Genomic DNA, 115,343 nt, shown 5'->3' with positions numbered 1-115,343 from the left:
GCACACGGCGTTGGATGTCCGTACGCGCCGGACGGGAGCCGCCGAGGTCAGCATGGCGGACTCGCCGCATGATCCGTGGGCGGAACTGGAAGTCTTCAACTTGCTGGGAGGGGTATACACGGTAAGCGATACGGTTCTTTTAAAAGGGACGATGCTGGAGCAGTTGAAACCCGAGGAATTCCTGCCTTATTCATATCTGAGATGGGATTGGTGGGAGCCTGCTCCCGGAGAAGGAGGGCCTGGGACATTATGATGCATCCGTTTGATTTAACCGGCAAAGCAGCCATCATAACCGGCGGTTCCGGCGGGATTGGCTTTGAAATCGCCAGAGCTTTGGCTGCGCAGGGGGCCGATGTGGCGCTGTTGGACAAACGAACGGAACGTCTGGAGGCCCGGGCGGAGGAGATTCGTTCTATGGGAAGAAAGGCGCTCTCCGTCAAATGCGACGTCACGGATGAAGAGGAGGTAAGGGCGGCTGTCAACAGAGTGATCGACAGTTTTTCTAAAATCGACATTCTCGTGAATAACGCGGGTGTTGCCGGGGCCGGTTCGGTCGATCAATTGGAAGAATCCGCATGGGATGCGGTGGTTGATCCGAATCTGAAGGGCATCTACCTCATGTCCAAGTACGTGGTCAAACATATGAAGGAAAGAAAATACGGGAAGATCATCAACATGGCTTCCGTATGCGGGCTTGTGGGGAGCAAAGCCATTCCCCTTCACGCCTATGCCGCGTCCAAGGGAGCGGTGGTTCAGTTGACGAGAGCTATGGGCGCTTCCTTTGCGCAAGACGGCATCACCGTGAATGCGATCGGTCCAAGCCTGTTTCGAACGGACATGACCGAAGCCGCCCTGTTCAAGGATGATTTTCTAAACCTGTACAACGAGTTGTGCCCCGCGGGGAGACCCGGAAATCCCGAGGAACTGCACGGGGCGGCCCTGTATTTCGCCTCGGAGGCTTCCAGCTATACGACAGGCCAAACCCTGTTCGTGGATGGCGGCTGGTCGGCCGTGTAATCCGTACACAAACGCACCTTCTCTCATATGATGTGGCAAAGAGAGGAGGTGTCGTATGAAAAAAATTCCCGTAAAGGGTTATTTGATGGACCATCATGATGACGACTCAACTCATGCGCATAAGCTGTTTATTACGTCTTGGGACGGCCGACCGGTACACACCCATCCCTTCAAGGGCGTGACCTCCTTCGAAGTCGGCCATCACCACCACTACGCGGGGGTCACGGAACCGGCTCCCAGCGGTGTGCCGCATGTGCATGGGTATTTTGCGGTGACCTCTTTTAACGATGGGCATAAGCATGTCATCCGAGGAAGAACCGGACCGGCCATTCCCTTACCGAACGGCGGCCATGTCCACCGCTTTGAAGGGTATACGACGTTGGATGGACGTATCCCTCATGTACATGCCTACGAGGGCACGACGGGTAACGAATCTTGATCGAAAACATGTAGGCAGCGTCAAAAAGGCCTATTTTCCTTAACTATCCGGGGAAATGGGCTTTTTTGCTTGGTGTGATAAACATCACCGTAATCAAATATAAAATTTTAAATAATAGGGATATCAGCTATAGTGTTATAAGTGATTTATAAAAAGGAGGCATGCGATCATGGCAGTCCAACGTGGCCCCGTGGCGCAGGATTTTATCATTGAGCGTGTAACCGATTTGTTCCCATGCCGGGTGTTGTGGAGTGAAGGGCGTCCGTGCCTGGAGTATGACCGTCAGGAAGAATTGGACCGGATCGAAGAATACGTCAAAGCCACTTTCGGGGTAGAGCTGCTGGATGTGTTTTTTACTACCGTGGAGAGTCTTCCGCCGGAGCTTTGACCGACGCTGGCTTGGTTTTTTGCGTTGAACGGATAGTCTAATAGAATAGAACATCATTTTCCATAAAATCCGCTCACCGAGCGGTTTTTTGCATTATAGCCCAAGGTGATCAAGGGGCCTAGCGTAACCGCCAAAAAACTCCCAACCCCTGTCAACTCCAAAAAGATGCAAATCTGCGGGCATTTAGGCCGATTCTATGAGCGGCTGCGAAAAAAGATGCAAATCTGCAGGTATTTCCAGCGATTTTAGGGAAACGAGCCGATTTCGTCAAAAATTCCTGCAGAATCGCAGGTATTTTGAAATCTGTGTTCCGAACAGGAAAAAAACATGCAGATTTGCAGGAATTCTATGCTATCCAAAGGTTGTTTGATGGGCGCTAGCACCCTGCACCAAAAAATCAATGCCCGATTTTCGGCGGAAGGTTTTTTTCGGAAACGTTATAATCGGAGTGTATATTGTTAAGAAGTTACCACATCAACAACCGCAGGAAAAAAGGAGGAGCAGGATGATCCCGGCCGACCGGAAACAAGTGTATTATCAGGCGCTGATCGATAAAAAGTCCGAATATGAAGGGATCTTCTATGTCGGAGTGAAAACAACGGGTGTCTTTTGCCGACCGACCTGTCCGGCGAGAAAACCCAAATTCGAAAATTGCGAATTTTACGAGACAGCCAAGGAAGCCCTGTTGGCTTCATTCCGTCCCTGCCAACGCTGCCGCCCATTGTCCCATCCGAACCATGTCTCGGAGCTTGTACGCAAATTGGTCGAAGCGGTCGAAGCAAACCCGGAACACCGCTGGAGAGAGGAAGACTTCCGGAGACTGTCGGTCGATGCTTCAACGGCCCGCCGGCAGTTCAAGAAGAGGTTCGGTATGACGTTTGTCGAATACGCGAGAGCCCGGCGAATGGGGATGGCCTTAAAACAAATCCGGGCCGGCAGCGCGGTGATCGATGCCCAGCTATCCACGGGCTATGAATCGGGCAGCGGATTTAGGGATGCATTCTCGCGGATCATGGGGGCCGCCCCCGCCCAACTGGGGGAGCAGCGGATTTTGAAGGCTTCCTGGTTGGACACGCGTCTGGGTCCGATGGTTGCCATCGCCGACGAACAGGCTCTGTATCTGCTCGAGTTTGTGGACCGGAGAGGACTGGAACGCGAGATCGAACGGTTGAGAAAGCGGACGAAAGCCGCGATCATTCCGGGCAGCACATCGCCGATCAAATCCATTGAGAGGGAGTTGACGGACTATTTTGCAGGCCGGTTAACGGAATTCAAAACACCGGTGAACCTGCTGGGCTCCCCCTTTCAAAAGGAAGTGTGGGACCAATTGCGAAGAATCCCGCCGGGGCAGACCACTTCGTATGCCCATCTCGCCGCGGGAATGGGGAAGCCGAGTGCCTACCGCGCCGTAGCCCAGGCCAATGGAGCCAACCAGTTGGCGATCCTGATTCCCTGTCACCGCGTCATCAATTCGAACGGCGAATTGGGCGGCTACGGGGGAGGGCTATCGAGAAAGCAGTGGCTGCTGGACCATGAGAAGCTGGGGAGCGTGGGAGAATAAAAACGGGTTTATGTTCTTTAGGCCGAGTGCTATTGTTATATAAAACAATACATAAAGTAGGTGCCTGATGAAATACCATGTTTTTATCTATGAAGGCTACGTCAGCTTTGAAATTATGCTTGCGACATATTTTCTGAAAACCAAGGGGGACATCATAACCGTAGGCGTCTCCAAGGCGCCGGTGAAATCGTGCGAAGATTTTACGGTACTCCCGGACGTGGGGCTGGAAGAGCTCACGGCGGAGGAGATGGAGGTTTTCCTCCTGCCGGGAGGCGATCTGGAACCTTTGAAGAACCACCTTCCACTGCAAGTACTGCTTCGGGAGTTGATTTCCAGGAACAAGGTGGTCGCGGGCATCTGCTCCGCCGCCGAACTGGTCAAGGCCGCGAATCAAGCGGCGCGGGGACCGAAAGGAGCGGAGCCCGCCATCGTTCGCAACGGCGTGGAGATTGCCGGGAATATCGTGACGGCTCCGCCGCATAAATACGTCGACTTCGCGATCGAGCTGGGGCGGGTTCTGGACATTTATAAGGATGACGACGATTTCGAGGAGACGATCCGGTTTTTCAAGAAGTTTGAAGCGGAGTAAATCGTGGTAAGCCCCCTTTGAGATGTTTTTTCTCCCTCGTTTGATAGGAAGGTGACATTTTTTTGAATTCATCCGATTTAAATCATGAAGACTTTATGAAGTCGCTTGTAATTGAGAATGGTTCGCATATAATAATTAGTATAAATATAAAGTATAGCAAGTTAAGGAAACGGGATACACTACCTTAAACTACTATGCTTATAACGAAACCACAATAACAGGAGGTACATTTAATCATGTCATTGATTGGAAAAGAAGTCCTGCCCTTTAAAGCACAAGCTTACCACAACGGAAAATTCATCGAGGTGACCGAGGCTGATCTGAAAGGAAAATGGAGCATTTTCTGCTTCTACCCTGCGGATTTCACTTTCGTCTGCCCTACCGAGCTTGAGGATCTGCAAAATCAATACGCTACGCTGAAAGACCTGGGTGTTGAAGTCTACTCGGTTTCGACGGATACGCATTTTGTACACAAAGCATGGCACGACAGCTCCGAGGCGATCGGCAAAGTTACTTATATCATGATCGGCGACCCTTCCCACACGATCTCCCGCAACTTCGATGTGCTGGTTGAAGAAGAAGGCGTTGCTAACCGCGGCACGTTCATCATCGATCCGGACGGCGTGGTTCAAGCGATCGAAATTACGGCGGAAGGCATCGGCCGCGATGCAAGCACGCTGATCGACAAAGTCAAAGCCGCTCAATATGTGCGCAACCATCCAGGCGAAGTATGCCCGGCGAAATGGAAAGAAGGCGGCGAAACCCTGAAACCTAGCCTTGACCTTGTAGGCAAAATCTAAGGAGCGTTAAAATCATGAAACTGGATGCAGATATTAAACAACAACTAGAACAGTACCTCCAGCTCATGGAAGGCGACGTTCTGCTGAAAGTCAGTGCAGGAAACGATTCTGTATCCAACGACATGCTGGACTTGGTTCAAGAACTGTCCAGCATGTCGGACAAAATTTCAGTTGAACAAACCTCCTTGCCCCGCACTCCGAGTTTTAGCGTCAATCGCGTGGGGGAAGACACGGGCGTGACCTTTGCTGGGGTACCGTTAGGCCATGAATTCACCTCTTTGGTGCTGGCTTTGCTGCAAGTGAGCGGAAGACCGCCCAAAGTGGAACAAAGCGTCATTGATCAAATTAAAAGCATCAAAGGCGAATACCACTTCGAAACCTATGTCAGCCTGACCTGTCATAACTGCCCGGATGTGGTGCAGGCGCTGAACATGATGAGCGTTCTGAATCCCGGCATCACCCACACGATGATTGACGGCGCGGCATTCAAGGAAGAAGTGGAACGTAAAGAAATTATGGCGGTGCCGACGGTTCATTTGAACAGCGAATTTTTCGAGAGCGGACGGATGTCCATCGAAGATATTCTCGGCAAATTGGGGACTTCGGACGCATCGGAATTCGAAGGCAAAGAGCCGTATGACGTACTGGTCGTCGGCGGCGGGCCTGCCGGGGCCAGCGCGGCGATCTATGCGGCGCGTAAAGGCATCCGGACCGGTGTTGTGGCTGAACGTTTCGGCGGACAAGTGAACGATACGCTGGGCATCGAGAACTTTATCAGCGTGAAGTACACGGAAGGTCCGAAGCTTGCGGCCAGCCTGGAGGAGCACACGAAAGAATACGGCGTCGACATCATGAAGGGACAGCGTGCCAAGCGCCTGGAGAAGAAGGAACTCGTCGAAATTGAATTGGAGAACGGCGCCGTACTGAAAAGTAAGACCGTCATCATCTCCACCGGGGCCCGTTGGCGCAACCTCGGCGTACCGGGCGAAGCGGAATTCAAAAACAAAGGCGTGGCTTACTGCCCGCACTGTGATGGTCCTCTTTTTGCAGGTAAGCATGTTGCCGTTGTCGGCGGCGGGAATTCCGGGATTGAGGCGGCGATCGATCTCGCCGGGATCGCGGAGCATGTCACGGTTCTGGAATTTATGCCGGAATTGAAAGCCGACTCCGTTCTGCAGGATCGCCTGAACAGTTTGCCGAATACGACCGTCCTCAAAAACGCTCAAGTGAAGGAAATCACAGGTGACACCAAAGTAAACGGGGTAACTTACATCGAGCGTGCGACCGGAGAAGAGAAGCATATCGAACTTCAGGGCGTATTTGTCCAAATCGGTCTCGTGCCGAATACGGATTGGTTAAGCGATACGGTGGAGCGCACCCGGATGGGCGAGATTGTTGTGGATAGTCACGGCATGACCAGCGTTCCCGGCGTATTCGCCGCAGGGGACTGCACCCATACTCCTTATAAGCAGATTATTATCTCGATGGGATCGGGCGCGACAGCGGCCCTGGGCGCATTTGATTATATGATTCGCAATCAATAGAGTTTTAGTTGAATTATTAGGCGAATTAGCGGGAGGTATTCCGGCTAATTCGCCTTTTGTTCGACATACAAAGAGGCGCCTAGAGTGCTTCCAAACTTCCAATTCCAAAAGGATGCAAATCTGCAGGAATTCTAGGACGATCTCCGAGGGGATGCGAAAAAAGATGCAAATCTGCAGGAATTTCCAGCGATTTTAGAGAAACGAGCCGGTTTCGTCAAAAATTCCTGCAGATTCGCAGGAATTTTGAAATTTTGGGCTCCGAACAAGAAAAAGCATGCACATATGCAGGAATTCTAATCAAGGCTTATAGCCTAAGAGCAAACCACCCGTTTGACGGGTGGTTTGCTCTTAGGCACCCAATGAACGGGATGAAATTCCCGTTCATTGGGTGCCGTTTCTTTTAGCGTAACTTACAGTTTCCAAATCCGATAGAGAATCACCGCGGCTTCCGCACGGGTGAGCAGGTCGTTCGGCGCGAGCTTGCCGCCCTTGCCGTTGAGGACGCCATGCTTCACCAGGGCGGCGGCGCTGTCTTTGGCGGAACCGGTCAGACCGGCGGCGTCCGGGTAAGCGTCCAGCGTTCCGCCTCTTTCGAGCGGATTGCCGTCGGCCGCCAGCGCGCGCGCCACCAGTTCCATCATATCCCGGCGGAAAAGCTCGCCGCCCGGTCCAATGCCGCTGCCGATGTTCTCTTCAGCCGTCCCCTTTAATTCAAGAACCCTGACAAGGGCGGCGATGAAATCCGCTTTTTTGATCGGCTCGGCGGGAGCGAAGCGGCCTGGGCTTCCCACGCCTTTCAGGACATCCCGCGCCGCCATAGCTCCAATAGCCGATTTGGCCCAAGGGACATGATCGAGATCGGCAAAAGCCAGCGGCACGTAGGCCACGGCAAAGGTTCCCAGCCGGGTCGTCTCAAATACAACCGCTCCCGCTGTAGCATCATAGCGTCCGTTCGGAAGGGGCACGGCACTGCCGTCCTCATTCATGTACAAAACCACGAGCTGATCCGAGCTGCCCGGCTCTTCGCCAGCCGGAGAGTAAGGAATGGACACAATCCAAGGCGTTTCGCCTTCGGGGTCATCCCAACGGAGAACTTTACCGTCGGCTTTCATCCCCAGTTCGATGACCGGCCGATCGCCAATACTTTCGCGGACCGTGACATCCGAGCCATCGGAACCCTCCGAACCCTTCACTGAAGCTTTGCCTACACGGATGGTCACTTGTTTGGCGTTCGCCGCGGCATCCGGCAGCAGGCTGCCCGGAATCTCAATCGCAGCCGGTTCGGTGTCGAGCAAAATCGTAAATGCCCCTTGAGCTTTTAACCCCTGCACCGGAAGCTGCACTTCATACGAAGCCGCGCCTTCCCGCTTTGGAACTTCAATCTTAATCTGTTTCTTCCCGTTGGAAGCCGGGGCGGCTTGCTCGAGCGCCTTCTGCAAATGGCCGCTGGAGATGGCCGCTGTGGCCAGGCCGTCAACGACCTTCGTCTCCGGCCGGATCACGCCGTTGACGGGTTCAGCGCCTCCCGGCTGCGGGGCGGTTCCGCCAGGGCTGGCACTACCGCCGCTGCCGCTCCCGCCGCTATTGCCCCCGGAGCTGCCGCCTCCACCGCTGTTGCCGCCCCCGTTATTCAGATCGCCGGGTTTCCCCTTCAGGGTAACCACGCCGAAGACGGAGGTGTCCTGATACGCGTTCCCGGTCGTGTCGTTCCAGGTGGCCACGCTTTGGCGGGCACCGTCTTTCGCGTCGTTGATCTGTACGTCCAAGCCGATGCCCTTGTCGTTATTCGGCGTGATCGTTTTGAACGGAATCTTCACTTCCACCGTGTAATTCGTTCCGGAAACTCGGGCCGCCGAAACGAAACCGTCCGCCCGGCTTTCCGGGCTGAATGAAGCTTCGTTGTCAAAGTTGACGCGGAATTGTCCGTCATCGTTCTGATAGAACGAAGTTTTGGCGTTGTTTTCGTCCAGAAAAATCTCGACGGAATCCTGCTCCCACACATTGGCGCTGCTCTTATCCAATTGCGCGTCACTTACCTCAACGAGCACATACAAATTCCGCTCGTCCCAGAGGGCTTTGGCCGTGCCGGTCGCCCCCTGCCAGGCCAGCTGGTAGCGATCCACCGGCAGGGCGGGTGCCAGGGACCAGACCGGGTCGACCGTTCCGTCGATCACCGGAGTGGCGAAGGCCGCGGTGGAGCGCCGGGAATCCGGCAGTTCGGGTTCATACTCGCGGATGTATTTTGCCGGATCGATCACGCCATAGTAAGCCGGCTTCGCCTGCAGGTTCTTGTCGAACAGCAGCGGATTGGACGAGGCCCGCCAACTCGTGCCGTCATCCAGCCCCCAGAACGTAACCCGGCTGATCTGCGCCGCATGAGTCTTGAACAGGTTCATCAACTGGGCATACAGATAGCCTTGAGCTTTCGCCAGATTCTCGGGAAGCCGGTAGTCGCTTCCGGCCTGAACGTCCAGCTCGGTAATGCTGACTTCCACGCCCAAGGAAATAAACTGTTCCAGGGACAGCCGGACATTTTCCGGGTTCGTATTGACGTTGTAATGCCCCTGCATCCCGATCCCGTCGATCAGCAGCTTGCCGTTGTGAGCGGCCGCGTACCTCTCGTTGATCTCTTTTACCATGTGATAGATGGCCTGGGCTTTGTTCCGGTTGTCCTCGTTGTAATCGTTGTAATAGAGCTTGATATCCCAATCGGGATGCTCGTCGAGCACCTCCCGCGCCGCGAGGAAGGCCTGCTCCAGATAGTCGGGACCAATCGCCTGGTACCAGAAGGATTTGCGCAGCGAACCTTCCCAATCGGCGGGATTCGGCGGATTATCGCTCATCGCTTCGTTGACGACATCCCAGGAAATCACCCTGTCGCCGAAATGCTCCACCACCGTTTTGATATGGGTGCGCAAATTCCGCAAAGCTTCCTCCCGGCCCAAGGGGACCGTTTGGCCGCCTTCATCGATGGTGGTGTTCATCCAGGCCGGGGATTGCTGGTGCCACACCAGGACATGCCCGTGCATTTTCATGCCTTCGGCCAAAATTTTATCGACCATGGCATCCGCCGCATCAAAAGTAAACTTTCCCTGCTCCCGCTGCAAGGCGTCCGGTTTCATAGCGTTGCCTGCCGTGGCGGCATTGTGATGCATTTTCAAAAGTTCCAGGCGTACGCCCTCCAGGTCTTCCGCCGAAATGGCGCCCCCGATCAGAAAATCGTCGCGATACGCCTCCTTGACCGGAGTCAGATCCCTTTGAATGTCCGTCGGGTCCGAACCCGTGCTTACCAATTGAATATCGTCGATATAAAAAGACGTGCTGGCGTTATTGGAACTTTCCACATAGATCGTCAAATATTCGCCGCCGACACTGTTATAGCGGTAAGTTCCCTCAAACAGAACCCAGCCGTCGTCCGCGCTGATCGTTTTGGGAGCGAGGGCGACATAATTCGCGCCGCTTCCGCTCCCGACCTGGGTGGACAATTGGAGCTGCGAACTGGCGGGTTCGATCAATTTGACCCAAGCCGAAATTTTGTATTCGCGGCCCTTGTCGACATATTTCTCGACGCGCAAGGACGGGCCGTGCCAGGTGGAGGTCCGGCCCTCTACCTTCAGCGCGTAAGCCCCGCCTTCGGTATGGTTGGCCTCGTTCGTCACGGTCAGCGTTTCGGAACCGGCTCGCCCTTCAAAACCGCCGGTCGTTTGGTCCTCAAACGTAACCGCGGCAAAAGGCAAAGCCGGCTCCCTTGGCGGGTCCTCACCGCCCGAGTCCGCTTTTGCGGTAATTTTTACATCCCCGATGTAAAAAGGAACCTCGGCCCCGGGATCGTTCGACTGAACGCGTAAGGCCGAATCCTTCCCCGTATCGACGGTAAACTCCTTCGTCAAAGTCGCCGCCCGGCCGGGGGTCAGCTCCGCTCCGGCCAACCAGCCGTAGCTGTTCACCGTTTGGAGGTAGACTTGCGCGCCGTCCGGCACAAGTTCCTCGGCGTCCACGTACACGGATACGGTAACCGTATAGGTTTTGCCGTTCTCCAGGCCGATGTCGGCGAATTTGAAATCCGCCGCGTCCCAGTTGTTTGCCCGGTTGCTCACGTACAGGGCCGCTCCGTCCTCGTTTCCGGCAAAAAATTTGCCGCTGACCGGCGTCAGTCGGGCGCCCCCTGCCTGGGTCGCGGCCCCTTGGCCGCCCTCGAATGTCTCATGATACTTCGTGACGGTGCTTTCCTCCTGCGGCGATCCCGCCGCCTGCGCATCCGTCGCCAACCATCCCGACGGAATCAGCAGAATGGCGGCGAGCAGGATCGGGATGATGCGCTTCCTCAATTGACTCATTCCTGGCACTCCCCTCAGTGAAATGGACTTTCAAGCACAAGGTTAAGCGCTTACATAAGTAAAGGGCGATCCCTCCTTTCGGTACCAGATCATACCATTTTTTAGGGGCGCGTACCCTATTCAAATTAAAGGACCTGTCGTGAATTTCTTAGGTGAAATGCCTGCGGATGGAAAAGAGAATGATAACTTTAATTAAATTTGTTATTTCAGTACATTGACATTAATAATAACGGATTATAAATTATGGATAATTCAAATGTTGAAAGCGCTTTTAAAAACGTTCTGCAAATCCTCCATACAACCCGCCAGTCCCAGCATCCGAATGAATCCAATCATCCCTTCACCACACGAAATTGCAGGAAACATTTCACCAAGCCGCAGTAATGTCAGAGATGTTTTCAAACGAACTTATTTGAAGACATTTATATAAGTTTGAGCACCTTACAACCGCTTTTTGTTCAGCATGGAATGACGGCGCTGACTGATGTGAAGAGGAGGTGGGAGTGTGCCGTGAATTAATTAAAATTTTAACAAATTAAAAACAAAGGCAGGGGAGCAAGGGGCAAAAAGTGTAAGGTGTTCAAAATAAATCACTAGTGGGAGGTCCGTGGATGAAGAGGATGTTAATCTGTGTGGTCATTTTCGGCTTGTTTTTTAGTCTCATACCACCGAAGTACGCAGGGGCGGAAGGGACGGCAGCGGCCAATCTGGCCCGAAACAAACCGGCAGCGGCAAGTACGGTGGAGGATTCCGGCAAATTGGAGGCTATGGCGTTCGACGGGAATCCTTCAACGAGGTGGTCATCCGTTTATGACGATCCGCAATGGATCAGCGTGGATCTGGAAACGGTCCGTGAGATAAATGGGGTCCTGCTGAACTGGGAAGTCGCTTACGGAAAATCCTATCAGATTCAAACCTCCTTGGACAATCATCAGTGGGACACCGTTTATTCCACAACGGAAGGGGACGGGGGAATCGACGAAATTTCCTTTGAAACCAAGCCCGCCCGGTATGTAAGGATGTACGGGACGCAAAAGGGGACGGAGTGGGGCTATTCTCTTTGGGAATTTGAAGTGCACGGTCCGGACGGCATGCCGGATACTACGGCCCCTTCCGCTCCCGCAAATCTTGCCGTCTCCGCCAAAACCGATACGACCGTAACCCTGACTTGGACCGCGTCGACGGATAATATAGGGGTAACCGGCTATGATATTTACCGCGGATCGTTCCTTGCGGGCTCGAGTACCGCGACAAGTTACACCGTAACGGGCTTGACGGCGAACACCGAGTACCGCTTTACGGTCAAAGCCAAAGACGCCGCGGGTAATGTGTCGGAAGCGAGCGGCGAAGTAAGGATTACAACGGACCCGGCATCAATGCGTACCGGGTTTTACATCGACGGGACGACGCTTTACGATGCGAACGGAAATCCGTTCGTGATGAGGGGGATCAATCATGCACATACGTGGTATAAAGATCAGCTGTCCGCCGCCATCCCCGCGATCGCCGCGACAGGAGCCAACACGGTAAGAATCGTGCTTTCGGACGGCCAACAGTGGTCGAAGGACAGCTTATCCTCCATTCAGAACCTCATTACACTTTGCGAACAAAATAAACTGGTCGTCGTGCTGGAAGTCCATGACGGCACAGGATCGGACAGTCCAGCGGTCTTGGAGAACATCGCGAATTACTGGATCGAGATGAAGAACGCCTTAATCGGCAAAGAAAAAACCGTGATCCTAAATATAGCGAACGAATGGTATGGCTCCTGGGATGGGGCGGGCTGGGCCAACGGCTATATTTCCGTCATCCCCAAGCTCCGGAATGCCGGCATCAAGAACACGATTATCGTGGATAGCGCCGGATGGGGACAATATCCACAGTCGATTTTCGACTATGGGACCCAAGTTTTTAATGCCGACCCGCTTCGCAATACGATGTTTGCGATCCATATGTACGAATATGCCGGAGGAAACGCCTCGACCGTAAAGAGCAACATAGATCAGGTATTGAACAAGAATCTGGCCCTCGTGATCGGCGAGTTCGGCATCCGGCATACGAATGGGGATGTGGACGAGGCTACGATCATGAGCTACAGCGAAGAAAAGGGCGTAGGTTATCTCGGCTGGTCCTGGAAAGGAAACGGTTCGGGGCTGGAGTATCTGGACATGTCCCACGATTGGGCGGGCACCAGCTATACCGAGCAGGGGAATATTCTTATCAACGGGCCGGACGGCATCCGGGCGACTTCGGAGATTTGTTCCGTTTTTGATCATGCCCCGTCCGACCGTGAAGCCCCGTCACCGCCAGCGAACCTGACGGGTCTATCGCCGGATTACGCTACGGTAGAGCTTACATGGAGCGCCTCCGCCGATAATGTCGGCGTGACCGGGTATAACGTGTACCAAGACGGAGTTTTGGTGGATATTAGCCCAACTACAACTTATAAAGTGACGGGGTTGAAAGCAAATACGATTTATACGTTTACGGTAAAAGCGGTTGATGCCGCGGGAAACTTATCGGAGGCCAGCGACCCGGTAAGCGTGAAAACCGCGGACAGCCAAGATAAAACGGCGCCTACGGCTCCAGCCAGCCTCACGGTCGTACCTTCCATCACGACGGCGAAGCTGTCCTGGACGGCATCCACGGACAATATCGGCGTGGCGGGGTATCGGGTGTACAAAGACGGGAACATGATCGGCACTAGCCCGATAACCGGTTTTGTCGCTTCAGGCCTGGAAGGGAATACAACGTACACGTTCACTGTGAGGGCTTTTGACGATGCGGGGAATTTGTCGGAGGCCAGCAACGCCGTTACGATAACCACCGGGGACCCGAATCAACTGCCGGTGATCGATCCCGGCATCATTGACGACTACTCGAACTGGTACGTTGGAATAAACGGCGGTGATCAGCCGACGAATCCGACCGAGGCCAAGCTGGCCCCGCTTGAAAACGGCGGACTAACCATGAATTTCGATCTCCAAAAGGAGAATTACCCCAGCTTCCAGGTGGATCCCAGCCCGGCGGCAGACTGGAGTTCTTTTGACTTGATGAACCTTATTGTGACCAATCCCAACTCGGTTGAAATTCAACTGCAGCCGATCGTTAAAGACAGCGCCTGGAGATGGGTGGAGCTCGGTCAGTACATTAAAGTCCCGGCAAAAACGACGATGTTGGCTATCGTTCCGTTGACGGCTCTCTCCGATGAGGAAGTTAATCGGATCATTCTGAGGGTGCAGGGGGGAGGCGGCAATTTAAAAGGCAGCATCCAACTGCATACCGTCAGCTTCGATTTGCCGACGGGTGCCTATGCGGCGACCATTGCCGAGATGAACCGCCCCAAAACCGCAAGTTATTATCCGTGGAACTTTGCGGATTCGGCTTTTGCGGGGAGCATTTCAAGCGGCTTAAATGGAGAGACCGTGTTCGTAAATTACGCCTCCACCTTAAGCGACACGGTGGCGGCGGGCGTGGCGACCGAGACGAAGCCCGGTCTGGGGATTGGAGATGACTGGTCCCGCTATGCGAGCATTTCATCCACCTTAACGAATGACGGCCCCAAGCCGGTTCGCGTGTCCCTGGTGCTCCGGACCGGTACCGGATGGAATTGGGAGGAGACCGGCGGCCAAACCGCAGCCGATCCTTCCGTTGAGCGGGTTATTGCGCCGGGAGAATCAGTGGATGTGACGTACCCATTCAATGCTCCGATCTGGAAGTCCAAAGATACAAACTGGGTGAACAATGCGCCGGTATCCGATCTGACGGACATCCGGGCTATCGCGTTCAAGGTTTATACTGGAACGGGTGAGGCCGTGGAGGCGGGTACCCTGAATATCACGAATTTTGAGGTGAATTTCTAGCAAGTCCCGACAAACTCCAATAAAGGGATAGGAAACAGAGGGCGCTCCAAAGGTCATCCGTCGATGGCCGAGGGGTGCCCTTTTCGGGCGGGCCAGGTATATGCTGGGGACAGCCCGTGGCCAAGAGCAGACTAGGGGCCCGTGCTGGGGACAGCATCGTGACCGTGTCCAGGCTAGGGCGGGGCTACTCCGGGCAGGTCAGGGCGCACGAGTCGTACAGCCCGCCGCCCTGTGAAGCCGACTGCGTCGTGGCCCCGAGTGATAGCGGCCGAAAGAGGCGCTATTTTGTCGAAATTGGCTCGTCGGAGGGAAATAGCGGTCTAAAAAGGCCTTATTTTCGTGAAAAACGGGCCAAACCAGGGTTTTCGGGCCCGTCCGGCTGAAATAAGGCCTCAAATGACCGCTATTATCCCCGCGGAGCCAAATCGGGCCCGAATAGCGCCCCAAAATGCCGCTAACGCGGCGGCGGCTGGCTCGCGAAGCTTGGCCGGACGCTAGAATGCGGCCGGTGGCTGACTCGAAGCTTGGCTAGGGTGAAAAGAGTTTTTCCGGCTTGTCACGGGGGACCGTCGGTTTTAAGATGGGGATAGTCACTTTAAGGAAGGAACATAGCCTGTGAAATTCCCGAATCTCCGCTACCCGAATCGTCGCTATTGGTATGTCCCCATATTGTCAGCGCTGCTCCTGCTCCTCAATGGCGGCGTCAATTTGGCGCTGATGCGGCCGCTGTCCGATGTGCCGGCGAGCATGGACAAGCTTCGCTTTCATCTGGACGATGCGGTGTTCTCCCTCTTCTTCCTGTTGGCGGCGGCTTTGTTCGCCGGGGCTTTCTCCGTGCTCCGCCGGGAGCGTGGCTACCTTTATTTGAGCTTCTTCTCGCTAATGGCTTCTCAGCAATTTTTCTGGGAGTGGGATGGGAAACATCTGTTGTTCGGCGATTTCCCCGTCCTCCCGGCCGAATCGCTGGCGGTCAAGAGCGGCATGACGTTCGCCGCCCTACTGTTCTTCCGCTATCTGCAGGGGACGGACCGCCGGCTGACCGACCGGATCTTCATCTATTCGGCCGGCGGGGTCTGGGCGATGTCCGTGATCTCCTCGATCAGCCCGCTCGCTTCGCCTCTGCTGCCTTTCCTGAGCGGGGCGCTGCTCGCTATCGTGCTGGCGTATCTCCTGCTAGCCGCCGGCCGCTTCGCCCATCGGTTCCGCCGTTATCCCGAGGATTCCGAACTGCGCCTGATCGTCAACGGCTTTGCGGTCTTTGCGATTCTGATCCTCCCCGATGTCGGCAAAGATGTGCTGCAAGTCCTCACCGGTCAAAGGCTGGGCTATCTCCCCGTGTTCTGGGAGGCCTGCCTGGAGGATACCTTTCCGTGGGCGCTCATGCAGCTGATTTTTGTGTTCGGCTTGCTATTTTTCCGGCGTTATATGAGGGTACTGGAGCAAAACCGGGAGGCCCATGCGGAAATCCGGACGCAGCATGAGTCCCTGAAGCAGGAGGTGGCCATCCGGCAGCATATGGACCGGCTTTTGGACGCGCTTTCCGGCTCCTACCGGCTCAAGGATTTGGAGCATACCCTCGTTGCGGAAGGCCGCCGTCTGTTTGAACCGCATTCCTTCCATTGGATTCCCTATAACCGGAAGGCACGGTCCATCGATAACTCTATCGATAACCCGGGTCTGGATAGCGGCGAGCTCCGGGAGCTGGAGGAGCTGCTTTTCGCCGCGGATCACGGGCTCGTCCCCGGAGAGATTCTGCCCGGTTCGAAGTTCGCTCCGGTCTTTATCGGAGTGATGGGCCGCGAAGAGCTGTACGCCGCGATTTCGCCCAAGGGCCGGCCTTTGCTGGAGCGCGAGCGGTTTGCACTTCAACTGTTGGCGAAGTACGGCGCTTTGTTTCTGGATTATTACGCGATGATGGAAAAGCGTATATCGGAGTTGGAGCGGTACCACGGGGAGCAGCCTTGGGTGGGGAAATTGTTCATGCAAATGGCGGAAAAAGAACGTAAGCGGCTGGCCTCCGACCTGCATGACGAAGTGCTGCAGGAGCTTCTTGCGGCGCGCCGATGGCTGGAAGGTTCCGGGTCAGCCGATGATCCGAACACCGCGGCGGAGCGGATGCGCCTGGCGCTCGACAACGCGGAATTCATGATTCGGGAGACCTGCGCGGAACTTATGCCTTCGTTCTTATCCGAACATGGGGTAATTCACGCGGTGCTGAAGCTTGCCGACAAAATGCGGGTCCGCGCCGACTTTCAACTGGAGGTCCGCACCGGAACGCTTGCCGCCAAGCTCGATGACGACCTGTCGTTAACGGTCTACCGGATTGTCCAGGAACTGCTCAACAACGCCTGGAAGCATTCCGGGGCCGCACGGGTGCGGCTGGATATGGAACAGGAGGCCGGCGAGATCGTGATCCGCTATGCCGATGACGGGAAGGGGATGGATGCCGAGGCCGCCGGTATGAGTCCGGACAGGTTCGGCTTGAGAGGCCTGAACGAACGGGTCCGCCTCATGGGCGGAAGCGCCTCGATCGACACCCGCCCGGACGAAGGCTTCCGGGCCGAGTGCCGCCTGCCGCTAAAACGGACGGCTACGGCTCCAGCCTGAGCCACTTTTTCTCGATCGCCTTGGCGACCGACTCCTGCCGTGACTGGGTGTTCAGCTTGGCCATGATATTCGAGATGATGTATTCGACATTGCGCTGGCTCATAAAGAGCCGGTCGGCAATGTCTTTATTTTTGCCGCCCGTGGCGATGAGTCGAAGAACTTCGATTTCCTTGGCGGTGAGCGGGCGTTCCTCCGTTTCCCCCGGCAACGTTAGCGGCGATTTCGTCCGCAGCCCCCGGGCCAAAGGCAAAGGGAGGACGACCAAATCCTGCAGGGCGAGCCGGATACCGGCGATAAACTCCTCCTCGCCCAGCGATTTTTCCAGCATGCCGCAGACACCCGCTTCGATAAGATGATCGTAATGATCGGCCAGATCCTCCCCCGTCAGAATGACGATCCGGGCCTCAGGCCGCTGCTCGAGCGTCGCCTGGGTCAACTGAAACCCGTTCATGCCCGGAAGCTTGAGATCGAACAAATACAGATCAAAGGCCGTTTCTTTCACCAGTTTTAATGCCTGGTCTCCATCCGAGGCTACCTGCGCGTGAAATCCGTACTTGTCCAAAATCATCGCGGTTCCGCTCAGAAAAGTGCGGTGATCGTCAACCAGTAATAATCGTGCCATGCTTTTTCGCCTCCGCCAGTGGGTTAAAAAGGTCCGTGTTCCGCTTCTGTTCATTGTATCATCCCGGACAGGCTCCCGGCACCGCCGCATTTTGGCCGACCGGCCGAAAAGATGCCGCACCGTTTCCGAAATCTCTCTTTCGGAACCCGGTCCTTTTCTTTCGGTGAAAAGAGGCGGAACTCCATGGTAAGGTAGCAACGATCACGCATTAGCGAAATGGGGGCTGTAATGATGCATAGCGGAAAACGTATCGTTTATCTGGATCGGCTGAAAACGTTTATGACGATCCTGGTCATCCTTCACCACACCGCGATTACATATGGCGGGGCCGGCGACTGGTATTATGTCGACCCGGGGAATGACGGGGTGTCCGAAACGATCCTGACCATTTTCACGACGGTCAACCAAACCTTTTTTATGGGACTGTTCTTTTTTATCTCGGGATATGTGACGCCGTCTTCCTATGACCGAAAAGGGGGAGCCCGGTTTCTGAGCGACCGTCTGCTGCGATTCGGACTCCCGATCCTGGCATATATGACCGTAATCGGGCCGCTGGTCAACGGGATTTCCCAAGGGTTCAACGGCTCGTTCGCGTCGTATGCCGCCCATGATCTGTTAACGGACTCTTGGCGGGGGATTGTGGAATTCCAGGTGGGACCGCTCTGGTTTCTGGTGGCGCTGCTGTTGTTCTGCGGGGGATACGCGCTTTACCGGCAGGCGGCGGACAAATTATCGGTCCGCTTCGGAATGCGCGAAATAAGCCCGGGTCCGAGGCTCTTTTTCGGGTATTTGCTTGCCGTTTCGCTCGGCAACTTCGCGGTCCGGCTCGTTTACCCGGTCGGGGAAACGTTCTTTTCTTTGCAGTTGGGGTACTTCCCCGCTTATATCGCCCTGTTCTTCGGCGGCATCGCCGCAAGCCGGGGGCGGTGGCTGGAAAAGCTGACCGCGGTGGAGGCACGCAGATGGAGAACAGTGGCTCTGATCGTGCTTGTGCTGCTCTTGGCCGTGCTGGCGTTTGGCGGGGCCGCGGATGACATCTCGCCGTACATGGGCGGCTGGACATGGCAATCCGCCGTCTATTCGGCGGCCGACCCCGTGCTGGGTTTCGCGCTCAGCTACGGCCTGCTCGTCTATTTTCGGGACGCCCGTAACCATCCTTATGGAAAATACACCGCCTGGCTGCCCGGCGCCGCTTTTGCCGCGTATATCATTCATCCGCTGTTCGTCACGGGCGTCACCTACGCCATGCGCCATTGGACGATATTCCCGCTATTGAAGTTCGGAATCGCGGCGGCGCTAATCGTGCCGCTTACCTTTGCCGCTGCCGGGATGTTAAAGAGAGTTCCGGGGTTGAAAAAGGGATTATAGATCCAAATCGCATTTTGTCATTTTTTGTTGACAGATATAGAGGACTGGTCCATACTATTGCCATATTAATTCAATAGGAATTATAAGAAATTAGTAATTAAGGGGGCAGTTGTGATGCGTTTCGGATCATCTCTAAAGAAGTCGGCAGGACTAGGCTTATTGACCATTTTATTATTGGGGTTGATTGCCGGATGCGGGGGAGGCACTAAATCCGCGGAACAAACCCCAGCAGCCGGGGAGAGCGCGAATTCAAGCGCCAATTCGACCGAACCGGCTAAGGGCGGAACATTCGTGTATGGACGGCCCGCCGCGGTGAACTCGTTTGATTTGCACAATCAAATTACGGCGAACAACGCTTTTGCGATCGATAAAGTGTTCGAATCTTTGGTTACCTTCGACAGCGAGGGCAAGATCGTCGACTGGCTGGCGGAGTCCCACAAGATCAGCGAGGATGGCTTGACCTATACGTTCGTGCTGCGCGACGGCTTGAAATTCTCCAACGGCAATGCGGTTACGGCGGAAGATGCGGTCTTTTCGCTCCAGCGGCACTTGGAAGTCGGCGGTCCGCTCGCGATTTCGGCCAAAGTGGACGCGGTGAAAGCGCAGGATGACCGCACGCTCGTCATCACGTTGAAGGAACCGTACACGCCGTTTATTTCCGAGTTGTCCAACTTCTCGAACGGCATTATTCCGAAAGACTTCGGCGGGGTTTCCGAGGAGGAGTTCTTCAAGAAGCCGGTGGGCACAGGACCGTTTGTGGTCGACAACTGGGACCCGGCGGGCGATGTGACTTTTGTGAAAAATCCGCATTACTGGCAGGAAGGCAAACCCTATATAGACAAGCTGGTTTACAAGCTGATTCAGGATGACAGTCAGGCTATCAACCAGTTGAAGGCGGGGGAAGTAGACGCGATTGAGTCCCTGGCTTTGCAGAATGCAAATGAAATTAAGCAAGGACCCGACACCAAGGTGTTGACCAATGGCGGTTGGGTGACGGAGCAGTTGTTCTTCAATACGTTGGATGAGCATTTCTCCGATGTGCACGTCCGCCGCGCGCTGGCACTGGCCATCGACCGCGCGGGGCTGACCAACGCGCTGACCTTTGGATACGCCAAACCGGCGAATTCGCTGTTGCCGACGGCGATTCCTTACAACGCCAACGATACGATCCAACCGTTGAACTTCGATTTGACCGCCGCCAAGGAGGAGTTGGCCAAGTCGGCTTTCCCTAACGGCTTCTCCACCAAATTGCTGGTCGCGTCCGGAAACAGCACCCGCGCGCAGGAAGCGCAAATTATTCAGGCCGCGGGCAAGGAAATCGGCATCAATATCGAGATCGAATCCATTGAATTGGCCACGTTTCGCGAGCGGTTCTTCGCTTATGACTTCTCGGCGATGCTGAACAGCGGCCAGGCCGATTCGTCCGACGCGAACTCGATTATCGCGTTCCAGACCGATCCGGAGGGCTTCAGCAAATCTTATTGGACGCATTATACCAATGATGAAGTGACCAAGCTGCTGCATGAAGGGCAAAAGACCCCGGACGGAGAGGGCCGTGCCGCGGTTTACTCCAAGCTGCTGCAAACTTTGGCGGATGAAGTGCCTTATATTCCGCTTTATTATCCGGATATCCTGAAGGGCGTTCGCTCTTCCGTAGAGGGCCTCACGGTTCTGCCTAACGGAAGTCTCCGCTTTGAAGAAGTACGTATTCAGAAATGATAAGATCCGGCAGAACGTTGACGAAGTCGGCGGGGACCGCCTCGTACCGGTGGCTTGTGACAGCCGTCTTGAGAGCCGCGGCCGTCATCCTTCTCGTGATGACCGCCGTGTTCTTCCTCATCCGCATCGTGCCCGGGGACCCCGCCAAAATGATCCTGGGAGAGTACAGCACGCCCGAGGCCATCGCGCGAATGCGCCATACGCTCGGGCTGGATCTCCCTTTGTGGGAGCAGTTTGTCCGGTTTGTGAAGACATTGTTCACGCAGGGGGACACCGGCAATTCCATCATTGCCGGGACCTCCACCCGGGAGCTGATTGCCGAGCGGGCTCCCGTGACGCTGCTGCTGATCGGGATGGCCTGCATCGCGGCGATCGTGATCGCCCTTTTGCTCGCCACGCTGGCCGCTACGCAGAAGGACAAGCTGCTGGATCATCTGATCCGTATTTTTCCTACCGTCACGCTGGGTATGCCAATCTTCTGGGTTGGCTTACTTTTGATTCTGGTGTTCAGTGTCCGTCTGCGCTGGTTCCCGGTCGGCGGGATCGGGGAAGGCTGGACCGGTACCCTGCACAGCCTCGCGCTTCCGGCGATTACGGTGGCTTTTTCGCAAATTCCCACCTTGATTCGGTCGCTGCGCGTCCAAATGCTTGAAGTGTTGGAATCGGATTTTGTGGTCACCTTGAAGGCGGCGGGAATTCCCGGCAGGGTGATTCTGTTCAAGCATGTGGTGCGGAATGCCGCTCTTCCGACGCTGATGCTGCTCGGCGTAAATATATCGTATCTGATCGGCGGCACTCTGGTGGTTGAGCAGGTGTTCGGCATCAAGGGAATCGGCAGCCTGCTGTTCACTTCCATTTCCAATCGGGACTTCCCGGTCATTCAAGGAATCGCCCTTTACTGTGCGATCGGGGTCGTTATCGTCAGTCTCCTGATTGAGATCCTATCCTGGTGGCTTGATCCCAGAACGAAAGGAACATCATGAAACCTATAACGATAGACTCTCCAACGCCAAGGAACGGGAAAACAGGCGCCCTGAGCCGGTTATGGCGGACCCCTTCCCTTCTGGCGGGATGTACTATGCTGGCCGTGCTTGTTCTGCTGGCGGCGTTGATTCCCCTGATCAGCCCTTATGATCCCACGAAGCAGGATTTGAGCGCTTTTTTGCAGCCCCCGTCCGCCGAACATTGGCTGGGGACAGACCAGTTGGGCCGGGATTTATTCACGCGGCTGATCTACGCCGCACGGACGGATTTGACCATTATGGTCCTGGCCGAGATCATTCCGTTCTGCGTCGGCGTTTTTTTGGGAATGATCGCGGGATATTACGGAAAATGGCTCGATACGGTCATTTCGCTGATCACGGACACCTTCATCGCTTTTCCGTTCTACTTGATTGTCATTATCGTCGCTTTTGCCAGCGGTGCCGGGCAGCGGGGGATTTATATCACCTTTATCCTGGTAGGCTGGATCGTATTCGCCCGAGTGACCCGGGGGTTAACGGCCTCGTTTCGCCGCCAGGAATGGGTAGCGTCCGCCCAGACCTTGGGACTGCCCGGAGTGCGGATTATGCTGCGCCATATTTTGCCTAACGTGCTGCCGCAGGCCATTGTAGTGCTTATGACGGATATGGTCGGACTGCTCGTGGCGATCGTGACGCTGGGTTATCTTGGCATCGGCATTACCCCGCCGACCCCGGATTGGGGGACGATGATTTTCGACGGGCAGCCGTTCATCACCACAGCCTGGTGGCTGTCGGCGGTTCCCGGATTCGCCGTCGTGTATACGGGAATCGCGTTGTCTCTGGTAGGGGATGGATTGGCCGATTTATGGAGGAAAAAATGATGTCGATACAACCGCTCCTGGAAGTAGAAGGACTGTCGTTGGCGGCCAACCCCGGCGGCAAAATCTTAGTCGATACGATCAGCTTCACGTTGAACAAAGGAGAAACGTTGGGCTTGGTAGGGGAATCGGGCTCCGGCAAGTCGCTGACGCTCCGTGCGATCCTGGGGCTTCTTCCCCGGGGCGTGGAGAAAATCGGAGGAGCCATCCAAAGCGGGGCGAGCAGCGCGATGGTGTTTCAGGACCCCCGCGGGGCGCTGGACCCGCTCTGTCCGGTCGTGAAGCAGCTTACGGAAGTTGTGTACTACCGGCAGAAATTAAGCCGGAAGGCTTCGCGCGCGGCCGCCTTGGAATTGCTCGATCGGCTCGGACTGCCGGATTCTTTAAAGCACACCGACCGGTATCCGAGCCAGCTGTCGGGCGGACAGTGTCAGCGCGTCGTCATCGCCATGGCCCTGGCGTGCAAGCCGGGGATTCTGCTCTGCGACGAGCCCACCACGGCGCTGGACGTCACCGTGCAGCGGCAAATCATCGAGACGATTTCGGCGCTGCAGAAAGAGCTGGGATTTGCCATGGTCTTCGTCACGCACAACCTGGCCATTGCGGCGGCGATGTGCTCCAAGCTGTGCGTGATGAAGGAAGGGCGAATCGTCGAGCAGGGAGAAGCCCGGGCTATTTTGCAGAATCCACAAGATCCTTACACGCAAATGCTGATGAACTCGGTGCTTCCCGTACCTGAGCTGGAAGGGAGCGTTTAATATGGAGTCAGCCCTGCAAGTCAAAAATCTGACCGTCCATTATGGCGGGTTTACGGCGCTCGATGGGGTCGATTTAAACATAGAGCGGCATGCCACGCTCGGTCTTGTCGGCGAGAGCGGCTCGGGGAAATCGACGCTGGCCCGGGTTGTCGCCGGGTTGATCGCGCCGGATGAAGGGCAGATTCTACTGGAATCGGAACTCTTGACGAAGAAGAGAAGCCGCGAGCAGCATAAAAAGATCCAGATGATTTTTCAGAATCCCGACGCCTCGCTTAATCCCAAGCATTCCATCCGGCAGATCCTCAGCGAAGCGTTATTGTTCCATCGTATCGTGGACCGCAAGCAAGTCGAGCGGCGGTGCAGGGAATGGCTGGACCGGGTCCACATTCCGGGGAACGCTTTGGACCGGTATCCCCATGAATTCTCGGGCGGCCAGCGGCAGCGGATTGCCATCGCTCGCGCTTTAAGCGTGGAACCCCGCATACTGATCGCGGATGAACCGACGAGCGCGCTGGATGTATCCGTTCAGCGCAGCGTGCTGGACTTGTTTAACACGCTGAAGGAGGAGCTTCAGCTGACCATGCTGTTTATTTCCCATGACCTGGGAGTCATTCATGAAATCAGCGATACCGTGGCGGTCATGAAACAGGGGAGACTCGTGGAGGTCCAAGCCAAGGCTCCGTTCTTCGCCCGCCCCGAAACGGCATATAGCCGCGAGCTGCTGTCCGCGGTTCCGAGAATGCCGAAGCTCAGCACAACACCAGGAGGTAATCATGAGTCAAGAACCTAAAAATAGAGGCTTTGCCGGATTCGTACCGCTGTCGCTTTCCGAGTTTGAGACGTTGACAGGACAGCTCTCCAAGCTGTTGTCAACGCAGCATGCCCCCGTGATCATTCCCGGGGAGGCGATCCTCGGCATCGAGGCGATGGCCGCGGGGATCGCCTCGCCCGGCCGAAGGATTTTGAATGTGGTGACGGGCCCTTACGGAAGCTTGTTCGGCAAGTGGCTGGAACGCGGCGGCGCGGAAGTCGTCCAAGTGGAAGTCCCGTTCGACGAGGTCGTTACCGCGGATGAAATTGGGAGGGCGATAGAGAGGCACAAACCGTGTGCTCTCTCTTTTGTGCAGGCGGAAGTGGTCACGGGCGGTTCCAATCCGGCCGAAGACATATTAAAGGCGGCGCGCGAGTTCAACCTCATCACGGTCATGGACTCCGTGTCGGCGGTGGGGGGAGAGGCCCTGCCGGTCGATGCGTGGGGCGTTGACTTCGTGGCGGTAGGCGCGCAAAAAGCTTTGGCCGGTCCCAACGGCGTCAGCGCCGTAAGCATTTCCCCGCGCGGCTGGGACTTCCTTGAATCGAACGCCCATGCGCCGCGCAACTCCATCTTGTCCCTGCTGGATTTGAAGCCGAACGAGCAGGGAACGGCGCCGGTACGGGTGCCGCCGAATATTCCGACCCTGGAGGCCAGAGCTTTGATCTCCGCTTTGGCGCGCGTGGAGGAGGAAGGGTTGGAGCAGGTGATTCGGCGGCATGAACGGGCCGCCGCCTCTGCGATTGCGGGCATCCAAGCCTTGGGGATCGCGCCATGGCAGAAGGACAGCCGATATTATTCGACGCTGACGACGACCGTGCAGATCGCCGGTGAACCGGGTTTGCGGATCGGCCAACCCATCGGCATCGTCGCTCCCGGAGACGGGGAGCTGTTCGGACAGCTGCTGCGCATCAACCACTTCGGAGCGAACGCTTGCCGGGAGAGCGTCGAAGAAGCCATCCGGACACTTGCGGGGCTGGTGAACCGCGATCCCGAACCGTCTGTCGAAGCGATCAAGAAAGTATGGGGGGAATGAGACCATGATCGGCAAAAGCCCTGCATCGCAGCCCCAAACCCTTCATCAAGTGTATATAGCGGGGATGGGGGAGAAAAGGTTTGACATCTCGATCCGAGACGGCCGGTTCGCCTCGATTACCGAAGCCGATCCGCGCCGTCCAGCCGAACCGGATCAGGCGGCCCGGGAGATCTGGATCAGTCCGGGCGTGATCGATCTGCATACCCATCTGGCTTGGACCGACTTTGACCATGCCGATCAGTTGAAACGGGATCCGCATGAGGTGGAAGTGATGCAGGCCCGGGCTTTTGAAGCCACCCTGCGCACCGGCGTGACGACGGCGAGGGATGCGGGCGGGATTCGGCCCGGGACCGTGCGGCATATCGTCGAGCACTATGGGCAGCCCCTGCGGGTACAGACCTGCAGCGATATGTTGGGGGCGGCCGATGCCCGCGGGGTTCAACATCTGGGACGGCGTCTCTCTGAGATTTATGAGACCGGTGCGGGCTGGGTCAAAATCATGGCGACAGGCGGCCTGGGAACGCCGGCGGAGCAGGTGCTCGATCCGAACTTCTCCGAAGCGGAGTTCCGTTTTATCGTCCGCCATGCGCATGAGCATCACAAAAAGGTGATGGTTCATACCTGGGGCGGAGTCACCGTCGATTGGTCGATCGCCGCGGGAGTGGAGTCCATCGAGCACGGGATGTTTTTGACGGCGGATCAGGCCGGACGGCTTGCCGAAGCTGTGGGCGCCTTTGTGCCCACGGCGTCGATTTATCGCATCGCGGCCGATCCGCATGGCGTGCTGGGCCTGCCTCCGGTGATCCGCGACCGGGCGGCTCGCGCCGCCGAAGCCCATCCGAAGGCGCTGGCCTATGCCATGTGTGCGGGCGTCCGGATCGGCTTCGGCACGGATTACGCCACCCCCGCCCTGCACGGGCACAACCTTCAAGAGCTGGACGTCTTGAAGGATTACGGCCTGTCCTGGGCCGATGCGTGGCGGGCCGCCACCGGGACGGCCGCCGAGATTCTCGGCAGCGGCGGCGAGCTGGGGAAGATCGCGGAAGGGTACGTGGCGGACGCGATTCTTTTTGACGCCGATCCTTACCGGGCGCAAACGGCGGCCGAGCTGCAGAAAAGCATCGTATCCGTTATGGTCGGAGCGGGATAAGGCGTTTAAAAATTGAAGCAAAAGCAGAAACAGAGACAGAGACAGAGACAGGCCTTTGCGTTGAAAGTTGAAGCGGCCTGTTGAGTTGAGGCAGCAGCAGCCCTTAGGGGCTGCTTTTTTTGTGCGAAAAAAACCAGGAAAGTGGCAGAAATGCAGTACAAGTAAAGATTGTTGCGTGGTAGCCGTGTTTTCTCGCAGATGAGGGCAGGGGGGGCAGGTGGATAGGGGCCTGGAGAGGCGCTATTTTGTCGAAAATGAACGGTTGGAGCGAAATAGCGGCATTTTGGGGTCTTATTTTAGAGAAAGTCGGGCAAAAACCGGATTTTTGAGCTCGCATCAGAGAAATAGGGCCCTTTTTAGCCGCTATTCTTCCCGAAAAAGCGAATCTGGACGAAATAGCGGCCCAAAACGCCGCTATTATAACGGACGGCCAGAAAAAGCTGCGGACCGGCAGCACTATGTCAGGGTTAATGCAACGTCAGTGCCCTTTAGGGCCGCTATTTATTCTCCCAGAGCACCGGCCCATATCGCCACGCGATCGGCTTTTTTTCCATTTAAGATTCACTAAAGGTTCCTGCCCTAAGATAAGGCCATGGAGATCACGGAAGGAGGTGAACGCCAATGAAACGATCTTCAATGCTTCTGAGTATCGCCCTTGCGGGAATCGCCATCTTGCTGATTGCCTTAGCATTCAAAATGAGCATGGCGCCCTCGTTCGGCGAACCGCTCCCTCACCGCCAGGCATGGCATGATGGGATGCGGCACGGTCAGCATGGATTTGCGTTCGCGATGAAGGAGGCGGGGCGGATGAAGCCGGAGACGGCCGGTTTGGCCGGGTCGGCAGCCGCAGCAGCCTCGGCAGGAACAACGCTGCTGAAACTGGCGGTCTTGCTCGGGGGCGTAGCTCTTTTTGCAAAAGGTACGGGGATGCTCAAATGGATCGGAGCCGGATTCGCGGCCTTATGCACGCTAAGTTTGCTGACGCCGCTTTGGGGCGTGATCGCGCTGCTTCTCGCTTTTTGGCTGTACCGACGATTTGGAAATTATCATCTTAACCATACATCCCCCCAGGCTCTAATCGCCTACACTTCTTCGATGGAAGCCAGTGTAAGCCGGGGCCGGTTCCTGGATGAATGGGAACGGGATCAACATAAAAAGGAGGACTAACCACATGGGGATTTTCGGAAGAATCAAAGATATTGCCGCGGCTGATGTGCATCGGCTGCTGGATCAGGTGGAGGACCCGGTCAGCATGGCCAAATATTATATCCGGCAGCTGGAGGAGCAGATCGACAAGGTCCGCGCGGCGCTGGAGGTGCAAATCGCGGCGGAGCAGCAGTTCGATGTGTTGATCGCCAGAACCATCCAGGTGGTGGACAAGCGTTCCCGCCAGGCCAAGCTTGCGGTGGACCGCGGCGAGGAGGATATCGCGAAGCTGGCGATTCAGGAGAAGCTGCATCATGCGAAGCTGCATCAGACCTACATGGAGCAGCGCGAAGCGATCCGGCAGCAGATGGAGGCCCTGCGCGAGGAACTGGGGCGCCTGATCGACCTGCGCCGGGAGCTGAACGACAAGCTGACGTTCCTGATGGCGCGCATGAACGCGGCGGCGGCTTTGCGGGCTACGGCGCGTACTGTTCCGGCGATCGACGCGGGCCGAATTTCCCGTGGATTCGATCAAATGGAGCAAAAGATCATGCGGCTGGAAGCTAGTACCCTAGCCTATCAAGCGGTGGGTCAACCGACTTCCCGTCTGACGGACTGGTCGGAGCAGGATGAGGTGCAGGCGGAACTGGATAGTCTTAAAGCAGCCAGACAAAGCTCATAAACACTTAACTGAGGAGGAAACCTTCATGAATAAAAAACTACTTGCAGCTGGTGCGCTTGCTCTGACGATGACATTAGGCGGCGGTGCCGCCCTGGCCGGACAAGCTAATGCCGCGGCGGCGGATACGGCGGGCGGCACACAGCAATCATTCACTTCAACGGATACGTCCGCGAAAGGCACGATGAAAAAGAGAGGCGGCGCCCAAAAGTTGGACCACGCGGCGATCGCATCGCTGCTGGGGATGACCGAGGAGGAGCTGCGGACGGCCCAGCGTGAAGGGAAGACGTTGGCGACCCTGGCTGGTGAGCAAAGTATCGTGGTTCAGTCGGTGATCGATTTGGTCTCGGAGCAACTCACTGCGAATCTGGATGCGAAGCTGGCGGAAGGCCGCCTGACGCAGGATGAATACAGCATGGAAAAAGCCGAAGTCTCGACGAAAGCGGCGGAACTGGTGAACCGGGTGCCGGGCGGAAAAGGCGGGTTTGGCGGACGCGGCGGAACTCATCTGGATAAGGAGGGCATCGCCTCGCTGCTCGGTGTGACAGCGGACGAGTTGAAAACCGGCTTGCGTGCGGGCAAGTCTCTGGCTACCCTGGCTGACGAAAACGGCGTGTCCCAGCAATCGGTCGTTGACCTCGTCACGAGCGAGTTGACCGCCGCGCTCGACAAGCGGTTGGCCGACGGCAAAATTACGCAGACGGAGTATGACAGCCGCAAGGCCGGTTTGGCGGATCAAGCGCTGGAGATCGTGAACGGGACGCAGCCGGATAAGGGCGGCCGTCAGGGGCATGAATCTCAGCCGAATCCGGATGAAGCCCAAACGGAAGCGCAAGCACAGACGACGGAAAGCTGATGAAGAGAATCCCTCTGCTTCGAATGAAGCGGGGGGATTTTAAATGTTGAGACAGCCTGGTAACTTAAGAAATAGAGCAGAGTTGCTTTACTTTGACAATCTCCAGGAAGATGTATACATTTGTAATCGTATACTTGTCGTATACATAGGTATTTGCGAGTGAAGGAGAGGATGGAAATCATGAGTAAGGTGATAGAGGCCATTAAGGCCCGGAGAAATATAAAGGCGTTTAAACCCGATATGATCGATGAAAAGGAATGGCTATCTTGGCTGGAAGCCGCCAGCTTCGCTCCCAACCACCGGATGAACGAGCCTTGGGAGGTTTTGGTTGTCGGGCCGGAAACCAGAACCGGTTTGGGCCATAAAACCGATTTTGGCGGGGCGCCCGTCGTGCTTGCAGTCCTGTCGAAACCTGCGCCAACGCCTTTGGAGCGCGACGAGAATGTGATGGCGGTCTCCTGCTTTATCCAGAACTTCATGCTGGCCGCTCATGAAGCGGGCGCCGGCGTATTCTGGTCGTCCATCGGCGCTTCGCCCCGTAACCGCGAGGTTCTCGGCGTTCAGGAAGGTTACGATGTCATCGGCGTCCTGGGTGCCGGCTACCCGGCCGAAGTGCCGGAGGCGAAGGCAAGAACACCGATTACCTCGAAAATCGCGTATCTGCCTTGAACGGTTATCGTCTGTTTTTCGTGTAGGATAGCCAGCTTCTCCGGGGATATTTTCCTAAGGTATAATGTGGAAAAAGTGGGGGATTTCATGGGAATCTCCCAACCTAGTTACTAGTTGCAGGTTAAACGTTGCTGACGACATTCACCATGTAGATATAAAGCCCCACCGTTGGAGTCTATACGCTTAACCATAAATAACGGGAAAACCTCCAGTTAATTTACCGATCTTGACCTTTGGAGCCAATTTAACTGGAAAAGTTCCATCTATTTCGCGACCTAATGGCCGATATACGCAATTTCGGTCAAATTAACGGGAGTTTCTCCAGCTAATTTGCCTCAGCAGCCGCTTAGGCACCAAATTAACGGGAGGAATTCCCGTTAATGATAAAGCGGCATATCCTTTTGGTGCGAATGTGAAGCGAACATGATTTCCTAGGGGGATTCGCACCAAATTATTTTACTTTAGTATCCTTATTTTCATAAAATAAACAGAAAAATTAATCACTTATTTGTTTAAAGTAGTGATTTTGTAATTTTTAAAGCGACATTTTAACAGTATATGTTAAAACACGCTGTCGCACCCTATGCGGGTGCGTGGATTGAAATAATGTCTGATCCGTTGTTGATTAATATATAAAGTTGAGTCGCACCCTATGCGGGTGCGTGGATTGAAATGGGCCGGGTGCTTTGTCCATATCGAAATCGAAGAAGTCGCACCCTATGCGGGTGCGTGGATTGAAATCCCCGGGGTATTATTACGAAGATAATGTATACAGTCGCACCCTATGCGGGTGCGTGGATTGAAATACTGACAACTCCACCACGACCATCATCCGCAATTGTCGCACCCTATGCGGGTGCGTGGATTGAAATCATATTGGGCTGTGTGTATATTACCGTAGTTTCGTCGCACCCTATGCGGGTGCGTGGATTGAAATTTGGTCTTTTTGGCTATTACCTACGCCAACGAATGTCGCACCCTATGCGGGTGCGTGGATTGAAATACCACCGCCGATGCTTTGTCTCCGGGAAGAATATTGTCGCACCCTATGCGGGTGCGTGGATTGAAATATCAACCCATACTGTGACATCTTCCAAGTAATAGAGTCGCACCCTATGCGGGTGCGTGGATTGAAATTATACTCGGCTGGGCGTTTCGTTCGCTGATGGATGTCGCACCCTATGCGGGTGCGTGGATTGAAATAACATTCAGACGGAAGTGTTTCGGGATACAGTCCTTGTCGCACCCTATGCGGGTGCGTGGATTGAAATTGATAAGACCATAAGAGCTAACCATCCTTGGGTCGTCGCACCCTATGCGGGTGCGTGGATTGAAATCCAAGTAGCCAATGCGCTGTATATGTCAGGGACAACGTCGCACCCTATGCGGGTGCGTGGATTGAAATCATAAATCATTCCGGTTTTGCTCTTTATAATACCGTCGCACCCTATGCGGGTGCGTGGATTGAAATATCAATGCACCCGAGGCACTCCCCTACTGGCTCCGTCGCACCCTATGCGGGTGCGTGGATTGAAATTTCGAGGCATATGACGAAGTACCAGAGGAATGGGTCGCACCCTATGCGGGTGCGTGGATTGAAATCACAGCTAGTGGGGCATCGTTAAATAAAAATCTAGGGTCGCACCCTATGCGGGTGCGTGGATTGAAATTTCATAGAACCAAATACCTCGGATTGATCGGAACAGGTCGCACCCTATGCGGGTGCGTGGATTGAAATACCTATCAAGGTATCTCCAATTACGGCGGTACGCGAGTCGCACCCTATGCGGGTGCGTGGATTGAAATACCGATGAATTTTCCGAGTGAGCGTGACAGTTATCGTCGCACCCTATGCGGGTGCGTGGATTGAAATATATTCTCGGTCATGACCTCAGCCACTCGGCCAAGTCGCACCCTATGCGGGTGCGTGGATTGAAATATATTCCAGCGTGTGGATAACAAAGTGCTTTGCGTCGTACCCTATGCGGGTGCGTGGATTAAAAAATAAATCGTGACCAACCAGCGTAACGATTAACAAGTGCTCCACCAGACAACTTTAACTAACATAGAATTCCTGCAAATCTTCATCCTTTGGAGTTGAAAGAACGGCAGGCACCTTCATTATTTAGAATTACAACTTGGGTGTCAGAGTCGGGAGCTTCTCAACTTTTGCTAATACTGTCATGACGCTTCGGACGCAAAATTTAATACTTTTAATAAGGCAGCCCGGCAGGGCTGTTCTTTTTTTAACCAATAGATGTGCACACAACATGGGGACTGACGACACACACTTGAAAAAAAGAAATATTCATAGAATAATGTAGAATTTTGGAAGGGAAATGGGATAGTTCTGCAGAAATACTGAATAGCGGCTGAACGAGTCGTTTGAACTATTTCTTGAAAGGGGGAGCGGGTTATGGAGTTTATCGCTCATATCCGGGAAAGCGACCGGGAACGGCAACCCCTGAAGGCCCATTTGCACGGAGTTCGGCAACTGGCGGAATCCTTTGGGGCAAAGCTTGGAATCACCCATATAGCTGGGTTGGCGGGTTTGCTGCATGATATGGGGAAATTCTCGCACGAGTTTCAGAATTATCTGAATGAGGCGGTGAATCATCCGGAGGCTCCGCCCAAACGTGGGAGCGTAGATCATTCCACAGCTGGTGGCCGACTTCTCTACGATCTATACCACAAAAGCAACATTGAGCTGGAAAAGGGGATCCTGGCTGAAATCGTGGGCAACGCCATTATATCCCATCATTCTTATATACACGACTATCTGGATCCGGAATTGGAATCCCCCTATTTACGGCGAGTCAGAGACAAAGAAGATATTGTAGCGGAGTATGAGGAAAGTGTGCGCCGCTTCTTTGAACAAGTGATGAGCGAAGTGGAGTTTCGGCATTATGTCGATCAGGCTGTAAGGGAACTAAAGCAATATTTGTTGGCGCCTTCTTCTTTTAGCAGGGAAGCTAAATGCATGTTTTTAACAAAGTTTGTATTCAGCGCTCTGATCGACGGAGACCGTACCGATACTAGGCGTTTCGAAGACAATGTTGCTGATGGAGAGGAGGAGGCTCCTCCCGCCAATGAACTCTTTCAGGGTTATTACGATAAATTGATGGCTGTGATCCAGTCTATGGGTAAACAGACAGGCTCCTCTTCTTCCATTAACAAGTTAAGGAACGCCATGTCGGAGCAGTGTGACCGATTTGCGGATAGGCCGTCGGGGATTTACACACTATCTATTCCTACCGGGGGCGGGAAAACGCTGGCGAGCCTTCGATATGCCTTGAAGCATGCGATAACCCATGGCAAAAAACATATAATTTATGTGTTGCCCTACACTACGATCATTGAGCAGAATGCTGCCGAAGTCCGCAGAATTTTGCAGGATGACGCTCATATTCTGGAGCACCATTCCAATGTGATTGAAGATTTGGATGGGGATGATGAGGCGGATGACGGGCTTATGAATGTGCGGCAAAAGCTAAAGCTGGCCAAGGACAACTGGGACTCTCCCGTCATCTTCACTACATTGGTGCAGTTTTTGAATGTGTTTTATGCCAAGGGCAGCAGAAATATTAGGAGATTGCATAACCTTAGCGAGTCCGTGATTATTTTTGATGAAGTTCAGAAAGTGCCGGTTTCTTGTGTGTCTTTGTTTAATGAAGCGGTGAATTTTCTGAATGATTTCTGCCGTACGGGTATCGTGCTATGCACGGCGACCCAACCGGCGCTAAACTTTGTGAAGCATCAGCTCCAGATCCAACCGAATGCAGAAATGATTCAAGATCTGGGTCAAGTGATTACGGCGTTTAAGCGTGTAGAACTGATGGATGAAGCAAGTCATGAAAAATACACGAACGAGAAGCTGGCCAACTTTGTCCTCCATAGGCTGAAGGAAAAACGCAATATTCTAATTATTCTGAACACCAAAGCAGTAGTGAAGGATTTGTATCAGCGTCTCCTTAAACAGTTGCGGGAGATCCCGGTTTATCACTTAAGCACGTCGATGTGTCCGGCGCATCGGAAGGACAGGCTGGGCAAAATCCGCGAACATCTAGCGAATCAGGAGCAAATGGTTTGCATCAGTACACCGCTGATCGAAGCAGGTGTCGATGTCAGCTTTCAATGTGTCGTTCGTTCGCTGGCCGGGCTGGATTCCCTGGCTCAAGCGGCCGGAAGATGTAACCGGCACGGGGAAGACACCTTGCAGCAGGTTTATTTGATTGATCATGCGGAAGAGAATTTGCAGCATTTGCAGGAAATCGGCAAGGGCAAGGAAATCGCGAAGCGGATGCTCATCGATCTGCAGCATGAGGCATCCAGCCATGGCGGTGATCTTTTGTCGGTGCAGGCCATGACCTCTTATTTTCAACGGTTTTATACGGAAGTGAAGCCATTCCTGGACTTTAATGTTCCAAAATTGAATGTAGACATGACCACCTTACTCTTTGCCGGGTATAAGGAGAATAAATATTTCCAGGACTATTGCCTTAGCCATCAAAAGCGGCCCCCTCTGTTTCTGGTCAATAGCTATCGAACGGCCGCAGAGCATTTTCACGTCATCGATAATATGACCACACCGGTCATTGTGCCGTATGGAGAAGGCGAGGAGATCATTACCGAGTTGAACGGGGCAAAAAGTATCGAAGATTTCGGCAGGGTGATGCGGAAGGCGCAGCAGTTCACTGTAAATCTTTTTCCGTATGAGTTGGAGAAATTGAGTAAAAACGGCGGTCTGGAATACTGTCTGGATGGACAGGTACGGGTGCTAAAAGACGGTGCTTATAACGAGGAGTATGGGTTAGATCTGGAGAATGAGAGCTGGTCGGGGGCTAGTTTTTTTTGAAAAATAAAGCGTAACAGTGAACTCGAAAGGAGGTGAATCTATATGATCAGAAATTCTGTTGAATTTTCCGTCTATGGAGATTATGCCTTATTCACCGATCCCTTGACGAAGCTTGGCGGTGAGAAGCTGAGCTACCAGGTCCCGACCTACCAGGCGATCAAAGGGATATGTGAAAGTATCTATTGGAAGCCTACGATTCTTATGATCGTCGACGAGATCCGGGTAATGAAGGCGATTCGAATGGAGTCCAAGGGGGTTCGCCCCATTGACTATAGCGGCGGTAATACGCTTGCCAATTACACCTACTTAAAAGACGTGCATTATCAAGTCAGATGCCATTTTGAGTTCAATATGAACCGTCCGGATATGGCTTACGATCGGAACGAGCACAAACACCATAATATTCTTATGCGCAGCGTTAAGGCAGGAGGACGGAGGGATATTTTTCTCGGCACTCGGGAGTGTCAGGGATACGTGGAGCCTTGCCGGTTTGGAGAAGGTGAGAGTTATTATGACGACTATGGCGAAATCCACCTTGGCACGATGGTGCATGGGATCAACTACCCGGATGAAACGGGCAGAGACCAGTTGGAAGTACGGTTGTGGCAGCCGGTAATGAAGGACGGAATCATTTCGTTTCCACGACCGGAGGAATGTTCACAGGTCCGCGTGATAGCGGAGATGCAGCCGAAGCGCTTTGATTCGTCGGATGTAGAATCCGCAGACCAACTGTTGGCCAGTTGGGGAGAGGAGGAATATCTATGAGTTGGCTGCTCAGTTTATATGAAACTTATGAAGCCAATCTGGATCGTGTAGGCGAGATTGAACTGAATAACGGCCGGGAATACACACTCCTCCCCGTCTCGCATACGACTCAGAATGCACATATCGAGGTGCTCATTACGGAGGAGGGCGAGTTCCACTCGGCAAAAGTGATCGACAAAAGCGACGCAAGTACCTTGATTCCCTGTACCGAGAAGTCCGCCAGCCGGGCGGGGTCCGTCATCGCACCTTACCCGCTGCATGACAAATTAAGTTACGTGGCGGGGGACTTTGTGGCTTACGGCGGGAAAATTAAAGGTGAGGAGCCTTTTGAAACTTACATACATGAATTGCGGAATTGGGCGGAGTCACCTTATGCTCACCCCAAAATAGTAAGCATTTACCGGTATCTCAGCAAAAGAACGCTGATCCATGACCTGGTCGAACATCAACATGTTCTGGCGGTGGATGAGGACAACCGTTTGATTGAGAAATGGGACAAAAAATATGAAGCACGGTATCCTGATAAACCGGATATTTTTGGCGTCGTAGCGGGAGACCAAACCAGTGCGTTTGTCCGGTTCAATGTCTATTCGCCGGATCGTATTTTAGCGGACGTCTGGAAAGATCGCGAAGTGTACGATTCTTTTGTCGCTTATTACCAAGAGCGGCTGGGTGAGGAAGACATCTGTTACGTCACAGGAAAAAGTCTGCCCAGCACAGAACGGCATGCGAACAAAATTCGCAATGCGGCGGATAAGGCCAAGCTGATTTCGGCGAACGATACCAGCGGATTTACCTTTCGCGGGCGTTTTGTTCAGAGCAGGGATGCCGCCAACATCAGCTATGAGGTATCTCAAAAAGCGCACAATGCCCTGAAATGGCTCATTAACCGTCAAGGAAAGACGATAGATCAACGGGTATTCCTGGTGTGGGGCAATGATTCGTTATATATTCCCGATCCGTCGGAAGACACGTTCGCACTGGATCCGGACGCCATCCCGGCTGTGGTTTACAAGTCCAATACGAATGAAGCGCTAGCCCGGGAAGTAGCCAAAGCATTGGACGGATACAGGAATAAACTTGGGGAAAGAGTGGACAGCAAGCTCCAGCCGACCGTTTATATTTTGGTGTTGGATTCCGCTACTACAGGCCGTATGGCGGTTTTGTACTTCCGGAATATGAATAAGGAGCTGTATTTGGACAGGCTTGCCAAATGGCATAGCACCTGTGCCTGGCTTCACCGGTACCGGAAGAACGACCAGGGTGAATTTGTCGCATTTTACGGGGCTCCGGCCACCAAAGACATCGCATTTGCGGCCTACGGGCCCAGGGCGGGAGATAAGGTTGTCAAAGGTCTGATGGAACGCATGCTTCCATGTATCGTGGACGGTAGAGGGGTTCCTTTGGATATTATCACGAGCGCGGTCAACCGGGCCTCCAATCCTGTAGGCATGGAAAATTGGGAGTGGGAGAAGACGCTAAGTATCGCCTGCGCTTTAATTAACAAGCATTTAACGGATAAACAGGAGGGAATCGGAATGGCACTTGATGTAAACAGCGACGACCGCAGCTATTTGTTCGGACGCATGTTGGCCGTGGCCGATGTGCTTGAAAGACGGGCGCTTGGAAAAGAAGAGAAGCGGGCAACCAATGCCATACGCTATATGAATGCATTCTCCAAGCACCCCGAACGGACCTGGCGGATTATTCAGGAAGGTCTGCAGCCTTATTTGGCCCGATTGGGCAGGGATGCCGCATTTTGGACAAGAGTGATCGACGAAATCGGGTTCAAGTTCAAACCGGAGGATTTTAACAACAAACCGTTATCCGGCAAGTATTTGCTTGGCTTTTATAGTCAGAGACATGTCTTTTATCAAAGTAAAAATCAAGAAAGCAGCACGGAAGCGGAAACATCATCAAATATGGAGGAGTGATTGGAATGAGCAGTTTGGACCATAAAATCGATTTTGCCGTTGTCTTGTCGGTGACTTGCGCCAATCCCAACGGCGATCCGCTAAATGGAAACCGTCCGCGACAAAACTATGACGGTTATGGAGAAATTTCGGATGTGGCGCTCAAACGGAAGATTAGAAATCGGCTGCAGGATATGGGGGAAACGATTTTTGTACAATCGAACGATCGTAAAGTGGATGAGTACGATAGTTTAAGAGAGCGTGCCGAAGGTAACGCGGAGCTGAACCAAATCTTGAAGGCAAAAACGAGTTCGAGCGACGACTTTGCCAAGGCGGCTTGCCGGGAATGGATCGATGTGCGCAGCTTCGGACAAGTGTTTGCCTTCAAAGGAACCGGTAATGGCGGAGGCGTCTCGGTCGGTGTAAGAGGACCCGTGTCCATTCATACGGCCAGAAGTGTAGATCCCATCGACATTAGTAGTATGCAGATTACCAAGAGTGTCAACTCGGAGCCGGGCAAAGACCGCGGGTCCGATACCATGGGGATGAAGCACCGCGTTGATTTCGGGCTGTATGTTTTCTATGGAAGTATCAATACCCAATTGGCGGAGAAAACCGGCTTTACTAACGAAGATGCGGAAAAAATAAAACAAGCCCTTTTGACGCTCTTTGAAAATGACCTATCGTCAGCCAGACCGGAGGGCAGCATGGAGGTGCATAAAGTGTATTGGTGGGAGCATAGTTCCAAATTGGGGCAATACTCCTCCGCCAAGGTGCATCGCTCCTTACAGGTCAAATCCAAGGTGGAGGAACCGCGTTCCTTTGAGGATTATGCCATCGAACTCTATGACTTGGATGGATTGAAGGCCGAAGTTTTGGATGGACGCTAATCAGGAAGATGATTATCTGATGCTGTCCGGCATTCAGCATTTTCAATTTTGCCAGCGCCAGTGGGCACTGATTCATATCGAACAGCAATGGGAAGAAAATGTTGGAACGATTGAAGGCCAGCATCTGCATCGTAAAGCCGATCAGCCATTCGTTAGGGAGAAGCGTGGCGACAAGCTGACCGTACGGGCGCTTCCCGTTAAGTCCGAGGAACTGAAAATCACGGGGATTTGCGATGTAGTCGAATTTATTCGAGATGAAGATGGTGTTGAAATTAGCGAGGCCGAAGGAAGGTACAAGGCTTGCCCCGTGGAATATAAGCGGGGCAAGCCTAAAAAGAACGACGCGGATATTTTGCAACTGGCGGCGCAGGCGATTTGCTTGGAGGAAATGCTGCTCTGCTCCGTTCCGGTGGGCTACATGTTCTACAATGAAATTAAACGCCGAGTCGAAGTACCATTGACCACGGAATTGAAAGATAAGGTACGGGGAATTGTTGCACAAATGTGGGATTACTATGGGCGAAGACATACGCCCCGGGTGAAGGTGGGTTCTTTTTGCCAAAGCTGTTCCTTGAAGTCGGTGTGTCTGCCGGAGGTTCTGCAAAAGCGTTCGGTGCGAAGCTATATTGAAGGGAAGCTGAAGGAATGAAGAAGCTGCTAAATACGCTGTTCATTAATCAGCCGGACGTTTATTTATCGCTCGATGGCGACAATATCGTACTTTTGAAAGAGCAGGAGAAACTGGGCCGCTTGCCGCTGCATAATCTGGAATCGATTATCGCTTTTGGATATACCGGGGCGAGCCCCGCGTTGATGGGCTATTGTGCGGAGCGGAATATCTCTATCGTCTTCATGACGATAAACGGGAGATTTCTGGCTAGAGTCATCGGCGCTAGCCGGGGGAATGTGGTACTCCGCAAGAAGCAATATGCCATCTCGGAGAACGAGACTTTGTCAGCCAGAGTGGCGCGTAACTTTATTTTAGGTAAGGTGTACAACCACAAATGGATGCTGGAAAGAATGACTCGGGATTATCCTTTGCGGATTGACGTGCCCCAGTTTAAGGAAGCTTCACTCCAGTTGTCGGAACTGATGATGGCCATCCGGGAATGTGAGGACCTGGACCGGCTGAGAGGGCTGGAGGGGCAGGCGGCGTTAAGTTACAACAAACTGCTGGACGCCATGATTTTGCAACAGAAAGAGGATTTTTATTTTCATACTCGGTCCCGGAGACCTCCGCTGGATCATGTCAATGCCATGTTGTCTTTAGCCTACACTTTGCTGGCCAATGATACGGCCTCTGCGCTGGAAGGAGTCGGACTGGATGCCTATGTAGGCTTCTTGCATCGCGACCGGCCGGGGCGAGTGTCTTTGGCCCTGGATGTGATGGAGGAACTACGCGGGGTATTTGCCGACCGGTTTGTCCTGTCGCTGATCAATAAAAAGATAGTGACTGCAAATGACTTTGTCCGCAAGGAGAACGGTGCCGTACTAATGACCGAGGACGCTCGCAAGAAGTTCCTTTCCGCCTGGCAGAGCAGGAAGCAAGAGAAAATGACTCACCCCTACCTGGGAGAAAATATCGCCTGGGGGCTGGTGCCTCACGTTCAAGCCTTGCTGTTGGCTCGATACTTGCGCGGGGATCTGGATGAGTACCCTCCATTTTTATGGAAGTAGGTGGATCGGATGCTGGTACTGATTACTTATGATGTAAGTACCGTTGATGCAGCAGGGCAAAGAAGACTACGTCAGGTTTCTAAAGCATGTCAAAATTACGGACAGCGTGTTCAAAACTCCGTATTCGAGTGTATCGTGGATGCGGCGCAATGGGCGACACTAAAAATCAAGTTGATGGAACTCATTGATCCGGAGCAAGATAGCCTTCGATTCTATCAGTTGGGCAATCAGTATAAGAATAAAGTGGAACATGTGGGAATCAAGGCGGCCCTCGATTTGGAGGGCCCCCTCATTCTGTAGTGCGAATGTGAAGCGAACATGATTTTCCCGGGGGATTCGCACTAAGGAATATACTTAATTTTCCATAATGTTCAGCTGATTTGACGTATGAAGGGAGAATATTTATCAAATAAAGGATAATAATTAGCAATATTTTCATATCATTACTTATTTTATGCCGAAAATCGGAGTCGCACCCTACGCGGGTGCGTGGATTGAAACCACGGCCTGTGGGGCGATCCTGCGTATGAATTCGAGTCGCACCCTACGCGGGTGCGTGGATTGAAACTAGTAGAATCGGGCTGAAAATGATACGCCTGTTTGTCGCACCCTACGCGGGTGCGTGGATTGAAACGACTGTAATCCATTTCAAGCGCAGCAGCTTGCAGGTCGCACCCTACGCGGGTGCGTGGATTGAAACAAACTGCTGAATCTGTTGGAAGCTATTACGCCCGGGTCGCACCCTACGCGGGTGCGTGGATTGAAACATGCTAAGGTCATTTAATAACACAGCGTTATATACGTCGCACCCTACGCGGGTGCGTGGATTGAAACATCAATGAACCCGGCCTTTACAGTTTGATCTTGTCGCACCCTACGCGGGTGCGTGGATTGAAACTCTGGATTTCTTTATTCCTAGCACTTACAAGGTTGAGTCGCACCCTACGCGGGTGCGTGGATTGAAACATGCAGGAAATCAAGGCGCTGTTGATCAAGTGGAGTCGCACCCTACGCGGGTGCGTGGATTGAAATATCGAATGACCATCCCAACCGAATGTACTCGTCGCGTCGCACCCTACGCGGGTGCGTGGATTGAAATGGCACGAACGAGGTCTCAAGGAATACGTCCTCGGTCGCACCCTACGCGGGTGCGTGGATTGAAATAATGTGCAACAGCCGGGCAAAAACTCACTTACGTGTCGCACCCTACGCGGGTGCGTGGATTGAAATTATTCCCAGTAGGTTGTTGTTGCTGTTGTTTCCGTCGCACCCTACGCGGGTGCGTGGATTGAAATGTCCAAGTCCAGATACATGCATTCCACCGTATGACGTCGCACCCTACGCGGGTGCGTGGATTGAAATATCCGTCCAATACCAAAATTGATGGAGACCTGGGGTCGCACCCTACGCGGGTGCGTGGATTGAAATAGCTATGCAAGATTTGGGAGGCCAGATTACCTACAGTCGCACCCTACGCGGGTGCGTGGATTGAAATATAATCTCCTAATTCATTATCAATCACATCAATTACGTCGCACCCTACGCGGGTGCGTGGATTGAAATTTGGCGAAATATAATACGGAGACGTCCATCAATGGTCGCACCCTACGCGGGTGCGTGGATTGAAATAAAATCAGCGCTGGTCAGTTCTTTCATGCCCTCCACGTCGCACCCTACGCGGGTGCGTGGATTGAAATCGCAAGGCGAGCGACCGCATTCGTGTACTTTTTGTCGCACCCTACGCGGGTGCGTGGATTGAAATTGAGCCAGTTGCGCCCGCTCCTCATTTGCCTGCTTGTCGCACCCTACGCGGGTGCGTGGATTGAAATCCCAACAAGGATGCAGGTCTTGCTTGCGGTTACCGCGTCGCACCCTACGCGGGTGCGTGGATTGAAATAGATATACCGACCAACCCGTGATTTCGTTGTATACGTCGCACCCTACGCGGGTGCGTGGATTGAAATGATCAACTGGATTGCATACGGGGAATGAATAATGTCGCACCCTACGCGGGTGCGTGGATTGAAATCGGTTTGGCGAAACCCGCCAATTCCATAATTTCCGTCGCACCCTACGCGGGTGCGTGGATTGAAATGGGAACAAAGTAATTTCAAATTTAAAATCGACATGGTCGCACCCTACGACGATGCGTGGTAGGCTTCTTATCCAAGCGAAAACTTGACTCCGCTAAAATCATAATCCCGATACCTTCCCCTCTTTAGGAAACGCCAACTCGTTTCCCGGAGGGGTATTTTTTTGGCAAAAATTAATTCACGCCGACAATATTAAAATCCTCTAAATTTATTCCGATAAAGACTTATTGCATATTCACACTTAAAAAAGGGAAGGGCGGAGACAGCAGGGATTTACAGACAAGAGGACATCGGAACGTAGTGAGAGATGGAACGTCGCTAAAGTTTATTTCATCCAAGAAGGAGCAACCCAGAATTGAAAAAGGACAAATGGTTATCAGCGGTTCTATCTTTCGTATTGTCGGCAAGCTTTGTGCTGACCTCCGCTTATACGGGAACGCAAGTTGCGTATGCAACGGGTTCAATAGTTAATGTAGACAGTGTGGAAATAACCGGAGATGTTGAGGAAGTGTACGTGGGCGAATCCGTGCAGATGACCGCCCGAGTGCTGCCGACCAATTCCACAAATCAAGGAATTCATTGGTCGGTTCTATATAGGGACGGGGTAGCGAACATCGATTCGGAGACCGGTATTTTGTGGGGAATTTATCCGGGAATCGTCGAGGTGTACGCCTTGGCCGATGAGAACAATGTCATCCGGGCCACAAAGCAGATTATGGTTAAAGGGCAGACCTTGCCCACCAGTATGACGATCAGCAATCAGGAAAACACAACCCAAGTTACTTTGGGAGATTCTTTACACTTTATGGCGGATATTCTGCCTGCCGACGCCTTTAACAAAAAGGTGGTTTGGTCGATCAACAACCTGCCGACACCGGGGGTGGACGATCAGGGACAACCTGTTACTCTGCCGGGAGGCTACGGTAGCTTCGATGAGAATGGCGTACTGACCACAACGCAGACGGGTAGAGCCGAAGTAATGGCCATATCCCTCGGCAATCCCAACCTGAGAAAAACGATGCAAATTGAAATTGTTCCGCCTCAGGTCGATGTGAGCGGAATTACGGTTTCTTCTTTGACCGATGAAGTTTATACGGGGGGCAAGTTGTCTATGACTGCAACGATTACCCCATCTAACGCGACGGACAAACGGGTAACCTGGAGTATAGTGCCTTTGGACGGCCAAGCCTTGATTCACCCCGTTAGCGGTGAGGTCAGCGGGTTAACTCCCGGTCAAGTGAAGGTTGTCGCCACTTCGGTGCAGAATCCGTTCCTTAGCGGAAGCAAGACCATTACGGTTAAGACGCCTCCGGCGATCCCCGTATCTTCCATTGCGATCACTTCGCCCGATACCGTTCAGGTTGAAAATACGTTGCAGTTGACCGCAAGCGTGCAACCGGACAATGCCCATAACCGCGGAGTGACTTGGAGCGTGCAGAACGGAACGGGATCGGCGACAGTGGATGCCGCCACCGGTTTGCTCACGGCAACGGGGGTTGGGAAGGTAACCGTCACCGCTACGGCGGCCGACGGCAGCGGTGTTTTTGCGACTCAGGAGATCACGGTGACGCCGATTCTGGTGAACGAGATCGTGGTGACGAGCGAAGGATCCACGGCCTCGGTCACTGCCGGAAACAAGCTTCAATTTGCGGCGGAGGTAAAACCGTCTAACGCGACCAACAAGAACGTGATTTGGACGGTTGCGAATGAAACGGGCTCCGCAGTTATTTCCGACGCGGGCTTGTTGACCGCCAACGCGGCGGGAACCGTAACCGTGAAAGCGACTGCCGCTGATGCCAGCCGCACTGTCGGCACATTCCATTTGACCATCCAGGCTGCGGCTCCGGGATCCAATCCCAACCCATCCGACGGCGGACCTACCGGTGACGGCGGCTCCGGCGGGGGAAGCGGCGGCGGATCTAATGGCGGCGGATCTACCGGCGGGTCCGGTAGCGGCACTTCCGGCGGTTCAGGCGGCAACACGACATCGGCACCTACACCAACACCGGCAGGCAACACCAAGGAGATTGAGGTCATTGTGGATATGGGCCAAGGTCAATCCGAAGTCTCCAAAGCGAAGATTCAGCGTACCACCGGAACGGACGGGCTCGTCAAGGATCATGTAACCCTCGGCCGGGAGAAGGCGCAGGAAGCGGTGGACAAGGCCGTGGCCGCAAATCAGCCGACCGTGCGAGTCGTCATTCCGGACGAGAAGGACGAGGTCGGCGAGACCCAGGTCAACGTACCGGTTTCCGCGTTGAACGTCGTAAGCTCCGGGGGCAAAAACCTGGAGATTTATACGGAGAACGGCAGTGTACTCGTACCGAATGGTTCGCTGTTGAACTTCCCGGATGATTTGTATTTCCGATTGGTGCCGGTAAAACAAAAGTCCGAACAAGAGGTTATCCGCGACCGCGCCGTGAAAGAGCCGGTGGTTGCGACCATTTCAAAGGAACTGGCGCCATTCGTGGTGAGCCGTCCCATGACGATCGAAACCAATATGCAGAGCCGCCCGGTTACCCTGGTGCTGCCGCTGCGCGATGTAACTATACCGACCGGCGAGCAGGAGAAAAAGGCCTTCCTCGATTCGCTGGCGATTTATATCGAACATAGCGACGGATCGAAGGACTTGGTTCGCGGATCGGTTGTGGATTATGGAAACGGGGAGCAGGGGCTCCAGTTCCAGGTGAACAAATTCAGTACCTTTACCATCCTAAGCTGGGATGGAAAAGAGTTGACCACTCACCAGGCGTACATCAAAGGTTATCCGGACGGCACCTTTAAGCCCGATCAGTCTGTAACCCGGGCGGAAATGGCCATGATGCTGGCGCGGAACCTGGGCTATGCGGGTACGGCAAGCCGCGCGGTTTACCCGGATATGGCGGACGGCTATTGGGCCAATGGAGCGATTTCGTTTGTAAAAGAGAAGAACCTGATGGTCGGGGACGAGCGCGGGAATTTCCGGCCGGAAGCGGCCGTAACCCGCGCCGAAATGGCGGTGACTGCCGCCAGAATTAAACAACTGGCCCCAATGGGCGACGCGGAGGCAAGTACTGCCTTTAACGATATCCAGGGCCACTGGGCCGCCGGGTACGTCGCGGCGGGTAAAGCGTCCGGCGTGATCGCTGGCTACCAGGACAGCAGTTTTGCTCCATCGAAGGAGCTCACCCGTGCGGAGACCGTCACAATCGTGAACCGGTTATTCGACCGCGGTCCTTTGTACGGCGTAGACAACCGGTTTTGGAGCGACGTAGATACCGCACACTGGGCCTATCAAAATATTATGGAAGCCTCCTACAGCCATGACTATGATGTCCGGGCCGAAGGCGGCGAGCAGGTGAAATAATATAGAAGGGCTCCGGAGAAATGCCCGTCCGGAGCTCTTTCTTTTTCCGCATATGTTACAATGGCAATAAATTAAATCAGAGATTGGAGAACCTACCATGTCTAATTTGCCCAACTGTCCGCAGTGCGGATCGGAGTATACCTATGAGGACGGTAGTCTATTGGTTTGTCCGGAGTGTGCCCATGAGTGGATGCCCGGGGCCGAGAGCGGGACGGAGCCGGTTGAGGGTGCCAAAACGGTCAAGGATGCCAACGGAAACGTGCTGCAGGATGGCGACTCGGTAACGATCATCAAGGATTTGAAGGTGAAGGGGAGCTCGTCCGTTTTGAAAATAGGAACGAAGGTCAAGAGTATTCGGCTGATCGAGGACGGAGACCACAACATCGATTGCAAAATCGACGGATTCGGGGCGATGAAGCTTAAATCGGAGTTTGTGAAGAAGGCTTAAACGGAGAATTTTAAATCGTTTGGAAGACTGGGGGCGCGGAGCGCGGCCCCTTGTTTTTAGTGGCTTTAGCCAGTTAATCACGAGAAGCGTGCGAAACAAAAAACACCTGCTATGAAGGGTGGTGTAGTGACTTCCAACTCCAAAAGGATGCAAATTTGCAGGTATTTAGGCCGATTTGCGAGGGGGATGCGGAAAAAGATGCAAATCTGCAGGAATTTCTAGCGATTTTAGAGAAACGAGCCGGTTTCGTCAAAAATTCCTGCAGATTTGCAGGAATTTTGAAATTTTTGGCCCCGAACTAGAAAAAGCATGCAGATTTGCAGGAATTCTATATAATCAAGGTTGCCTGAAGGGACTAGTAATAAACGCACCCCTTCAGAGGTAGGCAAAAGCGGCAACGGCATAAGTAGCTATTTCCGCAGCCACGGCTAACGAACCTCAGTTTGGGTCCGCGCTCACGAGGCGAAATTCGCTCTATTGCCAATCCCCCACCCCGACGCTACGATAAAAAAGATGGCAGTTAGAATAGGAAGGTGGGACCGGATTGGGAAGAAGCAAGGTGAATTTGCTGACGAAGCTGTTGATTTCTTATCTGCTCGTACTGCTGTTTCCGGTGATGATTCTGTTGTTTTACTACTATCCGTACTCGGCGGAGGTCGTGAAGCAGAAGGAGCTGGACTGGAACGCCCATATTACGGAGCAGTTCATGACTTCCATGGACACGTTCACGCGCTATGTCTACAATCTGCCGTTCGAGCTGGTGCAGAACCGCGAGTTCAGAATGTACCAGGCGGAGGAGATCGACTATCAGCGGGTGCTGATTGCCAATGAGATGAAAAAATACAACGCGACCGATGCGTTCATCTACAACACCTTGCTGTACGTAAAGAACATCGGTTATTTGTTCTCTAAAACTGGAAGCGCATACATGCTGGAGGATATGGCGAAACCGGGGGTCGGTTTTTACTACGAAAATTGGCCGTACGAGGATTTGGTGGAGACGCTGGATACGCTGGACGCCACGATCGTCCGGCCCGTGGAGGATGTGGTTATTCCGGGGAATAACCGGATGCGGATGCTGACCTTCCTGCAGCCGCTCCCGGTCGGCGGCTCCCATTCTCCCGGCGCGGTGCTGATCATGGTCCGGGAGGATACGATTCTCCGCATGATGAAGTCGGTGTCGGAAACGTACCGCGGGGAGTTTTTTATATTTGACGGACAGGGAAAACCGCTGGTGGCTTCCAACGGGTCGTTGTACCGCAGCTCGGACGACTTGTCCCGGCTGGTGGACGGGATGGGTCAGACGGCCGGCCCCGTCTCCGGCATTCACAAGATCAACGGCGTCTCCTATCTCGTGTCGGCGACGGTATCGGAAAAGAACGGGTGGAAGTACGTCAGCATGCTCCCGGAATCGGCAACCTTGCAGGGCATTCGCACGATTCAGCGGAACACGGCGCTCCTGGTCGGACTGATTCTTTTGCTGGAAGTGATTGTGATCTACGTTTCGATCCGCAAAAACTACCACCCGATCAAACGGCTGGTCGAGGTGGCCACGGCGCTTTTTGAACCGGGAGCCTCCAAGCCGATGAACGAAATCGAGACGATTCGTTATACCCTGAACGGACTGTCCGCGGCCAACAGCCGGCTGGACGAGGAGGTCAAGGGGACGCTGCCCTTTATGCGGGACAATGTCCTGCTTGAGCTGGTGAACGGCCATTTCACGGCCTGGTCGGAGTTTGAGCGGGAAGCGGTCCGGGCGGGAATTGTCCTGAACGGCCCCATGTTAACCGTAGCCGTCTTCTCCTGCGAAGCCGAGCGGGGCGGGGAGACGAACCGGGTGCTTGAATTTTGCAAAGCCCGGGAGTCCGAGCTGCCCGAAGGGATGCGGGGATACTTTTTCAAAAGTATGTATCATCACGAAATCATCCTGGTCTGCTCGCATGAAGCGGACGTTCCGGCGAAAGCGCATCTGGCGCGGCTGCAGGACGCGCTCCAGGCCAACATAGGGGAGAAGACCCTCGTCGGAATCGGCAGTCCGGCGGAAGCCCGCTGTCCCCACGGGGCGCACGTTTCCTATTTGCAGGCGCTGCGGACGGTGGAGCAGCTTCGGCTCGGCGGCACTTCCCGAATTCTCTCCTTTGAGGAAATCGAGGTATCCCCGTCCGGCACGGTTTCTTATTTCGCCGAACTGCTGCAGTCCCTGGAATTGTCCATCCTGAAAAATGAAGCCGCCCAAGTGGAGTCGCTGGTTGAGCGCATCATCGGGTATATCGGCGGGGAGGGGCTGTCCCCGCACATGCTGCGCAGCGTCTATTTGAACACGGCCAGCGTGATTTTTAACGGGCTGCAGCGCTTCCGCGATGACGATCAGCGCTTGCTGCGCCTGACGGATGCCGCCTTTCAGCCGCGCTATACGCTGGAACAAATGACGGGGATACTGCGGGAGAGCAGCGCCAAGCTCTGCGAGATGATCCGGGAGACGCTGCCCGCGTCCCCCCGTTCGGCCGACCGGGAGGATATCCTCGCGGTTCTCGAAGCGAAATGCCTGGACCCCAACTGCTCCCTGCAGCTCATGGCCGACCACTTCGGGATGTCGGTTTCGAATTTCAGCCACCATTTCAAAAAAACGGTGGGGCAAAACTTCAAAGAAACCCTCGACCGCCTCCGGATTCAGAAGTCCGCGCAACTGCTTCGGGAGAGCGAGGAAGCGTTGGATGCGATCGCGGTCCAAGTCGGGTTTACCAATACTTCGAGTTTTATCCGAACCTTTAAAAAAATCGTTGGCACCACCCCCGGGCAATACCGCCAAACTCACCGAAGTTGAGTCCCGAGCCGCTGAGGCCGCAACCGAAAAGCGCCGCAGCGGTTTTTTTGGCGATTAGGCGTGCGATTTAGAACCTTCATTTTTTGAAGATCCACAAAATTTGAATCCCTTGCTGCGATTAAACGCTTTCAAAAATTGCGAACCGCCGAAAAACTGCCCGTATACGCGGCCCGGAACCTCCCGTTACAGTCATAGGTGCCGGCTTAAGCCAGGCGAAACTGTGGCAGCGATCCACAAAAATCGATGTGCCCAAATTCAACGTGTGGAGGTAGAGAAATGCGAAAAAAGGTAACCGTTTTCACGTCGTTCGTCATCATCGCGGCCATGCTGTTGTCCGGGTGCGGCTCGGGAGGAGCAAGCAACAAGGCTTCGGAGGCGGCCGGAGAGGCGTCGGGAGAGAAGGTCAAGCTGACGGCGATTATGACGAAGCATCCGCTCACCAAGCCGCTGAAGGAAATGGAATGGCTGCAGCAGGTGGAAGAAGCCGCGGGGGTAGAGATCGAATGGCAGGAGATCACGTCCGACTGGGGGCAAAAGAAAGGAACGATGCTGGCCAGCGGCGATATTCCGGACTTGTTCATCGGCCCGAATGTCATTACGGATGCCGATTTCGCCCAGTTCCAGGGGTTGTTCCAGGATCTGTCCACGATGCTGGATCAGGCGCCGAACGTGCAGACCATGTTCAATGAGAAGCCGGAGACCCGGCTGATGGCCACGCAGCCGGACGGAAAGATTTACGGGCTCCCGAAGTATCAGCGTTTCTGGCCTTCGTCCGCCCAACGACAGTACATCAACCAAAAGTGGCTGGATGAACTGGGTCTCGCCATGCCGACGACCTGGGATGAGCTGTATGAGGTGCTCGTCGCGTTTAAAGAGAAGGATGCCAACGGCAACGGGGATCCGAACGACGAGATCCCGATGGATTGGCCGGGCGGCATCGGCGGCTACTTCAATCCGGCGGTACTGCTCGGGAGCATGGGTGTCACCCTGTCCGACGGGAACGCGGAGGGCTATTTCGTTGAAGGCGGCCAGGTGAAGAATTTTCTGATCGATGACCGCTACAAAACGATGGTCGCCTTCCTGAACAAACTGTACAAGGCCGGCTTAATCAATAAGGAAGTGTTTACCCATGATTATACGAAGTTCCAGTCGGTCGCCCGCGGCGAGGGAGATATCGCAAAGGTCGGGTTCACCTGGGGCTGGGTGGCCTCGGACCGTTTCGGGGAACAGCTTGCCCCGCAGTACGCGTCCATGTCTCCGCTGAAGGTTTCCGCCGATTATACCGGGAAGCTGGGCTGGAGTTACGACCATTACAACCTGAACTACGGTGTGAACCATATCGTGATGTCGGCCAAAACCAAGCATAAGGAAGCGGCCATGCGGTTTATCAACGAAATGTACGATCCGAAGGTGGGCATGCAGGTGTTGTTCGGTTCCATCGGCCCGAATATCAAAGATAACGGAGACGGCAGCTATACCGTTCTGCCTCCGGCGAAGGCGGAGATGGACCCGGGAACCTGGAAATGGACGTCGACGATGGCGGACCATGGCGCTTTTTATATCCCGGATTCCTTGAAATTGACGCTCGGCAAAGATATGCAGGAAGTCCTCACGCAGTCCGAACCTTTGAAAGAGGCGCAGGAGATCGATTTGGACAACGATATCTTCCCGGCTCTGTTCATAAAGTACTCTACGATGGACAACAACATCCTTAGTTTGAATAACACGAATGTGATGAATCTGGCCGACTCCAGCTTCGCCAAATGGGTGACCAAAGGCGGGATCGAGGCGGAATGGGACGCTTACGTGAAGGAGGCCCAAAAGGCCGGCATCACACAGAACCTCGAAATCATGCAGAAGTACTACGAGGAATACAAAAGCAAGCAGTAAGGGGGAGATGTTATGCCGTCCCGCAAAGGACTTCAGGTTCTGAAACGCGATTATCAACTGTGGATTATGATCCTGCCCGCCATTATCGTGATTCTGATTTTCAACTACCTTCCGATGTACGGGATTCAGCTGGCTTTTCGTGATTATGATTTCAGCAAGGGGCTGACCGGCGGCGAATGGCGGGGGCTGGCGTACTTTCAACAGTTTATTGACAGCTACCTGTTCACCGATTTGATGCGAAACACTTTTATGATCAGCCTGGCGAGCATCGTGCTCGGCTTTCCGGCTCCCATTGTTCTGGCGCTCATCTTAAACCAAATCCGGCGCAAAAAAATGAAGCAGCTCATGCAGACGACGGTGTACCTGCCGCATTTTATTTCGGTCATCGTGCTTGTGGGGATGCTGAACGTGCTGCTGTCCTCCGAAACCGGGGTGGTCGGGCATTTCATGAAATCGATCGGGCTGGGCCATATCAATCTGCTGGCTTCCACCTCCACGTTCATCCCGGTCTATGTGCTGTCCGACATTTGGCAGCATTGCGGCTGGAACAGCATCATTTATCTGGCCGCGTTGTCCACGATCGATCCCCAGCTGTACGACGCGGCCAAAATCGACGGCGCCAGCCGGTGGCAGACGATCCGCTACGTCGATATTCCGGCGCTTGTACCGACGATTATCATTCTGTTCATCCTCAGTATGGGGAATATTCTCAGCACCGGCTTCGAGAAAATATTCCTGATGCAGAACTCGCTGAACCTCCCGGTCTCCGAGGTGATCGCCACCTACGTGTACAAGATCGGGATCGTCTCCAACCAGTTCAGCCTGGCCTCGGCGATCGGCCTGTTCAATACGCTGATTAACTTCGTGTTCCTGTTCGCCATGAACGCGATTTCCAAACGGGCTTCACAGACCAGCCTCTTTTAAAATGACAAAAAACGAGAGAAAGGAGGACCTGCTATGGAGCTGGCCAGAACGCGGGCGGGCAAAGCGTTGAGCGGACCGCGTACCGGAGGAAAAGACCTCGTCTTTAAAGTGGTGCTCGGGTTCATCTGCACCGTCATCTTTTTGCTGATCGTATATCCGCTGTACTTTATCGTCATCGCCTCTTTCAGCGATTCAACCCTCGTCTCGACGGGCAAGGTGTTGTTCTACCCCAAAGGGATCAGCTTCTTCGGATACCAGGAGATTTTCAAGGATGCCCGGATTTGGACCGGATACCGCAACACGGTGTTCTACACGTTATTCGGGACGCTGGTCAACATGGTGTTTACGATGCCGGCCGCTTACGTGCTGTCCCGGCGGGAATTCCGGGCGAGACGGGTGATCATGTTTCTTTTTGTGGTGACGATGTTCTTCAACGGCGGCCTGATCCCGACTTACTTGTTGATGAAAGACCTGCATATGACCAACACGATCTGGGTCTTTATTCTTCCGTTCTGTGTGAACGTGTTTTATCTGATCATCGCCCGGACGTTTTTTGAAAACTCGCTGCCGCAGGAGCTGCATGAAGCGGCGGTCATCGACGGCTGCTCGCATTTCACCTTTTTCTTCAAGGTGGCCTTGCCGTTGTCCAAGGCGCTGATTTCCGTCATCGGCCTCTATTATCTGGTCGGGCATTGGAACGATTTCTTTACGGCTTTGATTTACATCCGCGATAATGAGCTGCAGCCGCTGCAGATCATTTTGCGGGACATCCTGCTGTCCAACCAGGTGTTTGCCGGCGGGGCGGGCACCGGAGGTGACGGCGGGGGCTACGCGCAGCGGTATGCCGACCAGATCAAGTACGGCGTGATTATCGTCTCCACGCTGCCGATCTTAATTATCTATCCGTTTATTCAGAAGTATTTTGAGAAAGGCGTGATGATCGGGTCGATCAAGGGATAAGGGCAACTTGCAGCTCGCGGCTTGCGACTTGCATAAAATCCGGCTTGATCACAAAAACTGGTCAAAAAGGCCAGGAGTGAACGCGATGAGACAGGATTACGTATTTACCGATCTGGAGAACAAGGAGCACCTGGTTCAGGAGATCCGGAAGCTGGAGGAAAAACTGGAGCAGTCGACAGGGGAAAAGATCAACCTGATCGCTTACTCCGAGAAAAAAGCGAATACGGAAGACGAATGATGTCGCTCTGTCGCGGAAGGACCCAATCTATAAGGTTGGGTTCTTTTTTTGTGGCTAGACTAGTGCCTCATCATCAGACAGATATCCAAATCGTATTTAGTCCACGGTGATTAAGGCGCCTAGCGCACTTCCAACCCTTCCAACTTCAAAAAGATGCAAATGTGCAGGTATTTTGGCCGATCCACGAGGGGATGCGAAAAAAGATGCAAATCTGCAGGTATTTCTAGCGATTTTCGAGAAACGAGCCGGTTTCGCCGAAAATTCCTGCAGATTCGCAGGAATTTTGAAATTTTGGCCCTAAACTAGAAAAAAACATGCAGATATGCAGGAATTCTATATTATCGAGGTTGTCTGACGGGGTACTGTGTAACTAAATATTCAGGATAAACGTTTTTTATGATGGAACTATATGAATAGATTTCAAAATAAGGAAAGGTGTGACAAACGTGGACCTCAAGTTGAACCGCAACCGGGAGCGTAACCCGGAAAAACCAGGAGGCAGCAGGTTATTGATCTTCCTGTTTTACTTGATGTTTATTGCCTATGCTTTAATTGCAATTAAGGTTATTTTGTTTAAGACAATTCCCTTTTCAGCACTGCTCCATTCAGGGATAATGCCAGCATTAAGAAGTATTAATATCATTCCTTTTAATACAATTATAGAATTTTTTACAAGTGAGAACATAGACATGGGAAGGGCATTGGCGAATATCGGGGGGAATATCGCGATATTTGTTCCTTTGGGGATTTTTGTGGCTTATGCCGCACACAACAAGCCTTTTCGCATTTCATTTCTTTGCCTACTGCTGACCTCATTTGCGCTTGAAGTTATTCAGTATGTGTTTGCTTTGGGCAGTAGCGACATTGATGATATTTTATTGAATTTCGCCGGCGGGGCTATAGGTGTCGGTATATATAAATGGTTCCGTAAAACAACGTCCTCGCAGAATCAGTTCCTGATGTCTCTTATTGGTTTCTTCTTGGTTACAGGACTCTTAGGGGGCGCCGTTATTAAGATGATTGCTCCTGATTTGCTGCCTTTCTCAAATGCTAAGGTAGAATTTATTTATGAAAATAAGGAGGTCATGGCGGGATGGGATGAAGCAAAGGCAGACTTGGTTGGAGATTTGGCGGCTGTTGAAGGCCATGAAGTTACCTTATATATGAATCCCAAACTTATGAGAACTACAGATGAAAAAAGAACGGCTGAGGAGTATGTACATATACAAATCAATGATTCAACCCGAATATTTTCCAGATTGGTTTCCTCCGATAAAAATACCGTCATCACCAAATATGAAGAAGTAACAGGTTCCGATATGTCCTCCATGCTCACAGCTGAGAATAACGCTCCAAGTATTATGGTCTGGTTATCGAATGAAGATAAGCAGGTGGCTGAGGCGATTCTTATTAGCGTCATAGATTAAATGAACACTTCTGTTAATTGGCCAACGAAATGAAGTTGGCCCTTTTTTTTGTTGAAAATTTATATATATTTTTAATATATTTTTATTGTTTACAAAATAAGGAACTAGAGTTAATATAGATTTATAAATAAGGAAATATTTTGAAGTATATCGTGAAAATATTCTCAAAGTCATAACTTAGTCAGTCTCTATTTTTCAATGGAGTGAGTATTATAAATTTGACTATTTAAGGGGGTATTCATTCATGGTGAGTCCAAACGTTGAAAAGAAAATTTCAATTTTAAGTAACTTGCATAAGTCGGATTGGGGTCGTTTGGGGACGGTATTCGAGACAAAAAATAGCAAATATTTTTACGACACGGGAACAGGTAAGGTGTTCCTATGCGATGTCGTAGAATCGGCAATCTTGGAAAGCTTACTAACAAGTTCAGACCCCGCCGCCATAACCCAGTTGAATTTCACGGATACCGAAATTGAAAGCGCTTTGAATACGCTTTTAGCTCTTGTTGAGCAAGAGAAAATTCTCCAGGCACCGTCCTTCCAGGAATTTATCACTCCAAAGCAATCAGAATTATCAGACCTAATTAATGCCGGAATTGAGCAAGTTATTTTGGAATTGACCGAAAAATGTAATTTAAGATGCAAGTACTGTATATACCAAGACGAGAATGTTGGATTTAGGAATTTTTCAAAGAAAGATATGAATTGGGAAACAGCCAAAAAAGCGTTGGATTATGTTTCTCATCATGTAGGGGAGAGTTTGGCTTTAACCTTTTATGGGGGCGAGCCGTTAATAAATTTTGATTTAATGAGGACATGCATTGAATACAGCAGGGCCATCATGAGCGATGTTAATATTTCAGTCTCTTTTACAACGAATTTAACGCTTGTTACCGATGAGATCGTAGCATATCTGGCTTCTTTGAATAATTGTTCGGTCTTATGCAGTTTGGACGGTCCGGAAAATATTCAAGATTATTACCGTGTGACTGTAGATGGTAGCGGAAGCTTTAGCAGGGCTATTAAAGGCCTAAAAAAACTGGTAGATGCTTTTCAAGATAAACCAAATCACTCTTTGGGTATAAATTCCGTCGTTTGTCCACCATATAGCTTAGAAAAAATCGAAGAACTGAACGATTTCTTCAAATCCTTGGATTGGTTGCCCCCGGACACCAACATTAATTGTTCATATGTGGATCAAGGGGACATCGACTGGGAACAACTGGGGGTTGTCAAGAAAGAGATGAGTCTTGAAGAGTTCAGTGCTAATGAGGAACTCGCAGATCCTATAGGAGCGTGGGCTTTTACAACAATAGATAAAGATAACGAAATAAAGGGGATGGCTCGAGACATTAGCCAAACCGAGCTACTTCGAATTCACAATAGAGTAATAACGGACGAGCCTACAATGGGTATCCATATGAACGGATGCTGTATTCCCGGCCGGAGAAGACTATATGTTACTACGGAGGGTAAATTTAAAGTATGTGAAAGAATGTCCAATTCACCTTTTATTGGTGATGTTGAAACTGGAATAGATGCGGAAGCGGTTTATCGTAGTTATGTCGAAGAGTATACCGAAAAATCAATCAAGCACTGCTCAAATTGCTGGGCGGTACGCTTATGCGGAATTTGTTTTGCTCAATGTTATCAAGCTGATGGGCTGGATGAATACAAGAAAATGGGAACTTGTAATATAGAAAGGGCTATCACTAAATTTAACTTGCAAAGATACCATCAATTAATTGAGGAGACCCCTGAAAAAGTAGAATATTTCAATGATCTTATCATCTCGTAATGATGAGCTGCAGTATGCGGTAGTCATAACATTCTTATGATCCCGGGCCATACGGAATGTTATTTCTATAAATCTATTCTTAAGGAGATGTTTAGTATGAAACTGATTCATCCCGTAGGTAGAACAACCAAGATGGATACACAAGCTTATTATGGCGTACATCCAATGGATGGCTGTATTTGTTCGGGTAATGCTAAAGTATCGCAAAAAGAAGCCAAGTCCAGCGCAAATCCATGCGGTTGCTATTGCGCTGGAGATAGTAAGAATCAAGTGGCGAATCATTCACAGGCATATATTCATTAATTGTTAAACTATTTTGTCCATTGAAACAGGGCCGCTATTTTTGGATAGGGCCCTGTTTTCATACCTTTCTATAATGGGAGTCGTTATATGAAAGCACTGCACGGAAAATTAGTTACTCTACAAGAATATATGAAAATGTTGGCAAAAACCTTTGACTTGCTCTGGAAAAGTTCAAAACATACTTTAGTTTTATTGTTATTTTTTAATTTGTTGGCCGGGTTGTCCCTTCCGATTAGCACCATCATATGGAAATTCTTTATTGACAGCGTCGTTGAGGCTTTCGTCAGTAAGGATCTGTCCAAACCTATTTTGTGGATATTGATTCATCTTTTGTATACGCAATTCAATGACATAATGCATAACTTATGTCGGTATTTCGAGTCTAACCAAGTCGACTATATGAACAAGCACATAACAGAACTGACCCTTGATAAAATTGAGCGGATGGAAATGGCCGATTTCGACAATGCCGAAATATATGATTGCATTCAAAAGGTGAATAGTGAATCTACACAGCATTCCATGAATCTCCTTAGAACCCTGATTCTCGCGTTGCAGAATTTCTCATCTATGTCTGGGGCTATCGTGATTTTTTTGAATTTCGGTCCGCTCATTCTCTTAATCAGCTTCTTTGCATGTCTGCCTTCACTCGTCATTAACATTAAGATGTCCTCAAAACTGTTTGACATTTTCACGAAACGTTTTGAAAGGTTAAGATTTATCAATTATCTCAAATCCATCGTTATCACTTATGAGAACATAAAAGAAGTCAAAGTAAACCGACTGAATTCCTATTTTAAGACCATGATTATCAATGACTTTAATATCTTTTTGAGTGAAGATAAAAAAATAAGGAAGAGATTCACCCTACAAAACAGTATGGCTAGTTTATTGGAAAATATCGTTTCGTATAGTTTTCAAATATATATTCTCGTTAAAGTGGTTTCCAGAAATTTAACTTTGGGAGACTTGACCTTATTTATTAGCACTCTATCGAATTTTCAGAATTCGATACAAAATATTTTAAACTCCGTATCTTCGTTGTACGACGACGCTCTCTATATTCAAAATCTCTTTTTATTGTTAGAGAGGGAAATTCCCAATCAAGAAGCAGCCAGTACTCCTTACCCTGCCGGCTTTGAGAAGATCGAATTTCAAAACGTTTATTTTAAATATCCGGGCAGAGAAGAATTTGTGCTTAACAACATTAGCTTTATTCTTTTGGCTAAAAAAAGCTATTCGTTTGTAGGTTTGAATGGCTCGGGCAAAACAACCCTGGTTAAATTGCTCCTAAGGTTGTATAAACCCACTTCAGGTCATATTTTGATGGATGGCATTAACATAAATAATATCGATCTGGAACAATATTATAAACATATCGGGGTTGTATTCCAGGATTTTATCAAGTATCCCTTCGATATCGAAAAAAATATAGCTCTAGGTTCAATTGAAGACTTAAATAATTTCCCGAAAGTAAAGAAAGCGGCCGAACAATCGGGCGCGGATCGTTTTATAGAAGAACTTCCCTTAAAGTATGCAACTATGCTGAACAAAGAATGGTCCGAAGCGACTCAATTATCACTCGGTCAGTGGCAGAGACTTGCCATTAGCCGGGCATTTATGTCTGACTCCAGCATTCTCATTTTGGATGAGCCGACCGCTTCACTTGATGCTGAAGCTGAGTTTGAATTGTTTACCAAATTTAAAGATTTAATGTTTGAGAAAACGACCATTCTTATCACGCACCGGCTTTCCACCATTCGTTTGGTAGACGAAATACTGGTTCTAAAAGATGGACAGGTACTTGAAAGTGGAAATCATGAGACTTTACTTAGGTACAATGGCGAATATGCAAGATTGTACAAAATGCAGTCAGATATGTACATGAAGGGGGAACTTGTTAATGAAGGATCGCATTAGCACACGCACTCTTCCTAACGGGCTTACTTATTGTGTCCGGGAAACCGACATCGAACAGAGTGGGGTAATGTTAAGTCTGGCTTTAAAAGTAGGGTCACTTCATGAATCGGACTCGGAAAATGGACTTGCCCATGTAGTAGAACATATGAGCTTGGTATTCGATAAATATAGATATTATGCGGATGATGTTCACTGCAGGAGTATTGGATTAACGGATTTTGACCGAACGGTTTATGTAATAAAATGTCCCAAAAGCAGCAAGGCCATTAGGCACGGAATATTCATTTTGAAGCAAATAGCGATAGGTAATTATATAAAAATAGAGGTATTCGATGAAATTAAACAGGATGTACTTGAGGAAGTGGTTACTAATCAAGGAGGAAGGAAGAACCAAGTATTTAAAATCATATTTAAACAATCGTTTTACAAAACACGAATGCCTATGGGAGACGAAGAAGTTATAAAAAATCTCAGTTTTGAGCAAGTTAAAGCTTTTCACGAAAAATGGTACACTCCCGACAGAATGGCTGTAAATGTTGTAGGGGATCTCAGAACAGATGAGGTGATTACATTTATCGAAACTGAGTTTAGCAGCCTTCCTTGCTCAAGTAACGCACCGGATAGTTTTAATAGATGCTACCAACTTAATTTAGAAGTAGAACCTATTAAAAAAGTAATTACTTCCTGGGGAGTAAATCATATAGAAGCGTACCTTAGTTGCATGATCCCCGGGAAGAACCATATAAAGAACGAAGTTTGTCATAATATTCTAGCGGCATTAATTGAAAAAGCATGCATTCATGCATTACGAGACTCCAATGTGGAGTTTTCGTTTTTTTCCTCGTCTTTCGTCAACTTTATAAATTGTCACTGGTTCTTGAGGGTGCAGATTGTATATAGTATGGGCTTGCACGAAAAGATCATTGATGTGATTAAGGGGATATTGGATAGTATTCAAAAGGATTCATGGTTTTTGAAATCCGATTTTGAGGAGACTAAACAAGAGTATTTGGAATATTTTATTTCAAAGGCTCACCTGAGGGATCTGGGTTTATCAAGCTTGATGGAGGAAAGTATAGATCATTTTATTCTAGATGTTCCTATAATTTCATACGAACAAAAAATACGAAGATATATTAACGTGATTGAGGATCTTCTTTATGTAGATATAAGAATCCTAACACAACAACTGCTTCGATTCGAAGATTGCCTCTATATCATTTTCCAAGGAAACGGCCAGATTTCCCACGGTTCATAAGTGAATAGTTGAAAAGAAATTTCTATGTACACAAACGGACAAATTGCCAAATTAAGTTAAACCAAGTCTCCCGCTTCGACGTTATCTAGTTAGGTGGAAAATATTAGGTTGTCATTTAGGAGGTTTGTTATGAAAAGGAAATTAGTGCAGCGGGTGTTATTGGTTCTGTTATGCGGTGTCGTGTTTGCGGGGTGCTCCAGTGCTTCTGATAAGGGAACGGAAAAACGCTCCAGCCTCAAAATCATGTATGTGGACGAAGAAGCCTATTTTTTCAGCCAATACGGAGATTTATTTTCGATGCAGTACCCAAATGTAGATATTGAGGTGGTTAGCACAAGCAGTATTTACACAGAGGATGATCAGGATTACAACAAAGCATTGGCAGACTTCATTGAGAAGAAACAACCGGATGTAGTTATGTTGAGCATGGACAATTACGAAAAATTTGCTGCGGAAGGTAAGTTGTTGGATCTCAACCCCTTAATTGAGCGTGACAAATACGATATCGGGAGCATATATCCGGCATTGGTCGAGATACTTAAGCAGAAAGGCGACGGTAAATTGTACGGTCTGGCTCCGTCTTTTTACGGAAGCGCCCTTTTTTATAATGCGGATCTGTTTGCAAAATACGGAGTCAAAGTGCCGCATGACGGGATGACGTGGCAAGACATCATCGACACGGCCCGGCGGTTTCCGACCACTGGCGACGAAAAGACCCGAGTCTATGGATATGGCAACGGCAACGGTATGTCCATAGAGAGCCTCGCCTCGGCCATAGCGGGTACCCAGGGGTTAAAGGTTATCAATACAGATACGATGAAAATTACGCTGAATACGGACTCTTGGAAGCAAGCTTATAAGCTGGCCAAGGACGCAGTCGATTCGGGAACCATTTATAACCCTGAAGATGGCGGGTTCCAGGGCGGAACGCTTGAAGATCTTTATCGGAGTCAGGCGTTTTTGATGGGGCGTTCGGCAATGACCGTCGGCAGATCTTATTTGTTGAGCAGCATAAAAGATGCCAAAAATACGCTCAAGGATTACAAACCTTTTCAAGTCGGCATTGTCGCGGGTCCGGTCGATCCGGCCGAACCTGATAAATCCCGGGATATCACTTTTAATGAGCTGTTCGCCATCCGGGTGAACTCTCCAAATATAGATGCGGCATGGGAATTTCTGAAGTTTGTGAACGGGGAAAAATTCGCTAAAGTGAGATCGAAATCGCTGACTAATGGGCTTTTGTCACTTTCGTCGCGTATGGAATATTCGAAGGAATATGACGGCGTCAACCTGGACGTGTTTTACAAATTAAAGCCGAGTTTGGACGGAGCAAGTTCACTGGACAATGATAAAATCCCCCGCGATTTCTACGCTCAATACCAACCGATCGTGGACCGTGAGCTGAAGTTGGTCGAGGAGAAGAAGAAGTCCATTGAAGAGGCGCTGCAGACGATAGAGCAGGAAGGGCAGGTTGTATTGGATAAGGCGGTAAAAGAGGAGGCCGCCAAGAAGAGCGGGGAGTAGGACGATAACGGTTCCGGAGGCAGTGATCATTAGGGAGGCTGTCGAGTTAAGACTCGACAGCCTGGATATTGGTTTTCAGAACAGATATGTCTTAAACAATCACCGTATTGCCAAGGTTCGTGTCTGTCTTTTCATTTAATTTCAGGATGCCCTTGATCGCCAGATTGTTCACTACCTTGGTGGAGTTCGCCTTCTCCGTAACGATCGAGCCGTTAAGGGCAAAATTAGAATGGGAACCGATCGAATTTTCCGCGACGAGCGCATCCACGGTGTTCAACAAGATGATGCCGTAACCGCCGTCCGCCGTTCGGTCGTAGGTGATCCGGTTGCCGGCAATTTCGGCGCGCGCTCCCCCGTCCAGTTGAATCGCCGCCGTTACGCCTGTGCTATCCACAATCTCGTTGTCCGTAATTTTGACGCTTCTACCGGCGGCGCTGGCTCCGTAAATGGCAATATTGCGGGCCCCGCGGATATAGTTGGATTTGATGGCGACATCGCTACTCTTGTCGAAGCTGATTGTATACGTCGATTGTCCCGTGTAACCGGTGCAATCGATATGATTGCCTTCCGCCAACACCTGCGTACCTGTTGTTCCGCGGTTCGTGATTTGAATGCCGCCCTTGCAGCGGCTAAATACGTTCCCCCGCAAAACGACTTCCTGGGACTTGTCCACCTCCATGCCGTACCTGTCCGACTGGTAGGCCTTGTTGTTCAAAAGTTGAACATCCTTGCTGTTGTCAACCTTGTAGGCGAGGCCTTGACCGCGGTGAACGGCATTATCCGTAATCAGCACATTCTCCGCATCCCATACGCCGATGCCGGTGCCGCTCGCGCTGCCCAAATGGGAAACCGTATTTCCCGTAACGACGACGTCTTTTCCGCGGGCGTCGATACCGCTGCTGAAGCCTTTGATACTATTGCCGACAATCGTCACGTTGTTCCCGTCCAATCCGTTCGACACCTTCTGCCCGGCGATGGCGACTCTGGCGTTGTCGGTGCGCAGCAGTACATTGTTGCTGATGACGGTATCCGTGCCGTTGCCGTAGGATAACGTATTGTCCGAATGATTGCCGTCGATAATCACTTCGTAGCCGTTAAAGCTCAGGACGGATGATTCGGCGTTGCCGCGGAACACGTTGCCGCGGATCACAATTTTTCGCGGCTCCTCGTAATCGATGTCGCCTTCGCCGTATCCTTCAATATCGATGCCGGCGCAAGGCTTTGTCCCTTTTACGGTGCCCGCGTTCGTAATTTCATTGTTTTCGACGAAGACGCCTTCCCCGGCCGTGAGCGAAATGTTGTTCCGGCGCGCTCCGTCCAGTTGGCAATTGCGGATGGATACCTTCTCCGGCTTGTCATAGTCGGGATCCATCCCCAAGAGGCCCACCGGACCGAGTAAAATACAGTCCCCGGTACATTTGCGAATCTTCATGTTTTCAATCGTAATGTTTTTGCCTCCGTGTACATAAATCCCCAGCCCCCATTCTTGGGTTGATTTGGGAAGCTTGCTGAAATCATGCTGGTCGAGATCGCCCGTAATGATTCCACCCGAAATCGTAACATTTTCCACTTTGCGAAGGTAAATGCAGGAATACCCCTTCGAACTGTTCGGCTCGACCTTCAGCTCCGCTTCGTGATCCAGGGTGAGCTTCAAGTGAGAGGGCACGTGGATGCCCGCGCCTTTCTCGGGAGACGCCGGGTATGCGGTCCCGACACCTTGGATCAAATAGGTTCCCTTCGGAATAAAAACTTCGGGGTATCCGGCGTTCTTCGCGTAAGCGATCGCTTGGTTCAGTCCGTCCGTGGTCTTCACGGCATCGGTGCCATCCGTCCGGATTCCCCATGCCGAAGGCTCAATGATGTAGCAGGTTGTCTTTTTTGGTTCGTTTTCCATGATTGGATCAGTCTCCTATCCGTCATTTTTTTCACTTGCTCCAGATGCGGCAAATCTTCGTTGTAGCTTAAGGATAACAAAGCTAAACTCAAGCCGACGGTCAATCGCTGGACAAGCAGCGGACAAAATGAGCCCTCTTTTGTTCCCTCGTTTGAAACCAATTTGCGCCATTTGATGTATTATTAAATAAACAAAGGGTTGAAGGAGGGACGGATGTGGGAATTTTGTCGAGGTTTCGGGACGTGATGATGGCGAATGTTGGCGGTTTGCTGGGACAGTCGGAGGATCCGGAGAAGACGATTGAGGAATGCCTCCGCCAAATGAACCGCGATTTGGGTCAGGTCAAAGCGGAGACGGCCTCGGTGCTGGCGGAAGAGAGCCGGGCCAAGCGGAAACTGGAGGAGTGCGCCGAAGAGGCACGCAAGCTGCAGCGGTATGCGGCGAAAGCGGTCGAGTCGGGCGACGAAACGGGAGCGCTGAAGTTTCTGGAGCGTAAGGCCGGTATGGCTGGGCAGCTGCGGGAACTGCAATCGGCCTATGACCAGGCGGCCGATCACGCCGCAAAGATGAAGCAAATGCAGGATAAGCTTGCCGCGGATGTAAGCAAACTGGAGGCGCGGCGCACCGAATTGCGCGTAAAGCTGGCGGAGGCCGAGGCACTGCGGCGGAAGAACGGCTCCGGCGGAGCGGGCGAGGCCTTTCGCGAATTGGAAGCGAAGGCCGGCCAAGCCTTGAACGAAGCGGAGGCGCTGGCCGAGCTGCGAGCGGGGATGCGGGAGGACGATCTGGATGAGCTGATCGCGCAATTGGAGCGGGGAAAGGAAGCGCCGGTGCCCGGAGGGCCGGAGTCGAACGCTGAAGCCGGAGGCACGGCGGCGGAAATGAGCCCCGAAGACGAGCTTGCGGCGATCAAAGCAAAGCTGAACAAATAAGGGGCGGAATCCTGATTTCTTCCTGATCATTGAGGTGAGGCAAATGCCGGTGATTGAATACAAATGTCCGAACTGCGGCGGCGGAATGGAGTTTGACAGTGGGACGGGGATGCTGTCTTGTCCCAGCTGCGGGCGGAAAGACGATATCGGGCAAATCCCCGATCCGCTGAAACAACAGGTGTTTACAGAGGATGAGGTGAAGGAGTATCACTGCGAGAGCTGCGGAGCCGTGATCGTCACCGAGCCGGAGACCAGCGCCACCAGCTGCAGTTTCTGCGGCTCGGCCGTGGTCCTCAGCGAGCGCTTGACCGGGAAACTGGCTCCGGCGCAGGTGATCCCCTTTGCCATAAGCAAGGAGGAGGCGATGACCGCCTTTAAGAAATGGTGCCGGAAGGGCAGACTCACTCCGAAGGGCTTTATGACCGCGGATCGGGTCCAGGGCATTACAGGCGTTTATGTTCCGTTTTGGCTCTACGATCTGCATAACGACATCGACGTCCACGGCCATGGAACGAAGGTGAGAAGCTACACCAGGGGAGACTACAGAATTACGGAAACGGAGCATTACGAGATTTACCGGAAGATCCGGCTCGATTATGCCCGTCTGCCGGTCGACGCCTCGCAGAAAATGAACGATGAGCTGATGGATAAATTGGAGCCTTTTCCATACGACCGGCTCAAGCCTTTCAAGACGCCCTATCTGGCCGGATACATAGCCGAAAAATACAGCTATACCGATGAGGAGCTCACCCCGCGGGCCAAGGAAAAAACGGCCCCTTACGTGGAATCCTATATCGCCTCGACCGTTTCGGGATACACGACGGTGAATCTCTCCGATAAACAGGTACATACCCAGGTGAAGCGGTCCGATTACGTCCTGCTTCCGGTCTGGATGGTCTATTACGACTACAACCGGAAGCCGTATATTTTTGCCATGAACGGCCAGACGGGCAAGATCGTGGGCAACCCCCCGATCAGCAAGGGGAAGGTGGCCGCATGGTTTGCCGGGATTTCCGGCATCACCTTCCTGTCGCTGAAGCTGGTGGCGTGGATGATGGGGGGAGGATGGCTATGATCAGGCGGATGAAGTCTTTTTGGCTCACAACCGCGCTAGGGTTGATGGTCCTATGGTTGATGGTTCCGGCAGCGGCTCAGCAGGCGGCGGCATCCGGGGATGCAAGCAGACTGATTTATGACGATGCCCGATTGCTGAACCAGGCCGACTACGATGAGCTGGACGCCATGGCGAGGGAGTACGGGGCCAAGCATGAGATCGAAATCATCATTCTTACGACCGAAAATCCGGAGAATCGGGACGTCGTACAACTGACCGAGGATTTTTACGATGCGCAGGGGCCCGGATATGACAAGGCCCATGGGGATACGATCATGCTGACGATGGATATGCGCAACCGCGACATTTATTTGGCTGGGTTTTATAAAGGCGAGGAATATTTTGATGATGCCCGCTTGGACCGGATCCGGGAGAAAATGACGCCTTTGTTGTCGGCGGGCGAGTATCGGCAGGCGTTCGAAACCTTTATCAAAACGGTGGATCGCTATATGAACTATAAGCCGGGCGTCAACCCGGACAATATCCTATTTAATCTCTGGTTCCAGCTCGGCGCGGCGCTGGCGATCGGCGGTATCGCCGTCGGCGTGATGGCTTATCGCTCGGGAGGCCGGGTGACGGTAAACGGCGGAACCTACGAGGATTCCGGCAACTCGGGTGTGCTGCGGCGCGAAGACCGTTATATCCGGACAACGGTGACGAAACGGAAAATCGAGAAAAGCAGCAGCAGCTCGGGAGGCGGAGGCGGCACGACGAGCGGAGGACATTCGCATAGCGGCAGTAGAGGATCATTTTAACGGAAGGGATGAGGAGCATGAGCTTTTTTAGAAATCAGTTTTCGAATGTGGTGGAATGGGAAGAGTTTCGCGATGATATGATTTTCTGGAAGTGGAACAACCCCGAAATCAAAAAAGGGAGTAAATTAATCATTCGTCCCGGCCAGGACGCCGTCTTTATCAACAACGGCAAAATCGAGGGCATCTTTAAAGACGAGGGCGAGTTTCAGATCGAATCCGATATCATTCCTTTTTTATCGACATTAAAAGGGTTCAAATTCATGTTTAACAGCGGAATGCGGGTGGAAGTGCTGTTCGTCAACACCAAGGAGTTCACCGTGAAATGGGGGACGCAAAACCCGATTCTGATCCCGACGCCCCAGCTTCCGGGCGGAATGCCGATTCGAGCCAATGGAACGTTCAATTTCAAAGTGAACGACTATGTGACCCTAATCGACAAGGTGGCCGGAGTCAAATCGACCTATCTGGTGGAAGACGTGAAAATCCGCATTACCTCCGTGCTGAATCAACTGCTGATGAAGTGGATCAGCCGGGAAGGCAAGGATATGTTCAATCTCCAGGCCAACAGCATGGACATCGCGCGCGGCATTCGCGAAGACCTGGACATGGAGGTGATGGGCGACGGGCTGGCCATTACCGGATTCCAGGTGATGAGCTTCAATTATCCGCAGGAAATTCAGGATATGATCACCAAGGTCGCCTCCCAGGGGATGATCGGCAACTTGACTCAATATCAGCAGGTCAGCATGACGGACGGCATCGCTTCCGGACGAGTGCAGGGCGGCGGGGCGGCCGCGGATATGGCAGGGATGATGATGGGCATGAACCTGGCCGGCGAGATGATGAAAAACCTGAGCCAGAATCCGGCCGCGGGACAGCATCCGAATGCGATCGTGGGTACGGGTGCGGGCGCGGCGGGAAATGCCGCTACCCGTCCCAACTTCTGCCCGAACTGCGGCGCGAAGAACGAGGGGGCGAACTTCTGTCCCAATTGCGGTCAGAAGCTGGGGTGAAGTGAAGCGAATACGATAGTGTAGAGCGGCGGACCCCCAACCGATACAGGTTGGGGGTTTTTGATGAGATGTACTTCGACCGGCGGAGCCTTAACTCGTTCTAACGGAAATAGCAGCCGCTATTTCGGCATATGCGGCAGAAGTCATATTTTAACGGAAGCAGCAGCGCCTATTTAGCTCTGTGGCGGCCTTTTCTAGGACAATCTAGGGAAATAGGCGCTATTACGTCCGTTAGAATTTCCAAAAAGCGTTTTTTAGCGAAATAGCGGCTATGATTTCCGCTAGAAGTTTTGTGCTGCTGCAAAATTTGCAGAGTGCGCTGTTTTCCCTTAATTACCGCGACAGATAGCCAAAGGATCCGCTTTTGGGATTTCAGGTCCTTCGGCCGTTTAGGGCCCCTTTATTGTCTACGGAAAATATAGACCGCATTTTCCCCGGATGGAGGCAGAAGGAGAGAGGATAGCCGTTCGTTCAACTCCATCGTGAAGTTTGTGGCATTTGCATAAGCCTCGAAGTCCCCCGTGACCGCTGGATTTCTGGTACCGATTACAATGTAGGTTTCGACGGAATCCGTTTGAAAGACATGTTTCTCATAGGGGTTTCGGGGCACCGGCCAGGAGCAGACCACGACTTGGGGGCGGTATTTGTTCAAGGCGTTCTTGGCATCTATTCGTTCAATGAAATCAGGGTAGGCGATGTAATGCGCCCAGCTGTAATCATCCGTGCCCGGGCACGATACGCCCGCATTTTGCAGGAACCGCGTCAACGTTCCGTCTCCCGCCGCGATTTCAAGACAGGTCCTGTCTCCGATTAAGTTGGCGAGCTCTTTTACCAGGGGCTTGGAATAAAAACAGTAGATCCCTTTCTTATTAACCAGCGGCATTAAAATCTTCTTGTTCCCGATCAACGCCCAGCAAATATGGAACAGCCGGAGGGAGACCGGTTTTCGCTCAAACCCTTTTTTAAACAACACCTTCTGCAGCAGCGTGCCATCCCACAGGTTAAATCTTAGGATACCGGAAGACTGCTCCGAGGTGGCGGCGATGCTTAATTGTTCGATGTAGGAAATGGCGAGTCTTGCTTTGATGATGTGAGGAAGGAAGGCCTGAACGGTTTTTTCATTCATTCCGCTTTTGTGAATCTGTTGGCTGGCCATTTTGGCTAGCGCGGTATACTTAGCAATAACCGAATCCGCAAAATCCGAGGCACACTGATTTCTCAGCTTCCTCAGTTCATCCAACACCTCCTTCTGATATTCCGGAAATAGGCGTTTTAAGGCTTCCGGACTTAATTCGTTGGTAAGAATTTTTTGAGCGGTCTCTTTACTTAAGCTCCTCATATAGTGATCTCCAAATTGTGGAAAATGTCTAAATTTGTCTAGTATTATAGCAGGCTGCTATCATCCAGAAAGTGACAATTTTTGCATAAAACCTGAATGTTTGGTTTGAATTAAAGGGAGTTCTTCCCGTTAATTGGGTACGTATGCGGCCGCAGAGGCGAATTAGCTGGAAAACCTCCCGTTAATTCGCTTGAAATGGTGTATACCGGCCATAGAGCCGCGAAATAGATGGAGCTTTTCCAGCTAAATCTGATTGAAAAGCCAAGAGCGGTAGATTAACGGGATATTTTCCCGTTATTGACGTAGACTCCGGCGGTGGAACTCTATATCTACAATTGTCGGTGTTGACAACATAGTTCCGAAACTCGATGATCACATCCTTGCCAACGCCAATTCTTTAATTCAACCTGTATAGGGAGGAATTTTTCCTTTTTGCTAGAAATGACAAGGGTACATGATTTGGGGTGGAAATTTCATCCATAATTAAAGGAGGGATTTGATAGTTGATCAGAAAATTAGGCCTTATCGCGATCTTGCTCTGCGTCTGCTTGAGCGCGCTTCCCGCAGCGGCGGAGGAAAACGTTGGGGACGGAATCCAGGAGACTGCCGCGGGGGGAGACAGCTCCACGCAGGACGGATCCGCGGAGCAAAAGCAGGGCTTGCTGCCGAAGGTGGTTTACACCGGGGGGCGGGAGATTCTGACGGTCTACGCGGACGGGACTTTCGAGGTCAAGGACGTGGAATCTCAGGGTACGCCGCGGATGATCACTCCCATTGCGGAAAGCGGCGGGTATTTTTACACGGCCGGGTCCGTTTTTGATGCCTACCGGGTTCAGCGAGTCGGGCAGGACGGCACGGTGGAAAACTACGATTTCGATCCTAATGCCGGCATGTACTTGCAGTTTGCCCAGGACGGTTACCAGTATTACAATGCCAAAGGTTATATCGTCAGGGTGAGTGAGCATGAGGAGCCCGACCGGAAGAAGACCTTGGGGAAGGGGAGCCTTCTTTCGAGAGATGAAACCTATATCCGGAATCAGGAGATCTGGTTTACGGATGTCGACGGGGATTATGCGATTTATAAACTGGCGAACGGCAAGAAAACGAAACTGTCCAAAAATGATTCCTACCTTAAGGCTGTTCACAACGGCTGGATTTACTATCACTACTACGAAAACAAGCGCTGGGCCCTCTACCGGATGACGCTGAACGGCACGAATAAGCAGAAGCTGTCGGGTGACGCAGATGTGGCCAAGACGTATATCGCCAATAATAAAATCTATTATCTGGACAACCACGCCAAGGCGCTGCGCGAAATGAACCTGGACGGTACCGCGAAGCGGGTAATTTGCAAGCTTCGGACCGATGGCGTGGACATTTTCGCGGTGGAGCAGGGCAGCATTTACTTTACGGAAGAACAGCATCCCGGCAAGTCGAATCAGCAGCTGTATCAGGCGGACCTCAAGACCGGCAAGAAAAAGCTGCTGGTCAATATTCCGCTGGATTTTGATTACGGCTGGGTACGAATCAGAAATGTAGAGCCTATCGGCGACTATGTGGCATATTCCGTGGCCAACGAAGTGTTTCTGACGAAACAGGACGGCACAAGCCCTAAAAAGGTAGCGACCTTGGGAGGCGCCGGGGCCGGCAGAGATTTGCTGCACTCTAAAGCCAAATGATGCTGGGCAAAAAACATCATGACCCCCCTCATGGTGTTTTTTTGCGCCCGCCATTTACTAATATAGCCAACCTATCGCACTTATCCTCGGCCATACGCATGTATGTGTCCGCTTCCTAAGGCGGGATGCACTTTTGCGGTTTTCGGCGCTATAGTATACTGGTTTGGTAGGAATAGGATAATTATCGGGATTTTCCGAATTTTCAAGAGAGAGGATACTCCTCCGAAGGATCGAGAAAGTGGAGGCGTACGGGCTGCTCGGTGGCCGGGAGTCAGCCGAATTAGGCGAGGAGGCATGATACGTATGGAACGAGAGGAGTGCATCACTTCGCTGCTATGCACCGTTTCCGGCACGATCATCAAGATCAAGCGGGATGACTTCGGCCTGTTTGAAAGGACCGGCGGCAGCCTGATCGGGACGAGTATGTTCGCGATGATGGACGAGTCGGACGTTTCCGCCTTCAGCGGATTAGTGGAGCGGGCCCAAAACGGGCAGCCGATTTTGAACAGGCGGGTCGGTTTTAAACGGGCAGGGAGTTCCGAGCTTTTTTATGTCGACGGCGGCATGTTGGATGAACAGCTCCTGCTTGTGGTATCGGACCGGGTTAAGGATCCGTCCTGCTTTGTCCGTGAAGTGTTGGGGGCGAGCAACGAGCAGTTCAAGGCGCTCCGCGAAACGAACGAGAAGCTGGGCAGGGAGATGGCGCGGAAGCTGGAACAGGAAATGAAAGCTCTTGACGAGTTCTCCGCGATGAATAATGAGCGGGTCTCTCTGCAGCGGGAACTTGCGAAAGCCAACATCGAACTCAAGGCGGCCAAGGAAAAGGCGGAGAGCGCCGATCGGAGCAAAAGTCTTTTCCTGGCGACCATGAGCCATGAAATTCGTACGCCAATGAACGGTATTATCGCCACCGCCGAACTGCTGGCGGATTCGCGATTGGACGACGAGCAGCATAAATCGGTTTCCCTTATTATGGATTCCGGCAATTTGCTGCTCAATATTATTAACGACATTCTGGACTTGTCCAAAATTGAGGCCGGACAGATGAAGCTGGACCAAGCTCCTTTCGAGCTGCCGGAACTCGTGGAAAACGTGGTGAAACTGCTTGGCAGCCGGGCGGAGGAACAGCGAAACGAAATGAAGGTGGTTATCGATCCCAAGGTGGCGTCCCGTCTTATGGGCGACCCGAACCGGATGCGGCAGATTCTGATCAATTTGACGGGGAATGCGGTAAAGTTCACCTACGAGGGTCAAGTCGAAATTCGGGTGAGTTTGCTGGAGGACAGCGGTGTCCGTCAGCGCCTGCGCTTCGAGGTCAAGGATACCGGTATCGGAATCTCGAAGGAGAACGCGGAGCGGCTGTTTCAGCCGTTTTACCAAATCGCCAACAGCTTTTCGGCGAAATTCAGCTCGACGGGGCTTGGACTCTCGATCACCAAACAGTTGGTGGAGATGATGGGCGGCACGATCGGCGTGCACAGCAGCCCCAACGCGGGCTCGACCTTCTGGTTTGAAATCGAGCTGGAGAAATCCGAATCCCGGGGGCCGCAGGCCGCTCCGAACCGGCAAGGGAACGGGCGAGCGCTTCGGCGCATGGAGGATAAAGACTTGGACACCCTGATCCTGTTGGCGGAGGATAATGTGATTAATCAGCACATCACTACGCTGCAGCTCAAGAAGCTCGGCTTCGAACGCGTCCTGATCGCCGGGGACGGCGAGGAGGCGGTGCGGATGTGGCGCGAGCGCAGGCCCGGCTTCATCCTCATGGACAATAAGATGCCGGTGCTGGACGGATTCGAAGCTTCAAGGCGCATTCGGGAGGCCGAACAGGCGGAGGGAGGGCATGTGCCGATCATCTCCATTACCGCCAACGCTATGCAGGGCGATCGGGAGCGCTGTCTGGAGGCCGGGATGGACGATTATATCACGAAGCCCGTCCATTTGGAGATGCTTCAGGCGGTGCTGGCGCGCTTTCTTCCCGACGTGCGTGCAGAGGAAGAGGGGGAGAGCTTGACGGACGATCTCGACCTTTCCGATGCGGAAATCCTGTTGAACCGGAAGACGATAGATGATATCGCTCCGCCGCCATGGGATGAGGAAGACCGGGACATGCTGGGCAGCCTTTTCGAGATGTACTTGACGGATACGGAGGCCAAGCTGGATGAACTGCGGACAGTACTCGCCCAAGGAGATCAAGGCGGGGACCTGGAACAAATCGCCCACAACATGAAATCGGCGAGCATCAGCGTGGGCATGGTCGAGTTGGCGCGGATTCTATCCGAGATCGAGCGGTTGGCCCGCGAAGATAACGTGGAAGCCGCAAGGTCGCGGTGGGGGCGGCTTGAGCGGGTGTATCGGCAGTCCTGCCAAGCGTTTCGCGAACTGATCGGCAGCGAGAGTATGAAGATGATAAGCCAATGAGAATGAAATCAAATCCATACCGGGAAAAAAGCCCAAGCGCCGCGGATGCATGTCGGCGCTTGGGCTTTTTTGAAGGATTCCGTTCCGCTAAGCTTTCCCCACGGACCCGAGATCGGTCATAAGGGCTTTGATCTTGACCGTCAGGACCTCTTTGGCGGGGGTCATAATCACCTTGGGCTCCACCGCGGAAGGGTTGAACTGCAGCATGCTCCGGACGGAGCCGGCCCATGCGGTAATCAGTTCGGTGTTGTAATTCACTTTGGCGTGGCCGAGTTCAATGGCCTTGTGCAATTGGGCGATGGGGATTCCGGAGGCCCCGTGAAGCACCAGCGGGATCCGGACGGCCTCCGCGATTTCCCGCATCTCCCGGAATCCGAGCTTGGGCTCGCCCTGGTATTTGCCGTGAACGGAACCCAGCGCCGCGGCCAGGGCGTCTACTCCGGTCTCCGCCACCAGCCTCTGGCATTCGTTCAAATCCGCGTAAGATATTCCGCCGACCAGGCCGTCCTCCATGCCGCCGACGGTCCCGACCTCGGCTTCCACGGAGACGCCGCGCTCATGAGCGTATTGAACGACCTCTTTCGTATGCCTGATATTATCGGCAATGGGGCCGTGGGAGCCGTCGAACATGACCGAGCTGAATCCCGCATCGATCGCCTGCTTGCAGCGGGAGACGGAGGAGCCGTGATCCAGATGGAGAGCAACGGGAACGGTGACCTGCTGCTCCTCCATAATGGAGGCGACCATCGCTTGGATCGTTTTAAAGCCGCCGAGGTAATCGATGAGGCGGTCCGATGCGGCCAGAATCACCGGCGATTTCGTTTCTTCGGCCGCTTGCAGAATGGCTTGCACCCACAAAAGTCCGTTGATGTTAAACTGGCCGACGGCATATCCGCCGTCCAGGGCCTTCTTCAGCATGGATGTCATGGAGATTAGAGCCATGAGTGATCTTCCTCTCTATCCGGTTTCTATATTTCTTAGCGATCGCCTTTATCCTTAGCCGTTGAGCCGTGTTTCGCTTCACGGGCTTCATGCTACATGAACAAGCTTAGAAGCATGACGCATCCCAATCCGGTTACGGACAGCACCGTCGTCAGCAGCGTCCAGGTTTGGAACGTCTGTTTCATGCTGAGCCCGAAATATTCCTTGATCATCCAGAAGCCGGCGTCATTCACATGGCAGGCGATAACGCTGCCCGCTCCGGTAGCCAGTACCATGAGGGCGGGATCTACCGTCCCGGCCACCATCATCGGCGCTACCAGGCCGGCGGTCGTCAAAGCGGCCACCGTGGCCGAACCCAGGCACAGCCGGAGAATCGCGGCGATGATCCAGGCGACCAGCAGCGGCGACATATTCGAATTGCTGAACAAGGTGGCGACGTAATCGCCGACGCCTCCGTCCACGAGCACCTGCTTGAAGGCGCCGCCGCCGCCGATAATCAGCAGCATCATGGCGATTTGGGCAATCGACTTGGACAACGATTCGCTCACTTCCTTCATGGAGATGCCGCGCGAGCGTCCCATGGTGTAAATGGCGAGCAGCAGGGAGATCAGCATCGACGTTCCGGGATTACCGATGAAGACCACGATTTCCTTCAAGGTATTGTCGGCCGGGAAAATCAGGGTATAGATGGTGGACAGCCCCATAAATATCACCGGAAAGAGCGAGGTTAACACGCTGATTCCAAAACCCGGGGTTTCCTCGAGCTTGAATACCTTCCGCTCTCCGAGGGCGCTGATGTTTCCGGCTTTTTCGTAGGCGGTCGGGAAGAATTTCATCGCAAACTTGTTGAACAGCGGGCCGGCCACGATCGTCGTCGGGATCCCGACCAGAATGCCCAGCAGCAAAACCTGTCCGATATTGGCGTTATAAGCGACCGATATCGCCGTCGGTCCGGGATGAGGCGGCAGAAAAGCATGCGTGACATTAAGCGCCGCCGCCATAGGGATTCCGAGGTACAGGAACGGCATTTTCAATTCTTTGGCGATGGCATATACGATCGGGATGAGCAGAACCAGGCCCACCTCAAAGAAGAGGGCGATCCCGATAATAAACGATGCGATGACTACCGCAATTTGAATGCGCTTTCTACCGAAGCGCTCGATCAGGGTGGTGGCGATCCGGTAGCCGCCCCCCGCATCGGAGACCAGCTTGCCCAGCATGGCGCCGATCCCGAAGACCAGGGCAAGATGACCGAGCTGACCGCCGATGCCCTTTTCGATGGTGGAGATAATCTGCGACAAGTCCATACCCAGGCAGACCGCCACAATAACGGAGGTAATGACCAAGGAAATAAAGGTGTTCAACTTCAGCTTCATGATCATGAACAACAACAGCAGTACGCCGATGGCTACAATTAGAATTGGCATGGGGTTGCCTCCTAGATAGTCTGTCTGGAATGAGGTTTACAGGTTGAAGCGCTTTCTAAACTCCGACCATGATACACCGCCGCCCCTTAGCCGGATAGTCCGGCTTGGGCGGCGATCAGCGCTTCGATTTCGGAAACGGTCGGCATGGCCTCGGAGGAGCTGTGCTTGCTGACGACGATGGCGGCGGAAGCGCTGCCATACTGCAGGGCGGTTTGAATGTCTTTTCCGGTCATCAGCGCGTACAGGAAGGCCGAAGCGTAGGAATCGCCGGCACCGAAGGTTTTGAGCACTTTGCTTCGGTAAGCTTTGCCGCGGTATATCTCGCCTGTCTTCGTATAAGCATAGGAGCCGTCAACGCCATGTTTGATTACGATGAGCCGGGCTTGATGATTAAACAAATGACGGACGGTATGTTCATTGTCGCCTTTGCAGCTGTCCATCATATCGAACTCGTCGCGGGTTCCGATAATCACCTGGGCCTGTTCGGCAACCAGGGAGTAGTAGATCGAAGTTTCCTGAAGGGACTTCCATGTATAGCCGCGGTAATCCAATTCAAAAATGATCTCGACCTCATGTTTTTTCGCATAGGCGATCGCCTGGAACACCGCCTCGCGGGAAGGGCTTTGGGCCAGGGCCGTACCCGAAACCAGCAGGGCTTTGGCCTGGCGGATATAGTCCTCGTCCACTTCTTCAGGGCGCAGGTATAGATCGGCCGCTCCTTCGCGGTACATCAGAATGCTGCACTCCTCGGGGCTCTTGATCTCCGTAAAAGCGAGCCCGGCCTTATGCCCCTCCTGGTCGACGACCATCCGGGAGGTATCTACCCCGGCGTCTCCCATAAATTTTCGGATAAACCGGCCGTGCTGATCATCCGGGATTTTGCCGATAAACCCGGCTTTCAGGCCGAGCTTGGCGCTTCCGATCGCGATATTGGCGGGAGAACCGCCGACATATTTGGAGAAGGTCAGCGTTTCTTCCATGGGCCGGTTATATTCCACCGCATTCAGATCAATGCAGGCGCGTCCGATGGCAATCACATCGTAATTTTTGGATGCTATGGATTGTTGCATGTCGTTCGTCCCCTTTGTTATTCGAATGAAGGCTTAGGATACCGTGCCGTAACCACTTTCTTCCGCGTATAGAAGTCCACGCTGTCCTTCCCGTTGGCATGAAGCGTTCCATAGAAGGAAGACTTCCAGCCGGAGAAGGGGAAGAAGGCCATCGGTGCCGGAACGCCGAGGTTGATGCCGAGCATGCCGGCGTCGATATTTTCCCGGAAGTACCGGATGGCCGATGCGTTGTTCGTGAACAGGCAGGCTCCGTTGGCAAATTCCGAACGGTTGGCGATTTCGACGGCTTCCTTCAAGTTCTTCACGCGGATAATCGACAGCACCGGCGCGAAAATTTCATCCTTCCAAATGGTCATATCGGTGGTCACATGATCAAAAATCGTCGGACCGACGAAATAGCCGTCATCCGCTTCGGGATGTCTTCCGTCGCATACCAGAGTGGCTCCTTCGGAAATCCCTTTTTCGATATATTGGTGGGTCCGCTTCAGATTGTCCTCACGGATAACCGGTCCCAGAAAAACCCCGTCCTCCAGGCCGTTGCCGATCTTGATGTTTTGCGCCCGCTCTTTGAGCTGCCGGATGAACTCATCGGCGATGCCTTCTTCCACCGTGACGACGGCACAGGCCATGCACCGCTCCCCGGCCGAACCGAAGGCCGCTGAAATGATGTTGGTGAGCGTTTCGTCGAGGTTGGCATCATTCAGCACAATGGTGTGGTTTTTGGCCCCGGTCAGCGCTTGAACCCGTTTCAGGTGCTCGCTGCCTTTTTTGTACACATATTCGCCGACCGGCTTGGAACCGACAAACGAGATCGCCTTGATTTCCGGATGCTCCAGAATGCCGTTTACGACATCATGTGCCCCGTAGACTACGTTAAAGACGCCTTTCGGCAGCCCGGCTTCCGTCAACAGCTCGACCAAACGCTCGGTGAGCAGCGGCGTCCGTTCCGACGGCTTCAGGATAAAGGTGTTGCCCAAAGCGATCGCCATCGGGAACATCCAGCAAGGCACCATCATCGGGAAGTTGAAAGGCGCGATACCGCCGACAACGCCGACCGGATAGCGGTAATTAACCGCTTCCACATCGGTTGCGATTGAGGCCAGCGAATCACCCATCATTAATGAGGGGGCGCCTGCCGCGAATTCAACGTTTTCGATCCCGCGCTGTACTTCGCCAAGGGCTTCGGTAAGGTTTTTGCCATTTTCCAGAGTAATGAGGCGGGCCAATTCGTCCTTGTGCTCCGTAAGCAGTTGTTGATAATTAAACAGGATTCTGGCCCGCCGGGGAACAGGAACATTCTTCCAACCCTCAAAAGCCTGTGCGGCTACGCCCGCGGCCTCCTCAATATCCTCCTTCGTGGAAATGGGAACGTAGGCGATAATTTCTTTGGTCGCCGGATTAACAACGCTTTCATATCGCCCGGTGCGGCTCTCTTTCCAGGCTCCGTTTACATAGTTGCGCAATCTTCTGGCTTCGGTCATCATGCCCATCCTCTCTATTATTTGTAAAAAGACGCCCTCTTCGGACCAGCCTGTGAAGGCGCTTTCCGGAAATGCCGGGTCTTTCGTTTCAGCGGGTCCATAAGCAAAGGTGCAATCGCAAGACTTAAAACTTGATTGTGTTGTTTTACTCACCTTTTGGGTATCTTTTGAGTAAATATTATTATTATAATGATTATATGTCAACAGAAATTTATTAAGTGATTGTAAACTTAGGTAATTGTTGATTACATTTTGGTTATATGTTATCTTTTTTATGAGATTAATAGTAATAGAATAGGAACGGAGCATAACCATGAGAGAGAGACGTTTGCAGGAATTGGAGGACTACATTCATTCGCTGGGAACGATATCGCTGGATGAGCTGTGCGAGCATTTTCGGGTCTCGAAGAACACCATTCGCCGGGACATTCAAGTTCTGCTGGAGAAAGGAACCGTTCAAAAAGTATACGGTGGCGTGACCTCGCTTTCTCAAGGGCTAATCCCTTTTGAAAATCGGGACACGACCAATAAATCGGTGAAACGGGCGATCGCCCAGCGGGCGGCCGAGTTCGTGGAGGGAAACGAGCTGATCTTCATCGACTCCGGTACGACGACCCGGAATCTGGTCGAATATTTGCCCCGCACGGCCAAGCTAACCATTCTGACCACCAGTTTGGATGTCATTAACGCCGCGTCCCATTTGGACAATATATCCCTCTTGGTTTTGGGAAACATGTATAAACGGGACACGAAATCATTCGTCGGGAGCGACGGGCTGCTTTTATTGGACAAATACAATATTAACAAGGCTTTTATGGCCGCAACGGGCGTCTCGATCACCAGCGGTCTCACCAATTCCGACGTGTTGGAATACGAGATCAAGAAGCGGGTGGCCGAGAAGGCGAATCAGCTGATCCTGCTGGCGGACGCGTCCAAATTCGGCCGTTCCACCCTGCTGACCTACTCGCCGCTGGATAAGGTGGATGCGGTCATTACCTCGCCGGGAATCCCGATGGAGTATGCAACCTATTGCGAAGAATACGGCATTGCCGTCCATATCGCCGAAGAAGAGTAGAGCACAGAAATATTGAAGGAGGGCGAATTATTATGCCGTTATTGCGTTTTGATGTGATTAAAGGAAGAGATGAAGCTAGTTTGCGCAAACTGCTGGACACGGCACATGAAGCGATGGTGGAGGCGTTTGGCGTTCCGGTCCGCGACCGCTACCAAATCGTTCATCAGCATGAACCTTACGAGCTGGTGATTGAGGATACGGGCCTCGGTTTTACCCGCAGCCGGGATGTGGTGCTCATCAGCATTGTCAGCAAGACCCGGACCGTGGAGCAGAAACAGAAGCTGTACGCGCTGTTGGCGCAGAGGCTTGAGGCGGAATGCGGCCTTTCTCCGCAGGACCTCATGATTTCGATCACCGAGAACGGAGAAGCCGATTGGAGCTTCGGGCTGGGAGAAGCCCAGTTTTTGACGGGCAGATTGTAGATTGGACTCACGAAAAAAAAGTCCCCTCGACCCATAAGGTTGAGGGGGCTTTTTGCTACACTTGGACTTTGACCACCGGCGTACATAAAAAAGTCAGTTGCAATTCGGGGGGAACGCCGTGGTTTTGATACCATTCGTAATTGGGCCTGGAAGGGTCCGCCCGCCAGCCGCTGTTCGGCAGCCATTCCTGCATCCAGCGGTCCCAGGTCGGGCCGATTTCCTCCGAGGAACCGAAGTGAACGGTTACGGCATACAACCCTTCGGGGATCGTGTATTCGTCCAATCCATACCGATTGTCGAAGTCGGGGCTTACGGCCATGGCGGCGTAAGACATTTTGTCCTCCACCGGTATCGCGTCGGCATGATCCGGGAACACGGACATCATTTCCTTAGCCTGTGCGTATAGACCATGCTGTCCAAGAATTTGGTGGAATTGCTCCCACACCCGGGGCAAACCCCAGTAGTCCCCGACATTTCGCAGGCCGACGATGCGTTTTGGGGCAAAAGCGGTGATTTTCGTCTGCATGATATTCACTCCTTCGGGATTGAGGTAGAACCAATAGGCAGGTCGATGCTCACTGTAGTGCAGGCCCGCGGAGGAATGGAGAACGCCATTCCAAAACGGCAGCCTTCTCGCTTCGCTGGGCGTCAAGCCATAGATCCGCTTGAACGCCTTGGTGAACGCCTCCGGCGTCTCGTAGCCCGAGTCCAGCGCGATGGTCGTCACATCGGCCGAGGAGTGCCGCAGGAAGTGCATCGCCCTTTCCATCCGCAGCCGCTTCAGGCACGCGTGCACATTCTCCCCGGTAAGCTCGCGGAACTTCCGGTGAAAATGATAGGGCGAGGCATGGACCTCCTGCGATATTTGGCGGAAATTCAGCGGTTCATCCAGCGCACCCATGATTCGGAGGATGGCTTCCTCCACTCTTCGGTGCCAGTCGATCTTCGTATTGGTTCTCATAACACCTCTCATGATAATCCTAAAGGGAGAGTTTGACCTGTCCGCGGTTGCGGATTTGTGTAACAGCTCGTTTTTTCAAATTAACGGGAAAACCTCCCGTTAATTTGGTGCCTATGTGGCTGCAGAGGTGAATTACCTGGAAAATCTCCCGCTAATTCGTCCGAAATGGCCCTTTTCTTAGGCCGAGGCGCGAATTAGATGGAGTTTTTCCAGTTAATCGGACTCAAGGGTCAAGAGCGGCAAGTTTAACGGGAGTTTTTCCCGTTAAATTCTACATATCGGCAAAGCTCTCCTTCCTCTGATAGGTATGACATTGAAACTTCGTTTTCCAACGCGCAAATAGTAGAATAGAATAGAATAAGTTGGAACTTGTAACACATAGTCAAGCAGGAGCAAATAGTATTAACGAGAGGATGTAATATAGTGCCAGCCCCGAATGCGCAAATTTCTCCCAGACTGATTTCATTATTAGCGGATCGACCTTTGTCGGATATCCCCGAAAGTCCGTCTGCGTCTCATCTTCCGGGAGCCCTGACCAAGCTCATCAATAGAAACCGGAAGAAGTTTGAAGCCTACTCCGAGCCCAATAAGCAAACTCTGATTTGCGGCCACTGCGGCAGACAAGGCCAGTATGATCTTGGACAGATCTTGTTTGATCCAGAACAACAGGGGCGGGATGCCGAGGAATCTATAACGGCCGACTCAGCGGCGAACGATGGAGATATGTTCAAACATTTTCAAGCAACGGGCTACTTTCGCTGCAAGCATTGTAATGGTGCGGGGAACTGGGCTGTAAAGAACCCGCTTTTTCTTATGGTTTACCTGCTAAAGATGAAGGCCGACCCCATGGAAGAGCAGGCGAATTTTAGGATAGGAAAAACGGCCCTTCACGACGGAATCTCTTTTCAATGGGTGACCGATGCGGAAGAGCATCTGCTCGATTTGCTCGCGGACCCGGACCCTAAGCAGGCCGGATTCCTGTGGAACCGCTTAGGCAACCTGTATATACAAGGGAGAAGACCGGAGCTGGCGGCCGCGGCCTTCGAAAAATCCCTTCAGGCCGATCCGGCTCAAGCCGAATCCCACTTCAGTCTGGGACTGCTGTTGGATCAAATTCGTGAAAACGAGAAAGCGGCCTACCACTATAAGAAGCATTTGATCAGCGCCAAATATGATCGAAGAATGGATATCCTCGATTTAAGGCAGATGATGGCTGTGGCACTGCAGGCTCTGACCGGGATCCATCTGCGGACCGATGGCGGCATTGAAATCATGCCGACAAAGGAGGATATCGCTGTTTTGGACCCGTATGGAGAGACCGCAGCGGGTTTCGGTTTGGCGGAAGATAATGGCGAAACGTTGCCTGAGCATTTGGAAATGGATTTCGATCTTATTCCGGATCAGTTGGAATCCTTTTATCCGGTAGCTGAAATGTACTTGGGGAACAGGAGGGAGGAGATACCGGAAAAGTATCGGACTTTTGACGCGATGATCGCCAAAACACGAAAAGAGGCTGAGGCCCAGCCGGAGAGCAGGTCAGCGGCACGCCAGGCCAAATCCGGTAGAACAGTCATCGTAACCGTTAAATCGGAAGAACAGGCCGCTAAAATCTCCCGAATTTGCGAAAAATACGATTTGGAGTGTATCATAGGGATCGAATTTTTCGAGGATTTAAGCGATTTACGAAAGGCGTTGACCGAAAAGCTGTCTCCGTCCAATATTTATGAACCTTGTCCCTGCAACAGCGGCAAGAAGTTCAAATTCTGCTGCGCAGCCAAGCTGAAAAAGTTTGATTTGGATGAGTTTTGAAGAAAGTAGCCAGGGACACACGGCTTTTTGATCAGATTAACGGGAATTGTTCCCGTTAATCTGATGCCTATGCGGCCGCAGAGGCGAATTACCTGGAAAACCTCCCGTTAATTCGCCGGAAACCATGTGTATCGGTGTTTGGGCCGTAAATTAGATGGAGTTTTTCCAGTTAAATCGGAATCAAGGGCCAGGAGTGGAAAATTAACGGGAGGTTTTCCCGTTATTTAACTGGAAACTGGTTAAGTATGAAAATGAAAATAGTGCAGATTTCAGTTGTAACTTAAGGCGTTTATGTTAAGAAAACAGGAGGGCTACCATGCCGGAACATCCGCAATTCAAGGAATTTAAGGAGCAGCTCAAGGCGTTGATTCGCCGCCATTCGGACCGGGGCTTCTTGCCTTACGGCGGCAGTAATCGGGTCGGTGCGGAAATGGTGGCGATCCTGGAACAAGCCGAAGCTATGGACGACCCCGTCCTGGCTTTTGATATCGAGATTATGTTGGTTAAGGAAGGAATCAAACTTCTTTCCCACGCCGATGATTCATCAGGGTCCCTGGGAGAAGCGATCCGTTTCAGCAGCCAAGCGCTTGCCGCCCTATGCGAGACGGCGGATGAAGCTAACCGGAAATACTTTTTCGAAACCCTTCTCAAGACTGCCAAACTTCAGGGAATGAGGGATTGGGCCGATTTTGGCTTTCGTCTGTTAAAAGCCGCGGTCGTGTTGGTTCGCGATGAAAAGCAGGCGCAAAAAGTCTACGAGGTGTGCGGAAGTTTCGGGACAACGTTTAGCGGCTCCAAATATCCGGATGAGCATTTAATCACTTATCAGATTGTGGAGCGGCTTGAGGGACCGGAGGCGTCAGACCGGTACCTGATGGAGAATCTGGAAGTGTTCGAGGTCAGGGAACTGGCCGTCAACAAGGCGTTGGAAAGAAAAGACTATGCGTTGGCCGAGCAACTATGCGTTCAGGCGATGTCCCAAAGAAAAGAGTGGGGTGACCGCAATCTCAAATGGGCCCAATTCCTGGAGTCGATCTATACGGAAACCAACGACTCAGAGAAGCTGGAGGGGGTTGTTCATTACATCCTGCTCCTTGGCAAAACATTGTATTACCCGAAGCTTAAGCTGCTTTATGAAGCGAAGGGGATTTGGGAGCAAAAACGGGAGCCGCTGCTGCAAGAGCTTTCCACAAAGCTTATGTCTCAGGATTACGCCTCCCTGCTGAATCAGGCCGGAGAGTTTGAGAAGTTGCTGGACCTTCTCCGTGAGCGCAAGTATCTAATTCAGTACTACGGGAAGCGGGTAGCCAAGGATTTTCCGGAAGAGACTTATCTTCTGTATGAGGCGTTTATTTTGGATCAAGCGAAGGAGGCGACGGAGCGAAGAAGGTACAGGGAAACCTGCAAGCTTCTCCAAGAATACTTTGAGGCGGGTGCCCGGGAGGAGAGTTTGCGGTTGCTGGACCGGTTGAGTGAGATGTATCCGCGGCGCCCGGCCATGCAGGACGAACTGGACAAGCTCAAGAAGAAGCTGGAGAAGCGGAAATAGCGGAGATCCTTTCCTTCAAGCACAAGGATCTCCGCGCCGCTCTCGTTTTTACGAGGACAACTCCACCTCATCGGCATTGGGACTAACCTCGTCCCCGTACCGCTCCAACGCTTTGGTGGACGCCTCCAGCATTCTCCGCTTCAAGTAGTCGCCCTCCAGAATCCGCACCCGTTTGCCGAGAAAACGGATTTTGGACAGGAGATACTCCACCTCGTCCCCCAGAACGCAGACGCGGAGGCGATAGGTGCCTTGCTCTTCATCGTATTCGACGGTTTTCTCGAAGCAGGAAAAAGCGTACAAAATGCGCGACAACTCTTTGTGGTATTCCCGGACCACCTCCAGGACGGTTTCCGTCTTTCGCGAGTCCAGCGTCCGGGCGATTTCCTCATAGACCTGGTCGGCGGCGGCCGGGTCCAGCGGTTCGGGGGCGATGGAGATCAATTTGCTCAGCCGGGTGCTCATGAGGGCATGGCGGCGCAGATCGTACCAGAGCAGATACCATTCTCTTTTGACCATGGAATATTCCAGCTTGTAAGCAAGCCCCGAACGGTCTGGCTGTACCCGGCCGCGCTTGACCTGGAACGAGATCCGGATGCCGCTCCGCTCGACGATATGCCGGCGAAGGATGCGCAGCAGCGGATGATAAACCTGTTTCTCCGCGCTTTTCGCCTTTTCGGTCAGATAATCGGAGGTGGTCAGCTCCTCTACGCTTTGCAGCAGTCCCTGCAGCTTTTGCCGGGTTTCCGGGGTAAAGGCCTCCTCGGCCGCCGGATGCTTCAGCATTTTTTTCAGCCAGGCCCGTTCGTGCGCGGTGACCATAAACGTGCCGGAATCGTCCAGACGGGAGATGACCTGGTAGTTAAAAATTTTCTCAAACGGATTCATAATAGGCCTGAATCTCCTTCCACTCGGCAATCATTTCGCGGCGAAAATAAAGCGGTTCGAGCACCTCGCAGCTGGAGCCGAAACTCCGCAGCCACGGCTTGATTTCGGTCGTGCCGTTAACCTTGATCTCGTAGATGAAGCTCTCCTCTTCCTCGGCGACGATTTGCCCCCATTGACCTTGCAGCAGGACGCGCTCCCTGACAAAGTTGGGTTCGAAATGACCGGGATTGAAAAAGCGGGCCCGCACCGTAACCGGCCGTCCGGTATCGAGCAGCCAGCTGTACCTCATCCTCTCCTCCAGTGCGGCCGCTTTCTCCGCAAATACCTGCTCGGCCACCGCGTCCTCCTCCTCGAGCTGGGTCATCCCTTCCATCCGGTATTTGCGGATGCCCTCTCTACCGGAGGCGAGCAAATACCAGCGCCCGTATTGGTGATCGTAAACGACCTTCAGGGGGAGGGTCTTCTCCAATTTCCCTTCCGATTCCCGTTCGAACAAGGGATTTGTATTTTGCGCGGCGTAGCTTTTGTCGGCTTTGGGCGAAAAATACAAAAACCGCACCCGCCGCCGGTGCCGGATCGCGTCCAGAAGCGTGAACAAATGCGCCTCATCCAGAATCCGCGAATAATAGTGGTATTTATACAAAAAATGGTCCAGGGCCAGTGGCTCGGCCTGGTTTCGCAGCAGGTGCTTCTTTAGGCCGTCGCGGAGAAGATATCCCTGGACGGAGGGGATCTGCGTATTGGCCATCACATCCACGAAGTCGTACAGGTCGTAAAGCTCCTCCTCCGTCAATTCCCGCACCAGGTCGTTGTCCAACCGATAGCGGTAGGGGCGGGAGGCGGATTCCTTGCGGATGACACCGACCTCTTCCAAATATTTCAGATCCGACCGAATCGTCTTCTCGTCGGGGAGCGGGATGTCGGCGGGGAGGCTGCCGCAGCAGTAGTCCATCAGCTCCATCGCCGTCAGCGCCTGGTCGTTCAGCGCGGCCAGAAGGAGCGAGTAGCGCACCGATTCCGATCCCTTCAGCGATTTCGCCCGGAACAAAAAGAGCAGCATCGGGTCAGCCGACTCGTAGTAATTAAAGCGGATCGCCTCCGCGAATTCCTTGCTCTGCTCCTGCGGCAGCTGCTGATACATCGTGCCGACGATATCCTTCAGCCGGCGCAGCGTCTTGTCGAACGTATGGACGGAGATGCCGAGACGTTCGGCGAATTGCTGCCTGCTGTAGGCCCCGCTGGTCAGCACGAGCATCCGCAGAAACTGGATTTCCTTATCGAAGCTTTCTTTTGCCACCTCAACCACCTGTTTCCTGATTATGTATAATCCTATTTTAACAGGCGTCAGTCCATTCGGAAAACTTTGCCCTTGGGCACGAAGGGAAGATGGCTGCCTTTCGGAATCAGGAAAGCGTGCTCGCGGCGAATGCTCACCCGATCGCAGTAGCCGTCCGTGATGATCAACAACGGGCCGCTTTTCGGAAAATCCCCGGCATGCTCGAGCAGATCAATGGCCGGCTGCAGGATCGTTCCGCCCCTGCCTTTGACGGAGACGCGGTCCGCAATCGCTTCCGGCGCGAGGTATCCTTGATCATAGACGGCCGCGTCGCAAAACACGACCCGGACGAGCGGCACATCCCGGGCCATGCTGTAGCTGGCGATCGCCCCAAGGGCCTTGCCCAGCAGCTTGGTGTCCATGGAACCGGAGGTGTCCAGAACCACCCCGAAGGTGCGGCCGTCCTCGGCTCCCGCATCCGGCACCCAGCGGGGGCGGGGAATATCGGGGGTGGACGCTTGCCGGCGGCTGATCCTGGCGTAAGTCCGGACTTTTTCCAGCGGGGAAAAATAGTTGTCGAACCACTTCGCCAGTTCCACGTCCCACAGGATCGGGGGCTGGGACAAGGCCCGGATCTCCTCGATCAGACCCGCCGGCAGGAAGCCCCGGTTTTGGTCAAAATGATAATCGAGCCCTTGGCTAAGACAGCTCCGATAAAATTCATCCAGTGTCAGCCCGTCTTTTCGGTCCCACCAATCGGGGACCTTCGGCTCCAGAATATCGCCCGTTCCGACGCCGCGAAAAGTCGCGACTTTCCGGTACAGCCGCATGTCCGTGACGATCCGGTCGTAAACGGATTCCGCCGACAGTCCTTTAAGCTCCGGGTCATGCAGGCCTCCCACCCGCGGAAAGGCGCCCAACCCCATTTCCATAAGCCACCCGTTGATGACATAGTCGCAGGCGACATTCCACAGATAGGGGTCACGCCCTTCCGCGCGGGCATGGTGCCGTAGTCCGACGTGCAGAAATTCGTGGGCGAGCACAAAGCGGCATTCCTGCTCGTCCAGCCCGGCTGCAGGGTTGACGTAGATTTCCTTGGCCTCGGCATCGACGGCGGCCACCGAAATCGACAGGCGGGTGCAGAGCAGAGGATCCTCAATGATCCGGAAGTCCGCCGCCATCGCGCCCATCAGCGGGTAACTGCTGACAAACCAGTTGCGGGCTTTCATAACGGGCGTCAAAACATCGCGGTTTGCGCCGAGGTAAGCTTCATACCCCGCCGATACGTTGACCGCGCTCGTCACGGCCATGGCGAGCCCTTTACCCAACAAATCCTGCCAGTTGACGTTCTTGTTACCCCAGTAAGAGCGGTCGGAAGCCTTGGAGCCTAGGAGCATGTCCTGATGTCCGGGACCCGCAGTGCCGAGATTATGAAAGGAAAGGGGAAGCCCCTGGTCGATGAAGCTGTGATAGAGATCTTCTTCGGCCCCCTTTCCGGAAGGGATCTCTACCGACCCGTTCATCCCCTCAGGGGGCTTGCCCAGCCGCATATCGTATAGAAACTTGGCGATAAAAGCGTCGCAGGCCGTGTTCCACATGTCCTGCCGTTCCATTACCTTGAAATGCCCGAAACCTAGATGCAGAAGAGCATGGGCCAGAATGTAAATCCATTCTTCGGGCAGGGCCCTGCGTTTCGGATGAACATGGATATACCCGCTGCTTGTCGTGACCGCCCAGCCGTTATCCGGGCAGAGATTGCCCTCCATGCGCACAAAATGAGCGTGCGACGCGAGCGGGGCAAACATCGGGTGACGGGAGATAAGCCGCAGCCCCTCCTCATAAGCCCGTGTGGCCGGGTCCATTTCTCCGGATTTTTGTTTTTGTTTTCCCATAATCGATCAGGCTTCCTTCTTCTGTACAAGTCTGGGCAAGTCCCGAACGATCTCCACCAGGAACCAATCCGGCAGACTCTCGCCGGCTTCGTCCCTGGCCACGGCCAGTTGGGCGATTTCGAGACTGATCGCGCTTAAATTTTTGAGCAGGGCCTTGGCGCGGTGGGCCAGCTTCTTATGATGTTCGGCGAGCGCGTCCTTGGATTCCGGCAGCTCCTTGATCAGGTGAGCCCGGAAAGACTGGGCCATAAAGTAAAGCACATCCCGGTCCTCCGGCTGGTGGGGCCAGTTCGCTCCGCCTTCGATAATCTCATGCAGCTTGTATTTATAATGGCTTTGCTTATAAAAAGCCTTCAGCTGCCCGGCGTGATGCGGCGATAGACAGCCCGTAGCAAGCACTTCCAGGGTATCCGGCCGCAGCCGATCCCCGTATTCCTTCAGCGCATCGCTTAACATATGCCACGATCTTGGCGTGGAGAACGGTTCCTCGTGCTTCGGCGGCTGAACCCACAGATGATCCGGGCGCGTCTCGATATATTGAATGACCAGGGGGTGGAGCTCGTTCTCGTAAGCCCACTCCAGCCATTCGCGGTGGGAAACCTTAAGCTGCACATGAAACATGCGGTTCATGAGCGCGGACGACATCGGCTTCACAATCGCGCTGTCCTGCGCCCGGTTTCCGGCTCCAATGACGACCGAGCCTTCCGGCAGACGGTATTCGCCGACGCGTTTTTCCAGAATCAAGCTGTAAAAAGCTTTCTGTACCTCGTGCGTGCAGGCGTTCAACTCATCCAGAAACAGGCAGTACGGCTCGTTTCGGGCGATCATGCTCGGCGGGCAAAACCGGCTCACCCCGCCGACGATTTGCGGCACCCCGATGAGGTCTTCCGGTGCCAGCTGGCTGCCGAGCAGCGAGACGCAAGGCAAGCCGACCAGATCGGCAAACCGCTGAACCAGCGAGGATTTTCCCACGCCCGGCGGCCCCCAGATAAACACCGGGCGGACGACGGCTACGTTTAATAGCAGCTCCATTAATTGCTTGGATGTTACAGAGGATGAAATATTCATGCTTTATAATGATTTCCTTCCCTAAAAATTAACGTTATGAACATGATACCATAGGGTCCTTGAGGCGCAGGCCCGAAAAGATGGCTATACCCGTTTTGTCCCAAAAGGGGCCGGTTGCCGCGGACGGGACGGGGAGGAACCTTGGTCAGCGGTCGGCTCCTCATTGGAGTTGTAATTAACCCGAGAGGGCTAACGCCTGTAACAGCCTTCCTCTGAACCCGGGCAGGGGGATAAGTGAATAAGGGCCTTTTGCGGCGCTATTTTGTTGAATTGGGCTCTTTGGCGTGAAATAGCGGTCATTTGGGGCCTTATTTTAGGGAAAAGCGGGCCGAAAACCGATTTTTGGGCTCGCACCAGAGAAATAAGGCCCTTTTTGGCCGCTATTTTTTCCGAAAACGCAAATCGGGCCGAAATAGCGGCCCAAAACGCCGCTATTGTAGCGGGCGGCCGGGCGGACCGGGGAATTGGCGGTTCGGATCGATCGGCTTGTCACCATCCCCCTCAAAAACCGGCTAAATTTTCCCCTCGTAATACTTTCGCCATGTTCGCGAAGCGAAAAATCGGCGAAGATAGGTTCACAAGGTCATCGCCGCAAGGGGACGGCCGAGTGAGATCTTCGAGGCGCCTGGACGGGATCCTTCGCCTTTTAAGCGACTGGCCGTTGGTTCGAATCCAACTTCCGCCTAACGGCGGAATAGCTCAGAGGTAGAGCAGTTTATGTGACCTGTCCGCCTTTTTCCTCGAAGATGAGTTGCATCAAATGCAGGAACGCGCGCGAGGCGCCTGAGAGGGTTACTTCGACTAATTAGGGATTAGTAATGATCGTGCCGGAGGGCACAGCAGCCTTCTCAACAAGCTTTCTTCCTCGCGCACCCGTTCCCAGCACATCTAAATAATACCGGTGAGGCGCCGGGGCGGGTTACTTCGCCATCCAAGCGCACTTATGGAATTACCGGGCTTTACGGCAGGTTCGACTCCTGCACCGAACCCGCCCCTCTTTTTCCTCACCGGTGTTATCTAAATATTCCGTTGGGCGTCATTGCACTCACACACGGATATAGGAGGTTATTTAAAATGAGTTTCGCCCAAAAATTGTTCGGTCCGTTCAGACCGACCACTCGCAACAAAGATCATTATCCCGCTTATACGCGGTCTGCGGAGGAACAGTACCTGCAGACTTTGCTGACCAATACGATGAGCAATACGTTTTATGCCGATCAAAAAGAACTCCTGAGCGATGCCGAGCAGCTCCACCATGAAATGGCGGCGGCCAACCCGACGTTTATGGCAAAAGCGCTCGTGTTCGCCCGCAACACCGGCCTGATGCGTCTGCAGCCGATCTTCGGCTTGGCGGTGCTCTCGGCCTACCGGCCCGATTTGTTCGCCAAGGTGTTCCCGCAGGTCGTGCGAATTCCTTCCGACCTGTTCGACTTCCTGACCATTCTCAAGGGTCAGGGCCGGGGCGAGGGCGGCCGCGCGGTCAAGCGCCAGGTGAACCAGTTCCTGGCCGGCGTCAGCGAATACTGGGCCGTCAAATACAACGGCCGCGGCCGCGGCTACAGCCTGGGCGACGTGATCGCCACGGCCCATCCGAAGCCGGCGGACTTGAAGCAGCAGGCGCTGTTCCGGTACCTGCGCGGCTGGGAGGCCGACCTCGAGCTGCTGCCGCAGGTGGCGGCGCTGGAGCGGCTGAAGCGCGCCGCGAGCGAAAGCGAGCAGATCGAGTGGATCGGCCGCGGCAAGCTTCCGTACGAGACGGTTACCGGCGCGATTCAGCCGACCAAGGCCGTGTGGGAGGCATTGCTGTACCAGATGCCGACCTTTGCGCTGCTCCGCCACCTGAACGCCCTGCAGCGTGCGGGCGTCCTGGACGACAAGCGGAACCTGGACTACGTCATCGCGCGGTTCAACGATGAAGAGGCGCTGCGCAAGGCGCGCATCCTGCCGTTCCGGTTCGCGACGGCGTTCCGTCAGGTCGAGCATCCCGATCTGCGCGATGCGCTGCGGGACGCGGTGGACCTGACCTTCGGCAACCTGCCGGATTTGGGTGAGGACACGGCGATTTTCCTGGACATCTCCGGCTCGATGGAGGGACAATATCTGGAGACCGGTTCGGTATTTGCCCTGGCCCTGTATAAGAAGACGCGGGGGAACTCGCTGTTCTGGCTGTTCAACCACGAGGTCCGCGACGCGAGACCTTCGAAGCGCGACAGCATACTCGGCCAGGCGCAGCATATCCGCGCCAGCGGCGGGACCGATACCGGTGCCCCCGTGCGCAAGCTGCTCCTGGAGCGCAAGCGGGTGGACCAGATCATCATCATTACGGATGAGCATCAAAACACCGGCAGCCCGTTCTACCGGGAACTGGCCCAGTACCGTGCCGCCATCAACCCGGAAGTCAAGGCGTTCATCGTGGACATCGCTCCTTACCGGTACGCGATGGTGCCGGAAATGGACCGCAACACCTTTTACATCTACGGTTGGAGCGACACGGTCCTGTCCTACATTGCCCAGACGCTGCAAGGCTACGCGTCCATGACGAAGCAGGTGGATGCCATGGATCTCGACAAGAAGGAGTGATCCCCTATGACTCAGGAACCGTCCGAATTCCGCCCCGTCATCCTGAACGAGCTTCGGCGCATTGAAGAGCAGGAAGGGGTTCGTATTCTGTACGCATGCGAATCGGGAAGCCGCGCTTGGGGCTTCCCTTCGCGGGACAGCGACTATGATGTCCGTTTTCTTTATATCCGGCCTTTGGACTGGTACCTATCCATTTTTGAGGGACGGGATGTGATCGAGCGGCCGATCAGCGACCAACTGGACATCAACGGCTGGGATTTGAAGAAGGCCTTGAGGCTATTCCGCAAATCCAACCCTCCCTTATTGGAATGGCTGCATTCTCCGATACAATATTTGGAGCCCTATTCCGTGGCGGAGCAGATCCGCCGCATATCGCCGCTGACGTTTTCGCCGAAATCATGCATATACCATTATCTCAACATGGCGAAAGGGAATTTCCGGGGATATCTGCAAGGGGAACGGGTGAAGATCAAGAAGTATTTCTACGTACTGCGGCCGGTGCTCGCCTGCGGCTGGATCGAGAAGCACAATACGATGCCTCCGGTGGAGTTCGATAAGCTGGTGGAGGACTTGATCCCGCCGGAAAGCGCACTGATGGATGCGGTTCAACGCCTGCTGGCCCGCAAAAAAGCCGGGGAAGAGCTTGATTTGGAGCCTAAGTTGACCGCCATCCACGAATATTTGGAGGAGCGCTTGAATTACTTTGAGGAGGCGGCCGCCCAATTCAGGACGGAACCGTCGCAGCTCGAAGACGAGCGGTTGGACGTCCTCTTTCGCTCCGCCTTGCGCGAGGTATGGGCGTAGAGGCGGGCAACCGCGTACCTATTTTCACATTGGAAGAAGGTTCATTATGGCTATCCTACAGGTTACATCCACGAATCCGAAGTTTTCATTTTTGATCAAGAAAAATCCGCAATCTGGCATGCAGCTGCGCTCGGTTCGCAAAGGGACGGCGTACGGCTGGTATAGCGGTGAACAGACCTTTAACGTGTATTTTAAAGACGCGGACAACGATATTTCGTATAAGCAGCATGAGGGGGAGACTTTCGAGTACCTGAACGTGTCGAGATACAATACGCCGCTGTTTCCGCTGAACGCGATCGGCGAGTTCTTTTCCGCTCCGTTAAAAGCGCGGCATGAGCAGGATACGGAGGGGTATGAGCATACCTTTTTCATCAATATGATTCATATCGAACGGTTGCCGTATATCGATTTTTTCAAGAAGCACTTGCAGGATTTCTCATTCGAAATCACCCACCGGGCGCACAAAAGCTATGCCCTGACCGTGAGGACGCACAAAAGTCTGTACCAGCTCCTTCACGCGGTGAGCGTATTGTGCTTGTTCCTGTCGATGTTCGGCAATGAGCACGTGGATATTTCGGACAGCATTCTGGACAAATACATCAAGAGCCTCCAAGTGATCGACGCGCCGTTTTACATTCGGAGCTTGTTCGTACGGAATTTTCTGGCTTCCCGGGACCGGTTCAAAAAATACAAGGCGGAGCTCGAGAAGACGGACCGCTACAGCATTCGCTTTGCTTTTGGCGGCACGGCGCTGCAGCGGCGGAACTACATCGGAAGCGCGCTCGCTTTTGACAAGTCGATTCTCGACGTGGGCTGCGGGGAAGGATTCTATGCGATTCCTTTTGCCGGGAAAATCGAAGGCAGCTATTACGCGGTCGATATCAACGAGGAGCTGTTGGAGCAAGTCCAGCGGAAGGCCGCGCGAAAAGAGCTGGACAATATCATTACGTTCGCCTCGATCGATCTTTTTCTGGAGAGCTATAACGGGGAACGGGTCGATGTGATTTTGACCGAGGTCATCGAGCATATGAGCCAGGAGGAAGCGGAGCGACTGATCCGGCAAATCTGCGAAAAGGTGGATTTCGACCGGTTGATCATCACGACGCCGAATGCCGACTTTAACCGCTATTATGAGTTGGAGGGCTTCCGGCACGACGATCACAAATGGGAGCTGGGCGGAGCTTCGTTCCAGGCCTGGATCGGCGATCTGTTGAAGCGCTTCGCGAACTTGCAGTATGAATTTGTGGCCATCGGCGACGAGGTCGACGGGATCACCACGACCCAAGGGGTTATTTTGAAGAGAGAGGGGGCCTGATCCATGGAGATCCGGACGAAGGTTCATACGGTTTTTATGCTGATCGGCTCTACCGAATGCGGCAAAACCACGTTCGCCAAGGAAGTGTTGGTTCCGGGGCTGCGGTTTGAAGATCGGGACAAAAGCATCAAGGCCAACGTGCAATATCTGTCCTCCGACCAGATTCGCCAGGAGGTGCTCGGCCATGATTACGACAAGTACGATCAAGTGATGCTGGAGGCCAGCGAGCAGGCGTTTCATCTTCTGTTCGAGCGGTTGAACATGGCGACTTCTTTTCCGGTCAATGCGGAGTTCGTGGTGGTCGATACCACCGGGTTGTCCGAGGATTTCCGGGCCAAAGTGAAGGACATCGCCTATCGGAACAATTACAATCTGGAAGCGATCGTGTTCGATTACCGGAAGCGGGACGATTACTACGCCTCGGAGCGCTCGAAGAAGCTCATTACCAACCATATCAACCGGCTGAGAAAAGAGGTCCTGGGCTCGCTGGCCCGGGAAGGGTACGACAAAATCCATAAGGTGCGGGCTAAGGATTTTTACCGGCCCGAGGAAGGGAAGGCGAATCCGGAATACCGCGTCGTCGTTGAAAACTTGGAGGATTATCTGGGCGGCGTTCTCCCGCAGGATCAGCAGTATATTATCATCGGCGACGTCCATGAATGTGTGGGCGATTTGCAGGGGTTGCTGCGCGACCACGGTTTCCGGCTGGAGGACGGCAAGTTGTCGGCGCCCGAGCGATTGCGGCAGACGAAGATGGTCCTCGTGGGGGACTGGATCGACAAAGGTCGGCAAACGAAGGAAATCATCGAGTTCCTTTACGAAAACCGGGAGCACTTCTACTTTGTGCTCGGCAACCATGAAAATTTTGTGGGCAAATATTTGAACGGGGAAATTCAGGGCGCCGATCGTGAGCTGGTTCGCTCGTATTTCGACTCGACTGAGGTATTGCGCGGTGATGCGGAACTTCTGGAAAAATTCCGGCATTTGGTGTCGCTGTCGAAGCCGTTTTACCGGTATGTCGGGGTGCAAGGTCCTTCGTTTTATGTCACCCATGCACCGTGCCGGAAAAAATACATCGGGAAGCTGGACACGAACTCGGCGCGGCACCAGCGGAATTTCCGGATCGACCGGGAGGCTCCGCTCGAGGAGCAGCTGGCCTTTCTGGAGGAGGAAGCGGTGTCCAATCATCCGTACCATGTGTTCGGACATATTGCGGCGAAGCAGCCGTTTCGCATCCGCAACAAAATCCATATCGATACCGGCAGCGTCCACGGGAATCAGTTGACTTCGGTCAGCATCTCGTACAAACCGTTCCTGAAGTCCCGCAAGTCCGCCCAGGCGGTCATCGGGGGAGGGGAAGAGCTGAAGACGCTGTTCAAGCGGGAGCGGAAGGTGTCGGTGGCGGACCTGGAAGAAGACGAAATCCGTCGGCTGCATTACTGCTCGCGGCATAAGGTCAACTTTATCTCCGGGACGATGTCGCCGGCCGATAAGGACGAAGCGAGCGGCGAGCTGGAGTCTCTGGAGCGCGGACTGGCTTATTTCAGGGACCGCGGCGTAACGCAAGTCGTACTGCAGCCCAAATATATGGGCTCGAGATGCAATGTGTATCTGCATAAGGAGCCGGAGCGTTGCTTTGCCGTCAGCCGGAATGGATACAAGATCAATCAGGTGGACTTGTCGGAGATCTTCGGCAAGCTGTTGCGGAAGTTCGGCGCCTATATGGAGGAACGTCAGATTGCCATGCTTATGCTGGACGGGGAGCTCCTGCCGTGGAAGGCGCTGGGCGAAGGGCTGATCGACCGGCAGTTTAAGCCGATCGGGGCAGCGCTGGAATCCGAGCTTGCGTTCCTGCGGCAAAACGGTTTCGAGCAGGCGTTCGGGAAGCTGCTGGAGGACTATGAGGCGAGCGGCTTTGAACAGGACCAGTTCAGGGCCTCGAAGTCCGACCTGAGCGACAAGTACGGTCCGAGCGTGTACCAGAACTACAAGCATGTTCATGAGCTCCGCGACACCTACGTCGCGCTGGAAGAACACGTCCAAGCTTACGAGACCTATAAGCGTCAGTTGGAATGGTATGCGGCGGACGGCGAAGGCGAAGTGGAGTTGGAGTCGGTGCTGGAGTACAAACCGTTTGCCCTGCTCAAAATCGTCTACGAGGACGGGCGGGAGCAATTGCCGGATTGGACGACGTCCGACATGTACGGGTTCCTGTCGGAGGACGAAGCGCTGGCGCTGGACTTGTCGGTGCCGGACAGTCTGGAGCAAGCGGAGCGGTACTTCGCCGAACTGACGCTGGAGAAGCATATGGAGGGCGTCGTTATCAAACCGGAGGTATGGACCGGCGCCACCGTGCCTTATATGAAGGTGCGGAACCCCGAGTACCTGTCCATCATCTACGGCTACGACTACCGGTTCCCGCACAAGTACCGCAAGCTGCTCAAGCAAAAGAACATCAGCCAGAAGCTGCGCGCCTCGCTGAACGAGTACCGGCTCGGGATGAGCCTGCTGGGCGTTCCTTTCGCCGACATTGCCCCCGGGCACACGGCGTATCAGGAAATCGCCGCCAACCTGCTGTTTGAAGTGGCGCAGGAGAAAGCCATCGATCCGCGGCTGTAATGACGATGCACAAGAGCCTGAACCGCCGGGAGGGGGTTCAGGCTCTTTTTGGCGCATCCGTGCCGCTCTGAATATTATTAACGGGAAAACCTCCCGTTAATTTTCCGCTCTTGGGCGTTGGATTCGAAATAGATGGAAAAGTTCCATCTATTTTACGCCAAACCGCCGAGATACATTGGTTTCGGCTAAATTAGCGGGAGGTTTTCCAGCTAATTCGACTTTGCAGCCAAATAGGCCCAATTTAACGGGAGGAAATCCCGTTAGTTGGGACTATGGCTCCGCAAAACGGGTTAGTCACCTCGTTAACGGGAGGGAGTGCCGCTAGCCGGGATACTTGTCCCGCAAGACGGGGAGTCACTCATGATGATCGGAGGGATTCCCGTTAGCTGGGCGCTGGTACTGGGTACTGGCTACTGGGTGATAATTCATGGCTTCCTGTATCCCCAGCCGGCGCTCCGGCGCCTCCGGATTCATTTGGTTGGCGGCCTGCTCGTTGTTTGGACTTACGCCCCGGTTTGCCCTTGCTGTTTCAACAGATCGCGGATTTCCGCGAGCAGCGCTTCCTCCTTGGACGGTTCGGGCGGGGCTTCCGGCTTCGGCGCCTCTTCCTTCCGTTTGAACCTGTTGAGTCCTTTCACAAACAGGAAAATGGAGAAAGAGATAATGAAGAAATCGATGACGGTCTGCAAAAAAGCGCCGTACAACAATTTCGTTTCCCCGTATTGAAAGATCAGGTCCTTGAAGTCGATGCCGCCCATCAAAATCCCGAATAGGGGCATCAGCATGTCATTGACCAGGGAAGTTACGATTTTTCCGAAAGCGCCCCCGATAATGACCCCGATGGCCAAATCGAGGACGTTGCCCTTCAGGGCGAAGGCTTTAAACTCTTTCCACATTCTAGTAAACCCACCTTTTTTCATATATTACAGGCAGTATACCATATAAGGTGTAGGGGAGAAATCCATAGCCATGGCGGAACGGACAGGACGGTCCCTTTGCGGATGTAAGGAAGGTGGCGCATACGGCGACCACTGTCTCTTGTTGAAGCTGGGCGGAGGAATAGCGGTCTTTTGCGCCGTTATTTTGTCGAATTTGGCTGATCGGAGGAAAATAGCGGCCTTTTGGGCGCTTATTTTGGGGTAAAACGGGCCAAAACCTGATTTTGGGGCCGGTGAGAGGGAAATAAGGCCTTTTTTGACCGCTATTTTGCTCGCGGAGCCGAATTTGGCCGAAATAGCGCCTCAAAAGACCGTTATTTGCGGCGGGGAACGAAAGTGCAGCGGGAGCGGGACGACAAAAAGATCCGCCGCATGACCTCCCGGTACAGGGGAGTTATAATGCAATCAAGGATAGGTTGGTAGAATCCGCCAACGGAACAATCAACAGAACAATCGCAGCACAACCAACAGAACGAAGGGGGGTGAACATGATGCTGGATTCAAATTCGGAGAAAGGGCTCAGCAAGCTGATGAGCAAAATGCTCCGCCATACCCCGGAGGAATTCGGCCTCCAGCTGAGTCCCGAAGACGGGGCGTGCGCGATGGACGCGTTTCTCCAGGCGGTCACGGCCCAGCGGCGGTGGTCCTGGGTTCGGCGCGAAGATGTGGAGCAGGTCGTCCGCAACTCCGATAAGCAGCGTTACATCATCGAGAATGACCGCATTCGGGCCAGATACGGCCACAGTCACACTCGGGTGCAGTACGCTCCGGCCGAGCCTCCCGCCGTGTTATACCACGGAACGAACCGGAAGGCGCTCCCGGCCATACTCCAGGAAGGACTTCGCCCGATGACGCGGCAATATGTCCATCTGTCGGAAGGGACGCATTTCGCCACGCTGGCGGGGAGCCGCCGAGGAGAGCTAGTCATCCTCCGGATCAATACGCAAAAAGCGAGGGAGGCGGGCGTGAGCTTTTACTTCGCCGGGAATGAAGTATGGCTGGCCGATCGGATCCCGCCGGGATGCTGCGAAATGGGCGGAACCTAGCCGTTCCGCGGACCGCGGCGGATTTTACCCATGACATAACTGCGGAGGTTGTACGGAAAATGAAATTTGTGTTTTGTTCGGACCCTTTGGATGAAAAGGCTCCGGACATGGAGTACTTGCGGGAATATGAAACCGCCCGCGGGCTTGGCGCGGACGTCTATTTGATCTCTTTGGAGGAGCTGCTGGAGGGCGGCGCGGAACGGGCGGTCCGGCGCCTGCCCGTTTTTGAAACGCGGGAAGTGTTTGTATACCGGGGCTGGATGCTGAAGCCGGATGATTACGAGCGCCTTTATCAGGCTCTATCGGACAAGAACGCCATCCTGATCAATTCGCCCGAGGAATACAGGAATGGGCATGAATTCCCTTATGCTTACGAAGCCATTAAGGCGGTGACCCCTTTCAGTATATGGGTTCCCAAGGAGGAGCTAAACGAGGGTTTGACCCCGCTCTTTGAAAAAATGGACGTCTTCGGGAACAAGCCCGTTCTGGTCAAGGATTATGTCAAATCAAGAAAGCACGAGTGGGAGGACGCCTGCTTCATTCCGGACGCCTCGGATCGGGAGGAGGTCCGCAGAGTCGCGGGGAATTTCCTCAACCGTCAAGGCACGGAGCTTAACGGGGGACTTGTCATCCGGGAGTTTGTGGCTCTCGCCGGACTAGGCGTGCATCCGAAGAGCGGGATGCCGCTGGCCCAGGAGTACCGGTTGTTTTTTCTGGATCATCAAATAATCGCCTGCATGGACTATTGGGATGAAGCGGCTTATGAACACGAAAGCCGGGCTGATGTGACGCTCGCCCCTTTCCTGAAGGTGGCCGAGAGGATCGAGAGCCGTTTTTTCACAATGGACCTGGCCAAGACAGCCGGCGGGGAATGGCTGGTGATCGAGGTAGGCGACGGACAGGTTTCCGGCCTGCCGATTCAGGCGGATGCGGCGCATTTTTATAGAGCAATCATAGAAGGATTGGCGAAGGGGTGAGGGAAGAGATGCGTATTGACAGCAGAATTAAAGGCGGAATATACGGCGTGGCCGTCGGGGATGCTCTTGGCGGAACGACCGAATTTATGAGTGCCGGCGAAATTCGGGCGCAATACGGGTATTTGCAGGAGATCATCGGGGGCGGAGTTTGGGGGCTCGCGCCCGGAGAAGTTACGGACGACACCATGATGACGTTATGCGTCGCCGAAGGGATTTTGCAAAACCCGGCAGACCCGGAGGAGCAGATCGGGCGTTTTTTTCTGGAGTGGTACCAATCCCGGCCGAAAGATATCGGAAACATTATCCGTCACGTTTTTGAACACTACGAGGACAGTTGGAAGGAGGCCGCTTTCTATGCGCACGTGGATCTCGGACAAAGCGGCGGGAACGGCTCTTTGATGAGATGCTTGCCCGTAGCTTTGGCCTACAGGGAACCGGCCGATATCGACAAGGTGACGGTGATGCAATCGCGGATGACGCATTATGATCCACGGTGCAATGAAGCCTGCGTCATCTATAACCGGATCGCTTACCGCTTGCTGTGCGGGGAAGAGCTCGGAGACGCCATCCGGCGCGAGGCCGCCTGGACGGACTACGAAGGGCTGATCGAACGGGAGCCCGATTGCGAACCGAGCGGGTTTGTGGTGCATACGTTTCGCTGGGTACTGCATATTTTGCTGACGGCTCCGGATTTCGGCGCCGTAGTCGAGCGGGCCGCCAACCTTGGCGGGGATTCCGACACGATCGGAGCGATCGCGGGCGGACTGGCCGGGATTTATTTCGGTTACGAAGGCATTCCGTCAAAATATACGGAAGCGATCTTGATCAAAGAACGGTTGGAGAGGGTTGCAAGCCGGTTGGCACAGTTAAGAGGTGCGCTGTAAACAATACGGCGAATTTCCTGAATTTCCTAAAATTAGGGCTATGAGATCCGAAATATATATCTAAAGAATATTAGAGATGAGTGACCGGAATGCTATCTATCGCCATTTGCGACGACCAGGCCCTGGATTGCCTCAAGTTTTCGGGAAAGGTTCGCGCTATTTTGCAAGAAGCGGGTGTTGCCCATAACATTAAGCAATTCCTATCGGGGGCGGCTTTAATGGAGTCGGCGTGCGCGTTCGATCTTGTTTTTTTGGACATCAAAATGGAGCGGTTGGACGGATTAACGACCGCCGCCTTGATGAGAAAAAGGAACCGGCCTTTTCTGCTCGTATTTATTACGGCTTACCGGGAATATGTTTACGAGGCCTTCGACGTAGAGGCCTTTCATTATCTCGTCAAGCCTGTCGACGACGGAAAGCTGGCCAAGGTGCTTCTGGCGGCGGTTGATAAATGCTTGAACGGCGAGAGGGAAGAAGGGTATATGGTCGTAACCCGAAACCGGGAGGCCATAAAACTGGCTTTGGACGATGTGATTTACTTTGAAATTAGCGGGCGCGTGATCAAAGCACACTGCAGCAATCGCGTGGTGGAATACTACGATCAGATTGGCGCTTTAGAGGAGAGACTCATCGGGCGGAGCTTTTTTAGATGTCACAAGAGCTTCCTTATTCATCTAAAGCATGTAGTGAGTTTCGACAAACATGAAATTCTGATGGACAACGGGGACAGGGTCTTACTGTCCAAACGCCGATACAAAGAGTTTACGGAAGCGCTTCTGAAATATTTGAAAAAAGAAGGCGGCATGATATGAGCTTCTGGTTCTTCGCCAAATGCCTTGTGTTAGGCCTTTACGGAGTTGGAATTTTCCTTTTTTGCCACAGGGTGCTCGGGACCAAGGGTTCGCCAAGAACAGCGGCCGTCGTGCTGGTCCTGTATGAAATCGGCTTTGATTACTTGCTTCTGAACAGAGTGCTCGGCGTAAATTATTTTGTGGCGGTGACCTGCTCCTGGTTGGGACTGCTGCTGCTGATCCAGCTCTTGTTTAGAGGCAACCCCGCTCAGAAGCTGGCTATAGCTATGGTGTTATACGTCATTCAACAGCTTACCGCGTATGCGGTTGTTCCACTGCTGACACGAAGTGTGGATGTGATGTTTGATCACTATGATGCGGTGACGCCATATTATATCAATTACTGGATCAGCACGCTTCGCTATGTGGTCTGCCTTGCTCTTCTCCATGTCATTTCCCGTCGTTGCTCCGCTTTGGGCGGCAATCTTCCGCACCGAATTTCCGCGCTTCTGCTGCTTCCCATGGCTTTTATCGTGCTGGCGTTGGAATTAGCGGCGTATGTATTCAACACCAAACAGTTTTTTCATCTGCTCTACGTATACAAAGCTGACCCGCTGCCACTGTGGTTTTTCCAGTTTGCCGATCCGGCCGTGCTGTTCCTGCTATCCGGACTTGGCCTTGCGGCAAGCTTGAAGCTCGTCTTCGGGACCGACCACGCGATGGTTCAGCTCATGAACGAGCAGCGCCTGGCCTTGCAGATAGCGCATTATCAGGCTCTGGAGAACCAGCACAAGGAATTGCGGCATATCCGGCACGATATGAAAAATCATGTGATCAGTCTCATGGGTTTGCTGGAAGACCACCGTGTGAACGCCGCCCAAGTCTATTTGAACCGCCTATCCGAAAAAAGCGGGTTGCTGGCGGATTACGCAACAACCGGGAACCCCGTTGCCGATGCGATATTATACGTTAAAGGGCAGGAGGCAAGGGAGCATGGCATCGATTTTCAATGCGACCTGCACGGGCCTGGGCTTTCCGGGATCGCGGATTTTGATCTTAGCGTCATGCTGGGCAATGCGCTGGATAATGCCATAGAGGCTTGCAACCGGATCAAGCAGCCGGATCGGCAGAAATTTGTTCGGATTCAGACCGGGGCCGCCAAGCACTTTTTTATATTGGAAATCAGGAACAGTATGGAATACGCAAGGGACCCGTCCGCGGTTCTATTAACCCGTAAGGTCCCAGCCGCATGGCACGGCATGGGAATGGCCGGCATGAAAGCCATGGTGGAGAAGTATCGGGGGACGATGAATATCGAGTTGCAGCCCGGGGTGTTCTGCCTCTCCCTCATGCTGCCCTTGGCGAACGGGCAGGCCGACCGTTCATGACATGCAGGCGGCCGGTTATGACGGGATGCTTTAGTTTCCTTCCTTTTTCGTCGAACATAATCGTAGATTTTGTTGAAAGGAGGGACTTGGAATGAGTATTTTACCAGCCGGCGTCATGCAGGGATTGATGAGAGCATCCTCTTCCATGAAAATGGCGGATGCGTCCATGGGGGTATATCGTTGGGCGAAAGACAGCAAACAATATGACATCATGGACAGAGCGGCGGGCTATGCCTCCGTCTCCATGAAGGAGGCCGAGGCCCACAGCGAAGAGGCCGGGAAAGCGCTGGAGAAAGACCAGCGGGAGAAGCGGGCTAAGGAAAAAGCGGAGCGCGAAGCGGCGCTCGAAAAACATCGCCAGGAGGCGGCGGCCGCCCGGGAAGCGGAGATGCGGAGGCAAAACGCAGGCAAGCCGGAGGCCGTGGACAACGGCGGTACCGGACAAGCGGAGCAGAGCCTGCCTGGCGGCCCGTCCTCTACCGAAGGGGGCATGCCGACGGGGGGATGGACGACCGCGCCTGCGGTTCAACCGGCGGCCGTTTCTACGGCATCCGACGTGAAAACCTACACCCCGCAAGGAACGGTACAGTCCGTGTCCGCCGAGCCGAGCATTTCATTCCGAGTGTGACGGCCGTCCTGGGTCAGCAGACCGTTTCTCGCAAATGAAAAAAACCGCCTTTAAGCGGTTTTTTTCATGCCAATTCCTTCAGGTACCCATCATTTATCTGAAGTTCACCTAAAACTGAATCTTCAGGCTTTCCCCTTCCACATAGACCCCTTCCGAGCGGGTGATCGGCAGCTTCTCTTCCTCCGAAAAGCCGATGGTTTCCCCATCCCGCAAAGTGACATTCTGCTCAACGACATAAAGAGAAATATCGATCAAGAAGTCGCGGAGCTCGGCCGGCGTCGTTGGGCTGTCCAGCACCTCGATCTCATCCTTGCCGAAGGCCTTCAGCCCGCAAGTATAACCGCTGAGGCCTTTTTCGCTTCCGACCAGGCCGAAGTGGACCAGGTTCATCAGAGGGACGGTATCCTCGGTTTTCAAGAGCTCCGCCATATCCAAATAGAACCGGGGTTCGAACACGGTGCCGGACATGTAGAGGCCGACCGCATTCGGGAGCTTAAGGCAGCTGGCGGCCAGCTTCGCGTACAACTTGCCGCTGTCGATCGGAGAGCCCGACTTGCTGAACACGGCAACGATGATCTGAGCGACATGGGTCGCGGTAACCTCGGCCGCCTCCCGCCACAGGTAGTTCCCCTGTGCGTAAAAATCGGCTTCCCCATCCGGGATGGGGGCATCGATAAAACTCAGCGCGAGCATGCAGCCCTCCGCCTCAAAAACGAGAATCCCCTCTTTTTCCCCGGCGGCTTGCGGCTCATCTTCATCGGCCGCGGAGGTGGAGATATTCCAATCCTGCAGGAGATTCGCTTTAATCTGCTCCATATCGCATTCGGTGGAATTCAACAGGACGAAGCCGTTGAAAACCCCCGATTTATCCTCCTCCTGCTTCTGAACCCCATCGGAACTTTCCCCGGCCTGCGCCCGGGCCTGCTCTATTTCGGCCGCCCGCTGCATCCAGTAAGCGCGGATCATCTCCACCATGGCGATGGCGTCCTCCTCGGCGGTAGCGGGGTTGTAAGGCTGCATCTCGCTGAAAATATGACCGCAATGCTCCGTGTCGGCCGGGCTTTCATAGCCGCCGCAGACGCCCAGGAGCCATTTGCCGAACAGATTCTTTTTGTACTTGAATATGTAATAGTGCATGTCGTGGCGGTCGAATTCCCCCGCGATTTCGATTTTGGCCGGCTCCTTCCCGAGCTCGTTTTCGTGCGCCAGCCAATCCACCATGGATTGCAGGGCCGCTTGCCGTTGGGCTGTCATAAATTCCTCTCCCTTGCATGAAAAATAGGTGCTTAAAGGTACATTCTACCAGTCAGCGGGAGCCGCTTCAATAACAGGCGGACGAAACGACGGCTTTAGCTTGACACCATTTTACATATGACGACAAACATTTTGATGAAATCAAAAGTTTGGTTAAAGAGGGCAGTGCCCGTTACCTTGGCGGGTGGTTCCATCCTGCTGTCCAAGGGAATCGAGCTGTACCAGCTTCCCAAAATCAAGCAGCTTGTGGATTCGGGGAAATACTTCGACCCGGGCCAGGCCTTGACCCGCGCCGAACTGGCCGCCATGCTGGCCGGGCGCTCCCGGCCGACGGCGGGCCGGTGCCGGCTGCGACCGGCGCCGGCGGAAATGCGGCCGACGCCGGCGGATGCGGCCGACGCGGCGAGCATCCCGGCCTGGGCGGCGCCATCCGTCAAGGCGGCCCTCGGGACGGGCCTGTTGACGGGCGATCCGGACGGCCGCTTCCGTCCGGATCAGGCGGTGACCGGCGCCGAAGCCGCCGTGGCGGTCTACCGGCTGCTGGAGGGCCTAAACCGGTAAGCGGCGTGGCTTACCGGTATTTAAACCCATGAAGGTTTCCTTAGGACATGTAGTTAATGTCTTAAGGAAACCTTTTTCGCTTGGGGGCGGACACCCGGGAGTGAGAATTCCTGCAAATCTGCAGGTTTTTCTCTGGCTGGAAGCCCGGTCTGGGCAAATTCCTGCAAATCTGCAGGCTTTTTAAGCGAAATCGCCCCGTTGGGTCCAAATCGCTAAAAATTCCTGCATTTTTGCATTTATTTCGCTTCGGGCCCTCCAAGAGGGGAAAAATTCCTGCACATTTGCATCTTTTTGCTCGACCGTATGGACACGTCTTCACCTCGCCAGCCTACCCGCCCGACCAGACCAGCCTAACGAATCTGACCAACCCGCTCAACCTGACTAGCCTAACGAACCTGATCAACCCGCCCGATCAACCCGCTCAACTCGCCCAACCTCCCCTACATCCCTTTACATCCCCCTATCTACTTACTCTACCTTACCTATCCTACCTAATCTTACCTACCTACTTCCCCCACCTTACCCACCCTTCATCTCGGTTGCCCGCCTAACCGGCATGATCACGCCGGATCGGCTCTACTCCACGGCCGCCCGGATCAGCGGCAGGGTGCAGCAGTGAATGCCGCCGCCCATTTTGGTGATCTCGGACACCTCCACCGGGATGACCTCGATGCCGTGCCGCGACAGCAGGTCCATCGTGTAGGCGCCGTCGGCGGAAAACAGCAGCTTGCCGGGCGAGAGAGCCAGCGCATTGATCGTGAGCGAGGGGTCCCGCGGGTCGACATGGAACAGCTCGATGTGCCGCCGATTCAGCTCGTGCAGGAACCAATAGGGCAGGAGCGAGATATTCACCAGCGCCTTGTTCCGGTCGATCATCAAAAAGGCCTCGTCGAGATGGATGATCGAAGCCGGCAGGTCGACCGTAAGCAGCTCGATCTCCTGCAGCGCCAAAATCTGCCGAAGCTGGTGGATGCCTTCGGGATTCACGCGCTCCGAACGGCCGATTACGGCGGTACGCCGGTCCAGCATGATGAAGCTCCCGCCCTCGGCGAAGCCGTGCCCCTGAACGCTCCCGAGGAGCGGCATGCCTATCCGGCTGAGGGTTTGCGCGGCCAGGCGGGTCTCGCCGTAGCGGATATATAACGCGAAGCGGGATAGCACCACCCCGCCGGGGATGACCATTCCGAGATCCCGGGTAAACATGGCTTCCGGCCAGGCATCCGCGGGACCCTCCAGGGGAACGACCCGGACGCCTTCTTTTTCCAGGGCCGAGGTTAATCCGTCATGCTGGCGCTGAAGGAGGTCCAGGTTCGGTGGGCCCCCGCTGCCGTCCTGGCTCCCCCTGCCCCGGATCCGATTCAGCAGGAGCGGCCCGGACTCGATCCGTCCGGCCGCCCCGTGCAGTTTCAAAACTTCTTCGCCCGGGCGGTGCATGAGGATCCGATCGATTCGCCCGACCGGATTATCCGTACCCCAAGGCTGCCCCCAGATCGACGCCAGGAGTTTACGGTCGTGGAACGGTTCTTTCACCAACTTGCGCGACATTACCGGAAAAGGGGATGACATGGGCAGGACTCCTTTGGCACAAAATGGACGAGGCAGGGTCTTCTAATCATCAGCTTTCCCGCCAACCCGAAAATATAACAGGGAAGATGGCCGGGGCTAAAGGGCCGGGTGAGGCTGGTGCAATGCGATCGTCAAATTTGGAGCGTGAAAATATTATGACTTGTGCATATGCACAAAATTATTCAGAGTTTCATCAATTGTTCTAAGGCGGCGATGCTCTTATACTGAAAGCGTATCCAAATGAAAGGGCTTCACGACGATAGATGAAAGGGGTTGCAAAACGAAGCGCATAGAGACGGCATGCATGAATTCGGCAACCAGCACATGTGAAACTTACCACAAGAACCAATAGAGAAGCCGGAAATAGCGAAAACCGGATAAAAGAACAAAAACGGCAAGGAGGAACTATCATGGCAACCGCAATTGAGATTAGCTGGATTGGCGCGTTGATCGGTTTGGCGCTGGCCATTATATTGATTTTGTTAAAGCTCGCACCCACGTATTCGTTGATTTTGGGGGCGATTGTAGGCGCTTTTATCGGCGGGGCGGACTTTGCGGAAGCCGTCGGCATCCTGATTTCCGGAACCCAAAGCGTGATGGGCACGGTCGTCCGGATCATCGCGGCCGGCGTGTTCGCAGGGGTGATGATGGAGTCGGGGGCGGCGGAGACGATCGCCAAGGTCATCGTGGACAAGCTGGGGGGAACGAAAGCCATGCTGTCGCTGGCCTTGGCCACGATGATCATTACCGCCGTCGGGGTCTTTATTCCCGTAGCGGTGCTGATCGTCGCCCCGATCGCTCTGTCGGTCGGTCATAAAATGGGTTATTCCAAAGTGGCCATGCTGGTCGCTTTATCGGGTGGCGGCAAGGCGGGGAACATCATTTCCCCGAACCCGAACACGATTGCGGCGGCCGGCGGCTTCAAGCTGGATGTGAACCAGGTCATGATCGGCGGATTGGTCCCGGCGCTCTTCGGAGTGGCCGTGGCGGTCATTTTGGCCTCCGTGATGAAATATAAAGGAACCAAGGTGACGGATGCCGAAGTGGCCGAGCTGGAAAAAGCGAATGCAGCGCAGCTGCCCGCTTTGTCAAAAGCTTTGGTCGCCCCGCTCATCGCGATCGTGCTGCTCATGATCAGTCCGATCGGCTCGATGCTGGGGATCGACGCTCTCGCTTCCTTAAAAATCGATTCCTTGTTCATTCTCCCCTTTGCGGGGATCATCGGAACGTTGGCATTGGGCAAGCGCACTAAAATTTTGGACTACTGCGGGGCCGGTTTGAACCGGATGACTCCCACGATTCTGATCATCATCGGCGCCGGAGCCATCGGCGGCCTGATTACCGCTTCGACCCTGCCGGCACAAGTGGTGGCGCTTGTCGAATCCTCGGGAATTTCGGGCACCTTCCTGGCTCCGATCGCCGGCGTACTGATGGCTGCGGCCACCGCGTCGACGTCCACCGGCGTCATTTTGGCGACAGGATCGTTCTCGCACGCGATTTTGAATACCGGCGTAGCGCCTCTATCGGCCGCGGTCATGACCCATGCCGGGGCGACGGTCATCGACCATCTGCCGCACGGCACGTACTTCCACGTGACCCGGGGCGCGATGAACATGAGCATGAAAGACAGAATGAAGGTCGCCCTTTACGAAAGTATGGTCGGTTTGACGATGACGATTGTAGCGGTTGTGCTTTACGGATTTATGATATAAAAAGACAAGGGAGTGGACGCGATGGGAACCAAATTTGTACTGGCACCGGATTCGTTTAAAGAGAGCATGACGGCAAAAGAAGTGTGCGAGGCGATGGAAACGGGGATCAAAAGAGCGATTCCCGACGCGGAGTGCATCCATGTCCCCATGGCGGACGGCGGAGAAGGCACCGTCCAGTCTCTGATCGACGCTACCGGCGGCACCTTGATTCACAAAGAAGTGACCGGCCCGCTCGGTACCCCGGTGCTTGCGCAATACGGCATTTTGGGCGACGGAAAGACAGGGGTCATTGAGATGGCGTCCGCCAGCGGCATTCACCATGTGACCAAGGAGACGAAAAACCCGCTGATCACGACCACCTACGGGACAGGAGAACTCATTCGGGATTGCCTCGAAAGAGGCATTACGGAAATTATCCTCGGCATCGGCGGAAGCGCTACGAACGATGGCGGCACGGGGATGGCGGCGGCGCTCGGGTACCGGTTTCTGGACAAATCCGGCGAGGAACTGCCGCTCGGCGGGGGATTCCTGGGCGAACTGGAACGCATCGATGCGTCCGGGGTGCTTCAGGGACTCCAGGACCTTCGCATTCTGGTCGCTTCCGATGTAACGAACCCGCTTTGCGGGGAACGCGGCGCCTCGGTGGTGTTCGGTCCGCAAAAAGGAGCCACCCCGAAAATGGTGGAGGTCCTTGACCGGAATTTGTGGCATTACAGCCGAATCGTCAAAGAGCAGCTCGGAATCGAGGTGGCGGACGTTCCCGGAGCGGGGGCCGCAGGCGGGCTGGGGGCCGGGCTTCTCGCTTTCACCAAGGCCACGATGAAGAAAGGCATCGAAATCATGATCGAATATACCGGCTTGAAAGAAAAACTCCGGCAGGCGGACTACTGCTTTACGGGCGAGGGCGGCATCGACTTCCAAACCAAGTTCGGCAAAGCGCCTTACGGTGTGGCCCAGGCCGCCAAAAGCGTGAATCCCCGGCTGAAGGTGATCGCCCTGGCCGGGTATGTGGGTCAAGATGTGGAGACGTTGTACGAGGAAGGGTTTGACGCCATTTTCGGCATCGTGCCCGGAGCCTCCGATCTCGAAAGCCTGCTTGCGCGAGGCCAAGAAAATGTGGCCCGTACGGCGGAAAGCATCGCCCGCTTGTTAAAATAGAACTCATAAAAAAGGACGTCCACCGAATCCGGCGGACGTCCTATTATTTTGCCCGGTAAACCAGCATAAACAACAGCTCCACAAGCTCCAGCAGATTCTTCGGATCTTTCCCCGTTGTTTTGTGGATCCGGCTTAACCGGTAATTCAGCGTATTGCGGTGGATGATGAGCCGGTTTGCCGTTTCGTTGGCATTCAGGTTGCACTGGAGGTAGACCTGGAGCGTTCGGATCAGCTCTTCGTTCTTCTCGAGCAAATGAGCGAGCCTTTCGGCTTTGGGGTCGTTCTTCTGCTTTTGCAGCTTCGCCATATCCGCGATGAATTCGCACTCGGCATAGGCCAGTCTTTTTCGCTGAAAAAAGACCCCCTTCAGCACGCGCATCGCCGCCCTCGCCTGGCTGTACCCGGCTGCGACCGTCTCGTTGCGGTGGCTGACGGTCATAAACGCCTCCGGATACAAGTCCGCGATCCGTTCCTGAAGCGCCTCCACCGGTCGATCCTCCTGTATGACGAGGCAGAGCGAGTGGCCGGACGGCTTGAACGAAGCGAGCTCGGCGACCGGCTCTTCGGCCATTTCATCCGGCGCTTCCATATATATGACCCGGGAAGGCTTCGCCAGCTGGATCCCGTATACCAGGGCCTGTTCCGCCAGTTCCTTGGTATAGGCGGTCTCCGGGTCGGTGATGACCCGAAAAAACTCCTGCTTGAGGGCGTTTTTCAGGGTTTCCCGCTCGAGGGCCATACTCTGCTCGATGAGCAGGATCACCGCGGAACGCAAAAGATTCCCGAACGGCCTCGTTTCCGCGACCTCGCCGCTGATTCCCACCACGCCGACAATGCGGCCGTTCAATTCGATCGGCAGGTTGATGCCTTTTTTGACGAATCGCTCGTCCTTCGTAATATCGACGCCTTTCTTTTGCCGAATCGCCTCTACCGCTCCATGATGCAGGGTGCCGATCCGTTCCTTGTTCCCGCTGCCGATGATCCTGCCCGTATGATCCATAATGTTGATGTTATACGGAATGTCCTTCATCATCCTGTCCACAATGTTTTGAGCCTGAACCGGCGTTAATTCATACATCGCTTCGTCCCCTTCGTAATTTCCCTGGTTCGATTGTAAACATGCGGCCCGAACTTTTCAATGAACCGTGCCGGGGAGACATAAACCTCCCATAAGGCGTTATTGCCAGCGCTTTCTCCTCGACTTATCACCCTCATAATAAACGGTTATCACAATTTTTAACGGATTTTTCCGTAGGATGGCGTAGGATTCCGTAGTCGTTCCTGTACGGTGGGTTTACTACGTAACAAATCATAACATCGGTCCAGGCAGTGACGGATTTTAGAAGGGAGGGACTCAAACTGATCCAATTTCATCAGGTAGAGAAGCACTACGGGCACTTTCACGTGCTAAAAAACATCAATTTGTCCGTGGAAGAAGGGGAAGTGGTTGTGGTCGTGGGCCCCTCCGGCTCGGGAAAAAGCACGATGCTGCGCTGCATCAACCGGCTGGAGACGATTACGAGCGGCCTGCTGACGGTAAACGGGGTACAGATCCATGACCGAAAGATCGACATCAATCGCGTCAGACGGGATATCGGTATGGTATTTCAGCATTTTAACCTGTACCCCCATAAGAAAGTCATCGATAACATCACCCTGGCACCGATCAAAGTGCTGGGCCTGTCCAAGGCGGAGGCGGCCGATACGGCGATGTATTACCTGGAGAAGGTAGGCATCGCCGACAAAGCGAACGCCTATCCGTCCCAGCTTTCCGGCGGTCAGCAGCAGCGGGTGGCGATCGCCCGGGGACTGGCGATGAAGCCGAAGATCATGCTGTTCGACGAGCCGACTTCGGCGCTCGATCCGGAGATGGTCGGCGAGGTGCTGGACGTGATGAAGGCGCTGGCGCGCGAGGGAATGACGATGGTCGTCGTGACCCATGAAATGGGCTTCGCCCGCGAGGTGGCGGACCGGGTCGTCTTCATGGACCAGGGGCAAATCCTCGAGGAGAGCGAGCCGGGGGCGTTTTTCGACTGGCCGCAGGAAGAGCGGCTGAAGACGTTCCTCGGCCGGCTGCTGAGCCACTAGAATCGGGGCTTTGCCCCCCGGCGGCGGAGTTTGCAGGCGGAGACGCTATTTTGATGATAAAGGAGAGGGAATTCATGAAAAAACATTGGAAAATGATCTCGCTCGGCCTGGCGACGTGCTTGATGATGACCGTTCTGGCCGGTTGCGGCGGCAAAAAGGAAGAAGGCGGGCTCGCCGCCATTAAAGAGCGGGGCAAGCTGGTTGTCGGGGTGAAGTTCGACACCAAGCTGTTCGGTCTGAAAGACCCGTCCTCCGGGAATGTGGAGGGATTCGACATCGACATCTCCAAGGAGCTGGCCAAGCGGATTTTGGGCGACGCAAGCAAGGTGGAGTTTAAGGAAGTGACGTCCAAGACGCGGATTCCGATGCTCAATAACGGGGAAATCGACATGGTGGTGGCCACGATGACGATCACCGAGGAGCGGAAGAAGGAAGTGGATTTTTCGGACGTGTATTTTCAAGCCGGACAGTCGCTGCTGGTGAAGAAGGGGAGCCCGATCCGGGGGATTGAGGACGTGACCGCGGAAACCAAGGTAATGAGCTCCAAGGGCGCCACCTCCGTGAAAAATATCAAGGAAAAGGTGCCCGGCGTCACGGTTCTGGAATTCGACAATTACCAGGATGCCTTCAGCGCGCTGAAAGCGGGGCAGGGCGATGCGCTTACGACGGACGACGCGATTCTGTACGGCATGGCGGCTCAGGATCCGAATTTTGAGGTCGTCGGGAAACCGTTCACCGATGAGCCGTACGGGATTGCCTTCCGCAAGGGCAACGCCGAACTGGTGCAAGCGGTCAATGACGCGCTGAAAGCGATGCGGGAGAGCGGAGAGTACGATGCGATTTACGAGAAGTGGATCGGGAAGAAGCCTGCGGAATAGGCAAATTCTAACGAAAGGATGGGCGGGAGCGGGGTGGCCGGGATTTATTCGGAGCCATCCTTCCCTTTCCATCCGGGGGGTGAGGGCATCGATGGATTTTACCGTGTTGACCGAAAATATGGAGCCGTTTCTGCGCGGCTTTCTCAATACGATTTGGGCCAGCCTGCTCGGTTTGGCCGGAAGCTTCGTACTCGGCGTCATCATCGCCGTATTCCGGATCACGCGGCTTCGTCCGCTGGTCTGGTTCGGAACGGGGTACGTGGAGTTTTTTCGCAATATTCCGCTGCTCTTGGTCGTGTTCCTGTTCTATTTGGGACTACCCTCATTGGGCGTGACCTTAAGCGGCTTTGCGGCGGGAACGCTGGGACTGGCCGTGTACACGTCCGCTTTTATAGCGGAGGCGATCCGGGCGGGGATTTTGGCGGTGCCTGCCGGTCAGACGGAAGCGGCCCGTTCCTCGGGGCTCGGCTACGTGCAGACGATGGTCCATGTCGTTTTGCCCCAGGCGATCAAGCTGGTCATTCCGCCGCTCAGCAACCAGTTTATCAACCTGGTCAAAAACTCTTCCGTCCTGAGCATCGTCGCCGGGTTCGATCTGATGTATTACGGCGACGTGGTCGCCACGGAGACGTTCGACACGATCAATACGTACTTGTTCGTCGCGATGTTTTACCTGATCATCACGCTGCCGCTTAGTTACGGCTCCCGAGTGCTGGAACGGAAGCTGGCCAGGCATGATTAAGCGTTTATGAAGAGAGGAGGGGAAACGCATGGATTTTGCCGGAGCGTATTCGGGTGAATTTTTGGTATTTCTGTTGGACGGCCTGTGGATGACCTTGAAAATCGCGCTGATCTCCATCGTGCTTAGCTTCACCTTCGGCTGCCTGATCGGGATCGTCAGGTATGCGCGGGTGCCGGTACTGTCGCCCGTCCTGGCGGTGCTGGTCGAGCTGCTGCGGAACTTGCCGCTGCTGCTGATCATCCTGTTCAGCCGGTTCGCGCTGCCGGACCTCGGGCTTCAGCTCGGACCGGAAGGCGCGGCGATCGCGGCCCTGACGGTGTTCGAGATGGCGATGATCTCCGAAGTGGTCCGCGGCGGGCTGAACTCGATCCCCAAAGGGCAGATTGAAGCCGCCCGTTCCTCAGGGCTGAGCGGGGTGCAGACGCTGCGCCATATCGTCCTTCCGCAGGGCCTGCGGCGGATGGTACCGCCTCTCGTGAGCCAGTTTATTTCCCTGCTCAAGGACACCTCGCTCGCCACGGCGATCGCCCTGGCGGAGCTGATGCACAACGCCCAGATTATTATCGGGCACAGCTACAATTATGCGATACCGGTGCTGCTCCTTTGCGCGGTCATTTATTTTATCGTCAATTACGTCTTGTCCCTGCTGTCCCGGCGGCTGGAGAACAAGATGGTTTAACCCCGCCATTACACCCGATGTCAGAGTGCTTATTGAAAAAAATCGGGAGTATGCTAGTATAGTTCCAACGTAACGGCGGGGGATGAGAACCGATGATGACGGGGCCTTTTTTTCGCCATCGGGCAGGCCGGATGCTCCTGGTGGCTGCGGGTACGGCGATCGCCGGCGAATTTAAAATCAATCCGTTTGACGGCGATATTTTTCGTATTGCCTTGGGGAGCAGCGCTTTCCTCCTGTTCCTCCTCCTTCTCCGCGACCTCCCTTGCCTGAAGACCGGCATGGCGACGGGGGCCGTCGTCCTGCTGTTTCGCGTGGCGCTGGATGTGCTCTGGCCGAATCACGCTCCCCCGCTTCAAAGCTTCTGCAACCATATTTCCGCGGCCGTGTATTATATCGCCTTCGGGGCGGCTTTATCCTTCGTGCGCCGGCTGGACCGCGTCCATCCGCTGTTGCTGGGCGGCGCGGCGGCCTGCGCCGATTTTATTTCCAATGAAGCGGAACTGCTGACCCGCATGCTCGTCCTCGGCACGTCTTCCTTCCACTTGAGCGAGTGGGCGTACCTGTCCCTGATCGCCGTGCTCCGAACGTATTTCGCGACCGGCATCTACAGCAGTATGGCGATTTACCGGATGCGCGCCGTCCAGGCGGAGCAGCAGCGGCGGATCGACCAGATGCTTGGCTTCGGCTCGGGGCTGTATGGCGAGGTATTTTACCTGCGCAAATCTGTTGACACGGTGGAGCGGCTGACGGCGGAAAGCTACGGGCTGTACCGCGATTTAAAACAGGACGGCCGGACCGCGCACGCCAGGCGGCTGCTGGATATCACGCAGCAGATTCACGAGGTGAAGAAGGATTCGCAGCGCATTCTGGCCGGGCTGCTGAAGCTGTCCGAGCAGGAGGACGCCGCAGCCGACATGCGGCTTGCGCAGATGGCCGATTTTTTGCTCAAAAGCAACGCCGAGTATGCCCGGATGCTGGGCAAGGAAATCAGTTTCGAGCAAATGGTGACGGCCAACTACCGGACAAACCGGTACATTCCGCTGCTTACGCTGCTCAACAACCTGTTGGCGAACGCGGTGGAGGCGATCGAAGAACGCGGAACGGTGGGGCTGCGGATTTTTGAGGCGGAGGGCCGGACCTGGATCGTGGTGCAGGATAACGGACGAGGCTTTGAAGAGGGAGACAGGGATCTCCTCTTTGAGCCGGGCTTCACCACGAAATTCGATGAGGAGGGCGCCGCGGCCACCGGCATCGGATTGTCGCATGTCCGGGATATCGTAAATGCTTTTGGCGGACGGATTGAAGTGAGAGCACCGGTCGCGGGACCGGGAGCGGTATTTGAAGTCGCGATTCCAACGATCACGATCAAGAGAGGGGATTGAACGATGGCGCTTTCCTTTTGCATTGTGGACGATGACCGGGGGACCCGGCGCATGCTTCAGCATATCATCGAGGGGAGCCGGCTCGGCGAGGTCGTGGGCATGGCCGCAGGCGGCGCGGAAGGCACCCGTATGATTCTGGAGCAGTCGCCCGACGTCGTGCTGATGGATCTGCTGATGCCCGATCAGGACGGCATCGAAACGATCTCCCTGCTCCAAAGCCGGGGCTGCGGGGCAAGGTATGTCATGATTTCGCAAATTGAAAATCAGGACATGGTAGGGCGCGCGTACCGGACGGGAATCGAGTTCTTCATCCGCAAGCCGATCAACCGGATCGAGGTTGAAGCGGTGCTGCGGAAAGTATCGGAGCGCTGGACGGTGAACCGCTCCCTGACGGAAATCCGCTCCGCGCTGGCGAAGCTGGAGGGAATGCAGCGAGTGATGGCGGCGTTGGACGGGGTGGGAATGCCCGGCGTGCCGGAAACCGGAGAGGCGGCCGGCCCTGCCCCGCCGGCAAACCCCGCCGCTGCCCGCAAAACCGTCAAGGACGCCGTGCAGCCCATTCTGATGAGCATGGGTATGATCGGCGAGAGCGGGAGCCGCGACATCATCGCGATTCTGGAATGGCTGATGGAGGGGCCCCGGACGGGATTTCCGCCGCTGCGGGAGATCTACCTGGCCGTGGCCGGTACCGGCGGAACTCGGGAGCCGGCCGACCCCGAGAAGGAGATCAAGGCGATCGAGCAGCGCCTGCGCCGCGCCCTGACCGTCGGGATCGGGCATCTGGCTTCCCTTGGGTTGACCGATTACGGCCACCCGAAGTTCGAATACTATGCGCCGCTCTATTTTGATTTTGCGGAGGTGCGCCAAAAGATGAAAGACCTGGAGCACGGGCGCGCGGGCGGCAAAGTGAAGGTGAACATCAAGAAGTTCCTGCAGGTGCTGTACCTGGAGGTCCAGGAGCAGCTGCGGGAGTGAAGGGGCCTCGGGCGAGGCTGCCGGTGGGGCGGGGGCCACAGCCCCGCCCTGGGGCAGGGCCGGAGGGGCTGACGGGGTGCAGCCGGCGGCGTGCCCGGCGGGTCACTGCCGGTGGCGTGCTCCCGGGGAGCCAGTCCCGTCAGCCCACTTGCGGCAGCCCGCACCCGCCCTGGGGCAGGGCTGTTTGGTGGCGCACCGGTGGCCCACTTGCGGCACCCCGTCCCCGCCCGTCATGCCCGGCTGTCCATCCCGCGCTCCTTTGGACGCGGGTAGGGGAATAGCGGCCATAAGGGGCGCTATTTTGTCGAATTCGGCTCATTTGTGAGAAATAGCGGTCATTAAAGGCCTTATTTTTGGGGAAACCGGGCTAAACCCTGATTTTTGGGCCCGATTCACATTAAACTTGCAAAAACCTTAACATCAGTTAGTCGTAATGAGTTGAACTAATGATGGAGGGATAGAGGCAGCCGGGTGAAATGTTCTTCCGATCGCTGTTGCTCCCGGATTTCTTGATGAATTAAA

General features: G+C 53.7%; 89 protein-coding genes, 1 tRNA gene and 2 CRISPR repeat arrays (1 of these 92 running past the window's edge). Of the genes, 73 read left to right on the top strand and 17 right to left on the bottom strand.

The window, feature by feature from the left end; genetic code table 11:
• From LBW89_RS04065 to ahpF, 8 genes are all read left to right on the top strand, one after another.
• Positions 1-253 carry the 3' end of an acetoacetate decarboxylase family protein gene (locus tag LBW89_RS04065; protein WP_225038562.1) on the top strand. 566 nt of this gene lie to the left of the window's left edge, so the window shows 253 of its 819 coding nt (coding positions 567-819); its start codon lies beyond the left edge, outside the window; the stop codon is at positions 251-253.
• On the top strand, positions 250-1,017 hold the full coding sequence (locus LBW89_RS04060; RefSeq protein ID WP_225038561.1) for an SDR family NAD(P)-dependent oxidoreductase: 768 nt from the start codon (positions 250-252) through the stop codon (positions 1,015-1,017). Before LBW89_RS04065 ends, LBW89_RS04060 begins: the two co-directional genes overlap by 4 nt.
• A 55-nt stretch (positions 1,018-1,072) precedes the next feature.
• Positions 1,073-1,456, top strand: a complete 384-nt coding sequence (locus tag LBW89_RS04055) for a YmaF family protein (RefSeq protein ID WP_148454949.1) — start codon at positions 1,073-1,075, stop codon at positions 1,454-1,456.
• Between the two features lie 169 nt (positions 1,457-1,625).
• Positions 1,626-1,844: a hypothetical protein gene (locus tag LBW89_RS04050; protein WP_148454951.1), complete on the top strand. Its 219-nt coding sequence runs from the start codon at positions 1,626-1,628 to the stop codon at positions 1,842-1,844.
• A gap of 505 nt (positions 1,845-2,349) precedes the next feature.
• A complete protein-coding gene (locus LBW89_RS04045; RefSeq protein ID WP_225038560.1) occupies positions 2,350-3,405 on the top strand; it encodes a bifunctional transcriptional activator/DNA repair enzyme AdaA in 1,056 nt (351 codons plus the stop codon).
• 67 nt (positions 3,406-3,472) lie between these two features.
• Positions 3,473-3,994, top strand: a complete 522-nt coding sequence (locus LBW89_RS04040; RefSeq protein ID WP_225038559.1) for a DJ-1/PfpI family protein — start codon at positions 3,473-3,475, stop codon at positions 3,992-3,994.
• A 236-nt stretch (positions 3,995-4,230) separates the two neighbouring features.
• Positions 4,231-4,794, top strand: coding sequence for an alkyl hydroperoxide reductase subunit C (gene ahpC, locus LBW89_RS04035; RefSeq protein WP_148454955.1), 564 nt, complete (start codon positions 4,231-4,233; stop codon positions 4,792-4,794).
• 14 nt (positions 4,795-4,808) lie between these two features.
• Complete coding sequence (gene ahpF / locus LBW89_RS04030) at positions 4,809-6,338, top strand: alkyl hydroperoxide reductase subunit F (protein WP_225038558.1); 1,530 nt, start codon at positions 4,809-4,811, stop codon at positions 6,336-6,338.
• A gap of 410 nt (positions 6,339-6,748) precedes the next feature.
• On the opposite strand, the gene LBW89_RS04025 is transcribed toward ahpF, so the two are convergent.
• A complete protein-coding gene (locus LBW89_RS04025) occupies positions 6,749-10,675 on the bottom strand; it encodes an endo-1,4-beta-xylanase (protein WP_225038557.1) in 3,927 nt (1,308 codons plus the stop codon).
• A 611-nt stretch (positions 10,676-11,286) separates the two neighbouring features.
• Between LBW89_RS04025 and LBW89_RS04020 the strand changes: the two genes are divergently transcribed.
• Both LBW89_RS04020 and LBW89_RS27670 read left to right on the top strand, forming a co-directional pair.
• Positions 11,287-14,538: a cellulase family glycosylhydrolase gene (locus LBW89_RS04020; RefSeq protein ID WP_225038556.1), complete on the top strand. Its 3,252-nt coding sequence runs from the start codon at positions 11,287-11,289 to the stop codon at positions 14,536-14,538.
• Positions 14,539-15,153: 615 nt separating this feature from the next.
• Positions 15,154-17,145, top strand: a complete 1,992-nt coding sequence (locus LBW89_RS27670) for an ATP-binding protein (RefSeq protein WP_225038555.1) — start codon at positions 15,154-15,156, stop codon at positions 17,143-17,145.
• Here LBW89_RS27670 and LBW89_RS04010 read toward each other — a convergent pair.
• The gene (locus LBW89_RS04010; protein WP_225038554.1) at positions 17,129-17,767 is read right to left on the bottom strand and encodes a response regulator transcription factor; all 639 of its coding nucleotides are present in this window, start codon (positions 17,765-17,767) and stop codon (positions 17,129-17,131) included. The genes LBW89_RS27670 and LBW89_RS04010 overlap by 17 nt on opposite strands.
• 228 nt (positions 17,768-17,995) lie before the next feature.
• Between LBW89_RS04010 and LBW89_RS04005 the strand changes: the two genes are divergently transcribed.
• The 32 genes from LBW89_RS04005 (at position 17,996) to LBW89_RS03850 (ending at position 60,852) form a co-directional block, all read left to right on the top strand.
• The gene (locus tag LBW89_RS04005; protein ID WP_225038553.1) at positions 17,996-19,135 is read left to right on the top strand and encodes an acyltransferase family protein; all 1,140 of its coding nucleotides are present in this window, start codon (positions 17,996-17,998) and stop codon (positions 19,133-19,135) included.
• A gap of 114 nt (positions 19,136-19,249) precedes the next feature.
• Positions 19,250-20,854 (top strand): ABC transporter substrate-binding protein, encoded by a 1,605-nt coding sequence (locus LBW89_RS04000; RefSeq protein ID WP_225038552.1) that lies wholly within the window; start codon positions 19,250-19,252, stop codon positions 20,852-20,854.
• Positions 20,851-21,837, top strand: a complete 987-nt coding sequence (locus tag LBW89_RS03995; protein WP_225038551.1) for an ABC transporter permease — start codon at positions 20,851-20,853, stop codon at positions 21,835-21,837. Before LBW89_RS04000 ends, LBW89_RS03995 begins: the two co-directional genes overlap by 4 nt.
• Positions 21,834-22,697, top strand: coding sequence for an ABC transporter permease (locus LBW89_RS03990; RefSeq protein WP_225038550.1), 864 nt, complete (start codon positions 21,834-21,836; stop codon positions 22,695-22,697). The genes LBW89_RS03995 and LBW89_RS03990 overlap by 4 nt, the downstream gene beginning before the upstream one ends.
• Positions 22,694-23,452, top strand: a complete 759-nt coding sequence (locus LBW89_RS03985) for an ABC transporter ATP-binding protein (protein WP_225038549.1) — start codon at positions 22,694-22,696, stop codon at positions 23,450-23,452. Before LBW89_RS03990 ends, LBW89_RS03985 begins: the two co-directional genes overlap by 4 nt.
• A 1-nt stretch (position 23,453) precedes the next feature.
• Complete coding sequence (locus LBW89_RS03980; RefSeq protein WP_148454974.1) at positions 23,454-24,242, top strand: ABC transporter ATP-binding protein; 789 nt, start codon at positions 23,454-23,456, stop codon at positions 24,240-24,242.
• On the top strand, positions 24,226-25,299 hold the full coding sequence (locus tag LBW89_RS03975; RefSeq protein ID WP_225038548.1) for a pyridoxal-phosphate-dependent aminotransferase family protein: 1,074 nt from the start codon (positions 24,226-24,228) through the stop codon (positions 25,297-25,299). The genes LBW89_RS03980 and LBW89_RS03975 overlap by 17 nt, the downstream gene beginning before the upstream one ends.
• A gap of 4 nt (positions 25,300-25,303) precedes the next feature.
• Positions 25,304-26,449: an amidohydrolase family protein gene (locus tag LBW89_RS03970; RefSeq protein ID WP_148454977.1), complete on the top strand. Its 1,146-nt coding sequence runs from the start codon at positions 25,304-25,306 to the stop codon at positions 26,447-26,449.
• Between the two features lie 621 nt (positions 26,450-27,070).
• A complete protein-coding gene (locus LBW89_RS03965) occupies positions 27,071-27,616 on the top strand; it encodes a hypothetical protein (RefSeq protein WP_148454979.1) in 546 nt (181 codons plus the stop codon).
• 4 nt (positions 27,617-27,620) lie between these two features.
• On the top strand, positions 27,621-28,277 hold the full coding sequence (locus LBW89_RS03960; RefSeq protein ID WP_170287133.1) for a PspA/IM30 family protein: 657 nt from the start codon (positions 27,621-27,623) through the stop codon (positions 28,275-28,277).
• 25 nt (positions 28,278-28,302) lie between these two features.
• Positions 28,303-29,130, top strand: coding sequence for a hypothetical protein (locus LBW89_RS03955; RefSeq protein ID WP_148454983.1), 828 nt, complete (start codon positions 28,303-28,305; stop codon positions 29,128-29,130).
• Positions 29,131-29,301: 171 nt separating this feature from the next.
• Positions 29,302-29,799, top strand: coding sequence for a nitroreductase (locus LBW89_RS03950; RefSeq protein ID WP_148454985.1), 498 nt, complete (start codon positions 29,302-29,304; stop codon positions 29,797-29,799).
• 573 nt (positions 29,800-30,372) lie between these two features.
• A CRISPR array of direct repeats spans positions 30,373-31,803; the repeat unit is 32 nt; unit sequence GTCGCACCCTATGCGGGTGCGTGGATTGAAAT.
• Positions 31,804-32,215: 412 nt separating this feature from the next.
• Positions 32,216-34,654, top strand: coding sequence for a CRISPR-associated helicase Cas3' (cas3, locus tag LBW89_RS03945; protein ID WP_225038547.1), 2,439 nt, complete (start codon positions 32,216-32,218; stop codon positions 34,652-34,654).
• 45 nt (positions 34,655-34,699) lie between these two features.
• Positions 34,700-35,419: a type I-C CRISPR-associated protein Cas5c gene (gene cas5c / locus LBW89_RS03940; RefSeq protein WP_148455880.1), complete on the top strand. Its 720-nt coding sequence runs from the start codon at positions 34,700-34,702 to the stop codon at positions 35,417-35,419.
• Complete coding sequence (cas8c, locus tag LBW89_RS03935; RefSeq protein WP_225038546.1) at positions 35,416-37,353, top strand: type I-C CRISPR-associated protein Cas8c/Csd1; 1,938 nt, start codon at positions 35,416-35,418, stop codon at positions 37,351-37,353. Before cas5c ends, cas8c begins: the two co-directional genes overlap by 4 nt.
• A gap of 5 nt (positions 37,354-37,358) precedes the next feature.
• Complete coding sequence (cas7c, locus tag LBW89_RS03930) at positions 37,359-38,222, top strand: type I-C CRISPR-associated protein Cas7/Csd2 (RefSeq protein WP_148454989.1); 864 nt, start codon at positions 37,359-37,361, stop codon at positions 38,220-38,222.
• Complete coding sequence (gene cas4 / locus LBW89_RS03925) at positions 38,212-38,871, top strand: CRISPR-associated protein Cas4 (RefSeq protein ID WP_225038545.1); 660 nt, start codon at positions 38,212-38,214, stop codon at positions 38,869-38,871. The genes cas7c and cas4 overlap by 11 nt, the downstream gene beginning before the upstream one ends.
• Entirely contained in the window at positions 38,868-39,899 is a 1,032-nt protein-coding gene (cas1c, locus tag LBW89_RS03920) for a type I-C CRISPR-associated endonuclease Cas1c (RefSeq protein ID WP_148454991.1), read from the top strand. The genes cas4 and cas1c overlap by 4 nt, the downstream gene beginning before the upstream one ends.
• Before the next feature lie 9 nt (positions 39,900-39,908).
• The gene (cas2, locus tag LBW89_RS03915) at positions 39,909-40,199 is read left to right on the top strand and encodes a CRISPR-associated endonuclease Cas2 (RefSeq protein WP_148454994.1); all 291 of its coding nucleotides are present in this window, start codon (positions 39,909-39,911) and stop codon (positions 40,197-40,199) included.
• A gap of 169 nt (positions 40,200-40,368) precedes the next feature.
• Positions 40,369-41,994: direct repeats of the CRISPR family, unit length 32 nt; unit sequence GTCGCACCCTACGCGGGTGCGTGGATTGAAAT.
• 353 nt (positions 41,995-42,347) lie between these two features.
• A complete protein-coding gene (locus LBW89_RS03910) occupies positions 42,348-45,338 on the top strand; it encodes an Ig-like domain-containing protein (protein ID WP_225038544.1) in 2,991 nt (996 codons plus the stop codon).
• 97 nt (positions 45,339-45,435) lie between these two features.
• Complete coding sequence (locus LBW89_RS03905; protein WP_148454998.1) at positions 45,436-45,786, top strand: zinc ribbon domain-containing protein YjdM; 351 nt, start codon at positions 45,436-45,438, stop codon at positions 45,784-45,786.
• A 544-nt stretch (positions 45,787-46,330) separates the two neighbouring features.
• Complete coding sequence (locus LBW89_RS03900) at positions 46,331-48,610, top strand: helix-turn-helix domain-containing protein (RefSeq protein WP_148455000.1); 2,280 nt, start codon at positions 46,331-46,333, stop codon at positions 48,608-48,610.
• A gap of 276 nt (positions 48,611-48,886) precedes the next feature.
• The gene (locus LBW89_RS03895; protein WP_225038543.1) at positions 48,887-50,500 is read left to right on the top strand and encodes an ABC transporter substrate-binding protein; all 1,614 of its coding nucleotides are present in this window, start codon (positions 48,887-48,889) and stop codon (positions 50,498-50,500) included.
• 12 nt (positions 50,501-50,512) lie between these two features.
• Positions 50,513-51,424, top strand: a complete 912-nt coding sequence (locus LBW89_RS03890; RefSeq protein WP_225038542.1) for an ABC transporter permease — start codon at positions 50,513-50,515, stop codon at positions 51,422-51,424.
• A gap of 33 nt (positions 51,425-51,457) precedes the next feature.
• Positions 51,458-52,384, top strand: coding sequence for a carbohydrate ABC transporter permease (locus tag LBW89_RS03885; protein WP_148455007.1), 927 nt, complete (start codon positions 51,458-51,460; stop codon positions 52,382-52,384).
• A gap of 85 nt (positions 52,385-52,469) precedes the next feature.
• Positions 52,470-52,622, top strand: a complete 153-nt coding sequence (locus LBW89_RS03880; RefSeq protein ID WP_170287134.1) for a hypothetical protein — start codon at positions 52,470-52,472, stop codon at positions 52,620-52,622.
• Positions 52,623-53,068: 446 nt separating this feature from the next.
• Positions 53,069-54,049: a VanZ family protein gene (locus tag LBW89_RS03875; RefSeq protein ID WP_225038541.1), complete on the top strand. Its 981-nt coding sequence runs from the start codon at positions 53,069-53,071 to the stop codon at positions 54,047-54,049.
• A 244-nt stretch (positions 54,050-54,293) separates the two neighbouring features.
• Positions 54,294-55,847, top strand: a complete 1,554-nt coding sequence (locus LBW89_RS03870) for a radical SAM protein (RefSeq protein ID WP_225038540.1) — start codon at positions 54,294-54,296, stop codon at positions 55,845-55,847.
• A 96-nt stretch (positions 55,848-55,943) separates the two neighbouring features.
• Complete coding sequence (locus LBW89_RS03865; RefSeq protein WP_213507354.1) at positions 55,944-56,150, top strand: hypothetical protein; 207 nt, start codon at positions 55,944-55,946, stop codon at positions 56,148-56,150.
• An 87-nt stretch (positions 56,151-56,237) separates the two neighbouring features.
• Positions 56,238-58,070 carry an ABC transporter ATP-binding protein gene (locus LBW89_RS03860; protein ID WP_213507355.1) on the top strand — a complete coding sequence of 611 codons (1,833 nt, stop codon included), beginning with the start codon at positions 56,238-56,240 and terminating at the stop codon, positions 58,068-58,070.
• Complete coding sequence (locus tag LBW89_RS03855) at positions 58,054-59,328, top strand: M16 family metallopeptidase (protein ID WP_225038539.1); 1,275 nt, start codon at positions 58,054-58,056, stop codon at positions 59,326-59,328. Before LBW89_RS03860 ends, LBW89_RS03855 begins: the two co-directional genes overlap by 17 nt.
• Positions 59,329-59,457: 129 nt before the next feature.
• Positions 59,458-60,852, top strand: coding sequence for an ABC transporter substrate-binding protein (locus tag LBW89_RS03850; protein WP_225038538.1), 1,395 nt, complete (start codon positions 59,458-59,460; stop codon positions 60,850-60,852).
• A gap of 91 nt (positions 60,853-60,943) precedes the next feature.
• Here LBW89_RS03850 and LBW89_RS03845 read toward each other — a convergent pair whose 3' ends face one another.
• Positions 60,944-62,746, bottom strand: coding sequence for a right-handed parallel beta-helix repeat-containing protein (locus LBW89_RS03845; protein ID WP_225038537.1), 1,803 nt, complete (start codon positions 62,744-62,746; stop codon positions 60,944-60,946).
• Positions 62,747-62,961: 215 nt separating this feature from the next.
• Here LBW89_RS03845 and LBW89_RS03840 point away from each other — a divergent pair, with 215 nt between their 5' ends.
• The 4 genes from LBW89_RS03840 to LBW89_RS03825 are packed head-to-tail and all read left to right on the top strand — an operon-like array spanning position 62,962 to position 66,560.
• Complete coding sequence (locus LBW89_RS03840; RefSeq protein ID WP_225038536.1) at positions 62,962-63,678, top strand: PspA/IM30 family protein; 717 nt, start codon at positions 62,962-62,964, stop codon at positions 63,676-63,678.
• Between the two features lie 43 nt (positions 63,679-63,721).
• A complete protein-coding gene (locus tag LBW89_RS03835; protein ID WP_225038535.1) occupies positions 63,722-64,753 on the top strand; it encodes a TFIIB-type zinc ribbon-containing protein in 1,032 nt (343 codons plus the stop codon).
• Complete coding sequence (locus LBW89_RS03830; protein WP_412066986.1) at positions 64,750-65,547, top strand: TPM domain-containing protein; 798 nt, start codon at positions 64,750-64,752, stop codon at positions 65,545-65,547. The genes LBW89_RS03835 and LBW89_RS03830 overlap by 4 nt, the downstream gene beginning before the upstream one ends.
• A 17-nt stretch (positions 65,548-65,564) precedes the next feature.
• The gene (locus LBW89_RS03825; RefSeq protein WP_225038534.1) at positions 65,565-66,560 is read left to right on the top strand and encodes an SPFH domain-containing protein; all 996 of its coding nucleotides are present in this window, start codon (positions 65,565-65,567) and stop codon (positions 66,558-66,560) included.
• A gap of 400 nt (positions 66,561-66,960) precedes the next feature.
• Here LBW89_RS03825 and LBW89_RS03820 read toward each other — a convergent pair whose 3' ends face one another.
• Entirely contained in the window at positions 66,961-67,899 is a 939-nt protein-coding gene (locus LBW89_RS03820; protein ID WP_225038533.1) for a hypothetical protein, read from the bottom strand.
• Between the two features lie 503 nt (positions 67,900-68,402).
• Here LBW89_RS03820 and LBW89_RS03815 point away from each other — a divergent pair.
• Both LBW89_RS03815 and LBW89_RS03810 read left to right on the top strand, forming a co-directional pair.
• Positions 68,403-69,578, top strand: coding sequence for a DUF5050 domain-containing protein (locus LBW89_RS03815; protein WP_225038532.1), 1,176 nt, complete (start codon positions 68,403-68,405; stop codon positions 69,576-69,578).
• Between the two features lie 303 nt (positions 69,579-69,881).
• Positions 69,882-71,999 (top strand): ATP-binding protein, encoded by a 2,118-nt coding sequence (locus LBW89_RS03810; RefSeq protein ID WP_225038531.1) that lies wholly within the window; start codon positions 69,882-69,884, stop codon positions 71,997-71,999.
• An 87-nt stretch (positions 72,000-72,086) separates the two neighbouring features.
• Here the strand turns inward: LBW89_RS03810 and fba are convergent, their stop codons facing one another.
• The 4 genes from fba to iolA all read right to left on the bottom strand — a co-directional run bounded on the left by fba (position 72,087) and on the right by iolA (position 76,919).
• A complete protein-coding gene (gene fba / locus LBW89_RS03805; protein WP_225038530.1) occupies positions 72,087-72,941 on the bottom strand; it encodes a class II fructose-1,6-bisphosphate aldolase in 855 nt (284 codons plus the stop codon).
• A 92-nt stretch (positions 72,942-73,033) separates the two neighbouring features.
• A complete protein-coding gene (locus tag LBW89_RS03800; RefSeq protein ID WP_148455029.1) occupies positions 73,034-74,368 on the bottom strand; it encodes a gluconate:H+ symporter in 1,335 nt (444 codons plus the stop codon).
• 86 nt (positions 74,369-74,454) lie between these two features.
• A complete protein-coding gene (gene iolC, locus LBW89_RS03795; protein ID WP_225038529.1) occupies positions 74,455-75,438 on the bottom strand; it encodes a 5-dehydro-2-deoxygluconokinase in 984 nt (327 codons plus the stop codon).
• 17 nt (positions 75,439-75,455) lie between these two features.
• Positions 75,456-76,919: a methylmalonate-semialdehyde dehydrogenase gene (iolA, locus tag LBW89_RS03790; RefSeq protein ID WP_225038674.1), complete on the bottom strand. Its 1,464-nt coding sequence runs from the start codon at positions 76,917-76,919 to the stop codon at positions 75,456-75,458.
• Positions 76,920-77,232: 313 nt separating this feature from the next.
• On the opposite strand from iolA, the gene LBW89_RS03785 reads away from it, so the two are divergent.
• Complete coding sequence (locus LBW89_RS03785) at positions 77,233-77,994, top strand: DeoR/GlpR family DNA-binding transcription regulator (RefSeq protein WP_225038528.1); 762 nt, start codon at positions 77,233-77,235, stop codon at positions 77,992-77,994.
• A gap of 32 nt (positions 77,995-78,026) precedes the next feature.
• Complete coding sequence (locus LBW89_RS03780; protein WP_225038527.1) at positions 78,027-78,416, top strand: tautomerase family protein; 390 nt, start codon at positions 78,027-78,029, stop codon at positions 78,414-78,416.
• A 55-nt stretch (positions 78,417-78,471) separates the two neighbouring features.
• Here LBW89_RS03780 and LBW89_RS03775 read toward each other — a convergent pair whose 3' ends face one another.
• A complete protein-coding gene (locus LBW89_RS03775) occupies positions 78,472-79,377 on the bottom strand; it encodes an AraC family transcriptional regulator (protein WP_225038526.1) in 906 nt (301 codons plus the stop codon).
• Positions 79,378-79,800: 423 nt separating this feature from the next.
• On the opposite strand from LBW89_RS03775, the gene LBW89_RS27665 reads away from it, so the two are divergent.
• Together LBW89_RS27665 and LBW89_RS03765 are read left to right on the top strand one after the other, a co-directional pair.
• Positions 79,801-81,186: an SEC-C metal-binding domain-containing protein gene (locus tag LBW89_RS27665; protein ID WP_225038525.1), complete on the top strand. Its 1,386-nt coding sequence runs from the start codon at positions 79,801-79,803 to the stop codon at positions 81,184-81,186.
• Positions 81,187-81,502: 316 nt separating this feature from the next.
• The gene (locus LBW89_RS03765) at positions 81,503-82,735 is read left to right on the top strand and encodes a hypothetical protein (RefSeq protein WP_225038524.1); all 1,233 of its coding nucleotides are present in this window, start codon (positions 81,503-81,505) and stop codon (positions 82,733-82,735) included.
• A gap of 48 nt (positions 82,736-82,783) precedes the next feature.
• On the opposite strand, the gene LBW89_RS03760 is transcribed toward LBW89_RS03765, so the two are convergent.
• The 4 genes from LBW89_RS03760 to LBW89_RS03745 are packed head-to-tail and all read right to left on the bottom strand — an operon-like array spanning position 82,784 to position 87,856.
• Positions 82,784-83,620 carry a WYL domain-containing protein gene (locus tag LBW89_RS03760; protein WP_225038523.1) on the bottom strand — a complete coding sequence of 279 codons (837 nt, stop codon included), beginning with the start codon at positions 83,618-83,620 and terminating at the stop codon, positions 82,784-82,786.
• Positions 83,607-84,917: a helix-turn-helix transcriptional regulator gene (locus LBW89_RS03755; protein ID WP_225038522.1), complete on the bottom strand. Its 1,311-nt coding sequence runs from the start codon at positions 84,915-84,917 to the stop codon at positions 83,607-83,609. The genes LBW89_RS03760 and LBW89_RS03755 overlap by 14 nt, the downstream gene beginning before the upstream one ends.
• A gap of 47 nt (positions 84,918-84,964) precedes the next feature.
• Entirely contained in the window at positions 84,965-86,788 is a 1,824-nt protein-coding gene (locus LBW89_RS03750) for a DUF2201 family putative metallopeptidase (RefSeq protein WP_225038521.1), read from the bottom strand.
• Between the two features lie 6 nt (positions 86,789-86,794).
• On the bottom strand, positions 86,795-87,856 hold the full coding sequence (locus tag LBW89_RS03745) for an AAA family ATPase (RefSeq protein ID WP_148455052.1): 1,062 nt from the start codon (positions 87,854-87,856) through the stop codon (positions 86,795-86,797).
• A 601-nt stretch (positions 87,857-88,457) separates the two neighbouring features.
• Here LBW89_RS03745 and LBW89_RS03740 point away from each other — a divergent pair.
• From LBW89_RS03740 to LBW89_RS03720, 5 genes are all read left to right on the top strand, one after another.
• Positions 88,458-88,541, top strand: a tRNA-Lys gene (locus tag LBW89_RS03740).
• A gap of 389 nt (positions 88,542-88,930) precedes the next feature.
• Complete coding sequence (locus LBW89_RS03735; protein ID WP_225038520.1) at positions 88,931-90,436, top strand: TROVE domain-containing protein; 1,506 nt, start codon at positions 88,931-88,933, stop codon at positions 90,434-90,436.
• Positions 90,437-90,442: 6 nt separating this feature from the next.
• Positions 90,443-91,240 (top strand): nucleotidyltransferase domain-containing protein, encoded by a 798-nt coding sequence (locus LBW89_RS03730; protein WP_225038519.1) that lies wholly within the window; start codon positions 90,443-90,445, stop codon positions 91,238-91,240.
• A gap of 46 nt (positions 91,241-91,286) precedes the next feature.
• On the top strand, positions 91,287-92,555 hold the full coding sequence (locus LBW89_RS03725) for a class I SAM-dependent methyltransferase (protein WP_225038518.1): 1,269 nt from the start codon (positions 91,287-91,289) through the stop codon (positions 92,553-92,555).
• A 3-nt stretch (positions 92,556-92,558) separates the two neighbouring features.
• Entirely contained in the window at positions 92,559-95,174 is a 2,616-nt protein-coding gene (locus LBW89_RS03720) for a metallophosphoesterase (protein WP_225038517.1), read from the top strand.
• Positions 95,175-95,677: 503 nt separating this feature from the next.
• On the opposite strand, the gene mscL is transcribed toward LBW89_RS03720, so the two are convergent.
• The gene (mscL, locus tag LBW89_RS03715; RefSeq protein ID WP_148455062.1) at positions 95,678-96,070 is read right to left on the bottom strand and encodes a large conductance mechanosensitive channel protein MscL; all 393 of its coding nucleotides are present in this window, start codon (positions 96,068-96,070) and stop codon (positions 95,678-95,680) included.
• A 73-nt stretch (positions 96,071-96,143) separates the two neighbouring features.
• Here mscL and LBW89_RS03710 point away from each other — a divergent pair, with 73 nt between their 5' ends.
• The 7 genes from LBW89_RS03710 (at position 96,144) to LBW89_RS03680 (ending at position 101,826) form a co-directional block, all read left to right on the top strand.
• Complete coding sequence (locus tag LBW89_RS03710) at positions 96,144-96,317, top strand: hypothetical protein (RefSeq protein WP_225038516.1); 174 nt, start codon at positions 96,144-96,146, stop codon at positions 96,315-96,317.
• Positions 96,318-96,603: 286 nt separating this feature from the next.
• Positions 96,604-97,158: an RNA 2'-phosphotransferase gene (locus tag LBW89_RS03705; RefSeq protein WP_225038673.1), complete on the top strand. Its 555-nt coding sequence runs from the start codon at positions 96,604-96,606 to the stop codon at positions 97,156-97,158.
• Between the two features lie 59 nt (positions 97,159-97,217).
• A complete protein-coding gene (locus LBW89_RS03700; protein WP_225038515.1) occupies positions 97,218-98,135 on the top strand; it encodes an ATP-grasp domain-containing protein in 918 nt (305 codons plus the stop codon).
• Between the two features lie 8 nt (positions 98,136-98,143).
• Entirely contained in the window at positions 98,144-99,019 is an 876-nt protein-coding gene (locus tag LBW89_RS03695) for an ADP-ribosylglycohydrolase family protein (protein ID WP_225038514.1), read from the top strand.
• 89 nt (positions 99,020-99,108) lie between these two features.
• Entirely contained in the window at positions 99,109-99,831 is a 723-nt protein-coding gene (locus LBW89_RS03690) for a LytR/AlgR family response regulator transcription factor (RefSeq protein WP_148455068.1), read from the top strand.
• Positions 99,828-101,198: an ATP-binding protein gene (locus LBW89_RS03685; RefSeq protein ID WP_225038513.1), complete on the top strand. Its 1,371-nt coding sequence runs from the start codon at positions 99,828-99,830 to the stop codon at positions 101,196-101,198. Before LBW89_RS03690 ends, LBW89_RS03685 begins: the two co-directional genes overlap by 4 nt.
• Before the next feature lie 91 nt (positions 101,199-101,289).
• Positions 101,290-101,826: a hypothetical protein gene (locus LBW89_RS03680; RefSeq protein WP_225038512.1), complete on the top strand. Its 537-nt coding sequence runs from the start codon at positions 101,290-101,292 to the stop codon at positions 101,824-101,826.
• A 108-nt stretch (positions 101,827-101,934) separates the two neighbouring features.
• Here LBW89_RS03680 and LBW89_RS03675 read toward each other — a convergent pair whose 3' ends face one another.
• On the bottom strand, positions 101,935-103,080 hold the full coding sequence (locus tag LBW89_RS03675) for a DUF4261 domain-containing protein (protein ID WP_225038511.1): 1,146 nt from the start codon (positions 103,078-103,080) through the stop codon (positions 101,935-101,937).
• Between the two features lie 135 nt (positions 103,081-103,215).
• On the opposite strand from LBW89_RS03675, the gene LBW89_RS03670 reads away from it, so the two are divergent.
• Entirely contained in the window at positions 103,216-103,641 is a 426-nt protein-coding gene (locus LBW89_RS03670) for an S-layer homology domain-containing protein (RefSeq protein WP_225038510.1), read from the top strand.
• Positions 103,642-104,217: 576 nt separating this feature from the next.
• Here the strand turns inward: LBW89_RS03670 and LBW89_RS03665 are convergent.
• Positions 104,218-105,207 carry a dimethylarginine dimethylaminohydrolase family protein gene (locus LBW89_RS03665; RefSeq protein ID WP_225038509.1) on the bottom strand — a complete coding sequence of 330 codons (990 nt, stop codon included), beginning with the start codon at positions 105,205-105,207 and terminating at the stop codon, positions 104,218-104,220.
• A 410-nt stretch (positions 105,208-105,617) separates the two neighbouring features.
• Here LBW89_RS03665 and LBW89_RS03660 point away from each other — a divergent pair, with 410 nt between their 5' ends.
• The gene (locus LBW89_RS03660) at positions 105,618-106,919 is read left to right on the top strand and encodes a GntP family permease (RefSeq protein WP_148455080.1); all 1,302 of its coding nucleotides are present in this window, start codon (positions 105,618-105,620) and stop codon (positions 106,917-106,919) included.
• Positions 106,920-106,940: 21 nt separating this feature from the next.
• On the top strand, positions 106,941-108,077 hold the full coding sequence (locus LBW89_RS03655) for a glycerate kinase (RefSeq protein WP_225038508.1): 1,137 nt from the start codon (positions 106,941-106,943) through the stop codon (positions 108,075-108,077).
• Positions 108,078-108,120: 43 nt separating this feature from the next.
• On the opposite strand, the gene LBW89_RS03650 is transcribed toward LBW89_RS03655, so the two are convergent.
• A complete protein-coding gene (locus tag LBW89_RS03650) occupies positions 108,121-109,155 on the bottom strand; it encodes a CdaR family transcriptional regulator (protein WP_225038507.1) in 1,035 nt (344 codons plus the stop codon).
• Positions 109,156-109,436: 281 nt separating this feature from the next.
• On the opposite strand from LBW89_RS03650, the gene LBW89_RS03645 reads away from it, so the two are divergent.
• The 6 genes from LBW89_RS03645 to LBW89_RS03620 all read left to right on the top strand — a co-directional run bounded on the left by LBW89_RS03645 (position 109,437) and on the right by LBW89_RS03620 (position 114,821).
• On the top strand, positions 109,437-110,165 hold the full coding sequence (locus LBW89_RS03645) for an amino acid ABC transporter ATP-binding protein (RefSeq protein WP_225038672.1): 729 nt from the start codon (positions 109,437-109,439) through the stop codon (positions 110,163-110,165).
• 74 nt (positions 110,166-110,239) lie between these two features.
• Positions 110,240-111,043, top strand: a complete 804-nt coding sequence (locus tag LBW89_RS03640; RefSeq protein WP_225038506.1) for a glutamate ABC transporter substrate-binding protein — start codon at positions 110,240-110,242, stop codon at positions 111,041-111,043.
• Between the two features lie 91 nt (positions 111,044-111,134).
• Positions 111,135-111,785, top strand: coding sequence for an amino acid ABC transporter permease (locus tag LBW89_RS03635; protein WP_148455090.1), 651 nt, complete (start codon positions 111,135-111,137; stop codon positions 111,783-111,785).
• Between the two features lie 28 nt (positions 111,786-111,813).
• On the top strand, positions 111,814-112,464 hold the full coding sequence (locus LBW89_RS03630; protein ID WP_148455092.1) for an amino acid ABC transporter permease: 651 nt from the start codon (positions 111,814-111,816) through the stop codon (positions 112,462-112,464).
• 92 nt (positions 112,465-112,556) lie between these two features.
• Complete coding sequence (locus tag LBW89_RS03625) at positions 112,557-113,846, top strand: ATP-binding protein (RefSeq protein WP_225038505.1); 1,290 nt, start codon at positions 112,557-112,559, stop codon at positions 113,844-113,846.
• A 3-nt stretch (positions 113,847-113,849) separates the two neighbouring features.
• On the top strand, positions 113,850-114,821 hold the full coding sequence (locus LBW89_RS03620) for a response regulator (protein ID WP_225038504.1): 972 nt from the start codon (positions 113,850-113,852) through the stop codon (positions 114,819-114,821).
• Positions 114,822-115,343 lie beyond the last annotated feature (522 nt).

It is taken from the genome of Paenibacillus sp. alder61 (assembly GCF_020179875.1).
In the GTDB taxonomy this organism is placed as follows: domain Bacteria; phylum Bacillota; class Bacilli; order Paenibacillales; family Paenibacillaceae; genus Fontibacillus; species Fontibacillus faecis.
The sequence above is the reverse complement of the archived record's forward strand: the minus strand, read 5'-3'. Positions and strand labels throughout refer to the sequence as shown.

What these genes read in the sequence shown, in the direction of transcription:
- LBW89_RS04060 (WP_225038561.1), top strand. Translation starts at nt 250, where the DNA reads ATGATGCATCCGTTTGATTTAACCGGCAAAGCAGCCATCATAACCGGC.
- LBW89_RS04055 (WP_148454949.1), top strand. Translation starts at nt 1,073, where the DNA reads ATGAAAAAAATTCCCGTAAAGGGTTATTTGATGGACCATCATGATGAC.
- LBW89_RS04050 (WP_148454951.1), top strand. Translation starts at nt 1,626, where the DNA reads ATGGCAGTCCAACGTGGCCCCGTGGCGCAGGATTTTATCATTGAGCGT.
- LBW89_RS04045 (WP_225038560.1), top strand. Translation starts at nt 2,350, where the DNA reads ATGATCCCGGCCGACCGGAAACAAGTGTATTATCAGGCGCTGATCGAT.
- LBW89_RS04040 (WP_225038559.1), top strand. Translation starts at nt 3,473, where the DNA reads ATGAAATACCATGTTTTTATCTATGAAGGCTACGTCAGCTTTGAAATT.
- ahpC (WP_148454955.1), top strand. Translation starts at nt 4,231, where the DNA reads ATGTCATTGATTGGAAAAGAAGTCCTGCCCTTTAAAGCACAAGCTTAC.
- ahpF (WP_225038558.1), top strand. Translation starts at nt 4,809, where the DNA reads ATGAAACTGGATGCAGATATTAAACAACAACTAGAACAGTACCTCCAG.
- LBW89_RS04025 (WP_225038557.1), bottom strand. Translation starts at nt 10,675, where the DNA reads ATGAGTCAATTGAGGAAGCGCATCATCCCGATCCTGCTCGCCGCCATT.
- LBW89_RS04020 (WP_225038556.1), top strand. Translation starts at nt 11,287, where the DNA reads ATGAAGAGGATGTTAATCTGTGTGGTCATTTTCGGCTTGTTTTTTAGT.
- LBW89_RS04010 (WP_225038554.1), bottom strand. Translation starts at nt 17,767, where the DNA reads ATGGCACGATTATTACTGGTTGACGATCACCGCACTTTTCTGAGCGGA.
- LBW89_RS04005 (WP_225038553.1), top strand. Translation starts at nt 17,996, where the DNA reads ATGATGCATAGCGGAAAACGTATCGTTTATCTGGATCGGCTGAAAACG.
- LBW89_RS04000 (WP_225038552.1), top strand. Translation starts at nt 19,250, where the DNA reads ATGCGTTTCGGATCATCTCTAAAGAAGTCGGCAGGACTAGGCTTATTG.
- LBW89_RS03995 (WP_225038551.1), top strand. Translation starts at nt 20,851, where the DNA reads ATGATAAGATCCGGCAGAACGTTGACGAAGTCGGCGGGGACCGCCTCG.
- LBW89_RS03990 (WP_225038550.1), top strand. Translation starts at nt 21,834, where the DNA reads ATGAAACCTATAACGATAGACTCTCCAACGCCAAGGAACGGGAAAACA.
- LBW89_RS03985 (WP_225038549.1), top strand. Translation starts at nt 22,694, where the DNA reads ATGATGTCGATACAACCGCTCCTGGAAGTAGAAGGACTGTCGTTGGCG.
- LBW89_RS03980 (WP_148454974.1), top strand. Translation starts at nt 23,454, where the DNA reads ATGGAGTCAGCCCTGCAAGTCAAAAATCTGACCGTCCATTATGGCGGG.
- LBW89_RS03975 (WP_225038548.1), top strand. Translation starts at nt 24,226, where the DNA reads ATGAGTCAAGAACCTAAAAATAGAGGCTTTGCCGGATTCGTACCGCTG.
- LBW89_RS03970 (WP_148454977.1), top strand. Translation starts at nt 25,304, where the DNA reads ATGATCGGCAAAAGCCCTGCATCGCAGCCCCAAACCCTTCATCAAGTG.
- LBW89_RS03965 (WP_148454979.1), top strand. Translation starts at nt 27,071, where the DNA reads ATGAAACGATCTTCAATGCTTCTGAGTATCGCCCTTGCGGGAATCGCC.
- LBW89_RS03960 (WP_170287133.1), top strand. Translation starts at nt 27,621, where the DNA reads ATGGGGATTTTCGGAAGAATCAAAGATATTGCCGCGGCTGATGTGCAT.
- LBW89_RS03955 (WP_148454983.1), top strand. Translation starts at nt 28,303, where the DNA reads ATGAATAAAAAACTACTTGCAGCTGGTGCGCTTGCTCTGACGATGACA.
- LBW89_RS03950 (WP_148454985.1), top strand. Translation starts at nt 29,302, where the DNA reads ATGGAAATCATGAGTAAGGTGATAGAGGCCATTAAGGCCCGGAGAAAT.
- cas3 (WP_225038547.1), top strand. Translation starts at nt 32,216, where the DNA reads ATGGAGTTTATCGCTCATATCCGGGAAAGCGACCGGGAACGGCAACCC.
- cas8c (WP_225038546.1), top strand. Translation starts at nt 35,416, where the DNA reads ATGAGTTGGCTGCTCAGTTTATATGAAACTTATGAAGCCAATCTGGAT.
- cas7c (WP_148454989.1), top strand. Translation starts at nt 37,359, where the DNA reads ATGAGCAGTTTGGACCATAAAATCGATTTTGCCGTTGTCTTGTCGGTG.
- cas4 (WP_225038545.1), top strand. Translation starts at nt 38,212, where the DNA reads ATGGACGCTAATCAGGAAGATGATTATCTGATGCTGTCCGGCATTCAG.
- cas1c (WP_148454991.1), top strand. Translation starts at nt 38,868, where the DNA reads ATGAAGAAGCTGCTAAATACGCTGTTCATTAATCAGCCGGACGTTTAT.
- cas2 (WP_148454994.1), top strand. Translation starts at nt 39,909, where the DNA reads ATGCTGGTACTGATTACTTATGATGTAAGTACCGTTGATGCAGCAGGG.
- LBW89_RS03905 (WP_148454998.1), top strand. Translation starts at nt 45,436, where the DNA reads ATGTCTAATTTGCCCAACTGTCCGCAGTGCGGATCGGAGTATACCTAT.
- LBW89_RS03895 (WP_225038543.1), top strand. Translation starts at nt 48,887, where the DNA reads ATGCGAAAAAAGGTAACCGTTTTCACGTCGTTCGTCATCATCGCGGCC.
- LBW89_RS03890 (WP_225038542.1), top strand. Translation starts at nt 50,513, where the DNA reads ATGCCGTCCCGCAAAGGACTTCAGGTTCTGAAACGCGATTATCAACTG.
- LBW89_RS03885 (WP_148455007.1), top strand. Translation starts at nt 51,458, where the DNA reads ATGGAGCTGGCCAGAACGCGGGCGGGCAAAGCGTTGAGCGGACCGCGT.
- LBW89_RS03880 (WP_170287134.1), top strand. Translation starts at nt 52,470, where the DNA reads ATGAGACAGGATTACGTATTTACCGATCTGGAGAACAAGGAGCACCTG.
- LBW89_RS03870 (WP_225038540.1), top strand. Translation starts at nt 54,294, where the DNA reads ATGGTGAGTCCAAACGTTGAAAAGAAAATTTCAATTTTAAGTAACTTG.
- LBW89_RS03865 (WP_213507354.1), top strand. Translation starts at nt 55,944, where the DNA reads ATGAAACTGATTCATCCCGTAGGTAGAACAACCAAGATGGATACACAA.
- LBW89_RS03860 (WP_213507355.1), top strand. Translation starts at nt 56,238, where the DNA reads ATGAAAGCACTGCACGGAAAATTAGTTACTCTACAAGAATATATGAAA.
- LBW89_RS03855 (WP_225038539.1), top strand. Translation starts at nt 58,054, where the DNA reads ATGAAGGATCGCATTAGCACACGCACTCTTCCTAACGGGCTTACTTAT.
- LBW89_RS03850 (WP_225038538.1), top strand. Translation starts at nt 59,458, where the DNA reads ATGAAAAGGAAATTAGTGCAGCGGGTGTTATTGGTTCTGTTATGCGGT.
- LBW89_RS03845 (WP_225038537.1), bottom strand. Translation starts at nt 62,746, where the DNA reads ATGGAAAACGAACCAAAAAAGACAACCTGCTACATCATTGAGCCTTCG.
- LBW89_RS03835 (WP_225038535.1), top strand. Translation starts at nt 63,722, where the DNA reads ATGCCGGTGATTGAATACAAATGTCCGAACTGCGGCGGCGGAATGGAG.
- LBW89_RS03830 (WP_412066986.1), top strand. Translation starts at nt 64,750, where the DNA reads ATGATCAGGCGGATGAAGTCTTTTTGGCTCACAACCGCGCTAGGGTTG.
- LBW89_RS03825 (WP_225038534.1), top strand. Translation starts at nt 65,565, where the DNA reads ATGAGCTTTTTTAGAAATCAGTTTTCGAATGTGGTGGAATGGGAAGAG.
- LBW89_RS03820 (WP_225038533.1), bottom strand. Translation starts at nt 67,899, where the DNA reads ATGAGGAGCTTAAGTAAAGAGACCGCTCAAAAAATTCTTACCAACGAA.
- LBW89_RS03810 (WP_225038531.1), top strand. Translation starts at nt 69,882, where the DNA reads ATGGAACGAGAGGAGTGCATCACTTCGCTGCTATGCACCGTTTCCGGC.
- fba (WP_225038530.1), bottom strand. Translation starts at nt 72,941, where the DNA reads ATGGCTCTAATCTCCATGACATCCATGCTGAAGAAGGCCCTGGACGGC.
- LBW89_RS03800 (WP_148455029.1), bottom strand. Translation starts at nt 74,368, where the DNA reads ATGCCAATTCTAATTGTAGCCATCGGCGTACTGCTGTTGTTGTTCATG.
- iolC (WP_225038529.1), bottom strand. Translation starts at nt 75,438, where the DNA reads ATGCAACAATCCATAGCATCCAAAAATTACGATGTGATTGCCATCGGA.
- iolA (WP_225038674.1), bottom strand. Translation starts at nt 76,919, where the DNA reads ATGACCGAAGCCAGAAGATTGCGCAACTATGTAAACGGAGCCTGGAAA.
- LBW89_RS03785 (WP_225038528.1), top strand. Translation starts at nt 77,233, where the DNA reads ATGAGAGAGAGACGTTTGCAGGAATTGGAGGACTACATTCATTCGCTG.
- LBW89_RS03780 (WP_225038527.1), top strand. Translation starts at nt 78,027, where the DNA reads ATGCCGTTATTGCGTTTTGATGTGATTAAAGGAAGAGATGAAGCTAGT.
- LBW89_RS03775 (WP_225038526.1), bottom strand. Translation starts at nt 79,377, where the DNA reads ATGAGAACCAATACGAAGATCGACTGGCACCGAAGAGTGGAGGAAGCC.
- LBW89_RS03765 (WP_225038524.1), top strand. Translation starts at nt 81,503, where the DNA reads ATGCCGGAACATCCGCAATTCAAGGAATTTAAGGAGCAGCTCAAGGCG.
- LBW89_RS03760 (WP_225038523.1), bottom strand. Translation starts at nt 83,620, where the DNA reads ATGAATCCGTTTGAGAAAATTTTTAACTACCAGGTCATCTCCCGTCTG.
- LBW89_RS03750 (WP_225038521.1), bottom strand. Translation starts at nt 86,788, where the DNA reads ATGGGAAAACAAAAACAAAAATCCGGAGAAATGGACCCGGCCACACGG.
- LBW89_RS03745 (WP_148455052.1), bottom strand. Translation starts at nt 87,856, where the DNA reads ATGAATATTTCATCCTCTGTAACATCCAAGCAATTAATGGAGCTGCTA.
- LBW89_RS03735 (WP_225038520.1), top strand. Translation starts at nt 88,931, where the DNA reads ATGAGTTTCGCCCAAAAATTGTTCGGTCCGTTCAGACCGACCACTCGC.
- LBW89_RS03730 (WP_225038519.1), top strand. Translation starts at nt 90,443, where the DNA reads ATGACTCAGGAACCGTCCGAATTCCGCCCCGTCATCCTGAACGAGCTT.
- LBW89_RS03725 (WP_225038518.1), top strand. Translation starts at nt 91,287, where the DNA reads ATGGCTATCCTACAGGTTACATCCACGAATCCGAAGTTTTCATTTTTG.
- LBW89_RS03720 (WP_225038517.1), top strand. Translation starts at nt 92,559, where the DNA reads ATGGAGATCCGGACGAAGGTTCATACGGTTTTTATGCTGATCGGCTCT.
- mscL (WP_148455062.1), bottom strand. Translation starts at nt 96,070, where the DNA reads ATGTGGAAAGAGTTTAAAGCCTTCGCCCTGAAGGGCAACGTCCTCGAT.
- LBW89_RS03710 (WP_225038516.1), top strand. Translation starts at nt 96,144, where the DNA reads ATGGCGGAACGGACAGGACGGTCCCTTTGCGGATGTAAGGAAGGTGGC.
- LBW89_RS03705 (WP_225038673.1), top strand. Translation starts at nt 96,604, where the DNA reads ATGCTGGATTCAAATTCGGAGAAAGGGCTCAGCAAGCTGATGAGCAAA.
- LBW89_RS03700 (WP_225038515.1), top strand. Translation starts at nt 97,218, where the DNA reads ATGAAATTTGTGTTTTGTTCGGACCCTTTGGATGAAAAGGCTCCGGAC.
- LBW89_RS03695 (WP_225038514.1), top strand. Translation starts at nt 98,144, where the DNA reads ATGCGTATTGACAGCAGAATTAAAGGCGGAATATACGGCGTGGCCGTC.
- LBW89_RS03690 (WP_148455068.1), top strand. Translation starts at nt 99,109, where the DNA reads ATGCTATCTATCGCCATTTGCGACGACCAGGCCCTGGATTGCCTCAAG.
- LBW89_RS03685 (WP_225038513.1), top strand. Translation starts at nt 99,828, where the DNA reads ATGAGCTTCTGGTTCTTCGCCAAATGCCTTGTGTTAGGCCTTTACGGA.
- LBW89_RS03680 (WP_225038512.1), top strand. Translation starts at nt 101,290, where the DNA reads ATGAGTATTTTACCAGCCGGCGTCATGCAGGGATTGATGAGAGCATCC.
- LBW89_RS03675 (WP_225038511.1), bottom strand. Translation starts at nt 103,080, where the DNA reads ATGACAGCCCAACGGCAAGCGGCCCTGCAATCCATGGTGGATTGGCTG.
- LBW89_RS03670 (WP_225038510.1), top strand. Translation starts at nt 103,216, where the DNA reads ATGAAATCAAAAGTTTGGTTAAAGAGGGCAGTGCCCGTTACCTTGGCG.
- LBW89_RS03665 (WP_225038509.1), bottom strand. Translation starts at nt 105,207, where the DNA reads ATGTCATCCCCTTTTCCGGTAATGTCGCGCAAGTTGGTGAAAGAACCG.
- LBW89_RS03660 (WP_148455080.1), top strand. Translation starts at nt 105,618, where the DNA reads ATGGCAACCGCAATTGAGATTAGCTGGATTGGCGCGTTGATCGGTTTG.
- LBW89_RS03655 (WP_225038508.1), top strand. Translation starts at nt 106,941, where the DNA reads ATGGGAACCAAATTTGTACTGGCACCGGATTCGTTTAAAGAGAGCATG.
- LBW89_RS03650 (WP_225038507.1), bottom strand. Translation starts at nt 109,155, where the DNA reads ATGTATGAATTAACGCCGGTTCAGGCTCAAAACATTGTGGACAGGATG.
- LBW89_RS03640 (WP_225038506.1), top strand. Translation starts at nt 110,240, where the DNA reads ATGAAAAAACATTGGAAAATGATCTCGCTCGGCCTGGCGACGTGCTTG.
- LBW89_RS03635 (WP_148455090.1), top strand. Translation starts at nt 111,135, where the DNA reads ATGGATTTTACCGTGTTGACCGAAAATATGGAGCCGTTTCTGCGCGGC.
- LBW89_RS03630 (WP_148455092.1), top strand. Translation starts at nt 111,814, where the DNA reads ATGGATTTTGCCGGAGCGTATTCGGGTGAATTTTTGGTATTTCTGTTG.
- LBW89_RS03625 (WP_225038505.1), top strand. Translation starts at nt 112,557, where the DNA reads ATGATGACGGGGCCTTTTTTTCGCCATCGGGCAGGCCGGATGCTCCTG.
- LBW89_RS03620 (WP_225038504.1), top strand. Translation starts at nt 113,850, where the DNA reads ATGGCGCTTTCCTTTTGCATTGTGGACGATGACCGGGGGACCCGGCGC.